Source organism: Streptomyces sp. NPDC007896, from assembly GCF_042959425.1.
GTDB lineage: Bacteria > Actinomycetota > Actinomycetes > Streptomycetales > Streptomycetaceae > Streptomyces.
Window position 1 is genome coordinate 282,920 of the sequence record NZ_JBIBKX010000011.1, and the last position, 115,343, is coordinate 398,262.

The window sequence follows — 115,343 nt, forward strand, 5'->3', positions numbered from 1 at the left end:
CCGCGATCTTCCTTCTCGCTCTGGCCGCCTGGATCGTCGTACGCACCAACCGGGCGCCCGCGGTCGTGGTGCTGCTCGCGGCACCCGTGATGGTCCTCGCCGTCGCGGTGAAGTACGCGTCCGCGCTGTACGTGCCCACTCTGATCGTGCTCGCCGCGCTGACGAGCTGGCACTACCGCGGCTGGCGCTGTCTGCTGCGGGCGGCCCTGCTGACCGTGGGCACCGGTGTGCTCGTCGGCGTCGGGCTGATGTACACGAACGTTCTGGCAGGCGTGAAGCAGACCACCACCAACCGTGCGCACGGCACCGATGCCGCCATGGATCTCTTGGAGAAGTCGGGGGAGTGGGGCGGGCTGATGTTCGCCACGGCCTGCGCGGGAGCGTTCTTCTACGCGCGCCGGGGCCGGATGAACGAGTCCCCGCGCTCGTACGGGTTGCACGGGCCGGGATGGCGCTGGCGCACGCTGCTCGGGCTGCTGCTGACCGGTACGGCGTTGCTGGCCCCGGCGTACCAGATCCATCTGCAGACCTCCGTCTCGCTCTACAAGCACCTGGACTTCGGTCTGCTCTTCGCCGCACCGATGGCGGGGATCGGCGTGATCCGCCTGGTGGGCAAACACTTCCGCTACCCCCAGCTCGGCATCCTGATCTGGGTCACCGCGTTGTGCCTCGGTGTCTCGCAGTCGGAGTGGCGCTTCGGCCTGTGGCCGGACTCGACGCCGCTCGTCAAGGCGATCGAGCCGTACATGAAGCCCCAGGGCAGGTATCTGGGCGCCACGTACGAGGTTCCCGTCTACTACCTGCGGGACAAGACGGACCACTCGCGGTGGACCTCGACGTACGGCATCGGATACGCGGACAAGAAGGGCGCCGTCCACCACGGCAACGAGGGCTACCGGCTCGCCCTGAAGGACGGCTACTTCGACCTCGTCGTCCTGGACGGTATCGCCACCCCGGAGCTCGACAAGTACCTCGAACGACAGGTGCGCGAGAGCGGGCACTACCGCCTGGTCGGCGCGATCCCGTTCAAGATCAGCTCGGGCGGCTCGGGCACGTACAAGATCTGGACGAAGACGTCCTGAATGCCGGTCACCTCTCACCATTTCGTTCCTGATCCCGTAGGAAAGGCCGTGCTCATGCGGCTCACAGTCATCGGCACCGGCTATCTCGGTGCCACCCACGCCGCCTGTATGGCGGAGCTCGGGCACGAGGTGCTCGGGGTCGATGTCGACCCCGACAAGGTGGCCGCGCTGGCCGCGGGGCGGGTGCCGTTCCATGAGCCCGGGCTCGGTGAACTCGTCCGCAGGCATCTCGGCTCGGGACGGCTGCGGTTCACCACCTCCTACGAGGAGGCGGCGGCTTTCGGGCAGGTGCACTTCGTGTGCGTCGGGACCCCGCAGCGGGCCGACTGCGACGGCGCCGACCTGCGGTACGTCGACGCGGCGTTCGCGGCGATCGCCGCGCACGCGGCCGAGGACGCGCTGCTCGTCGGGAAGTCGACCGTGCCGGTGGGAACGGCCCGGCGGCTCGCGGACACCCATGCCGTGGAGGTCGCCTGGAACCCCGAGTTCCTGCGCGAGGGCTTCGCCGTCGAGGACACCCTGCGGCCCGACCGGCTGGTGTTCGGCGTCGGCTCCGCACGTGCCGAGGCGATCCTCCGGGAGGTGTACGCCCCGGTCCTGGCCGCCGGGACGCCGCTGGTCACCGCGGACTTCCCGACCGCCGAGCTGGTCAAGACGGCGGCCAACGCCTTCCTCGCCACCAAGATCTCGTTCATCAACGCGATGGCGGAGGTGTGCGAGGCGGCGGGCGGCGACGTGTCCGTCCTGGCCGAGGCCATCGGCCACGACGACCGGATCGGCGCCAAGTTCCTGCGCGCGGGCGTCGGGTTCGGCGGCGGCTGTCTGCCCAAGGACATCCGCGCCTTCGCGCACCGCGCCGATGAGCTCGGCGTCCCGCTCGGGTTCCTGCGCGAGGTCGACGCCATCAACATGCGCCGCCGCGACAGGGCGGTCGCGCTCGCCCGGGAACTGTGCGGGGGAGGGGTCCTCGGGGCCCGGATCGCCGTCCTGGGTGCCGCGTTCAAGCCGGACTCGGACGACATCCGCGACTCGCCCGCGCTGAACGTGGCCGCCCGGCTGCGGCTCGACGGCGCCGATGTCACGGTCTACGACCCCGAGGCGATGGACAATGCCCGCAAGGCGTATCCGCTGCTCGGGTACGCCGTCTCGGTCGAGGAGGCACTCGGCGGGGCGGACCTCGTGCTGCATCTGACGGAGTGGCCGCAGTTCCGGGAGCTGGACCCGGGGCCGCTGGCGGCCCTGGTGTCCCGTCCGCGGATCGTGGACGGCAGAGGAGTGCTCGACGCGGACCGCTGGACCGCGGCGGGCTGGGAATTCCGGGCGCTGGGTCGTCCCGCGCCCGGTGGGGAGGGGAGAAGGGCTTGATGTACGACATGGGGGCGGACACGGCGGTGACCGTGGTCATGCCTACCTACAACGAGGCGGCCAATCTGCCGAGAATGGCCGAAGCCGTACTTCAACTGCCGCTCGACGGCCTTCACTTGAAGATCGTGGACGACTCCAGCCCGGACGGCACCGGCAGGATCGCCGACGAGCTGGCGGAGAAGTACAACAACAAGGGGCGGCGCCGGATGAGCGTGCTGCACCGCACCGAGAAGGACGGGCTCGGGCGTGCCTACGCGGCCGGGATGAGTCTCGCGCTCGACGAGGGCGCCGAGTACGTCGTCCAGATGGACGCCGACGGCAGCCACCCCGTCGAGGCCGTGCCCCGGATGCTCGGCACGGCCCTGGCCAACGGGGTGGGCCTGGTCATCGGCAGCCGGTACGTGGAGGGCGGCTCGCTGGACGAGGACTGGGGCGCGCACCGCGTCCTGCTCTCCCGCTTCGCCAACCGGTACGCCCGTACCGTGCTCGGCACCCGGATCCGGGACATCACGGCCGGGTTCAACCTCTGGTCGGCCCAGGCTCTGCGCGACATCGATCTTGCCACGCTGGACAGCGCCGGTTACAGCTTCCAGGTCGAGCTGAAGTACAAGGCCGTACGGGCGGGGCACAGCGCCGTCGAGATCCCGATCCGTTTCGAGGAGCGGACCGAGGGGGTCTCGAAGATGACGCTGAAGACGCAGCTGGAGTCGGCGGTGGTGCCGATCCGGCTGCGTATGAAGAACAAGTGACCCGGGTCCCGGGTGCGGGGGGCGGCCGGCCGGTTACTGGTTGGCCGCCGTCGACGCCTGGGCCTCGCCGCGGCGGTGGATCTGGCGGAAGGCGAACTCAGCCAGGTCGTCGCCGGTCGTGAAGACCTTGGCGTCCTTCGTCGTCACGTCCTTGCCGTTGATGAAGCCGGCCAGCGTGAAGTAGGCGTAACGGCCGTAGGAGTTGGTGGTCGAGCGACAGACCGCCGTACGGCAGAAGTTGGCGACGCCCTGGCCGGACAGCGAGGTGATGATGCTCTTGCTGTCCGCCTCGGACTTCGCCTTGGCCGCCTGGGCCGCGGTGTTGAAGACCGCGACGCCGACGGTCACCCCGACGCCGTCCTTGCTGTAGGTGACGCGCATCAACCGGGTGCAGTCGTTCTTGGTGAGCACCGCGGGCAGTGTGCCCTGCACGGCCGACGCGCACTTCTCCGTCGAGGCGGTGGGGCCCTTGCGGTAGACGCGGTCACCCATCGTCAGCTGCGAACCGGGGAAGAGGATGTCCGGGCTGAGCGGCGCGGTGTCCTTCTGCACGCTGGATATGAAGTCCATCGGATCCAGCGGCGGCGGCGCCGAGGTCGGCGCGAACGTCGGTATCGGCGCCGTGCTGTCGCTCGGGATGGTCGCGGTGGCGGGCAGCTTGCTGGGCGTGTTCCCGGCCTGGTTGTCCCCGTTCGAGGAGACGACGGCCACGGCGACGGCAGCGCCGACCGCGATCGTGGCGACCGCCGAGCCGACGATCACCAGCAGTCTGCGCCTCCGGTTGCGTGTCTCGGACGCCTCGGCGAGTGCCGCCCAGTCCGGAGTCTGGTTCCGACGTCCCCAATCGGGTTGCTGAGAACCAGGCTTCCAGGGATCCCACGGAGGCTCCCCCTGCCCACCCTGCCCATAACTCATGGGGCGCATCTTAGACGGGGTACGGGGGGTGGCGTTCCGCACCGGAGGGCACTTGAGCCCCTAGCGTGACCTGAGTGCGCAAGGGCAAAACTGACATCTCCGGGTGCTTGGTGCGACACGCTTCGACAGGCTTCCCGGCGCCGGCCGTCCGGTGACGCCGGGTAGTCGGACGGTTGCGGAGGCAAGGGCTGCCTTACTCTGTTTCCAGTGACTGTTCGCGTGGCCCTGGGTGCCGAGGCACCCGGGTCGCGAACCCGCGTTTTGACCCTTCCGGGCAAGCGCGGGTACTCTTGCAGTTCGTTATGTGTATTGGCTTGCTCATTCTCACGTGAGGGGCCCTTACACCGGTCCACCGGGGCCGATGACCAGCGACCAGCACTCGGTATGCGTCACCGAGGTGCGGTCAGGGCTGTCGTGATCGTCCGTGGTGGCCATGTCAGGACCCACTCACTGAAGAAGCGAAGGCTACGACCGTGCGTACGTACAGCCCCAAGCCCGGCGACATCACTCGCCAGTGGTACGTCATCGACGCCCAGGATGTCGTCCTGGGTCGTCTGGCGACCACTGCCGCGAACATCCTGCGGGGCAAGCACAAGCCGATCTTTGCGCCGCACGTCGATGCTGGTGACTTCGTCATCATCATCAACGCCGACAAGGTGCACCTCTCCGGCAACAAGAAGACCCAGAAGCTGGCGTACCGCCACTCCGGTTACCCGGGTGGTCTGCGCTCCGTCCGCTACGACGAGCTGCTGGCGAAGAACCCCGAGAAGGCCGTCGAGAAGGCCATCAAGGGCATGATCCCCAAGAACACCCTGGGCCGTCAGGTGCTCTCGAAGCTGAAGGTCTACGCGGGCGAGAACCACCCGCACGCTGCCCAGCAGCCGGTCCCGTTCGAGATCACCCAGGTCGCGCAGTAGTTCCGGCCACCACCCCCTAAGACAGAAAAGAATCTGAGGAGAATCGTGGCCGAGACCACCGTTGAGCAGCCGGTCGAAGAGACTGAGCTCGTCGACATCGAGAACTACACCACCGAGTCCGAGGTCCCCGTCGAGGGCGAGTACACCTCGGAGTCGCTCGCGGGCCGCTTCGGCGACCCGCAGCCGGCCGCCGGCCTGGGCCGTCGCAAGAACGCCATCGCCCGCGTCCGGATCGTCCCGGGCACCGGCAAGTGGAAGATCAACGGTCGCACCCTTGAGGACTACTTCCCCAACAAGGTGCACCAGCAGGAAGTCAACGAGCCCTTCAAGGTGCTCGAGCTCGACAACCGCTACGACGTCATCGCCCGTATCTCGGGTGGCGGCGTCTCCGGTCAGGCCGGTGCGCTCCGTCTCGGTGTCGCCCGCGCGCTGAACGAGGCGGACGTGGACAACAACCGCCCGGCCCTGAAGAAGGCCGGCTTCCTCAAGCGCGACGACCGTGCGGTCGAGCGCAAGAAGGCCGGTCTCAAGAAGGCCCGTAAGGCTCCGCAGTACAGCAAGCGTTAATCACTGGCTGCTGCGTATTCGTACGACCGTTCGCCCCGGCGGCACGCTGTGTGCCGCCGGGGCGTTCGTTTATCACAGCCCAGGGCGTATAACGGCACAAGGCGCTCAAAGGCTTGCATGATCGGATGACTTCCGAAAACTGAGCTTCATCAGGAGGACACCAGTGGGACGACTCTTCGGCACGGACGGCGTGCGCGGTGTCGCCAACGCGGATCTGACGGCCGAGCTGGCGCTCGGTCTCTCCGTGGCGGCGGCACATGTGCTGGCCGAGGCGGGTACGTTCGAGGGCCACCGGCCGGTGGCCGTGGTCGGGCGGGACCCACGTGCGTCCGGGGAGTTCCTGGAAGCGGCCGTGGTCGCGGGCCTGGCCAGCGCGGGTGTGGACGTCCTGCTCGTCGGTGTGCTGCCCACCCCCGCGGTGGCGTACCTCACCGGCGCGCTGGGCGCCGACCTCGGCGTGATGCTCTCGGCCAGCCACAACGCCATGCCCGACAACGGCATCAAGTTCTTCGCCCGCGGCGGCCACAAGCTCGCCGACGAGCTGGAGGACAGGATCGAGGGCGTCTACGAGGAGCACCGCACCGGCGCGCCCTGGGACCGGCCCACCGGCGCCGGGGTCGGGCGCGTGCGCGCGTACGACGAGGGGCTCGACCAGTACGTCGCCCACCTCCTCGGCGTGCTCCCGAACCGCCTCGACGGCCTGAAGGTCGTCCTCGACGAGGCGCACGGCGCCGCCGCCCGAGTGTCTCCCGAGGCCTTCACGCAGGCCGGTGCCGAGATCATCACGATCGGCGCCTCGCCCGACGGCCTGAACATCAACGACGGCTGCGGCTCCACCCACCTCGACCTCCTGAAGGCCGCCGTCGTCGAGCACGGGGCCGACCTCGGCGTCGCGCACGACGGCGACGCCGACCGCTGCCTCGCCGTGGACCACACGGGTGCCGAGGTGGACGGCGATCAGATCCTGGCCGTACTCGCGCTGGCGATGCGGGAGCGTTCCGCACTGCGCTCCGACACTGTCGTCGCGACGGTCATGTCCAACCTGGGCTTCAAGCTGGCCATGGAGCGCGAGGGAGTCTCCCTCATCCAGACCGCGGTCGGCGACCGTTATGTCCTGGAGGAGATGAAGGAGCACAACTACGCGCTCGGCGGCGAGCAGTCCGGGCACGTGATCATCCTCGACCACGCCACCACCGGCGACGGCACGCTGACCGGCCTGCTGCTGGCGGCCCGGATCGCCCAGACCGGCCGTACGCTCCAGGACCTCGCGTCCGTCATGGAGCGGCTGCCGCAGGTTCTCATCAACGTCCCCGACGTCGACCGCACCCGGGTGCAGAGCTCCGCCGAACTCGCGACCGCGGTCGCCGAGGCCGAGCGGGAACTCGGCTCCACCGGCCGGGTGCTGCTGCGCCCCTCCGGCACCGAGCCGCTCGTCCGGGTCATGGTCGAGGCCGCCGACATCGACCACGCACGGTCGGTGGCGGGTCGGCTCGCGGACGCGGTGAAGTCGGCGCTGGGCTAGAAGCGACCTGTCCTGGCGGTACGTTCACGCTGCTGGGCCCAGAGCCACTTCTGGACGACCGGCGTGAACGTACCGGCCGGCACGATGCCCAGCAGGTCGAGCAGCAACTGCCCGGTGGAGCCCCACGCGCTGGATGCGGCATTGCGGCGTGCGATGACAGCCGGCGGCGGGGCCCCTGCGACTACAGCTTGCGCAGGCTCAGGCGCTGCACCTTGTGGTCCGGGCCCTTGCGCACGACGAGGGTGGCCCGGCCCCGGGTGGGCGCCACGTTCTCCAGCAGGTTGGGCTTGTTGATGGTGCGCCAGGTCGTGCGGGCGTAGTCGAGCGCCTCCTCCTCGGATACCTGTGTGTACCTGCGGAAGTAGGAGTCGGGTTTCTGGAAGGCGGTCTGGCGGAGCTTCTTGAACCGGTTGAGGTACCAGCGCTCGATGTCCTCGGCGCGGGCGTCGACGTACACGCTGAAGTCGAAGTAGTCGGCGAGGCCGACGCGGGTGCGGCCGTCCTTGCCGGGGAGGGCGGGCTGCAGGACGTTCAGGCCCTCGACGATGAGGATGTCCGGGCGGCGGACGGTGAGCCGCTGGTCGGGGACGATGTCGTAGATCAGGTGGGAGTAGACGGGGGCCGTGACCTCGTCCTTCCCCGCCTTGATGTCGGCGACGAACCGGGTGAGGGCACGACGGTCGTACGACTCGGGGAAACCTTTCCTCGACATCAGGCCGCGCGCCTCCAGCTCCTTGGTGGGGAGCAGGAAGCCGTCCGTGGTCACCAGTTCGACGCGTGGGTGTTCGGGCCAACGGGAGAGCAGGGCCTGCAGCAGGCGCGCCACGGTGGACTTGCCGACGGCGACCGACCCGGCCACCCCTATGACGAACGGGGTGCCGGACTGGGAGCCCTTCTCGCCGAGGAAGGTGTTCAGCGCTCCTCTGAGCCCGTCCGTGGCGCCGACGTACAGATTGAGCAGTCTGGACAGCGGCAGATAGATGTCCCGCACCTCGTCGAGGTCGATGACATCGCCCAGACCGCGCAGCTTCTCGACCTCCTCGGCGGTCAGTGGCAGCGGCGTCTTTTCGCGCAGCACGCTCCACTCGGCTCGGGTGAGGTCGACGTAGGGAGTCGCCTCCGGCCTGTGCCGGTGGGCGCTCCGGGGCATCGGGGAGACCGGAGAGATCACAGTCCATTGTTACGGGAGTGTGGACTGGGTGGGGGGTGGGGTGGGTCACGTAGTCGGTTACTCGGGGTCACGCGGGAGCGTCCAAGGGCGTCCAGGGGGCCGGTGGACCCATCGAAAGGTGGCTGGAATTTCCGAATTCGGGCACGGAGTGCCGGGTTCGGGGGGCTGTTGGCGCTTAGGCTGCGGCGCATGTGCGGAATCGTGGGATACGTGGGGTCGCAGGCGGCGCTCGATGTGGTGATGGCCGGGCTGAAGCGGCTGGAGTACCGGGGGTACGACTCGGCGGGTGTCGCCGTGCTGGCGGACGGGGGGCTCGCCGCCGCGAAGAAGGCCGGGAAGCTGGTCAACCTGGAGAAGGAGCTGGTCGGCCGGCCGCTGCCGACCGGGTCGACGGGGATCGGGCACACGCGCTGGGCCACGCACGGGGGGCCCACGGACGCGAACGCCCATCCGCATCTCGACAACGCGGGGCGCGTCGCCGTCGTGCACAACGGGATCATCGAGAACTTCGCGCTGCTGCGTGCCGAGTTGGCCGAGCGCGGGCACGAGCTGGCCTCCGAGACCGACACCGAGGTGGTCGCACACCTGATCGCCGAGGAGTTCTCGGCGTGCGACGACCTCGCGGAGGCGATGCGGCTGGTGTGCCGCCGCCTGGAGGGCGCGTTCACGCTGGTCGCCGTGCACGCGGACGATCCGGACGTGGTGGTGGGGGCGCGGCGGAACTCGCCGCTCGTGGTGGGCGTTGGAGAGGGCGAGGCCTTTCTCGCCTCGGATGTCGCCGCGTTCATCGCCCACACGCGGTCGGCGATCGAGCTGGGTCAGGACCAGGTGGTGGCGCTGCGCCGGGACGGCGTGACGGTGACCGGTTTCGACGGCCGTCCGGCGGACGTGCGCTCGTATCACATCGACTGGGACGCGTCGGCCGCGGAAAAGGGGGGTTATGACTACTTCATGCTCAAGGAGATCGCCGAGCAGCCCAAGGCGGTCGCCGATACGCTCCTGGGCCGGATCGACGCGGCCGGTTCACTGACGCTCGACGAGGTGCGGATCCCGGTTCACGAGCTGCGCGAGGTCGACAAGGTCGTCATCGTGGCCTGCGGGACCGCCTTCCACGCCGGGCTGATCGCCAAGTACGCCATCGAGCACTGGACGCGGATCCCGTGCGAGGTGGAGCTCGCGAGCGAGTTCCGGTACCGGGATCCGATTCTCGGTACGCGGTCGCTGGTGATCGCCATCTCCCAGTCCGGCGAGACCATGGACACGCTGATGGCCCTGCGGCACGCCCGCGAGCAGGGCTCCAAGGTGCTGGCGATCTGCAACACGAACGGTTCGACGATCCCGCGCGAGTCGGATGCGGTGCTGTACACGCACGCGGGTCCGGAGGTTGCGGTCGCGTCCACGAAGGCGTTCTTGACGCAGCTGGTCGCCTGCTATCTGGTCGCGCTGTACCTGGGCCAGGTGCGCGGCACCAAGTGGGGCGACGAGATCCAGGCCGTCATCCGGGACCTGTCCCAGATCTCCGGCGAGGTGGAACGGGTCCTGGAGACCATGGAGCCGGTACGAGAGCTCGCACGATCGCTCGCCGACAAGAAGACCGTGCTGTTCCTGGGGCGGCACGTCGGTTATCCGGTCGCCCTGGAAGGCGCCCTCAAGCTCAAGGAGCTCGCCTACATGCACGCCGAGGGCTTCGCGGCGGGTGAGCTGAAGCACGGGCCGATCGCGTTGATCGAGGACGATCTGCCGGTCGTGGTCGTGGTGCCGTCCCCGCGCGGGCGCTCGGTTCTCTACGACAAGATCGTGTCCAACATCCAGGAGATCCGGGCGAGGGGTGCGCGGACGATCGTGATCGCGGAGGAGGGGGACGAGGCGGTGGTCCCTTACGCCGACCACCTGATCCGGATTCCGGCCACGCCGACGTTGCTTCAGCCGCTCGTCGCGACGGTGCCGTTGCAGGTGTTCGCGTGTGAACTGGCGACGGCGCGGGGCAACGAGGTGGATCAGCCTCGGAACCTGGCGAAGTCGGTGACGGTGGAGTGAGTTGTCTTTAGGGCTTCGATGAAGGGGGTGAAGGCTCCGGTCGGGAAGGTGAGGGTGGCCTTGGCCGGGGTCTTGGAGTCGCGGATGGTTATGCGGGTGGGTGTGCTTGCGATTTCCACGCACTCGTTGCCGTCGTCGGGGCCTGAGTAGGACGACTTCCGCCAGTTGTCCATGGGATGCCTCACAGCTCTTTTGCCAGCCGGTGGATGAAGTCACGCGACCGTTCGGGGTCGAGTGATGCGGCTTCCACCTTACGGAAGCGCGTTCGGAAGGCGCTGAGTTGTGCTTCGGAGTCGATGAAGGCCGAGCCATGAGGTACGTCACGCACCACCGTGTCCAGTTTGAGCACGGGGCCGCCCACGTAGGTCATGGTGCTGGCGGCCCTGGCGAAGCCGTCCAGATCGAAGGGGATGACGCGCACGGTGATGTGGTCCGCTTCGGAGATTTCCAGGACCCGGGCGAGTTGAGCCTGGGAGGCGGCGCGGTCGCTGACCCTGATGCGTAGGGCCGCCTCGTGGATCACCAACTCGTACGGGATGGTGATCTCCTGGCGTGCCATTCGGTGACGGACGCGCAATTCAAGCTCGTCATGCGTGAGTTCGGGCACTCTGGAGGAGAAGACGGCACGGGCGTATTCCTCCGTCTGCAGCAGGCCCGGTACGTACAGGACCGCCACATCGCGCCGGAAGGAGGCGTGGTGGTTCAGTTCGGAGAGGTCCAGGAACGACGTGGGCAGCAGGCCCCGGTACTCCTCCCACCAGCCGCGTGTCCGATCGGTGGCCAAGGCGACCAAGGAATCGATGAACTTGCTGTCTTCGCAGGCGTAGTGGGACGCAAGTCGGCGCAGACGTTCCTCGCTCACCCCCGAGAGACCGGACTCGATATGGCTGAGCTGGACGGGGCTCACTCCCAGCAGCGCTGCCGCCTGGCGGCCGCTGAGGCCTGCCGCCTCGCGGAGTCTGCGCAGTTCGACCGCCAGGCGCATCTGGCGTGCCGTCGGGTCGCGCCTCGTCGTCATCGACTGCTCCTCGGTGCAACGCGCCTGTAAGCGCAACTCGTTCGGGGTCAGATTACGCGGTCGGCTTGCCCAACCGAAACATTAACCCCTACCGTCGGTGACGCGACGCACACACTGTGACACCCCGGGGCACCGGAAGCGCACCGCTCCGTTCTGCCGTGACGGCTGCGTCAATGCCACCGCCCGAAACCGCCGCGTATCTCCAACTCCCCACCGGCCGAACGGAGTTCACCCATGCCCGAAACCGTCGCCGAGCCCTGGGAGTACATGATGTACATCCCCCACGACCTCCGCGCCGTCACCGTCAGTCGCCGTACCGTCCGCCTGATCCTCACCCTGCACGGACTGATCCGCCTCACCGACGTCGGCGAGCTGGTCGCGGCCGAGCTGGTCTCCAACGCCGTACGGCATACGAAGGGGCAGGCGGCGCTACGGGTGCAGTGGCGGGCCGGGGTCCTGCGCATCGGCGCCCGGGACGCGGACCCGCAGCCGCCGGAACCGTCCCTGCCGTGGGACCGGGTCGCGGACGCGGAGGAGGGGCGCGGCCTCGCCCTCGTGCGGGCCTGCGCCGATCTGTGGGGCTGGCAGCCGCTGGCCAGGAACGGGCAACGCGGCAAGTACGTGTGGTGCGAGCTGGCGGCGGCCTAACACTGCAACGGTGTTTGCCGTGGCGGGTGGGCAGTTGGCACGTGCCCGGTCTGCTGTTCGACTTCCTCCGCTTTCCCGTAACGGCGCGTCGACTCGCTTGTCACAGGGGCGTCTTGATGCAACTCCAGTCGCAACGCCCTCCCGGCGGCGGGTCTCCTCTGAAGCAGCAACGCCCGCTCAGCCGGAGCGAGCGCGACGACACCGCTTCCCAGGAGTACCGATGCGCGTCAAGAAGATGTCCGCCCTCGCTCTCATCGTTGCCGCTGCCGGCCTCTCGCTGACCGCGTGCGGCAGCAGCGACGGATCCAGCGCTTCCGCCGACACCAGCGCGTCCCACACCAGCGCGTCCACCGCCGCGAGCAGCTCCACCGCCGCGAGCAGCTCCACCGGCGGCCAGGACTCGACCTCGACCGCTGGTTCCTCCTCGTCCGGCTCCTCCACCGGCTCCACCAAGGGCAGCGGGCTGACCGCCCAGAACCAGTCCGCGACGTCGGGCTCCATGTGCAAGACCGACCATCTCGCCCTCAGCGCCTCCGCCACGGGGGTCAAGAACCAGATAGTCGTCAACCTGAAGAACACCGGTTCCGGCAAGTGCAGCATGCACGGCTTCCCGGGCGTCCAACTCGTGGGCCCCGACGGCCTGGGCGACACCGGGCCCGACGCCGCCCGCACCGACGTCTCGGGGTCCACCGTCAGCATCGGGCCCGGCGAGGAAACCCGCTTCCTGCTGCGCTACATCCCGAGCACCAGCGGCTCGGCCAAGACCTACACCCGGCTCTCCGTCACCCCGCCCAACGAGAAGGTCTCGGAGATCGTGAATCTCAACGACCTGGCCATCACCATCGCCGCCCCCAGCGGCGGCGCTCCCGACGTCTATGTCGACCCCATCGGCTACCACGTCGGCTCCGGCAAGTGAGCCCAGTGACATCCCGCGGGGGCCCTCCCTCCTGAGAGGATCACTCGCACCGTACGGATATGCGAATGCAGGGTGGGGAACATGGGCGTTCTGGTGCTGGCCGGTCTCCTGGTGCTTGTCGTCGGTGGGTGCGTGTGCGTGGTGTGGGCGTCGCGCGGCGGGCCCCGCTGGGTCCGGGGCGTGGCGGCGGTGACGCTCGTCGTGGGGCAGCTGGTGCGCGCCGCCGTGAAGAGCAACGGGCGACGGAGTGTGAATCAGTCCAGCAGCGACGGTGACTAGCGCGGGCGAGGAGGCTCGTCCCGACGCCGGCGTTAGGCCGTTTGTCCCGCTGTGGGGGTTCCCGCTGCGACCCGTGGGCCCGTGCCCTCTTATTCTCGGACACGACCTTTCGAATACAAGAGGAGCAGTGCCATGGGACAGAACGTCTTCTTCGAGGTGTCCGCGGACGGGGAGCCGCTCGGCCGGATCGAGTTCAAGCTGTACGACGACGTGGTCCCGGAGACGGCCCGCAACTTCCGTGAGCTGGCCACCGGTCAGAACGGGTTCGGCTACAAGGGCTCGCCGTTCCACCGTGTCATCCCGGACTTCATGCTGCAGGGCGGTGACTTCACCAACGAGAACGGCACCGGCGGCAAGAGCATCTACGGTACGAAGTTCCCGGACGAGAACTTCAAGCTCAAGCACACCAAGCCGGGCCTGCTGAGCATGGCCAACGCCGGCCCGAACACCAACGGCTCGCAGTTCTTCATCACCACGATCGTCACCGACTGGCTCGACGGCAAGCACGTCGTCTTCGGCGAGGTCGTCGAGGGCATGGACGTCGTCAGGGCCGTCGAGAAGCTCGGCAGCCGTTCCGGTGCCACGTCCAAGAAGATCGTCATCTCGGACTCCGGCACCGTCTGAGAGATCCGGGCCAGGACTCGTCCGGCCGTACAGCACAGAGATCGAGCGGGAACGGCTGCGGCCGTTCCCGCTCGATTCGTATCGGGCACCCCTCGCCTCTCCGCGGCGTGACGCGTACCACACCGCATGAATTTCGGCTCGCCCTGTAAGAAGTGGGCCGTCACGCGCATTGCTTGGTGAGAGAGCCGATATGAGGGGATGGCGTGTGACACATGCCCAACGCTTCAGGGACGTCTACGAGGAGTGCTATCCGCGCGTCCTCGCCTATGCCACGAGTCTGGTGGGTCGACAGGTAGGCGAGGACATCACGAGCGAGACGTTCACCGTCGCCTGGCGGCGCGTGCGGGACATTCCGCAACCCGCGCTGCCCTGGCTCCTGGGAGTGGCCCGCAACCTGGTGCGCGAACTGCGCCGCCGGGACAGCCACCAGTACGCCGTCGCCGCCCAGGAGGCCCAGCGCATCAGCAGCGGAGCCCGGAGCAACGTCGGGGACGTCGCGGCGGACGTGACCGACCGGGAAGCCGCGTTGCAGGCCCTGGCGAGTCTGTCCGACGCCGACCGGGAGCTGCTGACTCTGATCGCCTGGCACGGGCTGAGCCCCAAGCAGGCGGCACGGGTCCTGGGCTGCACCATCGCGACGCTGACCGTCCGGCTGCACCGGGCCCGTCGCCGTCTGGAGAAGGCCTTGGACGCGGTGCCCCCGGCGGAGACGGCGTCCGTGGCGACTGCACAAGCGCCGCCTGCACGGGTGCCGCCCGCACCAGCGCCGCCCGCACCAGCGCAGACCGCGCAAGTGCCACCCGCTCGGGCCCCGCACCGCAGCACTGATCGCAAAGGAGCACTCACATGAAGAACACCCGCGAACGGTCCGGGCGGCCCGACGTCATGACGGTGCTCGCGGGCGCCCGGCCCGACGAACTCGACCCGGCCCGGCTGGCCGACTCCCCGCGGCAGCACGACGACCTGGCACGCATCCTGGCCGGAGCGACGGACGGTCACGCGGCACGCTCCCAGGAACCGCGGCGCCTCCGGGTCGGGATCCGGCCGCTCGGGACCGTCGTGGCTGTCGCGGCCGTCGCTGCGTCCGTGATGGTCGTGAGCACGCTCGACCGGCAGGATCCTTCAGGCGTGCGCGCGAGCGCCCATCCGCAGTCCTCCGCCGCCACGCCGGGGTCGGCTTCGGCCGAGTCGGAGGGTCGCGCCGACGTCCAGGTCGACGGCCGTCTCGAACTGCTCAGCGTGGCGAAGAAGGCGGAGACACCGGCCGCCGAGGGAACGTACTGGCAGACCACCACGCGCTCGCAGGACGTGAACGTCGTCGGTGCGAAGGGACAGCTCTTCGCCGTGCGCACCACGTCGACCGGGGAGTGGTCGGTGGGTGTGCGTCCGGGAACCCGGAGCCTGATGGTCTCCGGTCTGGACGACGTGACCGCGCCCCGCACCGAGGCGGACAAGGCACGCTGGCGGGCCGCGGGCTCGCCCGCCACCGTGCGGGCCGAGGTCTCGACAGCGGCCGGATCGGGAACGCTGGGGTACAGGATCGGAACCGGGCGGCCGATGGTCATGCGGACCGACGCCGACGACAAGATCTACGCCCTCGGCCCGCGGAACGTCTCGTACCAGGATCTGCGCGAACTTCCCTCCAGCGGTGCGGAGTTGCGCCGTCGGCTGGAGAAGCTGTACGGAGAGGACAGCAGCGGTGCCGAGACCGGCGGCGGCCGCACGGCCTATGTGCTGCGTCAGGCGGCCGACCTCATCACCATGCCGGTGAAGCCCGCCGTACGGGCGGCCGCGTATCGGGTGATCGCGGACCTGCCCGGCGTCCGGGGGCTCGGGCGTGTCACCGATCCACTGGGGCGTGAGGGCGTCGGTGTCGCGTTCCCCGGCACGGCGCGGACCCCGCTGGGAAGCGTGCAGCAGCGGCTGGTCGTGGACCCGTCCACCGGCGCGATGCTCTGCGAGCAGAGCGTGCTGGTCGAACCGTCGGCCAGGGCCCGGGAAGCGGGTCTCGACGCGGGGACGACGGTGAACTACGAGGCGACGACGCGGATGAGCTGGGGCGAGCGCCAGATCACGGTGCCGAAGAACGCCAAGCACTGAGCTCGGGCAATCAACGCCGAGAGGTCGGCACGTCGGCGGCCGTCCGGCCCATAGGGTGCTGGACATGAGCATCATCGGGGTCGGTATCGACGTGGCCGAGATCGACCGGTTCCTGGCGGCGCTGGAGCGTACGCCGGGGCTGGCCCATCGGCTCTTCCTGGATCAGGAGTTGCACCTGCCGAACGGGGAGCGCCGCGGCATCGCGTCCCTGGCCGCGCGCTTCGCCGCGAAGGAGGCGGTCGCCAAGGCGCTGGGCGCTCCGGCGGGCATGCACTGGACGGACGCGGAGGTCTACGTCGAGGACAGCGGCCGGCCGCGACTGCGGGTCACGGGGACGGTGGCGGCGCGCGCGGCCGAACTGGGCGTCCGCTCGTGGCATGTGTCGCTGAGCCATGACGCGGGGGTGGCCTCGGCGGTGGTGGTGGCGGAGGGGTAGGGGTAGGTCCGGGGAGGCCGGTTGTCCGGCGGCCGGAGCGGCGCGGTGAGCCCGCGTACGGGAGACTCGACCCATGCGTACTGCGTACAGCGTGGAGACGGTCAGGGCGGCAGAGCGTGAGTTGATGGCGCGGCTTCCGGAGGGTGCGCTGATGCAGCGCGCCGCGGCCGGACTGGCCGCTGCCTGCGCGGACTTGCTGGGACGGGTGTACGGCAGCCGGGTCGTGCTGCTCGTGGGCAGCGGGGACAACGGGGGCGACGCCCTGTACGCCGGGGCCCGGCTGGCGCGGCGGGGGGCGGGGGTCACCGCCGTGCTGCTCGCGCCCGAACGGACGCATGGCGCGGGCCTGGCCGCGCTGCGGCGGGCCGGGGGCACGGTGGCCGGGTCCGGCGCCGCCGAAGAGTTGATCCTGCGGGCCGACCTCGTCGTGGACGGGATCGTCGGTATCGGGGGCAAGGGCGGGCTGCGGCCCGAGGCGGTGCCGCTGGCCGAGTACGCCGCGGACTCCCGGGCGGCCGTGGTCGCCGTGGACCTGCCGAGCGGGATCGAGGCCGACACGGGAGAGGTCCGGGGCACCGCCGTCCGCGCCGATCTGACGGTGACCTTCGGGACGCACAAGCCCGGACTGCTGATCGACCCGGGGCGTGAGTACGCCGGTTCCGTACGCCTCGTCGACATCGGGCTCGAACTGCCCGAGGAGGCCGAACTCGAGGCCCTTCAGCACGTGGACGTGGCGGCGCGGCTGCCGGTGCCCGGGGCCGAGAGTGACAAGTACCGGCGCGGGGTCCTCGGGATCGCGGCCGGGTCCGCGCGGTATCCCGGGGCCGCCGTGCTCGCCGTGTCCGGGGCCTTGCGGGGTGGGGCGGGGGCGGTGCGGTACGTCGGGCCCGCGGCGGATGCCGTGATCTCCCGCTTTCCCGAGACGCTCGTGTCGGACCAGGGGCCCGAGCGGGCCGGGCGGGTCCAGGCGTGGGTGGTGGGGCCCGGGGTCGGGGACGACGCGTCGGCGGTGGCGCAGGTGCTCGGGGCGGACGTGCCGGTGCTGGTGGACGCGGACGGGCTGCGGCTCGCGGACCGGTCCGCCGTACGGGCCCGCACCGCGCCCACGCTGATGACTCCGCATGCCGGGGAGGCGGCGGCGTTGCTCGGGGTTTCGCGGGAGTCGGTGGAGGGGGCTCGGCTGGCGTCGGCGCGGGAGTTGGCGCTTCGGTACGGGGCGACCGTGCTGCTGAAGGGGTCGACGACGCTGGTCGCCGACCCGGCGGGCGGTGCGGTGCGGGTGAATCCGACGGGGACGGCGTGGTTGGCCACGGCCGGGAGCGGAGACGTGCTGTCGGGGCTTGCGGGGTCGTTGCTCGCGGCGGGGCTGTCGGCGTTGGACGCGGGGAGTGTGGGCGCGTATCTGCATGGGCTGGCGGGGAGGCTCGCGGCGGACGGGGCGCCCTTGGGGGCGCATGATGTCGCGGCGGCGATTCCGGAGGCCTGGCGGGACGTCCGCGACGCGCTCCGCTGACTGCGCCGTTCTTTGGCTGCGGGTGGGTGGGGCTGGGCGCGCAGTTCCCCGCGCCCCTGGGGCGGGGCTTCGCCCCAGCCCCCGGGTGGGTTCTTTGGCTGCGGGGCGGTAGGGGCTGGGCGCGCAGTTCCTCGCGCCCCTTACGGGGGCGCTGCGTTGCCCATTACGGGGGACCCCGTCCGCGCGGCTCACCCCCGCTCGCCCCGGGGTTGCGTATCGCTGGTCGCATGATGATGAGCAGACGAATGAGATGCCGGAGCGTGGGAGTGCTCCTCGCGCTGCTGGTGGTGATGCCGGTGGACGGTGCGGCGGCGGAGGCCGGGCCCCCGGCGCCCGGCCCGGGGAGCGAGCTGGTGCCCGGCGTGCCGCCGGGGCCGCATCAGCCGTGGCTGGTGGACACGCCGGACCAGATGCTGCCGCCCAAGGTGTACAGACCGAGCGCGCAGGAGGACGCCGTCGAGCCGAGGGACGCCCCCGCGGAGACGGACGCGCTCATCGAGTACGTCCCCCTCGTCGAGGCCGTCGCGGGCAAGTCCGTGACGTGCTCCAAGCTGACCGGGCCGTACCAGCGGCAGGTCGAGCGGTGGCTGAAGCTGAAGGTCGACGGGAAGCAGTCGGCGAGGGACTGCGCCGCCATCCGGGCGTTCCAGACGAAGGAGGGGATCAAGCCGAACACCGGCTTCGCCGGCCCCGTCACCTGGGCCCGGATGCAGCTGATGTCCGCGAAGAAGAAACCGAACGCGTCCAAGAAGTGTCCCGTGCGGTCGTATCGGGTCGCGTGTGTGGATCTGACCCGGCAGCTCACCTGGGTGCAGAAGGGGAAGAAGGTGCTGTGGGGACCGGTGCCGATGCGCAGCGGGCGGGCCGGGTACCGGACCAGGACCGGCTGGTTCAAGGTCTACTGGAAGCACAAGAGCCACTGGTCGACGCTGTACAACACCCCGATGCCGTACAGCCAGTTCTTCAGCGGCGGAGAGGCCTTCCACGCCATCTACGGCAGCATCTACGACCCGAACGGCTCGTACGGCTGTGTGAATCTGCGCCTCGCCGACGCCCGCTCCCTGTGGAACGTCACCAAGACGGGCGACCACGTGTACGTGTGGGGCCGCAGGGCCGGCACCTGACCGTCCTCCGGGGGCTCTCGGGCCCCTCTGAGACACTGGGGGCGCGATGAACGACACAGCACCCCTGCGCGCCCGCGCAGAGATCGACCTGGCCGCCCTGCGTGCCAACGTGCGGACCCTGCGTGCCCACGCGCCGTCCGCGGCCTTGATGGCCGTGGTCAAGTCCGACGCGTACGGCCACGGGGCGGTCCCGTGCGCCCGCGCGGCGCTGGAGGCGGGCGCCACCTGGCTCGGCACCGCCACCCCCGAGGAGGCCCTCGCCCTGCGCGCGGCCGGCCTGACAGACAGCCGGATCATGTGCTGGCTGTGGACGCCGGGCGGGCCGTGGCGGGAGGCCATCGAGGCCGACCTCGACGTGTCGGTGAGCGGGATGTGGGCCCTGCGGGAGGTCACCGCCGCGGCCGAGGCGGCCGGGATCCCCGCCCGGGTCCAGCTCAAGGCCGACACCGGGCTCGGTCGCGCCGGCTGCCAGCCCGCCGACTGGCCCGAACTCGTGCGTGAGGCGCTGCGCGTCGAGGAACGCGGGCTGATCGACATCACCGGTCTGTGGTCGCACTTCGCCTGCGCCGACGAACCCGGGCATCCCTCCATCCAGGCCCAACTGAACCTTTTCCGCGAGATGGTGACGTACGCCGAGGAGCGGGGCGTGCGCCCCGAGGTGCGGCACATCGCCAACTCGCCGGCCACGCTGACCCTCCCCGAGAGCCACTTCGACCTCGTACGGACGGGGATCGCGGTCTACGGCATCTCGCCCAGCCCCGAGATCGGCACCCCGGCCGACTTCGGGCTGCGCCCGGTGATGACGCTCAGCGCGTCCCTCGCGCTGGTGAAGCACGTACCGGGGGGCCACGGGGTCAGTTACGGGCATCACTACGTCTCCGCGGGTGCCACCACCCTCGGCCTCGTCCCCGTCGGCTACGCGGACGGCGTGCCGCGCCACGCCTCCGGCACCGGACCGGTGCTGGTGGGCGGCAAGTGGCGGACGGTGGCGGGGCGGGTCGCGATGGACCAGTTCGTGGTCGACCTGGGCGGGGACGAGCCGGTGCCCGGTTCGGAGGCGATCCTGTTCGGTCCGGGTGACCGGGGCGAGCCGACCGCCGAGGACTGGGCGCGGGCGGCGGGGACGATCGCGTACGAAATCGTCACCCGGATCGGAACCCGAGTGCCGCGCGTATACGTGAATAAGGAACAAGGCGGGTAACCCGCAAGGAGTACAGGGGGTGCCCCGCGTAGGGCAACAGGGCAACAGGACATAGTTGCACCATCAGTGGTACCTCCGGCACCACCCTGAGCACGACCGGCACCACCCCCAGCACGACCTTCTGAAGTGAACGACACCCCGGCGAAGAGGAGCGGTACGTGAGCGAGAGCAGCGCGGAGGCCGTCACGGACGTCGCCGCGGCGGCCGTCGCCTCCGCCGCCGGGAACTGGCGCAAGGCCGGTATCGCCGGCGTCGCCATAGGCGTGGTCGCCGCGGGCGCCGCCGCCGGAGTCGCCATAGAGCGGCTCACGGTGGGCCGCGGCATGCGCAGCAAGGCCCGCCTCGCGCTCGACTCGACGGGCCCCTACGGCTCGCTGCGCGGCACGCCCGGCAAGGCGTACGCCGACGACGGCACCGAGCTGTACTACGAGGTGGACGACATCGAACAGGATGTGACGTTCACCCCGCGTCGGCGGCGGCTCTTCGGGCGCAAGGCTCCCGCCCCCGTCACCGTCGTCTTCAGTCACGGGTACTGCCTCAACCAGGACTCCTGGCACTTCCAGCGGGCCGCGCTGCGCGGTGTGGTGCGCACGGTGCACTGGGACCAGCGCAGTCACGGCCGCTCCGGGCGCGGGGTCGCGCAGACGCAGGACGGCACACCCGTCTCCATCGACCAGCTCGGCCAGGACCTGAAGGCCGTCATCGACGCGGCCGTGCCCGAGGGGCCGATCGTGCTGGTGGGGCACTCCATGGGCGGGATGACCGTCATGGCGCTGGCCGACGAGTACCCGGACCTCGTCCGCGAGCGGGTCGTCGCCGTCGCGCTCGTCGGTACGTCGTCGGGGCGGCTCGGTGAGGTCAACTTCGGGCTGCCCGTCGCGGGCGTCAACGCGGTGCGGCGAGTGCTGCCCGGTGTGCTGAAGGCGCTCGGTCAGCAGGCCGCCTTGGTGGAGCGGGGGCGGCGGGCCACGGCCGACCTGTTCGCGGGGATCATCAAGCGGTACTCGTTCGCGTCCCGGGACGTCGACCCGGCCATCGTGCGGTTCGCCGAACGGATGATCGAGGGCACTCCGATCGACGTCGTCGCGGAGTTCTACCCGGCGTTCACCGAGCACGACAAGACCGAGGCGCTCGCGTACTTCGCCGAACTGCCGGTACTGGTGCTGGCCGGGGTCGGCGACATGGTGACACCGAGTGAGCACAGCGAGGCGATCGCGGATCTGCTGCCGGACGCCGAACTGGTGCTCGTCCCGGACGCCGGGCACCTGGTCATGCTGGAGCACCCCGAGGTGGTCATAGACCGTCTCGCCGACCTCTTGATGCGTGCGGGCGCCGTCCCGGCAGGGGCTACCGTGGGTGGCTATGGAAGCACCAGCAGCAGCGCACAACCCGGCTGAGCCCGCCGCCGAGGGCGTGAACGTCCGGATCACCGTCAACTCGCCCGAGCAGATGCGGGAGTTGGGCCTTCACCTGGCCAAGCTGCTGCGCGCGGGCGATCTCGTGATGCTGAACGGGGAGCTCGGCGCGGGCAAGACGACGCTGACGCGCGGACTCGGCGAGGGGCTCGGCGTACGGGGCGCGGTCACCTCGCCGACGTTCGTCATCGCCCGTGTGCACCCCTCCCTGGGTGACGGTCCGCCGCTCGTGCACGTGGACGCGTACCGGCTGGGCGGTGGCCTCGACGAGATGGAGGACCTCGACCTCGACGTGGCGCTCTCCGACTCGGTGATCGTCGTGGAGTGGGGCGAGGGCAAGGTCGAGGAGCTGACCGACGACCGGCTCGACGTCGTCATCCACCGGGCCGTCGGCGACACCACGGACGAGGTGCGGCACGTCACGCTCACCGGACTCGGGGAGCGCTGGGCGACGACCGATCTGAGCGTGCTCGCGGCCTGATCACCCTGGGTGAGGGTTCCGGGGGCGTGAAGGTTCCGACAAGTCGTCGGCAAGATGTTGCGTTCGGTGTCTCGGCCGTGGTCACATGGACCTCAGTCCGTAGTTAGGTCTACCTAACCACGCGTGCCCCCGAATCCCCAGGAGGCGTCCATGTCGGCTTCGGAACGTGACGTGCCGGTGCGGCCGGTGCAGCAGCCGTGCGGTGGGGTGTCGATGCGGGATCTGTTGGCGTCGTGTGCGGCCGCCGACGCGGTGTCCAGGCCGCCTCGGGCGCCCCTGCCGGAGGCTCCGTGTGCGGCTGAGCGGTCCCGCAAGGCGGCGTGAGCGCTCCGCGGAGGCGTGGTTCTTCGGCTGCGGGTCCGGTGGGGGCTGGTCGCGCAGTTCCCCGCGCCCCTGACGGCGCGCTTGCGCGCAGGTCCGCCGACTAGCGGATGACGACTACCTTCACGCCGATCGTCGCGAAGTTCCACATCGCGGTGCCGTCCTTGCGGGACTCCCGGATGCCGCCGAGTTTCTTGGTGGAGTCGGGGGAACCCGTGGAGCCGTCTATGGCGGAGCTGAAGCCGATCGTCACGCCGTCGACGAGGGCGAAGCGGACGACGTGCTCGATCTGGGCGCCGTCCGATCCGGTGACAGCCTTGGAGCGGGAGGTGACGGCGTAGCTGCCGACCGCGGGGTCCACCGTGCCGGCGGTGACCTTGAAGGTGCGCTCGGTCCTGTTGTTCGCGGCGACCAGCCACACGCGGTCGTCGTCGACCGAGTAGACGACCCGCTCACCCCTGCCGGAGGCGGCCGGCAGCGCCACCGGGTTCTTCTTGTCCCGGGGTGCCTTCGTGGTGGGGACCTTGGGGGTCGCGCCCGCGAGGGGCTTGCTCAGGGTGTCGGGTACGTTCGCGGACGCCTGGTAGGCGAGGAAGCCGACCACCGCGACAGCCGCCGCGGTGAGCCCGGCCACGAATCCCGAGCTGCTCCTAGCCACCTTGTGTACCCGCCTCTCGTACCGCGTTCGTGTCCATTACGTCCTTTGTGGTGACGGTAGCAGTCGCCACCCCGCAGACCGGGGCGGCCGTGCGTCGCGCTCGGGCGCCGTAGGCTGTTTGCGTGCTCTTGCTCGCTCTGGATACCGCCACCCCCGCCGTGACCGTCGCCCTGCACGACGGCACGTCCGTCATCGCCTCGTCGAGCCAGGTGGACGCGCGCCGGCACGGAGAGCTGCTGCTGCCGGCCGTCGACCGGGTGCTCGCCGAGGCAGGCCTCAAGCTGGACGCCGTCACCGGCATCGTCGTGGGCGTAGGCCCCGGCCCGTACACGGGGCTGCGTGTCGGCCTCATGACCGCCGACACCTTCGGCCTCGTGCTCGGCGTGCCCGTGCACGGCCTGTGCACCCTCGACGGGCTCGCGTACGCCGCCGACGGCACCGGCGTCGAGGGGCCGTTCGTCGTCGCGACGGACGCCCGGCGCAAGGAGGTGTACTGGGCGCTGTACGACGACCCCCGTACGCGTGCCTCCGAGCCCGCCGTCGACCGGCCCGCCGACATCGCCGGGACGGTTGCCGGTCTGCCCGCCGTGGGCGCGGGTGCGCTGCTCTATCCCGACACCTTCCCGGACGCCCGTGCTCCCGAGCATGTCTCGGCGGGCGCGCTCGCGTCCCTGGCGGCGGAGAAACTCGCCGCGGGCGAGGAGCTCGTGGCGCCCCGGCCGCTCTACCTGCGCCGCCCGGACGCCCAGGTGCCCAAGAACTACAAGGTGGTCACCCCGAAGTGACCGCCGAGCTGCGCGAGATGCGCTGGTGGGACATCGATCCCGTACTGGAGCTGGAGAAGGACCTCTTCCCCGAGGACGCCTGGTCGCGGGGGATGTTCTGGTCCGAGCTGGCCCACGCCCGCGGGCCCGGGGCGACGCGCCGGTACGTGGTCGCGACCGAGAGCGGCCGGCTCGTCGGATACGCCGGGCTCGCCGCCTCCGGCGACCTGGGCGACGTACAGACCATCGCCGTACGACGTGATCAGTGGGGCACCGGCCTCGGCGCCCGGCTGCTGACCGAGCTGGTGCGGGCCGCGACCGCGTTCGAGTGCGCCGAGGTCATGCTCGAGTGCCGCGTGGACAACGTCCGCGCGCAGAAGCTGTACGAGCGCTTCGGTTTCGAGCCCATCGGCTTCCGCCGCGGCTACTACCAGCCGGGGAACGTCGACGCCCTGGTCATGCGGCTGCACACCGCGTCCGGCAGCGGCTCCGCCGCGGGTTCACCCTCAGTAAACGGCGTACAAGGAACAGAGAGCAATGGCTGACGAACCGCTGGTCCTGGGTATCGAGACCTCCTGCGACGAGACCGGCGTCGGCATCGTCCGCGGCACCACGCTGCTCGCGGACGCCATCGCGTCCAGCGTCGACGAGCACGCCCGTTTCGGCGGCGTCGTGCCCGAGGTCGCCTCCCGCGCCCACCTGGAGGCGATGGTGCCGACCATCGACCGGGCGCTCAAGGACGCGGGGGTGAGCGCGAAGGACCTGGACGGCATCGCGGTCACCGCCGGTCCCGGCCTCGCCGGCGCCCTCCTCGTCGGCGTCACCGCCGCCAAGGCGTACGCCTACGCGCTGGGCAAGCCCCTCTACGGCGTCAACCACCTCGCCTCCCACATCTGTGTGGACCAGCTGGAGCACGGCCCGCTGCCGGAGCCGACGATGGCCCTGCTGGTCTCCGGCGGTCACTCCTCGCTGCTGCTGTCGACCGACATCACCTCGGACGTCCGCCCGCTGGGCGCGACCATCGACGACGCGGCCGGCGAGGCCTTCGACAAGATCGCGCGCGTGCTGAACCTGGGCTTCCCCGGCGGTCCGGTCATCGACCGGTACGCCCGCGAGGGCGACCCCTCGGCGATCGCGTTCCCGCGCGGCCTGACCGGCCCGCGCGACCCGGCGTACGACTTCTCCTTCTCCGGGCTGAAGACGTCCGTTGCCCGCTGGATCGAGGCCAAGCGGGCGGCGGGTGAGGAGGTGCCGGTGCGTGACGTGTCGGCCTCCTTCCAGGAGGCGGTCGTCGACGTGCTGACCCGCAAGGCCGTACGGGCCTGCAAGGACGAGGGCGTCGACCACCTGATGATCGGCGGTGGCGTGGCCGCCAACTCACGGCTGCGGGCGCTGGCCCAGGAGCGCTGCGAGGCCGCGGGGATCCGGCTGCGGGTGCCGCGGCCGAAGCTGTGCACGGACAACGGGGCGATGGTGGCCGCGCTGGGCGCGGAGATGGTCTCCCGGAACCGGGCCGCCTCCGACTGGGACCTGTCGGCCGACTCGTCACTGCCGGTGACGGACCCGCATGTGCCCGGTCGTTCGCACGGGCACGGCCATGATCATGATCATGTGCACGAGGTCTCGAAGGAGAACCTGTACTCGTGACCGTCGCGTTGATGTGGGAGGCACGGGCCGTCCCCGGGCGGGGCGAGGAACTGCTCGCCTGGGTGCGGGGACAGGAGCCGGCGAGGCAGCCGCTGCGGCGGGAGATCCTGCGCGCGCCGCAGGACCGGGTGCTCGTCATCACCTGGTGGGATGCGGCCTACGACGCCGAGCTCCCCGAACTCCCGGAGCCGGACGGGGAGTTGGTGACCCGGGCGGTCCATCGGTGGCGGTTCGAGTCGGTCTCCTGACGTCTTCGTTTCCGTCGTCGTTTCCGGCTGGGCTTCACGCCGACCTCGCTTTTCCGGAAGACTCCTGCAAAGTTTCGTCCGTGGGTGTGGAACGGTAGAGGGGCGGTTCGACGTGTCGACGGAGGTGGGCGCAGTGGCCCGGGAGAGCATCAAGAACAAGGTGACGATCACCGAGATCGCCCGGCAGGCCGGCGTCTCGGTGCCCACCGTGTCGCGTGTCGTCAACGGCCGCTCCGACGTCTCGCCGGAGACCCGGGCCCGCATCGAGGACCTGCTGCGGCGCCACGGCTACCAGCGCAGGTCGTCCGCGCCCGGAGACCGGGCGGCCCTGATCGACCTGGTCTTCAACGATCTCGACAGCCCCTGGGCCGTGGAGATCATCCGGGGGGTCGAGGAGGTCGCGCACGCCTCCGGAGTGGGCACGGTGGTGTCCGCCATCCACGGTGCGTCGGGCTCGGCCCGGCAGTGGATGACCAATCTGCGCGCCCGCGCCTCGGACGGCGTGATCCTCGTGACCTCGGTCCTCGAACCCCGGCTGCACGAGGAGTTGCGGCGGCTCGGGGTGCCGCTCGTCGTGGTCGATCCGGCGGGGTCCCCGACTCTGGACATACCGACCGTCGGCGCCGCCAACTGGGCGGGCGGGATGGCGGCGACGGAGCATCTGCTCGGGCTCGGGCACCGGCGGATCGGCTTTGTCGCGGGGCCGGTGCGGTTGCTGTGCTCGCGGGCGCGGCTCGACGGGTACCGGGCGGCGCTGGACGGGGCGGGCGTCGCGGTCGACGACGCGCTGATCGTGCCGGGGGACTTCTACCACCAGGCCGGCTTCGACGGCTGCAACACGCTGCTCGACCTGGAGGAACCGCCGACCGCGGTGTTCGCGGCGAGTGACCAGATGGCGCTCGGGGCGATCGAGGCGTTGCGTCGGCGGGGGTTGCGGGTGCCCGAGGACATGAGTGTCGTCGGGTTCGACGATCTGCCGGAGGTCCGGTGGTCGGCGCCGCCGCTCACGACGGTGCGGCAGCCGCTGGCGGACATGGGGAAGCTGGCCACGCGGACGGTGCTGCGACTGGCCCTTGGCGAGGACCCGGTCTCTCCTCGGGTTGAGTTGGCGACCGAGTTGGTCGTGCGGGCGAGTACGGCGCGACGGGGTTGAGGGGCCCCTCAGGGGCGGGGCGTCTGAGGGCGATTCGGCGGCTGCGGGTGATTCGTGGCCGGTCGCGCAGTTCCCCGCGCCCCTGAAGGGGCGCTGATCCCGGCGTGCCCGAAGGGGCGCGGGGAACTGCGCGACCAGTCCCCACCGGCCCGCACTCGAAGAACTTCCGATATTTGTCAGGGGCGTTGACACGGCTGTCCCGCACCCGTAACTTCCGGCGCACTCGGCCGATAATTATCGGCTCTCTTCCGGAAGGTGTGCGATGCGAGCGTTGGGCAACACCTACACCTCTTTCTCCCGCCGGAGGTTCCTGGCGGCATCCGCTGCGACCGGACTGGGCGCGGCCGCCCTGAGCGCGTGCGGTTCCTCCGACAGCGGGAACAGTTCGGGCAAGACCACGATCGAGTGGTGGAACATCACCACCACCCAGCCCGCGAAGAAGCTGTGGGCCCAGCGCGCCAAGGACTTCGAGGCCGCGCACCCGGACGTGAAGGTCAAGGTCGTCACGCTGGAGAACGAGGCGTACAAGTCGAAGATGACCGCGCTGACCACCTCCGGGAAGCTTCCGGACGTCTTCCACACCTGGGGCGGCGGAGTCCTCAAGCAGCAGATCGACGCGGGTCTGGTCGAGGACCTGACCGACAAGACCGCCTCCTGGACGAAGGACTATGTGCCCGCCTCGCTGGCGGCCTACCAGTTCGACAAGAAGACGTACGCGGTCCCGTTCGACATCGGCATGGTCGGCTTCTGGTACAACAAGGCGCTCTTCAAGAAGGCCAAGATCGACACCCCGCCCACCACCTGGTCCGGCTATCTCGACACCATCAGGGCCCTCAAGAACGCCGGGATCACGCCCATCGCGCTGGCCGGCAAGGAGAAGTGGCCCGGCATGTACTACTGGGCGTATCTGTCGATGCGCGTCGCCGGGCTGGAGGCGATGCAGAAGGCCGCCACCGACGCCGACTTCACCGGCGAGGGGTTCGTCACGGCGGGTCAGCACCTCAAGGACCTCGTCGCGCTCGAACCCTTCCAGAAGGGTTTCCTCGGCGGGGCCTACTCCGACCCCAACGGTGAGGCGGCCCTGATGGGCAACGGCAAGGCGGCCATGGAACTGATGGGCCAGTGGGCGCCGACCGTCGAGAAGGACTCGGGCAAGGGCATCGGCGACGACCTGGGCTTCTTCTCCTTTCCCTCCGTGGAGGGCGGAAAGGGCGCGCTCACCGAGGTGTTCGGCGGGGGCGGCGGCCACGCGGTGCGCAAGGGGGCGCCGGACGCGGCGGTGGAGTTCCTGAAGTTCTTCGCGGAGAAGGAGTTCGCCGAGACGCTCGTCAAGGAGACCGGCCTGATACCGGTGTCCAAGGACGCGCGCCCCGCGCTGACCGACCCCAACCTCACCGCCGTGTCGGACGCCCTGAACAACGCCACCGGCTTCCAGCTCTACCTCGACCAGGCGTACGTCCCCGCCGTCGGCCAGGAGATCAACGACAGCGTCGCGGCGCTCATCGCCGGGTCCAAGTCCCCGGAGCAGGTCACGCGTTCGGTGACCCAGGTCGCCAAGAGCGAGAAGAGCTAGCGGCCGGCGATGACGCACTCGACCTCGACCTCGACCGCGTCGACGTATGTGCCCCATCGCGGCAAGTCGACCGGTGTGGCGGCCGTTTCACCGGGCCAAGGGCCCCGCCGTCCCGCCCTGCGGCGCGTACGCGACTGGTTCGCGGCCTTCGTCTTCACCATCCCGGCGCTCGCCCTGTTCGGGATGCTCGTCCTCCTGCCGATGGGCTACGCCTTCTACGTCAGCTTCTTCAACTGGGGCGGGTTCGGCTCGCCCACCGACTCCGTGGGGTTCGACAACTACACCCGGCTCTTCCAGGACCCGGTGTTCCTCGGGGACCTGTGGCGCGGCGTCCTGCTCGTCGCCTTCTCCCTCGTCCTCCAGCTGCCGTTCGCGCTCGCCATGGCCGTGCTGCTCAACCAGAAGCTGCGCGGCCGGGCCGTCTACCGGATGCTGTTCTTCGCGCCGTACATCCTGTCCGAGGTCATCACCGGCGTGCTGTTCGGCATGATCTTCGCGCCGGGCGGCGGACTCGCCGACAAGGTCCTCGGCGCGGTCGGTCTCGACGGCCTGGGCGGGCTCTGGTTCGCGGGTCAGAACACCGTCCTGCCCACCCTCTTCCTGGTCATGACCTGGAAGTACTTCGGCTTCCACATGATGCTCTACCTGGCAGGCCTCCAGGGCATCCCGGCGGAGCTGCACGAGGCGGCACGCATCGACGGCGCCGGCAGCTGGCAGCGCTTCCGCCACGTCACGCTCCCGCTGCTCGCGCCGACCCTGCGGATCAGCGTGTTCCTGTCCGTGATCGGCGCCATCCAGCTCTTCGACCTGGTCTGGGTGATCTCCGCGGGCGGTCCCGACCACCACTCCGAAACCATGGTCATCAGCATGTTCCAGTACGGCTTCAAGCGCTACCAGATGGGCTACGCCAGCGCGATCAGCGTGGCGATGTTCCTGATCAGCCTCGTCTTCGCCCTCGCCTACCAGCGTTTCGTGCTGCGCCGTGACACCGAAGGAGCCATCACCACCATGCGAGCAGGCCGATGAGTGCGGTCGTGAAGAGCACGGTCCCGGAAAACACGGTCCCTGAGAGCACGGTCCCGAAGAGTGTCGTACGCCGTCGCAGGCTGCGCTCGCTGCCCGTGTACGTGATCCTGTGGCTGGTCGGCGCCGTCATGGTGACGCCACTGCTGTACGCCCTCGTCTCCGGCTTCAAGTCCACCGACCAGCTCTCCAGCAACACCTTCGGCCTTCCCCACCCCTGGGTGACCTCGAACTACACCTCGCTGCTCGGCTCGGGATCGTTCTGGCGGTCCGTCGGCAGCAGCACCCTCATCGCGGTCGCCACCGCCCTGCTGACCGTGGGGGCGTCGGCGCTCGCCGCCTACGCGCTCGCGCGGTTCGCCTTCCGGGGCAGGGAAGTGCTCTTCACCGTCTTCACGATGGGGCTGATGTTCCCCTTCGCGGTGGCGATCCTGCCGCTGTTCATCCTGCTGCGCACCTTCGGGCTGCTGGACAACCCCTGGGGCGTGATCCTGCCCCAGGCCGCCTTCGGCCTGCCCATGACGATCGTCATCCTGCGCGGTTTCTTCCGGGAGATCCCCGGCGAACTGGAGGAGGCCGCCACCCTCGACGGCTGCTCCTCGTTCGGCTTCTTCTGGCGGATCCTGCTGCCGCTGGCCCGCCCGGCGCTCGGCACCATCTCCGTCCTCGCCATCGTGGGCAGTTGGAACAACTTCCTGCTCCCCCTGCTCGTCTTCAGCGAACCCACCTGGTGGACGGTCCCCGTCGGCATCCAGCAGTTCCAGGGCCAGTACGCCTCCGACGTGGCCCGCATCTTCGCCTATCTGGTCCTCGCCATGGCGCCCGCCCTGGCCTTCTACGCGGTCGCCGAACGACAGCTGATCGGCGGCATCACGCTCGGCGCGACCAAGGGCTGAACACCAGCCCCTCCAGATGCCCCTGTGGATGTGAGGAGTTACATGACCGACCCCTGGCAGGACCCCGCTCTGCCCGCAGGCGTCCGCGCCGCCGATCTGCTCGCCCGTATGACCACGGAAGAGAAAGTCGCCCAGCTCTACAGCGTCTGGCCCGGCTCGAACCAGACCCCGGGCGGGGACATGGCGCCGATGCAGCACGCCCTGTCCGAGGACATCGACCTGACGCGGCTGCTCCCGCACGGGCTCGGCCAGCTGACCCGCCCCTTCGGCACCGCACCGGTCGACCCGGCCGAGGGCGCCGCCCGTCTTGCCGCCCTCCAGGAGCGCATCCGATCCGCGAACCGCTTCCGGCTGCCGGCGCTCGCCCACGAGGAGTGCCTCACCGGGTTCACGGCCTGGCGGGCGACCGTCTTCCCGACCCCGCTCGCCTGGGGCGCGAGCTTCGACCCGGCCCTGGTGAAGGAGATGGCGGCGGCGATCGGCGCCTCGATGCGCTCGGTCGGCGTCCACCAGGGCCTCGCCCCGGTCCTCGACGTCGTACGCGATCCCCGCTGGGGCCGTACGGAGGAGTCGATCGGCGAGGACCCCTACCTCGTGGCGACCGTCGGCACCGCCTATGTCCAGGGCCTGGAGTCGGCGGGTGTCGTCGCCACCCTCAAGCACTTCGCCGGCTACTCGGCCTCCCGCGGCGCCCGCAACCACGCGCCCGCCTCGCTCGGCCCGCGCGAACTGGCGGACGTCATCCTGCCGCCGTTCGAGATGGCCGTACGGGAGGGCGGGGCGCGGTCGGTGATGGCCTCGTACAACGACCTCGACGGGCTGCCCGCCCACGCGCACCGCCGACTGCTCACCGAACTCCTGCGGGAGGAGTGGCAGTTCACCGGCACGGTCGTGGCCGACTACTTCGGGGTGTCCCTCCTGGAGTCCGCGCACGGGCTCACCGACTCGCCCGCGGGGGCGGCCGGGCTCGCGCTCGCGGCGGGCGTGGACGTCGAGCTGCCCGCCGTGCGCTGCTACGGCGCCGGGCCCCTCGACGAGGAGTTCGTGGACCGGGCCGCGCTGCGGGTGCTGACGCAGAAGTGCGAACTGGGGCTGCTGGACCCCGACTGGGCACCGCCCGCCGACTCCGCGTCCGTCGATCTCGATCCGCCGCACATGCGGGCGCTGGCCCGGCAGTTGGCGGAGGAGTCGGTCGTCCTGCTGGCCAACGGCGGTACGTTGCCGCTGGCGTCCGGGGTGCGGCGGATCGCCGTGCTCGGTCCGCTGGCCGACGATCCCGCGGCCATGCTCGGCTGCTACACCTTCCCCCGCCATGTCCTCCTCGACCACCCCGAGGTCGAGATGGGGGTGGGCGTGCCGACGCTGCTGGAGGCGCTGCGCGCCGAGCTGCCGGACGTGGAGTTCACCGACGATCCGGTGGCCGCCGACGTGTGTGTGGTGGCGGTCGGCGACCGCTCGGGGCTGTTCGGGCGGGGCACCTCGGGCGAGGGGTGCGACGCGGCCGATCTCGAACTTCCCGAGGGACAGGGAGATTTGGTCGACAAGACGCTGGCCTCCGGGACACCGGTCGTGCTGGTGCTGCTCTCGGGGCGGCCGTACGCGCTCGGGCGCTGGGCGGACCGGTGCGCGGCGGTGGTGCAGGCGTTCTTCGCGGGACAGGAGGGGGGTCCCGCGGTGGCCGGGGTGCTGTCCGGACGGGTGAACCCGTCGGGGCGGCTCCCGGTGAGCGTGCCGCGCGAGCGGGCCGGGCAGCCGTGGACGTATCTCGCGCCGCCGCTCGGACAGCGCAGTGGGGCCAGCAACCTCGACCCGACGCCGCTGTTCCCCTTCGGGCATGGGTTGTCCTACACGACGTACGACTGGCAGGCGCCGTCGGTCGACGAGACCGCGTTCCCGACGGACGGCGAGACGACCCTGCGGCTGACCGTCCGCAACACGGGGGAGCGGGCCGGTACCGAGGTCGTGCAGCTCTATCTCCACGACCCGGTCGGCAAGGTGGCGCGGCCGGTGGCCCGGCTGGTGGGCTACGCGCGGGTGCCGCTGGAGGCGGGCGCGTCGGCGGAGGTCCACTTCACGGTCCCGGCGGACCTGGCCGCGTACACCGGCCCGGACGGCGACCGGATCGTCGAACCGGGGGAGCTGGAGCTGCGGTTGGGGGTGTCCAGCGCCGAGGGCGAGGTGCGGTACGCGGTGCCGGTGACGCTGACCGGGCCCGAACGGGTGGTGGGCCGGGAGCGGCGGATGCGGTGCGAGGTGCGCGTGAAGTGAGCCGTCGGTTCGCGCCGTCGCCGAATGCTTCCTGCCTGTTCTCGAATGTTACGGACCTTCCTGAGGTCGGAGAGGGGTCGCCCGGCGTGCACCCGGGGATACGATCGCGCCCATGAATCCCGCGAAGCCCGTGGAGAAGCGGATGGCGGAACGGTCCTCGGGGACCGCGACCCTCGCCGAGATCGCCCGCGAGGCAGGCGTCTCCGCTCCGACTGTTTCGAAGGTGCTCAATGGCCGGGCCGATGTCGCCCCGGCCACCCGCACCCGTGTCGAGGAGCTGCTGCGCGCGTACGGCTACCGGCGCCGCCGGGCCGAGGCGACCCGCTCACCCCTCATCGACCTGGTCTTCCACGAGCTGGAGAGCGCCTGGGCGATGGAGGTCATCCGGGGTGTCGAGAACGTGGCGCGGGACGAGGGGCTGAGCGTCGTCCTCTCGGAGAGCGCGGGGCGGCTGACCCCCGGGCGGACCTGGGCCGACCAGGTCGCCGCCCGTCGCCCGCACGGCGTGATCCTCGTGCTGTCCCGGCTGGACGAGTCCCAGCGCGCGCTGCTGACCAGCAGGTCCATCCCCTTCGTGGTGATGGACCCGGCGGGCGACCCGGGTGACGACGTGCCGTCCATCGGCGCCACCAACTGGCACGGCGGGCTGGCCGCGACCCGCCATCTCGTCGACCTGGGGCACCGGCGGATCGGCGCGATCAGCGGGCCCTCGCGGATGATGTGCAGCCGCGCGCGCGTCGACGGATACCGGGCGGCGCTGGAGACGGCGGGACTGCCGGTGGACCCGGAGCTGATCAGAGTCGGGAACTTCCACCACGAGGACGGCTACCGGCTGGGCCTCGACCTGCTGCGCCGCCCCGACCGCCCGACGGCCGTCTTCACCGGCAACGACCTCCAGGCGCTCGGCCTGTACGAGGCCGCCCGCGAGCTGGGCCTGCGCATCCCGGAGGACCTGAGCGTCGTGGGGTTCGACGATCTGCCGGTGGCGCGCTGGGTCGGGCCGCCGCTGACGACCGTACGACAGCCCCTGACGGAGATGGCGGAGGCGGCGGCCAGGCTGGTGCTGGAGCTGGGGCGTGAGGAGCGGCCGGCGGCGGGGACCCGGATGGAGCTGGCGACGAGTCTGGTGGTGCGCAGCAGTACGGGGGTGCCTCCGGCGGTCGGCCTGGCGTGAAGTGGACGTATTGACGAGGGGGGCATCCCGTCCCACACTCCTCCGAAGCCAATCGGTTGCAAGGCCGAAACTTTCGGAGGCACCCGCATGAGATCTCTGAGAACAGGCTTATCCCTGGGGTCCGTCCTCACTGGCATCGCCGCCCTCGGCGCCCTGCTGGTCGCGGCCCCCGCCGCCCACGCGGCCGACACCCCGCTGCGCGACCTCGCCGCCGCCAAGGGCAAGGTCATCGGCACCGCCGTCACCGGGTCCAAGCTCACGGGGACGTACGGCGACATCACCGGGGCCCAGTTCAGCTCGCTCACCCCCGGCAACGCCATGAAGTGGGAGACCGTCGAGCCCACCCGGGGCACCTACAACTGGGCCGAGGCCGACCAGATCGTGGCCTTCGCGCAGGCCCACAACCAGCAGGTGCGCGGCCACACGCTGGTCTGGCACAGCCAGAACCCGAGCTGGCTGACGAACGGCACCTGGACGTCCGCCCAGCTCAGCTCGCTGCTCCAGGACCACATCACCACCGAGGTCACCCGCTACAAGGGCAAGCTGGCCGCCTGGGACGTGGTGAACGAGCCCTTCAACGAGGACGGCACCTACCGCTCGACCCTCTGGTACAACGGCCTCGGCTCCGACTACATCGCCCAGGCCCTGACCTGGGCGCACGCGGCCGACCCGGGCGCCAAGCTCTACATCAACGACTACAACGTCGAAGGCGTCAACGCCAAGAGCACCGCCCTCTACAACCTGGTCAAGTCGCTGAAGGAGCGCGGCGTCCCGATCGACGGGGTCGGCCTCCAGGCCCACCTCATCCTCGGTCAGGTGCCGTCCACGCTCCAGCAGAACATCCAGCGCTTCGCCGACCTCGGCGTCGACGTGGCGATCACGGAGCTGGACATCCGTATGCAGCTTCCCTCCGACAGCGCGAAGCTGACGCAGCAGGCCGCCGACTACAAGGCCGTCTTCGACGCGTGCGTCGCGGTGTCCCGGTGCTACGGCGTCACCGTCTGGGGCTTCACCGACTCCGACTCCTGGATCCCGGACGTCTTCTCCGGGTACGGCGCGGCGACCCCGTACGACGAGAACTACGTGCCGAAACCGGCGTACTACGCGATCGCGGGCTCGCTGGGCGGGACCTCGACGCCACCGCCCACGGGTGCCTGCACGGCGACGTACAGCGTCCAGAGCCAGTGGAACACGGGGTTCACGGGGCAGGTGAGGATCGCCTGTTCCGGGGCCGCGCTGTCGTCGTGGAAGGTGAACTGGACGTACGGCGCGGGCCAGCGGATCACCCAGGCCTGGAACGCCGACTGCACCCAGTCCGGTGCGGCGGTGACGTGCGCGAACGCCTCCTACAACGGAACGGTACCGAACGGCGGATCAGTGACGTTCGGGTTCAACGCGTCATGGAGCGGGAGCAATCCGGTGCCCACGGTGACGCTGGGCTGAGGGTGGCGTGAGAAGTCTGAGATTTTCCGAAGGAAACCCCAGAAGAGGTTCCTGCTCGTAATAATTCGGACTTACGTTCCTCCGCGTGACAGCAGAAGAGGAGCGCGGGGGCGGACGTGAGGCCGGGCGCGGGGACGGGAACGGGGCCGAGAGCGGAGACGGGAACGAGGGCGCCGCGAGACGTGCCGGACGGCGGAGAGGCCTGCTGAAGGCCGCCGGCATCACGCTCGCCGGCGTCCTCGTGCTCTCCGCGGCCGGGGCGGGCTGGGCCTACTGGCACCTGAACCACAACATCAAGAGCGTGGACATCAACAGCGCGCTGGGCGACGACCGTCCGGCGAAGGCGGTGTCGGCCCCGTCGGCGTCCGCCTCCGCCTCGGCCGCCCCGCTGCCGAGCGGCGCCCTGAACATCCTGGTCCTCGGCTCCGACTCGCGCAGCGGGAAGGCGAACGCCGCGCTCGGGGGCGGCGACAGCTCGGGCGCCCGCTCCGACACGGCGATGGTCGTCCACGTCGACGAGGGGCGCACCAAGGCGACGGTGGTGAGCATCCCCCGGGACACCCTGGTGACCCGCCCGTCGTGCCCGACCTCGTCCGGCGGGACGACCTCGGTGGCGTACAACGCGATGTTCAACAGCGCGTACTCGGTGGGCGGTCCGGTCTGCGCGGTGAAGACCGTCGAGTCCCTCACGGACGTCCGCATGGACCACTACATCGAGATCGACTTCTCCGGCTTCGCGAAGCTGGTGGACGCGCTCGGCGGCGTCACGGTCACGACGGACCAGAACATCGACGACGACAAGAGCCATCTGCACCTGAAGGCGGGCACGCACCATCTGGGCGGCACCCAGGCCCTGGCGCTGGCCCGCACCCGGCACGGCATAGGCGACGGCAGCGACCTCGGCCGCATAGGCCTCCAGCAGAAGCTGGTGAAGGCACTGCTGGAACAGATGGCGTCGACGTCCCTGCTGACCGACCCCGCCAAGCTCTACAAGGTCGCCGACGCCGTCACCGGCAGTCTGACGACGGACACGGGCCTCGACTCGCTGGGCGAACTGATGAAGCTCGGCCAGAGCCTGAAGTCCCTCTCCTCCGACAAGGTCAAGACGGTCACCATGCCGGTGGTGACGGCTCCGTCGAACCCGAACCGGGTGGTGGCCGACGAGCCGGAGGCGAGCGACCTGTGGACCTCGCTCAGGTGAGCCGGTCGACCCCGCCGACCCGGTAGGTCAACAGGTAACGCCAGTAGAGGAGTTGGCGGACGCGCGAGCCGGGCAGCAGCCGCTCCGCCTCGCTCCGGACGTCCGCCAGCGACATCCGCGGCTCGCGCACCGGCGCCCGCAGGGGCACGGCTTCGCTTCCGCGCAGCCGCTCACCCATCGCCACCCCCGCCCGTGCCACGGCATTGGCGGGCACGGCCGCGAGATCCCACCAGGTGATCCCCGCGTAGCAGCCCAGCACCAGCAGCACTCCGCCGGGCGCGAGCGCCTCCCGGAATCTGGTCACCGTGCCGAACGGCATGTGGTGCAGGCTCGCCAGACAGGTGATGACGTCGTAGTGCCCTTTCGGCAGCCCGGCGGAGGCGAAGTCCGTCCTCCGGAACCGGGGGCCGCCCCCGATCCGCCGCGCCGCGGCGATCACCTCGGCGGACGGATCGACGGCATCGACCTCATAGCCCCGCGCCGCCAGCCGCCGCGCGAATCGTCCGGTGCCACAGCCGACGTCAAGGGCGACGCGTCCCTGCTTCGGCAGCTTCCGCAGCAACAGCCGGTGATAGTGGTCGTTGTGGTCGAAGGGCATACGAGGACCTTGCCCACACGAACCCCGCGGCAGCGCCCGGCGAGAAAGTTCAAAGAATTTCGGGGACGGTGTCGAAACCGGTGTCTGCCGTTCGACGCACGGGTGAGAGGCAGGGAGAAGCCCCGCCTCCGAGGCACCACGGACACGAGGAGTCACCATGCCGCGTTACCTGTCGCTGGTCCAGATCGACGAGAGCACCGCGCCCGCCGAGGGCCCGAGCCCGGAGCTGATGCAGCGGATGGGCGAGCTGATCGAGGAGATCACCAAGGCGGGGGTCATGCTCGACACCGCCGGGCTGACGCCGTCCGCCCAGGGCAAGCGGGTGCACTGGTCGGGCGGGCAGCTGTCCGTCACCGACGGGCCCTTCACCGAGTCCAAGGAGGTCGTCGGCGGGTACGCGCTCATGCAGTGCAAGGACATGACCGAGGCCCTGGAGTGGACCAAGCGGTTCCTGAAGGTGCACGAGGAGCACTGGACGGTGACCTGCGAGGTGCGGGAGATCGCCGAGGGCTGAGCATTCCTTGGCCTGCGGCCTTCGCGGGTGTCTGATGGTGGGTTGTGGAAGAGCAGCAGCCCGCCGTCACGCCCGTCACGCCCGTCACGCCCGTCACGCCCGTCACACCGCCGGACCCGTCCGGGGCCACCAGAGGTGCCGTCGAAGCCGTCGAGACGATCTTCCGGATCGAGTCGCCCCGCATCATCGCCGGCGTCTCCCGCATCGTGCGTGACGTCGGCATCGCCGAGGAGCTCGCGCAGGACGCCCTGGTCGCGGCCCTGGAGCAGTGGCCGCGGGACGGGGTCCCGGACAACCCGGGCGCGTGGCTGACGACCACGGCCAAACGTCGTGCGATCGATCTCGTACGCCGCAGGGAGCAGTACGCGCGCAAGCTGGAGGAGGTGGGGCGGGACCTTTCGGTGACCGCCCCGCACCACCTCGACGAACCCTCCGACCCGGACGACATCGACGACGACCTGCTGCGGCTCGTCTTCACCGCCTGCCACCCCGTCCTCTCCGCCGAGGCCCGCATCGCCCTCACCCTGCGCCTGGTCGGCGGTCTGACCACCCCCGAGATCGCCCGCGCCTTCCTCGCCCCGGAGGCGACCGTCGCCCAGCGCATCGTGCGCGCCAAGCGGACCCTGGCGACGAAGGGCGTCCCCTTCGAGGTCCCCTACGGCCCGGACCGCGAGGCCCGCCTCGGGTCCGTACTGGAGGTCATCTACCTGGTCTTCAACGAGGGGTACGCGGCCACGGCGGGCGACGACCTGCTGCGCCCCGCCCTGTGCGAGGACGCGCTGCGACTGGCCCGCGTGCTCGCCGAGTTGATGCCCAAGGAGCCCGAAGTGCACGGGCTGGTGTCCCTGCTGGAGCTCCAGGAGTCCCGCGCCGCCGCCCGCACCGGCCCCTCGGGCGAACCCGTCCTCCTCAAGGACCAAAGCCGGCGCCGCTGGAACCGCCTGCTGATCCGCCGCGGCTTCGCCGCCCTCGGCCGGGCGAGCGCCGTCACCACCGGACCCCCCGGCCCGTACGCCCTCCAGGCCGCCATCGCCGCCTGCCACGCCCAGGCGTATGCGTACGAGGACACGGACTGGCGGCAGATCGCCACCCTGTACGGGCTGCTGGCGACCCGTTCCCCGTCTCCCGTGGTCGAGTTGAACCGCGCCGTCGCCGTCTCCATGGCCGAGGGCCCCGCCCCGGCGCTGGAGATCGTCGACCGTCTGGCCGGCGAACCGACCCTGCGCGACTACCACCTGCTGCCCAGCGTCCGCGGCGACCTGTTGGCCCGCCTCGGCCGTACGGCGGAGGCCCGCGCGGAGTTCGAACGAGCCGCCGGCCTGGCCCGCAACGAACGGGAACGCGAGCTGCTGGAGACCCGCGCGCGGGACTGCCGCTAGGGCCTGTCCGGCGGATGGGCGTGCCAAGCCCCGCGTCTGCGGCATGATCCGCCGGACAGGACCTAGGAGGCGTGCCGCTGGGCCGGGTGGCCGAGCAGCATCGTCGGTGCCCCCGCGACCCTGGTCAGGAAGACGGTGGCCGAGTGCGGGCCGTGCGACTTGGGCAGGGCCTTCTTGCGGAGTTCCTCCGGCTCGACCGCCGACCCCCGCTTCTTCACCGTCAGCACCCCGACCCCCCGCTCCCGCAGCAGCGCCTTCAACTTCTTCACGTTGAAGGGGAGTCGGTCGGTGATCTCGTAGGCGGAGGCGTACGGCGTCGGGCGCAGTTCGTCCGCCGTGATGTACGCGATCGTCTCGTCGACGAGCCCGCCGTCGACTTCCTCGGCGACCTCGGCGACCAGATGGGCGCGGATGACGGCGCCGTCGGGCTCGTACAGGTAGCGCCCGACCTCGCGCACCGCGGGGTCGGGGAGGCCGCGGCCGCGCAGCTCGCGCGGGCCGGGCAGCAGGGTGGCCCGCACCAGCCCCGGCTCGGTGCCGAACCACAGCACCGCCTCCTTCACGTCACCGGCGTCCGAGATCCACTCGGCCTCGGCCTCGGCGGGGATGGCCTCGTGGGGGATGCCCGGGGCGATCTTCAGGGCGGCGAGCGGGGCCTTCAGAGCCGTCGCGATCGCCCAGGAGAGCGGGGGCGAGTACGCCTCCGGGTCGAAGATCCGGCCGCGTCCGCCGCGCCGCGCCGGGTCCACGAAGACCGCGTCGTACGCCTGCGTGTCGACCTCCGTGACATCGGCCTCGCGCACCTCGATCAGGTCGGCGAGCCCGAGCGCCTCGGCGTTCGCGCGCGCCACCGCCACCGTCAGCGGGTCGCGGTCGACGGCGAGGACGCGGATCCCGGCACGGGCCAGCGCGATCGCGTCGCCGCCGATGCCGGAGCACAGGTCGGCGACCGAGCGCACGCCCAGGGACCGCAGCCGCAGCGCGCGATGGGTGGCGACCGTGGTGCGCGTCGACTGCTCGACCCCGTTCGGGGTGAAGAACATCCGCTCCGCGTCCTCGGCGCCGAACTTCGCCGCCGCCCGCTGCCGCAGCCGCGCCTGCCCGAGCGCGGCCGAGACCAGTTCGGCCGGGTGGTCGCGGCGCAGCCGGGTGGCGACGGCCAGCTCCTGGGCCGGTTCGGTGCCGCGCACCTCGTCGAGCAGGGCACGGCCCTCGGGGGTGAGGAGGGAGGCGAAGGAGACGTCGTTCACCGGCCCATTGTCGGTCAGTGCGGGCGGGTGTGGGCCAGTCGGTGGACGGTGCGCCCCCGGTCGCGGTGTCGGAGCCTTGGACGCGTGGTGGCCTGCAAGGATCCGACACCATGCGATCAGTACGACAAAAGTACAAAAACAACGCAAAGAGGGCACGTGTCTGGGGCGGGGTCGCCGTCCTCGCCGTCGCCGCCCTCGCGTCCGGTTGCGCCGACGACGACACCAACGGCGCCCGTTCGGCCCAGGGGCCCCAGCAGGCGCTGCACGCGCCCCCGGCCCGCGCTCTCGACTCCTACGCCGCCAGACTCCGCGCGCAGCAGGCCGCCCGGGCCGTCGCGGCCAAGCACTGGGGGCTCGCGAAGGTCCCGCTGGCCGCGCCCCCGCCCCCGGCGAGGAAGCCGGTCATCGGACCCCGCGACGGCTTCGAGGTCACCGATCAGGAAGAGCTCGGACTGCCGCCTGTCTTCACGACCGTCCCCACCAAGGACAAAGTCGTCTTCCTCACCATCGACGACGGCTCCGAGAAGGACCCCGCGTTCCTCAGGATGATGAGCGACCTGAAGATCCCGTACACCGCCTTCCTGAGCAACTACCTGGTCAAGGACGACTACGGGTACTTCCGCAAGATGCGCGACCAGGGCGTCACCCTCAACAACCACACCCTCACCCACCCCTACCTGCCCGGGCTGTCGTACGAGGAGCAGCGGCAGGAGATCTGCGGCATGCAGGACGTCATGGAGAAGCAGTTCGGCAAGCGCCCGAAGGTTTTCAGGCCGCCCTACGGCAACTACAACCAGGACACCCTGCGCGCCGCCAAGTCCTGCGGCATCAAGTACGCGCCCATCTGGGACGAGGAGGTCTTCGTCGACCACTGGGAGTACCGCGACTGGGACCGCGACCTGCACCCCGGCGACATCGTCCTCACCCACTTCCGCGGCAAAGAGGACTGGGACGGCACCATGCCCGACATGATCCGCCGCTTCCTGAAGCTGGTCACCGACAAGGGGTACGCGGTGGCACGGCTGGAGGACTACCTGTGAGAACGCGGGCGCTGGTCGCGGGGGCGCTCACCGCGGCGCTCCTGACCGGCTGCACCGGCTGTGCCCAGTCCGTCGACCCGATCGAACGGCTGGGCAAGAAGGCCGCGCAGGAGGTGCGCAGGTCCAGGCCGAACGGGCCGACCCCGGCGATGTACCGCCACTGGGGGCTGCCCACCCCGCTCGCCGCCCCGCCGCAGCGGCCCGCCCGGCCCGCCCTCCGCGGCGCGGAGCCGGGACTGGCTCCCGTCGTGGGTCGCGTACCCACCCACGACAAAGTGGTCTTCCTGACGTACGACGACGGTGCCGAGCGCGATCCGCGGTTCGTCGACATGGTCCGTGAACTGCGGCTGCCGGTCAGCATGTTCCTCACGGACAGTGTCGTCGGGCCGGGGTACGGGCACTTCGCCCAACTGCGGACGGTCGGCGCGAGCGTGCAGAACCACACCCTCCACCACGCCTCGCTGCGCGGACTGCCGTACGCGGGCCAGCGGGCCGAGATCTGCGGCCAGCAGGAGAAGCTCAAGGCCCGCTTCGGCATCCGCCCCCGGCTCTTCCGTCCCCCCTACGGCGCCTACGACACCACCACGCTGCACGCCGCCGCCGACTGCGGGGTCGTGGCCGTCGTCCTCGGCCGGGAGCCCGACGCCCACCGTTTGCGAGCGGGTGACATCCTCACCGGCTTCGAGGAGCCCAACCTCACGGAGGCGACGGTCAGACTCCTGCGACGCATCCAGGCGGAGGGCCTCACACCGGCACGCCTGGAGAACTACCTCTGACCATTCGTCTGGGGGACGCCGACACGCGCGCAGGGTGCCCCAAAACCCCACGCCACGCCGCACGCTTTGGCACTCCGCTTGACCGAGTGCTAATCGCGGTCATAGTCTCGGCCCTGGCACTCCCCCCTGGAGAGTGCCAATAGCGACGGGCAGGTCCGGCACCCGCGACGACGGATCCACCTGGTCGCCACCTCAGACAGTTAACCCCGTGAGATCTCCGAAGGGGGAGGTCGGATCGTGACGACCACCAGCTCCAAGGTTGCCATCAAGCCGCTCGAGGACCGTGTTGTGGTCCAGCCGCTGGACGCCGAGCAGACCACGGCTTCCGGCCTGGTCATCCCGGACACCGCGAAGGAGAAGCCCCAGGAGGGCGTCGTCCTCGCCGTGGGCCCGGGCCGCTTCGAGAACGGCGAGCGCCTGCCGCTCGACGTCAGCACCGGCGACATCGTGCTGTACAGCAAGTACGGCGGCACCGAGGTGAAGTACAACGGCGAGGAGTACCTCGTCCTCTCGGCTCGCGACGTGCTCGCGATCATCGAGAAGTAGTTCGCCGAGCTTCACCGTTTGACCCAGTTTTGCAGTGAACTGCGCCCCTGGCCCCCGCGACCATAACCAGCCGGGCGTCGGGGGCGCGGTTCGTTCACCCCAGTTTTCCGAGAGGGCTGAATCGCTCCCATGGCGAAGATCCTGAAGTTCGACGAGGACGCCCGTCGCGCCCTCGAGCGCGGCGTCAACAAGCTTGCCGACACGGTCAAGGTGACGATCGGCCCCAAGGGCCGCAACGTCGTCATCGACAAGAAGTTCGGCGCACCCACCATCACCAACGACGGTGTCACCATCGCCCGCGAGGTCGAGCTCGACGACCCGTACGAGAACCTCGGCGCCCAGCTGGTGAAGGAGGTGGCGACCAAGACCAACGACATCGCGGGTGACGGTACGACCACCGCCACCGTGCTGGCCCAGGCGCTCGTCCGCGAGGGCCTGAAGAACGTCGCCGCGGGTGCCTCCCCGGCGCTGCTGAAGAAGGGCATCGACGCGGCCGTCAAGGCGGTCTCGGACGAGCTCCTCGCCACCGCGCGCCCGATCGAGGAGAAGTCGGACATCGCCGCCGTCGCCGCGCTGTCCGCCCAGGACCCGCAGGTCGGCGAGCTCATCGCCGAGGCGATGGACAAGGTCGGCAAGGACGGTGTCATCACCGTCGAGGAGTCCAACACCTTCGGCCTGGAGCTGGACTTCACCGAGGGCATGGCCTTCGACAAGGGCTACCTGTCGCCGTACATGGTGTCCGACCAGGAGCGTATGGAGGCCGTCCTCGACGACCCGTACATCCTCATCCACCAGGGCAAGATCAGCTCCATCCAGGACCTGCTGCCGCTGCTGGAGAAGGTCATCCAGTCCAACGCCTCCCGGCCGCTGCTGATCATCGCCGAGGACGTCGAGGGCGAGGCCCTGTCGACCCTGGTCGTGAACAAGATCCGCGGCACGTTCAACGCCGTCGCCGTGAAGGCCCCCGGCTTCGGCGACCGCCGCAAGGCCATGCTCGGCGACATCGCCACCCTCACCGGTGGTCAGGTCATCGCCGAAGAGGTCGGCCTCAAGCTCGACCAGGTCGGTCTGGACGTGCTCGGCAGCGCCCGCCGTGTGACCGTCACCAAGGACGACACCACCATCGTCGACGGTGGCGGCAACTCCGAGGAGGTCCTCGGCCGGGTCAACCAGATCAAGGCCGAGATCGAGAACACCGACTCCGACTGGGACCGCGAGAAGCTCCAGGAGCGCCTCGCGAAGCTGGCCGGCGGCGTGTGCGTGATCAAGGTCGGCGCCGCCACCGAGGTCGAGCTCAAGGAGAAGAAGCACCGTCTGGAGGACGCCATCTCCGCGACCCGCGCCGCGGTCGAGGAGGGCATCGTCTCCGGTGGTGGCTCCGCGCTCGTCCACGCCGTGAAGATCCTCGAGGGCAACCTCGGCAAGACCGGCGACGAGGCCACGGGTGTCGCGGTCGTCCGCAAGGCCGCCGTCGAGCCGCTGCGCTGGATCGCCGAGAACGCCGGCCTTGAGGGTTACGTCATCACCTCCAAGGTCGCCGAGCTCGACAAGGGCCAGGGCTTCAACGCCGCCACCGGCGAGTACGGCGACCTGGTCAAGTCCGGTGTCATCGACCCGGTCAAGGTCACCCGCTCCGCCCTGGAGAACGCCGCCTCCATCGCCTCCCTGCTCCTCACGACCGAGACCCTGGTCGTCGAGAAGCCGGCCGAGGAGGAGGCCGACGCCGGTCACGGCCACGGCCACGGGCACTCCCACTGAGTCTCGTACTCCCGAAGAAGCCCCCGTTCCACACGGAACGGGGGCTTCTCGCGTACTCGGTACCACCTGCCAGGTCCCGCACCACCGGCACCGACCCGTTCTACTGCTCCAGCCGGTACTACTGCTCCAGCGCGTCCAGCGCCCCCAGCTGACCCAGCAGCCCCAGCTGGTCGTACTGCCACCAGCCCTCGGCGATCTTCCCGTCCTCCTGACAACGGAAGACGGTCGTACCGGTCATGGTGACCTGCTTCCCGGTCGCCGGGATCCCCATGAAGTCGCCCTTGTGGGTGCCGTTCCAGGCCCACCGGGTGCAGACCCGGTCGCCCTGGGTGAGCTGGTCCTCGACGGTGAACGTGAAGTCGAACCCGCCGCGCCACATCTCGATCTCGCGCCGCATCGCGTCGAGGCCGATGGTGTCCTGCGCGTTGGCCGGATCGTGGTCGTGGTAGCTCTCCGCCATCAGACCGTTGAGCGGCGGCAGTTCACCCGGCGTCGCGAGCGTCTCGAAGAACCTGCGGATATTGGCCGCGTACAACTGCTCGTCCCGCACCACGTCCAGGTCGGTGAACGTCGGCAGCTCGTCGCAGAGCGCCACCATCTCCTGGAAGATCCGTTCGGTCTCGGGGAGGTTCGAGTTCCGCATCGCCTCCTCGAACGAGGGGAACTCCATGATCTCTATGAAGTGGGTCGCGTCGGAGCGGTCCTTGCCGATCACACTGTGCGTCGCGGTCCGCTTGCCCCTGGTCTTCTCGACCCATGTGTCCATCAGCTGGTTCATCTCGTCGAACCGGCTGGTCCTGCAATCGATGAGCTGTACGAATGTCATGGCGTCGCCTCCGGCCCCCTGGGTCCGGTTGAACACCCTCAGTTTCCCACCGGAGGGACGACACCACCCACTGCGCGGTGGCCCTTACTGGGGGCCGTACTTCCGGCCCGTCTTCGACGTGATTCCGCCCAGCAGTCCTCGCGGCGCCACCTTCACCAGGCCCATCAGCGCCTTGTAGCGGGGGTCGGGGATGGACAGCGACTTGCCGCGGGCCAGGTCCGCGAGCGCCGCCGCGACCAGCTTGTCCGCATCCAGCCACATCCAGTTCGGGATGTTGTCCGTGCCCATTCCGGCCCGCTGGTGGAACTCGGTGCGGACGAAGCCGGGAGCCAGCGCCATCAGCCGTACGCCGCTGCCCGCCAGATCCCGCGCCGCGCCCTGCGTGAACTGCACGACCCACGCCTTGGACGCCCCGTACGTACCCCGCGGCACGAACGCGGCCACCGAGGCGACGTTGACGACTCCGCCCCGGCCGCGCTCCCGCATGGCCTCGGTCGCCGCCGACGTCAACCGCAGCACCGCCTCGCAGTGGACCTTGAGCATCGTCAGCTCGTCGGCCATCGACACCTCGAGATAGCGGCCCTTGTTGCCGAAGCCCGCGTTGTTGATCAGCAGGTCGACCGGGTTCTTGCGGTCGGAGAGGCGGGCGGCCACGGCCTCGATGCCCTCGTCCGTCGCCAGGTCGGCGGTCAGCACCTCCGCCTCGATGCCGTGCCGGTCGTGCAGTTCGGTCGCCTGCTCGCCCAGCCGCTTGGTGTCGCGCGCCACCAGCACGAGGTTGTGCCCGTCAGCCGCCAGCCGCCGCGCGAAGGCGGCGCCGATGCCCGCGGTCGATCCCGTAATCAGAGCCGTTGTCATGGCCCAAGGCTAATGACCTGACCAGGCCCGCCGCCGCCCCCACCACCCAACGCCTGACGTTGCTCCACGAGTTCCCCGCACACCCCGGACGCCCCCGCCCCACGCCCCCGCTTCGAGCATCTAGTCGCTGTGCCGCGCCACGTACTTCTCCGCCATCTCCAGCAACTCCGGGTGCAGCGCGTCGCCCGCGGCCAACACCCTTGTCAGCAGCGCCCGTTCGGTCGTCTCGGCGCGGAAGGCGAGGGCGACCGTCACCTCGTGGTCGGGCCGGTGCACGACCTCGATCGGGTCGCCCGCCCTGATCTCGCCCGGCTCGATCACCCGCAGATAGGCGCCGGGCGCGCCCTTCTGGGTGAACCGCTTCACCCAGCGCTGCTCACCGACGTGCCCCTGGAACGTACGGCAGGGGATGCGCCCGCAGGTGACTTCGAGGACCACCTCGGAGCCGACGCGCCAGCGCTCGCCGATCCGCGCGCCGGACACGTCGAGCCCCTGGGTCGTCAGGTTCTCGCCGAACGCGCCGCTCGCCAGCGGCCGGCCGAGCTCGCGCCCCCAGTCGTCGAGGTCCTCGCGGGCGACCGCGTACACCGCCTGGTCGTTCCCGCCGTGATGGCGCAGGTCGCACACCGCGTCCCCGGCGAGACCGCTCGCGCCGACCCCCTTGGGCCCGGGTGCCGCCACCCGCACCGGCCCGTCCACCGGCCGCTTGTCGATACCGGTCACGCCCTCGGGCTGGTCCGTGTACGGGACGGCCCGCGGGCGGCCGATGTTCAAGGACAGAAGCTTCATGACAGCACGCTAGGGGATGAGAGCCAAAGCGGCGACGCAATATTCGCCGCCGTATCCAAGGCTCGCTTATGCTCGAAAGGTGATCGAGGCCCGTCATCTCCGTGTCCTGCGCGCCGTCGCCGCCACCGGCTCCTTCTCGGCGGCGGGACGTGAACTGGGCTGCACCCAGCCCGCCGTCAGCCAGCAGATGAAGGCGCTCGAATCGTCCGTCGGCACGCCGCTGCTCATCCGCACAGGTCGCGAGATGCGCCTCACCCAGGCGGGCGAGGCCCTGGTCCGGCACGCGGCGGGCATCATCGCGGGCCTGACCGCAGCCGAGGAGGAGGTCGCCGCGATCGCGGGCCTGCGCGCGGGCCGGGTCCGGCTCGTCTCCTTCCCCAGCGGCAGTTCCACGCTCGTCCCCACGGCCCTCGCCGCGCTGCGCGCCGCGCATCCCGGCACCCGGGTCTCCCTGGAGGAGGCCGAGCCGCCGGAGTCCGTCGAGAAGCTCCGGGCCGGCGACTGCGACATCGCCCTCGCGTTCCGCTACGAGGGAGCCGCGGGTGCCGAGGAGTGGGACGATCTGGTCGTACGGCCCCTGCTGCGGGACCGGCTCGTCGGGCTGGTCCCCGAGAGGCACCGGCTCGCGCGGGCCGGGTCGGTCGCGATCGCCGAACTCGCCGGGGAGCCGTGGATCGCGGGCTGCCCGCGCTGCCGCGGACAACTGGTGGAGGTCTGCCGCGCCGCGGGCTTCGTGCCCCGCATCGACTTCGCCACCGACGACTACCCGGCCGTGGTCGGGCTGGTCGGCGCGGGTCTCGGGGTCGCGGTCCTGCCGGAGCTCGCGATCGAGTCCGTACGCCCCAAGGGCGCACGCACCGTGACGGTGGAGCCGCCGGTGCGGCGCGAGATCGTCGCGCTCACCCTCCCGGACCTGGCACAGGTGCCGGCGGTGGCGGCGACGCTCGACCAACTGGCGCGGGCCGCGAGCCGCTGACGCCGCCCAAAAGCGGCTGACGTCGCCAAAAAGCATGGGCACGCGTGCGCGTGCCCGACGGTGGACTGAAAAGCAGAAACGTTCCTTCAGTTGTTCGAAGCGGGATCGCCGCTCCCGGTGGTCGACGCCGCCACCAGCCGGTTGCGCGCCCGCCCCATGAGTTCCTCGCGCTCGTCCTCGGTCAGGCCGCCCCATACGCCGTACGGTTCGCGCACCGCCAAGGCGTGCGCCGCGCACTGGGCTCGTACCGGGCATCGCATGCAGACCTCTTTGGCCGAGTTCTCGCGAGCGCTCCGTGCCGCACCGCGCTCGCCCTCCGGGTGGAAGAAGAGCGAGCTGTCGACCCCGCGGCAGGCCGCGAGGAGCTGCCAGTCCCAGAGGTCCGCGTTCGGACCGGGAAGGCGGGAGAAATCTGCCATTGCTTTGTCCCCTTGTCGCCGTTCTGGGCTGCTCTGTGCCCACCGACCGTACATCTACGATCTAAGGAGATGAAAATATGACTCATTGCGAATCTAGCCGCAGACACCAGCAAATGGGAAGAAAACAGGCTGAATGGGGCATAGGTTGTGATGAAACGTTGAGGGTCCGTTGCGCATGTCTGCGTCGTGTCCACGCCCTCACGTAGAGTGCCGAAGACGACCGACTGCCCCGTAACTCTTTCGAGTGACCATCGTTGAGAGTGCGGAGGCGGTTGAAGGAACAAGCGCTCGGGCAGACGGCAGTTCCGTCGGCGAGTGTCGACCGCACAGATGACGATTCGTACCAGCCTGGAGGCTCAAGGTGACGCGCATCAGCTGCGGAGGGCGGCCATGACATCCGTCCTCGTCTGCGACGACTCCCCGCTTGCCCGAGAGGCGCTCCGCCGTGCGGTGGCGACCGTGCCCGGCGTCGAGCGCGTGACGACGGCAGCCAACGGCGAGGAAGTCCTCCGCCGCTGGGGTGCCGACCGCTCGGACCTGATTCTGATGGACGTACGCATGCCCGGACTGGGTGGCGTCGAGACCGTCCGGCGGCTGCTGTCCGCCGACCCCGGTGCGCGCATCATCATGCTCACCGTGGCCGAGGACCTGGACGGTGTGGCACTCGCCGTCGCCGCCGGGGCCCGCGGCTATCTGCACAAGGACGCCTCCCGCGCGGAGCTGCGCGCGACCGTGACCCAGGCGCTCGCCGACCCCACCTGGCGGCTCGCCCCGCGCAGACTGCGGTCGGCCGAGATGGGCGCGGCGCCGACGCTCACGGCGCGTGAGATCCAGGTGCTGGAAGGCATGAGTCACGGTCGCTCCAACGCCGAGATCGGCCGCGAGCTGTTCCTCTCCGAGGACACCGTGAAGACGCACGCCCGGCGGCTCTTCAAGAAGCTCGGCGCCTCGGACCGCGCGCACGCCGTGGCGCTCGGTTTCCGGTGGGGTCTGGTTCGTTAGGTGAGCCGTCGCGGGGGTACGACGCACCCCGCCTACCTCATGGTGGGCGGGGCCGACAACAGGGCCCGCCGAGTGCCCGCTGCTCGTTTCGCCGCGGATGCCGCATGCTTGAGGTGTGGAGTTCCTCGGGGACGAGTCGGTCGAGCGGAAGGGGAGGGCGACGGAGATGAGTTCCGGCGCACCTACTCATAACGCTTCGGTGCACAACTACGGACGCGGTGCCACGGACAAGACGACGCCAAGGCACCATGGACCGATGCGCGACGACGAGACGACGGTGATCGGTGCGCTCGTCCATCGCGCGGTCGACGGCGACGAGCAGGCCACGCACGACCTGCTCGCGCATGTACATCCCTTGGCGTTGCGCTACTGCCGCACCCGCCTCTCCCGGCTTCCGGGCGACGCGCGGCACTTCGTCGAGGACCTGGCCCAGGAGGTCTGCGTAGCGGTGCTCCTGGCACTGCCGCGCTACAAGGACACCGGGCGCCCCTTCGAGGCGTTCGTCTTCGCCATCGCCGCGCACAAGGTCGCCGACCTGCAGCGCGCCGCGATGCGCCACCCCGGTTCGACGGCGGTTCCCTCGGACGAGATGCCCGAGCGCCCCGACGACTCCCTCGGCCCGGAGGAGCGCGCTCTCCTCAGCAGCGACGCCGAGTGGGCCAAGAAACTCCTGGCCAACCTCCCCGAGAACCAGCGCGAGCTGCTCCTGCTGCGCATCGCGGTGGGCCTCACGGCCGAGGAGACGGGCCAGATGTTGGGAATGTCACCGGGCGCCGTACGGGTGGCTCAGCACCGCGCACTGAGCCGGTTGCGGGCGCTGGCGGAGCAGTAGGCGGGTCCCAGGGGTCTTCGGCCACCGGGACCTCTGGGGACGCGTCGGTCGGCGAGGCGGGTCAGCCCTCCCAAGGGGCGGACCGGTTTTTCCTCGGGCGTGGGGCTCGCGTCGTTCTCCCGCGGGGACCGGGCCCCGGCCCGCGACTGAACGGCATCGCCACCCCGCCCGTACGAACCTACGAAGCCCAAGGGCGGTCCGAACCGTGGAATGGGAGAGCCTTGCTTCCCGTTAGCATGGACATCCGCACCGATCAAGGCCATTTGGGGAAGGTGTCATGACTGCCAACGTCGACGGAGTGCCCGCCAAATTCGCGACACTCGGGCTGACCTACGACGACGTGCTGCTGCTGCCGGGCGCCTCTGAGGTGCTGCCCAATGCGGTCGACACCTCGTCCCGCATCTCCCGCAACGTACGTGTGAACATCCCGCTGCTCTCCGCGGCGATGGACAAGGTGACCGAGTCGCGCATGGCGATCGCCATGGCCCGGCAGGGAGGCGTCGGTGTACTGCACCGCAACCTCTCCATCGAGGACCAGGTCAACCAGGTCGACCTGGTGAAGCGCTCCGAGTCCGGCATGGTCACCGACCCGATCACGGTGCACCCGGACGCGACACTGGCCGAGGCCGACGCGCTGTGTGCCAAGTTCCGCATCAGCGGTGTCCCCGTCACCGACGGCAGCGGCAAGCTGCTCGGCATCGTCACCAACCGTGACATGGCCTTCGAGACCGACCGTTCGCGCCAGGTGCGCGAGGTCATGACGCCGATGCCCCTGGTCACCGGCAAGGTCGGCATCTCCGGCACCGACGCCATGGAACTGCTGCGCCGCCACAAGATCGAGAAGCTTCCGCTGGTCGACGACGCGGGCGTCCTCAAGGGCCTCATCACGGTCAAGGACTTCGTGAAGGCCGAGAAGTACCCGAACGCCGCGAAGGACGCCGAGGGCCGCCTGCTGGTGGGTGCCGCCGTCGGCGCCAGCCCCGAGGCGCTGGAGCGCGCTCAGGCGCTGGCCGAGGCCGGGGTGGACTTCCTGATCGTCGACACCTCGCACGGGCACAACAGCAACGCGCTCAACTGGATGGCGAAGATCAAGTCGAGCGTGAACGTCGACGTGATCGGCGGCAACGTCGCCACCCGTGACGGTGCCCAGGCCCTGATCGACGCCGGCGTCGACGGCGTCAAGGTGGGTGTGGGCCCCGGCTCGATCTGTACCACCCGTGTGGTCGCCGGCATCGGCGTCCCGCAGGTCACCGCCATCTACGAAGCGGCCCTCGCGGCCCGTGCCGCGGGTGTCCCGGTGATCGGTGACGGTGGTCTGCAGTACTCCGGCGACATCGGCAAGGCGCTGGCCGCCGGTGCCGACACGGTGATGCTCGGCAGCCTCCTGGCGGGCTGTGAGGAGTCGCCCGGCGAGCTGCTCTTCATCAACGGCAAGCAGTTCAAGTCGTACCGCGGCATGGGCTCCCTCGGCGCCATGCAGTCCCGTGGGCAGGGCAGGTCGTACTCGAAGGACCGCTACTTCCAGGCGGACGTCGCGTCCGACGACAAGCTCGTGCCCGAGGGCATCGAGGGGCAGGTGCCCTACCGCGGCCCGCTGGCCAACGTGCTGCACCAGCTCGTCGGCGGTCTGCGTCAGACCATGGGGTACGTGGGCGCCGCCACCATCGACGAGATGGAGTCCAAGGGCCGGTTCGTCCGGATCACCTCGGCGGGCCTCAAGGAGAGCCACCCGCACGACATCCAGATGACGGTCGAGGCGCCGAACTACAGCCGTAACGACTAGCCGTACATGCACTGACGACCAGCCGTACATGTTCGTGAGGGCGGTCCCGGAGGTTCCGGGGCCGCCCTTGTCGTAGGTGTCGGGGATACTGGGACGCGCAGAACCGAAGAGGGAAAGGCCACACACGTGACTGAGATCGAGATCGGGCGCGGCAAGCGCGGCCGCCGGGCGTACGCCTTCGACGACATCGCCGTCGTCCCGAGCCGCCGTACGCGAGACCCGAAGGAGGTCTCGATCGCTTGGCAGATCGACGCCTACCGCTTCGAGCTGCCGTTCCTGGCCGCCCCGATGGACTCGGTCGTCTCCCCGGCCACCGCGATCCGCATCGGCGAGCTGGGCGGCCTGGGCGTACTGAACCTCGAAGGCCTGTGGACGCGGTACGAGGACCCGCAGCCGCTGCTCGACGAGATCGCCGAGCTGGACGCGGACACCGCGACCCGCCGCCTCCAGGAGATCTACGCCGCTCCCATCAAGGAGGAGCTGATCGGGCAGCGCATCAAGGAGGTGCGCGACTCGGGCGTCGTCACCGCCGCCGCCCTGTCGCCGCAGCGCACGGCCCAGTTCTCCAAGGCCGTCGTCGACGCGGGCGTGGACATCTTCGTCATCCGCGGTACGACGGTCTCCGCGGAGCACGTCTCCGGTGCCGCCGAACCGCTGAACCTGAAGCAGTTCATCTACGAGCTCGACGTCCCCGTGATCGTCGGCGGCTGCGCCACGTACACGGCGGCGCTGCACCTGATGCGCACGGGCGCGGCCGGTGTCCTGGTCGGCTTCGGCGGCGGTGCCGCGCACACCACGCGCAACGTGCTGGGCATCCAGGTCCCGATGGCGACCGCCGTCGCCGACGTGGCCGCGGCCCGCCGCGACTACATGGACGAGTCCGGCGGCCGCTATGTGCACGTGATCGCGGACGGCGGTGTCGGCTGGTCCGGCGACCTCCCCAAGGCGATCGCCTGCGGCGCCGACTCGGTGATGATGGGCTCCCCGCTGGCCCGCGCCACGGACGCGCCCGGCAGGGGCCACCACTGGGGCATGGAAGCGGTCAACGAGGAGCTGCCGCGCGGCAAGAAGGTCGACCTCGGCACCGTCGGCACCATCGAGGAGATCCTCACCGGGCCCTCGCACATCCCCGACGGCTCCATGAACATCTTCGGCGCCCTCCGCCGCGCCATGGCCACCACCGGCTACAGCGAGCTCAAGGAGTTCCAGCGCGTCGAGGTGACGGTCGCGGACTCCCAGCACAAGCGGTAGCGGTACGGCGACTCGTACGACGCCGAAGGGCCCGTCCACCATGAGGTGGGCGGGCCCTCGCGCATGTCGGGCGGGGTTACTGACCGGCCTTCTTGGCGCCGGAGAAGGCCGCGTACGCGGCGATGGCGAAGAAGAGGAAGGTCAGCGGGTCGGCCTGGGCCTTCCAGGCTTCCTGGACCGCGCTGAAGTGCTGGAAGAAGACCTCGTTGAAGCCGACGCCGATCTCCTTGGCACCGATCATGGCCTCGCCGACCAGCTGGCCGAGGTAGACCGAGGCCACCGAAAGGATCACGCCGGCGATCGGCAGGATCGGGTTGCGCCCGCCGACGCGGCCCGCGGCGAGGCCGATCACGAAGCCGACGCCGACGGCCGCCCAGACGATCTCGTGCTTGGTGAGGCCGATGATGACTCCGTAGACGCCCGCCGCGACCAGGGCGGCACCGACGGCGGCCGCGAGGCCGAGCCCGAGCTTGTCGCGCACCGGAGCGGCCGGGGCGACGGGAGCCATCGGGAAGCCCGGCTGGGGTGCGCCCTGCGGGGCACCCTGCTGCGGGACCCCGGCCTGGGCGGCGTCCTTCGGCGGCGTGGGCGGCTGGCCCGGCTGGCCGGCGTACGGGTTCTGGTCCGCGTACGGGTTGTCGACCGGTGGACCGGACGGCGGTGGAGACGACTGACTCATGTGGTTCCCCCCAGGGATGTGAGCGCACACCTGGGAGCGCCCGGGACGCGGGCGTACTGGTGTGCGAGAGCTGACGCACAGTAGCAGTCGGCAGTGACATCCCGTCCAGGGGTTTCGTCGGGGTCAGAGTCGGTGCGCGGCTCCGGTCGGGGTCGCTCCCCTGGTGTCCAGCAGCAGTTGTGCTTTCACCGACAGTCCCTGCAGGTCGTACGTGCGGTGCTGTTGGAGCAGGATCGTGAGGTCGGCGTCGGCGGCGGCCTCGTAGAGGGAGTCGGCGCGCGGGACGGGGCGGCCGAGGACGTTCCAGGCCGGGACGTGCGGGTCGTGGTAGCTGACGGTCGCGCCGAGCTCCATCAGACGCAGGGCGATCTCGTGGGCGGGCGTGCCCTGTTGGTCGGCGAGGTCGGGCTTGTAGGTGACGCCGAGGAGGAGCACGCGCGCGGCGCGGGCCGATTTCCCGTGCTCGTTGAGGAGCGTGGCGGCGCGCTGGATGACGTACCGCGGCATGTGGCTGTTGACCTGCTGGGCCAGTTCGACCATGCGGAGGGTGCGGCCCGAGTGGCCCGCCAGGTCCTGGGCGATGCCGTGGCCGCCGACGCCCGGCCCCGGCCGGAACGCCTGGAATCCGAACGGCTTGGTCTCGGCGCAGCGGATGACGTCCCACACGTCGACGCCCAGGTCGTGGCAGAGCACGGCCATCTCGTTGACCAGGGCGATGTTGACGTGCCGGTAGTTGTTCTCCAGGAGCTGTACGGTCTCCGCCTCGCGGGGGCCACGCGCGCGTACGACCTTGTCGGTGAGGCGCCCGTAGAAGGCGGCGGCCGACTCGGTGCAGGCGGGGGTGAGGCCGCCGATGACCTTGGGGGTGTTGGCGGGGGTGAAGTCGCGGTTGCCCGGATCGACGCGGCTGGGCGAGTACGCGAGGTGGAAGTCGCGTCCCGCGCGCAGGCCCGAGCCCTCTTCGAGGAGCGGGCGCAGGAAGCCCTCGGTGGTGCCGGGGTGGACCGGCGACTCCAGGATCACGGTGGTGTGCGGGCGCAGCCGTTCGGCCAGGGTGCGGGCGGCCGAGGCCACTTGGCCCAGGTCGGGGGTGCCGTCCGGGCCGGGTGGGGTCGGGGCGCAGATGACGGCGGTGCGGACGCGGCCGAGTTCGGCGGGGTTGGTGGTGGGCCGGAAGCCCCCCGAGAGCATCCGGCGCAGTTCGGCCGGGGTGAGTGAGCCGCCTTCCGGCCCGGTCTTGTAGCCGAGCGTGGGGATGCCGGCGGCGACGGCGGCCTGGGCCAGGGGCAGGCCGAGATGTCCGAGTCCGATGACGGCGAGATCTGCGGGCATGGCGTGGGCCGTCCTTCCCAGTAACCGAAGCGGGACAGGTGCGCAAGCCCTGTGGACAGAACGGGCGAGCGCAATGTCAGACTAGGAGTAAATATGACCGATTTACGGTATTGGGTGGGCGAGTTTCCGGGAGTGTTGTCCACAGGCTGGGGGCGCGTGGTGGCCGATGACGGACATCACGGTCAGACTTTGGGGCAGGGGGACGTGAGCCGGGCGTAGCCGGACAGGTGCGGCCAGCGCTACAGACAGCGGGAGGCAGCGGTGAGGACAGCGAAACTGGGGCCGGCGGAGCGCGCCGAGTCCCTGGCGGGAATGGCCGAGCGTGAGCTGGATGTGCTGGTGGTGGGCGCGGGCGTGGTCGGTGCGGGGACGGCGCTCGACGCCGTGACGCGCGGCCTGTCCACGGGCCTGGTCGAGGCGCGCGACTGGGCGTCGGGCACCTCCAGCAGGTCCAGCAAGCTGATCCACGGCGGCCTGCGCTATCTCGAGATGCTCGACTTCGCCCTCGTGCGCGAGGCCCTGAAGGAGCGTGGACTCCTTCTGGAGCGGCTCGCACCGCATCTGGTGAAGCCGGTGCCCTTCCTCTACCCGCTCCAGCACAAGGGCTGGGAGCGGCTGTACGCGGGATCGGGCGTCGCGCTGTACGACGCCATGTCGATGACGAGCGGACACGGACGAGGACTGCCCGCCCATCGCCATCTGACGCGCAGCCACGCCCTGCGCATAGCACCCGCCTTGAAGAAGGACGCGCTGGTCGGCGCGTTGCAGTACTACGACGCGCAGGTGGACGACGCCCGCTATGTGGCCACGTTGGTGCGCACGGCGGCGGCGTACGGCGCGAAGGTCGCCAACCGTGCTCGCGTGACCGGATTCCTGCGCGAGGGCGAGCGCGTGGTCGGCGCCAGGGTGCAGGACGTCGAGGGCGGCGGGGAGTACGAGATCCGCGCCAAGCAGATCGTCAACGCCACGGGCGTGTGGACCGACGACACCCAGGCCATGGTGGGCGAGAGAGGCCAGTTCCACGTACGGGCCTCCAAGGGCATCCACCTGGTCGTGCCGAAGGACCGGATCAACGCCGCGACGGGCCTGATCCTGCGCACCGAGAAGTCCGTCCTCTTCGTGATCCCCTGGGGGCGGCACTGGATCATCGGCACCACGGACACCGACTGGAACCTCGACAAGGCCCACCCCGCGGCCTCGAGCGCCGACATCGACTATCTGCTGGAGCATGTGAACTCGGTGCTCTCGGTGCCCCTGACCCGCGATGACGTGGAGGGTGTGTACGCGGGACTGCGGCCGCTGCTCGCGGGCGAGTCGGACGCCACCAGCAAGCTCTCGCGCGAGCACACCGTGGCCCATCCGGTGCCGGGACTGGTGGTCGTGGCGGGCGGCAAGTACACGACCTACCGGGTGATGGCCAAGGACGCGGTCGACGAGGCGGTGCACGGTCTCGACCAGCGGGTCGCCGAATGCGTCACCGAGGACATTCCCCTGCTCGGGGCAGAGGGGTACCGGGCGCTGTGGAACGCGCGGGCGCGGATCGCGCAGCGCACCGGACTCCATGTGGTCCGCGTGGAGCATCTGCTGAACCGGTTCGGTGTGCTGGCCGAGGAGATATTCGAGCTCATCGCCGCCAACCCCGCGCTGGGCGAGCCCCTTCCGGCCGCCGAGGACTACCTCAAGGCCGAGATCGTCTACGCCGCCTCGCACGAGGGTGCGCGGCACCTGGACGACGTGCTCACCCGGCGCACCCGTATCTCCATCGAGACCTTCGACCGCGGTACGCGCAGCGCCCGCGAGGCCGCCGAGCTGATGGCGCCGGTCCTCGGCTGGGACAAGGACCAGATCGAGCGCGAGGTGGAGCACTACGAGAAGCGGGTCGAGGCCGAGCGGGAGTCCCAGCGCCAGCCGGACGACCAGACGGCGGACGCGGCGCGGCTGGGGGCGCCGGACATCGTGCCGCGCTGATCGGGCCCCGCTGCCTATGAGCGCCTGCCCGGGAGTTCCCGTGAATGTCACTCGAACGGGTGTCGTGAGCTGGGATCTTCGCTCGAAACCCGGCCGTTCTACTGGGTGCGGGGGCAGAACTCGGCGGCGAGCAGTTCGGGTTCCAGGTCAGGGTCCTCGATCCCGTCCGTGTTCACCCGGAAGGTGAGGACACGACGGCCGTCGACGGTAGCCGCGGTGCGCACGTAGCTGCCGGATATATGGCCGTCGTGCCCCCACACGGTGGTGCCGCACGACAGCTTCTGCGGATACAGACCCATGCCGTACAGGCCTTGTGCGGTGCGGGTGTCGAGCATCTCGCGCAGTTGGCGGGGCGGGAGCAGGTCGCCGGCGAGCAGGGCCGCGTAGAAGCGGTTCAGGTCGGCGAGCGTGGTGACCAGCTCACCCGCCGCGCCGGCCACGCGCGGGTCGAGGGCGGTCACGTCGGTGCCGTCGGCGGAGTAGGCGCGGCCGTGCGGGGAGGGCAGCGAGGTGCGGGTGCCGGGGAAGGAGGTGCCCGTCAGACGAAGGGGGTTGATGACGCGGCGCTCGGCTTCGATGGCGTACGAGTGGCCGGTGACCTGGCGGATGACCATGCCGAGCAGGACGTAGTTGGTGTTCGAGTAGGCGAAGCGGCCGCGGGCGGCCGGGGGGTGGGTGAGTGCGATGCGGACGGCCTGGAGCGGGGTGAGGGGGACGGCGCCCTTGGTGTCATCGGTGAAGTCGTACAGGCCGCTGGTGTGGGTGAGCAGGGAGCGCAGCGTCAGACGCCGGCCGTCGTTGCCCGCGCCGCGCACCAGACCCGGTAGGTGAGCGTCCAGGGTGTCGGACAGGGACAGCCGGTGCTCGGTGGCGAGTTGCAGCACCACGGTCGCGATGAACGTCTTGGTGATGCTGCCCGCGCGGAAGTGGTCGCCGCGGGCGATGCCGTCGCCGGCGCGGGCGAAGCGTGCGCCGGCGGCGTCACTGGCCAGCAGCGCGGCGGCGGGAGCCTTGCCGCGGGTGACGAGAAGGGGGAGCAGACGGCGGAAGGCGCGGGTGGCGCCCGTTGCCGGGGCGGCGGCGGGGGAGTGTGAGCCCGTCGGGGCCGCGGACCTGAGGGTGTGACGGGCGGCCGAGGGTGTGGTGGAGTGGGAAGGGCCGGCGGTCGGCATCAGGCGCGGCAGGCCGATCGGGGCCAGGACGAGGACGGCCAGAGACACGGGTATGACCAGGAGTGTCCGAGGTGTCCGGGGCGCAGGCATCGGCGTTCCTTCCTTGTTGCGGCACATCATGGGGGACGGACCTGTGCGCACGAGCGGGTGGTCCGCAGGTGAGGGGCGTGCCGGTCGCCGAGGGCTGGTCGGCCGAAGGGCCCCCTGGGCGCTGAGCGCTTGTCGGGTGAGGGACAATGAAGGCTCTGTCAGGGCGGTTTGCATGAGGGGACGCATGTCGGAGGCGGAGCGGGCGGGAGCATCCCGTCAGGACAAGAGCGAACGTCTCCTCGCCGGGCGCTACCGGCTGGGAGATGTTCTCGGCCGCGGCGGCATGGGCACGGTGTGGCGGGCCCAGGACGAAACGCTGGGCCGCACGGTCGCCGTCAAGGAGCTGCGGTTCCCGTCGAGCATCGATGACGACGAGAAACGGCGGCTGATCACGCGCACCCTGCGTGAGGCCAAGGCGATCGCGCGGATTCGCAACAACGGCGCGGTGACGGTCTTCGACGTGGTCGACGAGGACAACCGGCCGTGGATCGTGATGGAGCTCGTCGAGGGCAAGTCGCTCGCCGAGGTCATCCGCGAGGACGGCCTGCTCACGCCGAAGCGCGCCGCCGAGGTGGGGCTCGCGATACTCGACGTGCTGCGTTCCGCGCACCGCGAGGGCATCCTGCACCGCGATGTGAAGCCGTCGAACGTGCTGATCTCCGACGACGGCCGGGTCGTGCTGACCGACTTCGGTATCGCGCAGGTCGAGGGCGACCCGTCCATCACCTCGACCGGCATGCTCGTGGGCGCGCCCTCGTACATCTCGCCGGAGCGGGCGCGCGGGCACAAGCCTGGCCCAGCGGCCGACCTGTGGTCGCTGGGCGGGCTGTTGTACGCGTCGGTCGAGGGTGTGCCGCCCTACGACAAGGGTTCCGCGATCGCGACGCTCACCGCGGTGATGACCGAGCCGGTGGAGCAGCCGAAGAACGCGGGCCCGCTGGAGAACGTGATTTACGGGCTGCTCGTGAAGGACCCCGCGCAGCGGCTCGACAACGAGCGCGCCCGGGCGATGCTCAGCGAGGTGATCTACGCCCCCGAGCCCAAGGAGACCGTGCCGGAGCCGGCGGACGCGACGAAGGTCGTGGCGCTGCCGCCGGTGCCGGACGAGGGCCCGGGCAAGAAGAGTTCGGGCGGCTCGCGCGGCTCCGGTGCCAAGCGGGGCGAGGAGGCCGGGGAGCGGCTGCGCGGGGCGCTGCGTTCCGTGCGGAAGGCCGCCTCGGTCGCCGGTGCGGCCACGGCGGCGGCCACCGCCGCGGCGACGGCTCGTGCGAAGTCCGGCGCTGCGGGCGAGACGGGCAGCGCGAGCGGTGCGGGTGGTGCCGGCGGTACCGCGGCTTCCGGTTCGGTGGGCGTGGAGAGTGCGGCTCCGGCCGCTCCGAAGGCTCCCCCGGCTCCGCCGCGCGTGGATGTGTCGAAGCCCGCAGCGGCTGAGGGGAAGTCCGGGACGGTCACGCCCGCCCAGGGTGGCAAGGCGGCTGAGGGCTCCCCGAAGCCGGGCGTGCGTGACGGCGCGCCGGCGGGCTCGGCCTCCGGTTCCGTCGGCTCGAAGGGGGCTCTCGGCTCGGCGGGTTCGGGGGGTGCCGGCTCCACCGGTTCGGCCGGCGAGACCAGGGCGGCCTCCGGGTGGCCCGTGGCGCCCGAGCGGCCGCCGCGGCCCGTGCCGCGGGCGCCGCTCACCGATGTGGTGCCGCGGCGGACCCTGGTGATCATCGCGGTGGTCGTGGCGCTCGCCGTGATCGGGACCGTGCTGGCCCTGACTCTCGGTGGCGGTGACGACAGCGGGTCGAAGAACGGCAAGAGCGGTGACACCAAGGCGGCCGCGTCCAGCGGAGTGACCGCGGGCAGTGGCGGCAAGGGCGCGACCAGCGGCTCGCACACCGACACCGGCGACAAGACGGATGGTGCCACCGGGTCGGCCGGGGACGGGAGTTCGGGCAGCACGCCGAACACCGACGCGTCGGGCAGCGCCGCCGCCACGAACGGGACGAGCGGCGACGGCAAGGAGTCGGGCTCCTCGGGCTCCACCGCCGTGTTGACGTACACGGCCGGCCAGGGGTTCAAGATCGGGCTGCCCAAGGGGTGGAAGTACCAGTCGACGGATGACGCGGGAGCCCGCTTCACCGGTCCCGACGGGCAGAAGCTCCTCGTCGGCTGGACGACCACGCCCAAGAGTGACCCTGTGGCGGACTGGAAGAACCAAGAGGGGTACATGGTGCGCTCGCAGTACAAGCGGGTGCGCATAGAGCAGGTGGACTACCGCGGTTGGAACACGGCCGACTGGGAGTTCACCTATCAGGACGGTGGCACGAAGTACCGGTCGATCGACCGCGGATTCGTCGTGAATGATCATCTCGGGTACGGGCTGATGTACACGGCGAAGGCATCCGACTGGGACAGCCAGCTGCGCAAGGACACGTGGCAGACGCTGACGAAGACGTTCCAGCCGAAGTCGTGAGGCACGGGCCCGAACCCACGTCGTGAGGCGCGTGCCCATGCCGTGAGGTTCGGGCCGGTTCGCCCGGGGTGTCTGTTGTAGGGGTCGGTCACGGGCCGGTGACATCTCGCATCCCGACATTGCGGGTTGCCTCCGGCACGTATCGTGAGTGGTTGCGGACCGTACGAAGCCGTAACGGGGCGCAAGGCGAACGGAATTGACCACCGGGCGGCCGGGGGAGGCATCGTGGACGACTATGGGGGACGGGTACTCGCCGACCGTTACCGCCTGCCGCTGCCGCCCTCCGACGAGTACGAACTCGCCGAGAGCCGGGCCTTCGACACCTACAGCGGACAGGAAGTCCTGGTCCGGCAGGTGCCGTTGCCGGAGGTCGTCGAGGCGGAGATGCTCGACGCGGACGGGCTGCCCGAGGGGTTCGTGGCGCGGGACGGCGGGGTGCGGCGTGCCTCCGCACGGACCACGCGCCGACCCACCGAACCCGCCGTACGACGGGCGATCGAGGCGGCGCAGGCCGCCGCGCAGATTCCCGACCATCCCCGGCTCGACCAGGTCTTCGACGTGTTCGCCGAAGGCGGGTCGTTGTGGATAGTGAGTGAGCTGGTGCCCGCGCGGTCGCTGGCCGCGCTGCTCGCCGAGAAGCCGCTGAGCCCCTATCGGGCGGCCGAGGTCGCCGCCGACGTCGTCACCGCGCTGAGGGTGCTGCACGCGCACGGATGGGTCCACCGCAACATCACCGTGCGCACGGTGCTCGTCTGCGACGACGGCCGCGTGATGCTGACCGGCCTGGCCGCCGGCGCCGCGGAGGAGGCACTGTGCGGGTACGACCCGGTGCCGGTACAGGACTTCGAGGGTCCCGGGGGTGAGGGAGGCGCCGGTGCCGGTTCACCCCACTCGGGTGCCGGTGCGGATTCACGAGGGGGTACGGGCACGGGCGCCGGCGTCCCGCATGGCGCGGCCCGTACGCGCGGTGCCGCGCCCGGTGGAGTGACCGGAGGGCTGCCCGGTGGGGGAGCCGGTGGTGCGTCCGGCGGGGGTCCCGGAGCCTCGTTCGGCGCGGTGGTCGCCAGTGCGCAGGGGGCCGATGCCGAGGCCGCGCGGCGGGCCGCGATCGAGGCGCGGGCCGAGAACACCACACCCGTGGGGGAGCCGCCCGCCGAAGGCGGGGCGGCCCTGGCGCGCAGGGCGCTGGAGGCCGGAGGCGACGCCCGGGCGGCCCGGGCCGGGGCCATCGCCGCGTACCGGGCCGGAGCCCGGGCCGCGGCCCGCGTGCACGAGCAGCAGCGGGGCGGTCCGGCGGCACTGCCCGCGCCCCGTTCCGCCCCACCGGCCGACGGCTCCGTGCCGGGGGCCCAGGGCTCCGGGCAGGGTGGGGAGCAGCGGCCCGAGACCCCGCCCCCCGGTCAGATCGCCGACCCGTACGGCGTCGGCGTCGGGAGTGCGGGCGCGTGGCCCGGCGCGCAGCCACGCCCCGGCACCGGCCCTGGCGTCAACGGCCCTGGCTTCGGTGGTCCCGGCCCCGGCGGCAACGGCGGTCAGGGGCGCCCGGCGCTCCCCGGCCCCGCGGCCGGTCCTGGAAGTGGCCACAGCGGCACCCCGGTGCCCCCGGGACCCCAGGGCCTTCACGGCACCCAGGGCCCCCACGGCGCCCAGAACCACGGCGCCCCAGCCCTCGTGCCCGGACAGCAGTCCACCCCCGCCCCGACCCCCAACGGCCGTTGGGACGAGCTGGTCGCCGGTGCGCCCCCGCGGCGCGGTCCCGCCACCGCGCTCGCCGCGGAGCGGGCCCGGCAGGCGCGGATGGCCGTCGTCGGTCCGGTGACCGAGCGATGGGCGCCGGAGCAGGCCGGGCCGGTGCACGAGAACTGGCAGTTGGCGGCGCCGATCGGCCCCCAGACCGATCTGTGGGCGCTGGGCGCCCTGCTCTTCCGGGCCGTGCAGGGACACGCGCCCTACCCGGAGGACAACACCGCGGAGCTGGTGCAGCTGGTCTGCGCGGAGCCGCCCGCGTTCGCCGAGGAGTGCGGGCCACTGCGGCCCGTCGTGGAGTCGCTGCTGCGTCAGGACCCCACCGAGCGGCTGGACTTCGAGGAGCTGAGCGGCTGGCTGCGCTCGCTGGTGCGGTCCGCGCCGGAGCCCGAGGCGGGCGCGCACGTCGTCGCGGCGCCGCCCGTCGACCCCAGCCGGCTGCCGATCGTACGGCGCAGGGGTGAGCTCGTCCGCAGGCGCCGGGCCGGACTGCCCGCGACCAGCGCACACGCCCGCCACAAGCGCGCGAAGCCCGACCGGCAGGCGAGGCCGGCCAGGTCGACGGAGACGGCCAAGCCCCGCAAGCTGGGCCGGAACCTGCTCCTGCTGGTCCTGCTCCTGCTGGTCGCGGCGGTCGCGTACGCGATGGTCTTCATGCCGAAGAAGACCGACCCGAACAGCGACGCGAACGGCGAACGGACCGGCTCCGCGGGCCAGGTGAGCCCGGCACCAGGGAACACCGCGGGCACGGGCGCCGACGGCAGCGCCAGCAGCCGTCCGCGCCCCGACCAGACCTCTCCCGGCACGGACACGAACCCTTCGGGCGGCGCCAGTTCGACGACCTCGCAGTCCAACGACCCGGCGGTCGGCCAGGGCTTCACCCTGCGCAAGGACTCCGAGGGCTTCCAGGTCGCCGTGGCCAACGGCTGGAACCGCACGCCCAAGAACGGGCGCGGCCAGGTGGTCTACTCCCAGGGCGACTTCGAGCTCATCGTCGTACCCGGACGGGACAGCACCGGCAAGTACGGCAGCGATCCGCTGACGTACCAGCGGGAGACCGAGAGCGAGTTGCAGCCGTTCCGCGACTCGACGTGGGCCACGTCCAGCGGGATGCGGCGGATCGACGTGGGCGGACGGACCATGGCGGAGGGGCAGTTCACCTGGCAGAACTCCGCCGGGCAGTCACTGTACGTCCGCAATCTCGCGATCATCGTCGGCGGGCACTACCACGTGGTGCAGGTCCGCGGCCCGGAGGCCGAACGGGACGAGGTCACGAGACTGTACGAGCAGGCGTCGGCGACGTACCAAGTCACCGGCTGAGCAATTCCCGTAGTCATGAACCGCTGAACGCTGAATGGTTCCCTCCCGTACCCCGAAGGGAGAACCGTCACAGTGCGGTCTCCGTACGACCCCGCCGGTTCCCTGCGCGGGGACCGCTCTTTAGTCTGACCCTGTCAATACCATTGCGGGGAAACGTGAATCAGATGCAGGGCCTGCTCCTCGCGGGCCGCTACCGACTTGTCGAATCCATCGGCAGCGGTGGCATGGGCCGCGTGTGGCGCGCGCACGACGAAGTGCTGCACCGCGCCGTCGCGATCAAGGAGCTGACGGCCGCGCTGTATGTGACGGAGAGTGACCGGGCCGTGCTGTTGGCGCGCACCCACGCCGAAGCGCGGGCCGCCGCCCGGATCAACCACTCGGCCGTCGTCACCGTGCACGACGTCCTGGATCACGACAACCGGCCCTGGATCGTCATGGAGCTGGTCGAGGGCAACTCACTCGCCGACGAGGTCAAGGAGCAGGGGCGCGTCGAACCGACCGAGGCGGCGCGGATCGGGTTGTGGGTGCTGCGCGCCCTGCGCGCCGCGCACTCCGCCGGCGTACTGCACCGTGACGTGAAGCCCGGGAACGTACTGCTGTCCTCCGACCGACGGGTGCTGCTCACCGACTTCGGGATCGCGCAGGTCGAGGGCGACACGACCATCACGCGTACCGGCGAGATCGTCGGCTCGGTCGACTATCTGGCGCCCGAGCGGGTGCGCGGGCACGATCCCGGTCCGTCCGCCGACCTGTGGGCGCTCGGCGCGACGCTGTACACGGCGGTGGAGGGGCGGTCGCCGTTCCGGCGTACCTCGCCGCTGACCACCATGCAGGCCGTGGTCGACGAGGAGCCCACGCCGCCGCCGCACGCCGGTCCGCTCGGGCCCGTCATCACCGCGCTGCTGAACAAGGACCCGGCCGTGCGGCCCGGTGCGGAGGAGGCCGAGCAGATGCTCGCCGAGGCCGCGGAGGGGCGTCGGCCGAGTGCGGCGCAGGCGTATGTGCCGACGCAACAGCATGTGGACACGGGCACCATGGGGATGGGCGCGCAGCCGGTGGCGGCCTACGGGACGGTGCCCCAGGGGACGGGATCGCACGGCGCCGCGCCCCACGGACCGGGGGCGCACGAGACGGCGTCGCACGGGTCCGTGGCGCACGGACCGGGCGCGCACGGGGCGACGCCGACGCTTCATGCGCCGGTGCCCGGGCCCATGGGCAACGGCACCGGGGGCGCGTCCGGGAGACGGCGCCGCGGTCGTACGATCGCCCTCGTCGTCGTACTCGCCGCCCTGATCGGCGGTGGCGGCGCCGTGGCCATGAACTACCTGAACGGCGCACGGACCGACGACACCCACAACAGTGCCTCGTCCGGCACCGCGAACCCCGGCACCACCAAGCCCGGGAGCACCCCGACCGCGACTTCGGGCACCCAGGAGCCGTCCGGCGCCGTGCCCGACACCTGGGTGCAGCGGGACGACGTCGAGGGCTTCACCATCTCCCTGCCCGACAAGACCTGGCAGCGGCAGGCCAACGGCAACCAGGTCGACTACACGCCCGACGGCGGCGAGCACTTCGTCCGCATCGCCATCGACAACTCGCCGGACTTCCCCACCCCGTTCGCACACCAGCAGGACCTGGAGCAGCAGTTGACCAAGCTGGCCGACTACCACCAGGTGCTTCTGCAGTCCAACACGTTCCGCGACTGCCCGGGCTCCCTGTGGGACTTCACCTGGACCGCGCTGGCGAAGCAGACGCCGTTCCCCGGCAAGCGGCGGGCGATCGAGCAGACGTACCTCAGCCGTGAGGGTGTCGAGTACGCGATCTACATGTCCTCGCCCGCGGCGGACTGGGACACGGCGCGTCGGCAGTTCGACGTGATTCTCCGCAGCTGGCTCCCCAAGACCTGACGGGCCGGACGGACACGAACTGGCCGCAACCGGTCTGACGAGGCCGGATAACAGCCATCGCGCGGTCCGGTGCCCGGAGCGCGTCCGTCCGGTGCGGCATGATGGGGCGTATGGGGACCGAGGGGGAGAACGTCCGTGTGATCGGCGGCCGTTACCGGCTGGAGGCCAGGATCGGCCGGGGCGGCATGGGCGTCGTCTGGCGCGCCACCGACCAGCTGCTCGCCCGGCAGGTCGCGGTGAAGGAGCTCGCCCTCGACGACTCGCTCTCCGACGACGAGGCCCGGACGCAGCGCGACCGCACCCTGCGCGAGGCCCGCGCGGTCGCCCAGCTGCACCACCCGCACATCATCGTCGTGCACGACGTGGTCGAGGAGGACGAACGGCCCTACATCGTCATGGAGCTGATCGACGGCGGCTCGCTCGCCGAGCGGATCTCCGCCGACGGTCCTGTCGACGCGCGCGAGGCCGCCCGGATCGGTCTCGCCCTCCTCGGCGCGCTGCGCCGCGCGCACGACGCGGGTGTCCTGCACCGTGACCTCAAGCCCGCCAACGTCCTGATGGAGGCGGGCACCGACCGTGTCGTGCTCACCGACTTCGGCATCGCCCAGGTCGCGGGCGCCACGACCCTCACCGAGAGCGGGTCGTTCGTCGGCTCGCCCGAATACACCGCGCCCGAGCGGATGTCCGGGGTCAGGACCGGCCCCGAGTCCGATCTGTGGTCGCTCGGCGCGCTGCTCTGCACGGTCCTGAGCGGCGAATCGCCCTTCCGCCGTGACTCGTTGGGCGGCATCCTGCACGCCGTCGTCATGGACGAGATCCGCCCGCCCGCGCAGGCCGCACCCCTGCTGCCCGTCGTACGAGGGCTGCTGGAGCGCGATCCGGAGCGGCGGCTCGACGCGCTGGAGGCGGAGCGGCTGCTCAAGGCGTTCCTGGAGACGGGCCGTACGCCGCGGGCCGCGTCGGCCGGCTACACGCCCACGCAACGGGACCTGCCGAAGCGGAAATCGTCCGCCCAGCAGGCCGCGCACCCCTCCCCTTCGCCGGTTTCTCCTCCTGCCGCCGCGCCCGGCCGTGCCCCGAAGCGGTCGGCGCGGACCATGCTCGTCGTCGCGGCGCTGGTCGCCGCCGTGGCCGGGGCCGGTGTGACGGCGGCGCTGCTGGTGAACCACGGCGCTGGCGGGGGCGGTAGGTCGACTCCGTCCGCCAGTTCGGCGCCGGGCACGTCCGTGAGCGCGTCGCACTCCCCGAGCGCGCCCGCAGCGCCGGGGTCTTCGGCCTCACCGAGCCCCGCCCCCACGGTCACCGTCACCCGGCAGCAGAAGCCGACCGCCGCCTCCGGCACGGCGCCCTCGGGCTACCGGACGGTCCATGACCCGGACGGGTTCTCGCTCGCCGTGCCGGAGGGCTTCACACGGGATCCGGAGGGCGAGCGGATCTTCTACCTGTCTCCGGGCCAGACCTTCCGCCTCGGCATCAAGGCGACCGACCCGGAGGCGGGCGGCCCGCTCGCGGTGATGCGGCGTGCCGACGCCGACGGGTCCTCCACGAACCCGGGCTACCACGACGGCACCGTCACCTCGACCACGCACGACGGACAGCCCGCCGCGCTCTGGGAGTTCACCTGGAACGGCTTCACCACGGAGGAGGGCGCGCGGCACACGTACGACCTCTGCTGGGAGGAAGGCGGCCGGATGTACGACGTGTGGGTGTCGGCGCCGGTCGGCAAGGTGACGCAGGCGAAGGAGTACTTCGACGTGGCGTTGGACACCTTCGTGGCCCCGTAGGCGGGAGATGAACGGGAGATAAGGGGCGGTCCGCGTCACGGGTCTGTGACCGGTGCGCGACGGGTCTGGATGCCGGAGAGCGTGCCGCGATAGGGATGGACCCATGAGGAACAACGGGGGAGTCCCTTACGGGTCCGACGAGCCGACGAGTTTCGTTCTGCAACCGCCGACCCGGGTCGCCCCGGAGCCGACGGTCGAGTCCACGTCCGATCCCGTGCCCGCGCCCGATCTCGCGCCCGATCCCGCGACCGCGCCCGACCCTGACCCCGGCACCGGGCGGCTCATCGCGGGCCGCTACCGGCTGCTCGGCAAGCTCGGTCACGGTGGGATGGGGACGGTCTGGCGGGCCAAGGACGAGACGGTGGACCGTGAGGTCGCCGTCAAGGAGCCGCGCGTCCCGGACCACCTTCCCGAGCGTGAACGCGCCAATGTCTTCGAGCGGATGCGCCGCGAGGCGCGCGCCGCGGCCCGGCTCGATCACCCGGCGGTGGTGAACGTCCACGACGTCGCCGTCGTGGACGGACAGCCCTGGATCGTCATGGAGCTGGTGCGGGGCCGTTCGCTGGGCGCAGCCCTCCAGGAGGGCACGCTCGGGGTGCGTGAGGCGGCGCGTATCGGTCTGGAGGTGCTCGGCGCGCTGGAGGCGGCGCACGCGGCGGGCATCCTGCACCGGGACGTCAAGCCCGACAACGTGCTGCTCGGCCCGCACGGCCGGGTCGTCCTCACCGACTTCGGCATCGCGCAGATCGAGGGCGAGACGAATCTGACGGCCACGGGCGGCTTCGTCGGGTCGCCCGAGTACATCGCGCCGGAGCGGGTGCTGGGCCAGCGTCCGGGCCCGGCCTGCGACCTCTGGTCGCTCGGTGTCGTCCTGTACGCGGCCACGGAGGGCGTGTCGCCCTTCCGTCGCAGCAACACGCCCGCGACGCTCCAGTCGGTCCTCAACTCCACCCCGGCTCCGCCCGCTTCGACGCGGGGTCCGCTGGCGGAGGCCATCAACGGGCTGCTGGACAAGGAGCCGTCCCGCCGCCCCGGCGCGGACCGGGTCCGACGGATGCTGGAGGAGGCCGCCGCGCCACCCGCCCCGGAGCCGACGCAGGTGGTGCAGATCGCGGGTCCGGGCGGCAAGGGTCTGCGTGTGCGCCGCACACCCCTGTTCATCGGCCTCGGCGCGGTGGTGGTCGCGGCGGCGGTGGCGGCGTACCTGGTGTTCGCGAACCCGTTCGCGGGGCCGCTGCCCGACGGCTGGAAGAAGCACCACGAGACGGACGTCGCCGCGACACTGGCGGCGCCCGCGGGCTACCAGAGATCGACGCCGGACCGGACGTCGGACAAGGGGCACTGGGTCACGTACACCGACTGGAGCGGCAGCATCTGGATCGGCCTGACCCTGATCAAGGCGTCCGAGGACACGAGCCACCGGATCAAGGACTCCTCGGCCGCCGAGATGTACGCCGACAACGACGACTTCAAGGGCAGTGGCGCGTACGAGCTGAGCATGCCCGAGGCCCCGCGGACGGCCCCGGAGAACGCGAAGTACCACGGCAGGCAGGCCGCCGAGAACACTGTCGTCTACACGACCACCGACAGCCAGAACCCGCGCCCGCGCGAGGTGAAGATCTTCTACTACAAGTCGTCCAAGGGCGACATGTACAAGTTCACGATCAGCTATCCGGGCAAGGGCGACTTCACGGCACGCGGCCGTGAAGTCGCCAGGACGGCGATCGCGAACCTGGACATCGACCGGCTGTAAGGGCCTGGCGAGGGCTCAGGCGAGCTTGGCGGCCTGGGCCTTGATGAGGTCGGCCGGGATGCCGTACTCCTTGGGCTTCCCGTCGGCGAGGAACACGGCCAGGTTCAGCGAGTAGTACGTGGCCACCGTGCTGCCGTGACGCACCGCCTCGGCGTGTACGACGATCGTGTCACCGTCCGAGTCGCCGGTCACGGCGAAGGCGACCGACTCGTCGCCGCTGCCCGAGGCCTTCTCCGCCTCGACCTTGGTGAACTTCTGAGGGTCGTCCTTCGAGCCCTTCGACGTGGCCTTGAACCCGCCCGCGCAGCCCTTGACCGCGTCGGAGACGGAGGACATGGCCTTCTGGGCGCCGTCGCCCTCGTACGAGGAGAGCGAGACGATGGTGACTGTCCCGCCGAGGGTGTCGGTGATCGAGTTCAGCGCCTCGTCGAGCTCCTTCTCCGTCATGTCCTCCATGCTCTTGGTGGAGGACGCGCTGGGCTTGGCCTCCACCGGCGTGGCCATGGTGTTGACGTACGCGGTCGAGTCGCCCGGCGCGAAGCCGGTGAGGACATAGGCGAGCGGCGCGCACTTCTCGTCGACGACGGTGATCTCCTCCTTGGAGGAGGCGAACCGCTCGGACTGGTCGGCCGCCGCGAAGCGGTATCCGCCGAGGTCACCCTTGCCGACGATCAGCTTCTTCAACTCGGCGTCGCTCAGGGCCTTGACCGTGGCCGCCGCCCCCTTGCCGCCCGTCGCCTTGTCACCGGAGCCGGAGCCGGAGCCGGAATCCGAACCGGAGTCGGAACAGCCCGTGGCCAGGGCGAGCGCGAGCGCCGACGCGACCACTGCGACGCCGGGGCGCGACAGCGCGGATCTCTTCATTCTGAGGAAGTCCTTCGGTGTGCGGACACGACCGGCCGCGCCTGAGGCGCGGCCGGTACCTGCCGTGTACATGAGGTGAAAGGACTATGTGGTAAAGGTCAAGGAAACGTCAAGTTGGTAAAGCGCCGTCCGCGGCGATGGCGGTCACGCCTTCAGCTTGCCCGCGACTGCCTTGACCAGGTCGGTCTTCGCGACCAGCAGGGCGAAGCGCCCACCAGAGCCGGAAGCCGACTTCGCGTACCAGGGCAGACCCCGGCGGCGCCACTTGCTCGCTTCCAGGTCCTTCGGGACCTTCGGCAGGGCGAAGGACCAGCCGGAGAGTCGAAGTTCGCCGGTCCAGACGCCTGCGGCGAGGTCGCAGACCGGTACGCGGGCGGTGAAGGTGTCGGCGTGGGCGGTGCGTGCGACGGGGAAGGCGGCGGTGGCGCCGCTGTCGTTGCTGAGGGCCAGGGTCAGCGGGCCGTCCGGGTAGGCACCGAGGGTCCAGCGGCCGGTGATCAGCAGTTCGGTGGGGTTGCTGGCGTTCCAGCGCGGCTCCCCGAACTGGAGGTGCGGCAGGACCCGGTTCTTCTTCTCGCCCAGGTCGAGCGTGAAGTTGCCGTGCGGCTTGGTGGTGTAGAGGGTGACGGCGCGCACGCCGCGGGTGGTGTCCACGACACGGGTGTCCGCCGTGCCGGAGACGTCCAGGGCCCGCTTGCTGCCGATCCGCACCTCACGGGACAGCCCCTGGGCGCCGACGGCCAGGGAGATGTCCCACAGTCCGTCGCCGAGCGGTGCGCCGCCCGCGGCGGTGTCGATGTCGATGGTCGTCTCGAATCCGGCCTCTTCGTAGGTGTACGCCCCCGCGTCCTCGTGCGCGCCGAGCCCCGGAGTGGCGGTGTGCTTGACGGGGAGCCGGTACTCCGTCCCGCTGTCACGCTCGCGCAGGACGAGGTCGGTGGTGACGTCCTCGGTGGCGACGCGGTGGAGGTACCCGTACCCGGCCAGGCGGAGGGTGGTGCCGTGCAGCTCGGCGCGGGTGACCTGGTGGCGCAGGCCGAGCTGGTCGGTGACGTCGTAGCAGCCGTCCGGGACGGAGCGGGCGGGGTCGCGGAGGAAGGGGTAGCGGGCATAGGCCCGGCCGCCGTCGACCAGTACGGGGGTGGCGACCTTGCTCTTGGCCAGCTGCTTCTCGAACCTGGTCAGTTCGAGCACCTCGTCGAGCATCCGGTGCCGTACGAGGTGGAGCCGGAGCCGGGCCATCGCCGAGAGCTGGTCGTTCAGCCCCTCGTGCCACAGCGGTGCGATCGCGTCGGCCAGCCGGTCCAGCTGCTTCTGCTGCAGCTCGCGGGGTTCGCGCGCCACATGACCGAGGAGCTGCTGCACCTCGACGGTCAGATGCCGGTGCGCGAGGTGGTCGCGGCCCGGGCCGGCCGGCACGTTCTCCAGGATCACGTCGACGATGCGGGGCAGGAAGCGCAGCCGGGGCTCGGAGCCCCCGGTCTGCAGGGTGATGTTGCCGTCGTCGTCCCGCTGCACCCAGTACAGGCAGTCGTACGAGGCCAGCACAGAGATCCCCGAGGCGTGCAGATACGCCGGGCCGACGAACATCTGGTCCTCGCCGATCTTGAGATCGGTCGGGAAGCGGAGATGGTGCCGTTCCAGGAGCTCGCGGCGGAACAGCTTCATCGGGTTCAGGGTCCAGTAGACCCGTGAGGAGAAGACGTCGGTCTTCGGCTGGTCGCGCCGGAACATGGAGGTGGGCGCGCCGCGTCCGCCCACACCGACCATCTTGCCGAGGACGACATCCGTGCCGTTCTCCTCGGCCATCGCCACCATGCGCTCCAGGGCCTCCGGCCCCAGGTAGTCATCGGCGTCGAGGAAGAACACGAACTGTCCCCGCGCGTGGTCGAGTCCGCGGTTGCGCGGGGCGGAGGGGCCACCGGAGTTTTCCTGATGGATCACCCGCATCAGGGCCGGATACGTGTCGGACAACCGCTCGAGTTCGGCGGCCGTGCCGTCCGTGGAGCCGTCGTTGACGACGATGATCTCCAGTTTGTCCTGCCCGATGCTCTGATCGGCGACGGACGTAATACACCGTGTCAGGTAGGGCATCGCGTTATAAGCAGCGACAATCACCGAAACAGTGGGCACAGCCATCGTCACGTTCTCCTGGCAAGACGGGGCACGCCCCTCGTTTGCTGGCCACTTGGGAAACCGCGTAAGCAAGATCCATATATGTGGGAGAAGGTGCCGACAGAGATGTGAACATACCGTGAGTCGCCGGTGTGTTCAACATGAATGCACAGTGAAGTGAGGGCCCGGAGTGTGGTTCAGCTCACTTCTCGAATGACCGATTCCCTCATGCTTTCTCCCGAAAACAGTGCTCTGGATAATTGGTGCGGGAAAGGGTGGTGCGGTGGAAGAGGGTTTTCCTGGGAAATTTCCTTGCGGTAATCGCTGGGTATGGGCGGAATATAAGTGGGACATAAAGGGTGCCCCGGATGCCGCGCACGCCGTCGGGGCACCTCGCTGTTCACGAGCGCCCGCGCACGCCTCGACGTCGGCGAGACGGTGCTGAGCTCCCGAACAACGCCCTGATCAGGGCATTCGCTGCCAGTGCCCACTGGCACGGTGTGTGCAGTCGGTGAAAGCGAGTTACCAACGGGTACCCAAAGCCCCCGCTCCGTCATACGCTGCGCCTCATGACGGACTCGCAGGCCTCGGAAATCACCGGCACGGTCAAGTCGGAAAAGACCGGCACCAACCCCCTCGCCCCCGCTCCCGTGGGCGCCCGCACCGCCGCCGACGTGGTCACGCCCGAGCTGGTCGCGCAGCTCACCAAGGGTGTCGTCGGCTCCGGACGGACCGCCAATCACACCCCGTTCACCGGCGAGAAGCTGGCCGACCTGCCCGAGTCCACCCCCGAGGACGTACAGGTGGCCTTCGAGCGGGCCCGTAAGGCGCAGGTCGCCTGGGGTGCCACGCCCGTACGGCAGCGCGCCGCCGTCCTGCTCCGCTTCCACGACCTGGTGCTCGCCCGCCAGGCCGAGGTGCTCGACCTCATCCAGCTGGAGACCGGCAAGGCCCGGCTGCACGCGCACGAAGAGGTGCAGGCCGTCGTCGTGGCCGCCCGCCACTACGGCAGGAAGGCTCCCGCCTACCTCCGCCCCAAGCGGCACGCCGGGGCCATGCCCACTCTCACCAAGGTCACCGAACTGCGTCACCCGCGCGGTGTCGTGGGCCAGATCGCGCCCTGGAACTACCCCCTCGAACTCTCCGTCGGCGACGCGCTCCCGGCCTTCGTCGCGGGCAACGCGGTGGTGATGAAGCCGGACACCGAGACCTGCCTCACCGCCCTGTGGGCGCGTGACCTGCTCATCGAGGCCGGGCTGCCCGCCGAGGTCTTCCAGGTCGTCATCGGGGACGGGCCGGTCGTCGGGCCGGAAGTCGTCAAGCACGCCGACTACGTCTCCTTCACCGGGTCCACCCGGACCGGCCGCGAGGTCGCCCAGGGCGCCGCCGCCCGGCTCGTCGGCGTCTCCCTCGAACTCGGCGGCAAGAACGCGATGGTGGTCCTGGCGGACGCCGACATCGACAAGGCCGCCGCGGGCGCCGTCCGCGCCTGCTTCTCCTCCGCCGGTCAGCTCTGCATCTCCATCGAGCGGTTGTACGTCCACGAGTCCATCGCCGACGCGTTCGCGGAGCGCTTCGCCGCCCGGACCAGGGCCATGCGGCTCGGCACCTCTCTCGCCTACGGCGCCGACATGGGCTCGCTGGTGGGGGAGCGGCAGCTGAAGACCGTGACCCGGCATGTGGAGGAGGCGGTCGCGAAGGGCGCGAAGGTCGTCGCCGGTGGCGTCGCCCGCCCCGACATCGGCCCCTACTTCTACGAGCCCACCATCCTCGACGGCGTGGAGGCCCCCATGGCCGTCTGCAACGAGGAGACCTTCGGGCCCGTCGTCTCCCTCTACCGCTTCAAGACGGACGACGAGGTCGTCGAACTCGCCAACTCCACGTCGTACGGCCTCAACTCCTCCGTCTGGACGAAGGACGGGCGGCGCGGACGCGCGGTCGCGGCGCGGCTGCGCACCGGCACGGTGAACGTCAACGAGGGATACGCGCCCGCGTACGGCAGTGTCCAGTCGCCGATGGGCGGCATGAAGGACTCCGGCCTCGGCCGCCGACACGGCTCCGAGGGCATCCTCAAGTACACCGAGGCGCAGACCGTCGCCCAGCAGCGACTGCTGCCGATGGCACCCTCGCTCGGCATGGACGACGAGAAGTACGCCCAGTTCATGAGCCGCAGCCTGAGGGTGATGAAGGCGCTCCGGCTGCGATAGGGGCTCCGGCAAGGGCTCCGCCAAGGGTCCCGGCAAGGGCTCCGTCAGGCCGCACCACGTTCTCAATGAGGAGAGCAGCACGTGTCACAGGAGAACTCCGTCCACAACCCGGACGACACCGCGTACGACTACGACGTCATCGTCGTCGGCTCCGGCTTCGGTGGCTCGGTCACGGCCCTCAGGCTCACCGAAAAGGGCTACCGCGTAGGCGTGTTGGAAGCAGGCCGTCGCTTCACCCGCGACGCGCTGCCCAAGAACTCCTGGGACATCAAGAACTACCTGTGGGCGCCGGCGCTCGGCATGTACGGCATCCAGCGCATCCACCTGCTGGGCAACGTCATGGTGCTGGCGGGCGCCGGAGTCGGCGGCGGCTCCCTGAACTACGCCAACACCCTCTACGTACCGCCGAAGGCGTTCTTCGACGACCCGCAGTGGAAGGACATCACCGACTGGCAGGCGGAGCTGAAGCCGTACTACGACCAGGCCCGCCGCATGCTCGGCGTACGGCTCAACCCGACGATGACCCCCTCCGACGTCCATCTCAAGGCGGCCGCGCAGCGGATGGGCGTCGGCGACAGCTTCCACATGGCGCCGGTCGGCGTCTTCTTCGGCGACGGGCAGGACGCGGACGGCACGGCGAAGGCCACGCCCGGCGGTGAGGTGGAGGACCCCTACTTCGGGGGCGCCGGACCCGCCCGCAAGGCGTGCACCGAGTGCGGTGAGTGCATGACCGGCTGCCGGCACGGCGCGAAGAACACCCTCAACGAGAACTACCTGTACCTGGCGGAGAAGGCGGGCGCGGTCGTGCACCCGATGACCACCGTCGTGTCCGTCACCGACGACTCGCAGGGCGGATACGCCGTCGCCACCCTGCCCACGGACGAGAAGCGCAAGGGCGAAGGGCGGATGTTCAAGGCGCGCAGGGTCGTCATCGCCGCGGGTACGTACGGCACGCAGACACTGCTGCACCGGATGAAGGCGGGCGGCCAACTGCCGTACCTCTCCCCGAGGCTGGGCGAGCTGACCCGTACCAACTCGGAGGCGCTGGTGGGCGCCCAGACCGACAACCGCCGCTACCGCAAGGCGCACGGCACGCCCAAGGCCGACTTCACCCAGGGTGTCGCCATCACGTCGTCGATCCACCCGGACGAGAACACCCACATCGAGCCCGTCCGCTACGGCAAGGGCTCGAACGCCATGGGCGGCCTGTCCATCCTCCAGGTCCCGTACGCGGAGGGCTCGTCGAGGGTGGCGGGATGGCTGGCGAACGCGGCGAAGCACCCCCTTCTCGTGCTCCGCTCCCTCTCCAACCGCCGCTGGTCCGAGCGGACCATCATCGGGTTGGTGATGCAGTCGCTGGACAACTCCCTGACGACCTACCTGAAGCCGAAGGGTGCGGGGAAGGGCCTGCTGACGGCCCGGCAGGGCCACGGCGCGCCCAACCCCAAGCAGATCAGGGCCGCGTCCGAGGCGGCGTCCGCCGTCGCCGCGGAGATCAACGGCTTCGCGGGCAGCAACGTGGGCGAGCTGATGGGAACGCCGCTGACGGCGCACTTCCTGGGCGGCTGCCCGATCGGCGACTCTCGGGAGACCGGCGTGATCGACCCGTACCACCGGCTGTACGGCCACCCGGGCATCTCCGTCGTCGACGGCGCCGCGGTCTCCGCGAACCTCGGGGTGAATCCGTCGCTCACCATCACCGCCCAGGCCGAACGCGCGATGTCGTACTGGCCCAACAAGGGCGAGGCGGACCCGCGTCCGGCGCCGGGAACGGCGTACGAGCGTCTGAAGCCGGTCGAGCCCCGTGACCCGGCGGTGCCCGCGGACGCCTTCGGCGCGCTGCGGCTGCCGTTCTTGGGGATGCCGGCGGTGCCCCCGAAGTCGTAAGCAGTACACAAGGGTAGACGGCTCCTGTGAACGCGAAGAAGGACCTGTGCCCCCCTCCGAGCCCAGGTCCTTCTTCTCTTACGAGGCGTGCTGCCTACGTGGGTGTGCCGCTCACCGCTTACGCGGTCGCGTCACCCGACTTGCGACGCCGCACCACGAACACCGCACCCGCACCGGCGACGACGGCGATGCCACCGGCAAGCGCGATCATCGGCAGGGCGGAGCTGGAGCCGGTCTCGGCGAGGCTGCCGTTGACCTCAGGGGTGTTGCCCTTGTCGGCCGGCTTGTCCGAGACCGGAACCTTGCCGCCTTCCTGCGGCTTGGTGCCATCGGTGTCGGTACCCGAGGAGACGATCTGGAACTTGTACGCGACCTCGCCGAAGCCCGTGCACTGGCCGTCCGTGTCGCCGTAGATGCTGGCGCCGAGCGAGAAGCCGGCGCCGACCGGGGCGCTGGACTTCACGTTGATACGGAGCGGGATGTCGACCTCGTAGTCGGGCTTGAGCTCGTCGGTGTAGCCGACGTAACCGACCGCGTAACCCTCGGAGTCGACATCCTCCCAGGCCTTGGTGTCCTCGTTGTAGGCCTGGAGCTGGACCTTCTTGCTCTGGAAGAGGTCGTCGCCCGCCTTGTCCGAGGACGCGCCGGCGAAGAAGCCGAGCTCGTTCAGCGTGGACTTGGAGTTGTTGAGCACGTTCAGGGAGAACTTGTGCCAACCGCTGCCCGCCGCGATCTTGCCGGGCAGGCCGGAGATGGAGACGTCGACCTTGGAGTCCTGGCACTCGGACGGCTCGGGCTCCGGCGTGTCGGACGGCTCCGGCGACGTGGTGCTCGGCGCGGGGGTCGCGGAGGTCGAGCTGGTGGCGGTGGCGGTGGCGCTCGACGTCGGAGCGATCTCGGTCGCCGACGCGGACGGGGTCTCGGAGGGCGCGGGAGTGGTCTCGGTCGGGGTCGCCGACGCGGGCTCGCTCGCGGTCTCGGACACCGTCGCGGTGGGGGAGGGGCTCTCGTCCGCGAACGCGGCCGGCGCCGAAAGCAGCGCCAGAGGGGCTATTGCTGCCGTTGCGGCCGCCAGGGCCATGGCACGGCGAAGCTTCATGAAGACCTCGGAAAGTCCGGTACCGCGTCGTCACGGTACTCGTATGGGATGAGGCCTCCGCGTGTGGGGCGCGGGTGTGGCCGTTGGTTCAGCAGGTGTGACCCGCGAAGCCTGTGAACGGTTGTGCCTTCACTCACAGAATTCTTATGTGGGCTGTGTCACACACGGATCTGTATGGATCTGCCTTGTGTACAGGCTTTCGATCCACTTAGAACTGATCCTCGTGTCTGACAAGCAGCCCGAAGGGGCGGGAGAGTCCGGGGAGTTCGAGCAACCCTCCGTCCCCGACGACGTGTGGGAGCGGTTCGCCCGCGACACCGAACGTGACATCCGCAGTTCGGCGCCGAAGGAGCCGTCCGCCCGGGCGCGCATGGTGACCGAGCGGCTCCGGCAGAAGGACGCCAAGGGCGCCCAGCCGGAGGGGTGGCGAACGGGTCCGGCCTGGCAGGAGATGAACGGGCGCGCGGCCCGTCGGCGCCGGCTGTGGGCGATCCTCGGCGTGCCCGTCGCGATCGCCGTGGCGCTGGTGGCGGTCAAGCCGTCGCTGCTGCCCGGCGACCCCTTCGGTACGTCGTCCAATGCGTCGTCCGGTACGCCGTCCGGGGGCGCGTCCGCCGCCGCGCTGCCCGCCGAAACCGGGCCTCCGACCGCCGCTCCCTCCAGTGCCGCGCCCGACACGCCCACCCTCGACAGGCCGTTCGCCGGCTCGCCCGCCGAGCGCTGGGCCGACGGCGCCGCCGCCATCGTCGTACCGAAGGCGACGCCGGTCGCTGCGTTCACGAGCGCGCAGGTGGCCGCCGCCCTGAAGCAGGCGAAGACCCTGCTCGTCGGCGCGAACCTGGCCCCGGGGACCCTGCGGGGAGAGCGCCCCGAGAGCGCGCTCGCCGTCCTCGACCCGAAGCAGCCCCGCATGCTCGACGACGTGAACAGCTGGCTGCGCGCGCCGGGCAAGAAGCACGATCCGTTGATGCTCTTCAGCCGGTTCGACCCGGCCGAGGTGCGGCCGGCCGGGGATGTGGTCAAAGTCCGTGGCCGGATGACGTTCAAGGCGGGCGCGCACGGGTCCGTCGCCATCCACATGGACTACACCTTCGTCTACCCCCTGATCCAGGCCGACCAGGCATCGAAGACGCAGGGGGCGACGGAGACGTCGGGGGCGCCGACCGAGGGTTCCGGCGGGGGCTCGACCGAGGTGGCCCGCACCATCGTGCGCCGGGTCCTCGACCTCGAACTCCTCGACCCGCGGAAGTACCAGGCCACTCCCGGCAAGCTGTCGGTCATCCGGTACGACCAGGACCTCGGCAACACCGCGTGCGATGTCTACGACGGTTTCCTGCACCCCCAGTTCGACTCGGCCGCCCCCACCGGCGCGCCTGCGACGGGGCCCACGACCGACCCGTACGACCGCAGCCGGGACATCCAGCACCCCGGCACGGAGACGTGCGGCACGTTGTCGCGCACCTGACGGGATCTGACGGGCGTGCGAAGGGCCCCGCGGGACGGAGACCGCGGGGCCCTTCTTCGCCAGCACCGACGTCAGGGCAGCGCCGGTGCCTGGGGAGCGGCGCCGGGGGTTGCGCCGCGGGTCTTGGTACGGACACGGGGTACGGATACGGGGGGACACGGGGGGACGGACACGGGGTACGGGACTTGGGACCGTGGAGCGGAGTGGAGCGGAAGCCAAAGCCTGGGGGGTGTGCTCGGCCCCTTGAACAGATTCCGTTGAACAGATTCCGTCGGACGGCTCCGGGCGTCCCCGGAGCCGACCGTTCTCTTGAGTGACCGGGCCGCTGTCCCCTGCCGTCCGGTCACACCCCTGGGACGAGGTCCCACGACGTACGGCACGATCCGTACGTCTCATCGCCCCAGTGGAGCCACGCGTGGTTCTTTCGGGCCCGCCCCTGGCTGGCACGGACACCCGGACCAACGAAATCCGCGGCGCCCCGGTCACGCGCCGTACGGGTGAGAGGGCATGCGTACGTGCGTACGTTGTGTACGTTGCGTACGGGGTCAGACGCGGCCGCGACACAGCTCCAGCAGCGTCATGGCGAGCGAGGTGCCGGGCTTGCCGAGCGCGTCCCTGAAGCGGGCGAGGATCTCCATCTCGCGCGAGAGGTTCACCCGGCGGCCACCGGAGTCGATCCGGGCCTCCTGGATCACCTTCGACACGGCCATCCGTTCCTGGACGAGGCCGATGATCCGGTCGTCGAGGGCGTCGATGCGTGCACGGGCGCCGGTGATCACGTCTGCGGCCTCGTCGGTACGGGCGCCGGTCTTGTCGAGTACGTCGGCCATGGTGGGCTCCTCTTGGATGAGGTGCCCCGGATCGGCAGGACCCGGAAACGACAGACGCCCCGGGCCTTGTCGGCCCGGGGCGCCTGGGAAGTCGCTTGTCAGTTGCTCAAGCAGCACGACCATGGCAGCCGGTGGGCCGGTTGCCATAGGTAAACAGGAAGGTCGCCTGCGAAAGCATGGCAGCAGTATGCCCGCAGGGCCGTGCCACGTCCAAGCGGGTTCGGATACTGAGACCCGGACTCGCCCGCGAGCGGGTGGGGCTTCGCCCCACGTCCCCCGCCCGCCCGGTTCGTTCGGCTGCGGGTCCGGTGGGGGTTGGTCGCGCAGTTCCCCGCGCGCATCTTCAGCCCGTCCGGCGTTTGAGGACGAGGCCGTTCAGGCCGATGCGGGGGTCCGGGGGCGGAGCCCCTGGGGATGGGTTGGGTAGGGGCGGCGGGGGCGGAGAAACCCGGTGCAGGCACACCCCCGTGGACCCCCGGTAGACTCGATACCCCACACCCCCTGCTCACCGCCGGAAGGCAAACCGTGCCAGAAGCGTCCCCCGCCGCCCCCGACACCGTCCTGGTCGTCGACTTCGGTGCGCAGTACGCCCAGCTCATCGCCCGCCGCGTCCGCGAGGCCCGGGTCTACAGCGAGATCGTGCCGAGCACCATGCCGGTCCAGGAGATGCTCGCCAAGAACCCGGCGGCGATCATCCTCTCCGGAGGCCCCTCGTCGGTGTACGCCGAGGCCGCCCCCCGTCTCGACCGAGCGATCTTCGAGTCCGGCGTCCCCGTCTTCGGCATGTGCTACGGCTTCCAGCTGATGGCGACGACCCTCGGCGGCACGGTCGACAACACCGGCGCCCGCGAGTACGGCCGTACGCCCCTGCACGTCTCCAAGTCCGGATCGACCCTCTTCGAGGGCACCCCGGACGAGCAGTCGGTGTGGATGTCGCACGGCGACGCGTGCAGCGCCGCCCCCGAGGGCTTCACGGTCACGGCGTCCACGGACGTCGTCCCGGTCGCGGCCTTCGAGAACGACGAGAAGAAGCTGTACGGCGTCCAGTACCACCCGGAGGTCATGCACTCCACGCACGGCCAGCAGGTGCTCGAGCACTTCCTGTACCGCGGCGCGGGCCTCACGCCGAACTGGACGACCGGCAACGTCATCGACGAGCAGGTCGCCCTCATCCGCGAGCAGGTCGGCGACAAGCGCGCCATCTGCGGCCTCTCCGGCGGTGTGGACTCCGCCGTCGCCGCCGCTCTCGTACAGAAGGCCATCGGCTCCCAGCTGACCTGCGTGTACGTCGACCACGGCCTGATGCGCAAGGGTGAGACCGAGCAGGTCGAGAAGGACTTCGTGGCCGCGACCGGCGTACAGCTGAAGGTCGTGGACGCGCAGGAGCGGTTCCTCACCGCGCTCAAGGGCGTCTCGGACCCCGAGGAGAAGCGGAAGATCATCGGCCGGGAGTTCATCCGGGTCTTCGAGCAGGCCCAGGCGGAGATCATCGCCGAGGCCGCGGAGGGCGAGGACGTCGCCTTCCTGGTCCAGGGCACGCTCTACCCGGACGTGGTCGAGTCCGGTGGCGGCACCGGCACGGCCAACATCAAGTCCCACCACAACGTGGGCGGTCTCCCCGAGGACCTCGAGTTCGAGCTCGTCGAGCCGCTGCGCAAGCTGTTCAAGGACGAGGTCCGGATGGTCGGGCAGGAGCTCGGTCTCCCCGACGAGATCGTCCAGCGCCAGCCCTTCCCGGGCCCGGGCCTCGGCATCCGGATCGTCGGCGAGGTGACGAAGGAGCGGCTCGACCTGCTCCGCGAGGCCGACGCCATCGCCCGCGAGGAACTCACGGCGGCCGGTCTGGACCGTGACATCTGGCAGTGCCCGGTGGTCCTGCTCGCGGACGTCCGCAGCGTGGGCGTCCAGGGCGACGGCCGTACGTACGGCCACCCGATCGTGCTGCGCCCCGTCTCCTCCGAGGACGCGATGACCGCCGACTGGTCGCGCCTCCCGTACGAGGTCCTCGCCAAGATCTCGACCCGCATCACCAACGAGGTCGCGGACGTCAACCGAGTCGTCCTCGACGTCACGAGCAAGCCCCCGGGCACGATCGAGTGGGAGTAGTCCCACCCATCAGGTCCGCCTGAGAGTCCGCACCGGCTCTCCGGGCTTCCAGATCTCGACGACCAGATACGTGTCGTCCTCGACGTAGGTCCGCACGACCTCCGTCAGCTCGGTGCGGAAGAGGTGGAACGGCTCCGGCGGTTCCACCTCTTTCACGTACGCGGCCTTGGCCGCCCCGTCGTCGACCTCGACGGCCCGCCCGCTGATCCGGACGTCCCCGCCCCCCATCGCCGTGCCCGGCCCCGGGTTCGCCTGGAGTGCGAAGCGCGGGTCGCGGCGCAGGTCGAGCGCCTTGAGCGAGTCCGGCATCATGCCGAGCCACAGCTCGCCGCGCAGGAAACGCACCTCCAGGCCGGTGGTCCGGGGCGAACCGTCCTTGCGGAGAGTTGCGAGGACGTGGTGCGTGAAGGCCCCGAAACGCTCTTCGACCGACCGGGCGAGTGAGGGTGCGGCGGCGGCGAAGGTGCCCCAGCGCGCAGGGTCCGCATGTTCGGCAGGGCTCTCGGTAAGGCCGTTGGCAGCGCTCATACGGTGAGTGTGGCGCCAATACCAGACACGTTGTGTCGTGTATTGGCGGGCGCTCGGCAAGCGCCCTCGGGCCCCGGCCCCGGCCCTCTCGTAACGGTTGCGCACTCTCTTCACCGAACGGCTCTGTTCTCCTGCACCGACCAGAGGTAACTTCCGCTCCGTATCGGACACGCCAGTGCTGGAGGACCTATGCAAGGGCCCACGCCGCCCGTGCCCCTGCCCACCGACCAGCTGCAGTTCGCCATGCCGCCGATGTACGACTCGTTGGACGACGAGCGACGCCATCGCAAGGAGCGGTTGGCCGGGGCGCTGCGGATCTTCGGGCGGCTCGGCTTCGAGGACGGGGTCTCCGGTCACATCACCGCGCGCGACCCGGAGTACAGCAACTGCTTCTGGGTGAACCCCTTCGGGATGCCCTTCAAGCACGTCACCGTGAGCGACCTGGTCATGGCCAACCAGGACGGGCAGGTGATCGAGGGCCGCTACCACGTGAACCAGGCGGCGTTCACCGTGCACGCCCAGGTCCACGCCGCCCGCCCCGACGTCGTCGCCGTTGCGCACTGCCACTCCGTGCACGGCCGCGCCCTGTCCGCCCTCGGTGACCTGCTCGACCCGATCAGCCAGGAGAGCTGCGCCTTCTACGAGGACCACGCGCTGTACGACTCGTACACCGGTGTCGCCGTGGACACCGAGGAGGGCCGCCGGATCGCCTCCGCGCTCGGCACCCGCAAGGCGCTCGTGCTGCGCAACCACGGGCTGCTGACCGTGGGCGACTCGGTGGACGCGGCGGCCTGGTGGTTCCTGTCGATGGAGCGCTCCAGCCAGGTCCAGCTGACCGCACGGGCCGCGGGCCGCCCCATCCTCATCGACCACAAGCAGGCGGTCGCGACCCGGGAGCAGCTCGGCGGCGATCTGGTGGCGTGGATCAACTACCAGCCGCTGTGGCAGGACATCAGCCGCAGCGAACCGGACCTCCTCAGCTGAGTACCGGATCTCCTCAGCTCAATACCCGACCTCCTCAGCCGAGTTCCGGAGCGCGACGGCTAGAAACCCCGCAGTACGGCCGCCTTGGTCGCCGCGAACTCCTCGTCCGTGAGGACACCGTCGCGGTGCAGCTCGCCCAGCTCCCGCAGTCGGCGCAGCAGTACGTCGTGATGGTCGGCCTGGGCCGGTACCGACGCTGTTACCGGTGCCGATTCTGGTCCCGCCGCCGCGGCGGTGAGCTGCGGCGGCCGGTCGATGTGCTCGCCCGCCCGGAGGGACGGGTGCGGCAGCCGGGCGGTCACCGCGGCGGCGACGAGCGCCGTGAGCAGGTCGCGGCGGGCGCTGCCCCACAGGTCGAGGGCGAACGGGTCCTTCTCCGGCGGCAGTTTGGAGAACACGGTCTCGCGCGTCACGAACCGCAGAAACCCGTCCTCGTACCCGGAGTTGGGCAGCCACTCCACCTGCACCAGGTCCCCGACGGCGATGATCCGCGGCCCCGTCGCCCGCTTGACCCGGTCCGAGGTGTCCGCCCAGTCGATCCGCACCTGCGCGCCGTCGAAGGAGACCGTGCCGTCGCTGGACCGGACGGACACGGGCACGGGCGGCCCCGCGAGGAGGAAGGCCTTCGCCGGCTCCTTGGGGATCTGGTCCAGGAGCAGAGCGTGCCGGATCTCCTCGGCGACGTACTCGGCGACCCCGGTACGGTCGATGTCGACCGTCAGCCGGTAGGGGTCCGCCGCGTCGGGGAGGCGCCCGCCGGTCGCCTGGAGCAGCGGATCGGCGCCCTCACGGAGCCTGAGGCGCAGTCTGCCGCGCTTGCGCTCTGGTTCGTAGACGATGCCTGAAACCGCCTCCAGGGGAACGGCGATCTCTCCGTACGTCTGCCGGAACAACGGTACGGAGCGGTGGAGTCCCGGCGTGATCCTGACCGTGCTGCCGTCGAAGGCCCAGGTCCCGTCGCGCTGGATGATCTCGGCCATGGGGAAATTCTCGCAGCCGGGTCAACACGGGGTCCCCCGCTTCACCCGCGCTGACCGGACCTGCCCGACGCGAGCACTGTTTCGTGCGGCACAATGCCCTGTCATCGCAAGGCAGTTGCAAGACTTGCGAGGCAGCTCTCGGCGCGGGGAAGGCGGCAGCGGGCGTGGCGGTGCAGGAGGCGAGACACGGCGCGGAGCGCGGTGGCGGGCTCGGCGCGGGACAGGGGGCGGCGCACACGGGCGGCTGCACCTGCGGGGACTGTCCGCACGGGGCGCGCGAGGGGCACCGGCGCGCCGTCGCCGCGTTCCTCGCCAAGCGCGACGAGCTGGCGTCCGGACAGGGACTGCCCGCCGCCGTCGCGCACTCGGCGTCCGCGTCCCGGCAGTGGGTCTCCGACGAACTCACCCAGTCCGCCGACCTGGTCGCCGAGCGCGGACGCGTCGACGGCGAGGCATGGCTGGGACGCCTGTGGCGGCGCACGGCGTACGCGGTGTGGGGAACCGTCCTGACCCTGCTCATCGTCCAGGCCCTCACGGCGATCGGCGCGGGCTGGACGGCGGCGCGCACGGCGGGCCTGCTGGCCGCTCTGGTGGTGGCCGCGGGGCTGACGGGCGCGGGCTATCTGCACCGGGCGCGGGGCGGGGCCCTCGCCCCGGTCGTCGGCGAGGACAACCGCCTCTCCACCTCGCGGGCGATGGCCGCCGGCTGGGTCCTGTTCGTCGTCTACGCCGTCCTCGTCCTCGTGGGTCAACTGGCGGCGGCCTCCGCCCACGGCAAGCGCGACGACCTGATCGCCGGCCTCGAACTCGCCCGCGGTGCGGGTGTGGTGACCGTCGTCGCCATCGTCTGCGCGATCGCGGTGCTGGTACGCCGGGTCGTGGGCCTGCGGGTCCTCGGGCAACGCCTGCAGAAGGTACGCGCGGACCGGCCGCGCGCCGCCGACCTCCTCACGGACGACTCCGGCCGGGGCAGCTTCGCCGACATCCAGTACGTCGTCATCGGCGCCGTCGCCCTGGTCTTCGCGGCGGTACGGCTCGCCAGGCGCCCGGAACAACTCCCCGACCTCCCCTGGGGCCTGGCGCTCCTGGTCCTCGTCTCGGCGGCCACCTACCTCGCCGGGAAGTACGCCGAAGGCGGCCGCCCCGTCATCCTCTCCGTCGTCCGCTCCCGTGAGGCCGGCGACCTCGACGCGCCGATCCGCACCGGCGACGACATCGAGATCCGGGGCGCCGGTTTCGTCCCGCCCGGCGCCCAGAGCGCGGACCGTCTGTCCCGCATGGTCGTCCGCATCGGCGCGGTGCATGTCCATGTCCCCCTGGTGCCGGTCCCCGGCGGCTTCAGCAACCCCACGGACGCGGTCCTGACCGTGCCGGTCCCGGTCGACGTGGAACCGGGGCGGGTGGAGGTCCAGGTCGTCACGGCAGCCGGAGTGGAGACGAACCGCTGCCAGATCGAGGTGACGGACTGAACCCCGAGGCTGCGGGCGGGGGCCTCACCGGAGTAAGTTCGAATGCGGGCGGGTGGGCTCACCGGAGTCGTTCGACTGCGGGCCGGTGGGGGCCGTTCGCGCAGTTCTCCGCGCCCTTTGGGGGCGGCCCGCGCCATCGAAAAAAACTGGCCCCGAGCGTTGAGCGGGAACCCGCTCTCGTACGTATGGTCTGTTGAGGGGTCAACGGCACGTGGCGAGAGGCGGCGGAGAGCGATGACTCACGGTATGCGGTCGGACACCCAAACCCCCTATCTCGACGGCGGCGGACGAGACTGGCGGGACACCGCCACCCGCTATGCCCTGTTGCCCCTGCGCGTCTTCCTCGGCGTCACCTTCATCTACGCCGGCATCGACAAACTCACCAACAGCGCCTTCCTCTCCGACTCCGGCTCCGGCTCGATCGGTGACCTGATGCGCAATGTGCGCGATTCCTCCGCGATCCCGGCCCTCGTCGACCTCGCCCTGAAGAGCCCCGTCGGCTTCGGCTACGCCATCGCCTTCGGCGAACTGGCCGTCGGCATCGGCACTCTGATCGGCCTGCTGGCCCGCCTCGCGGCCCTCGGCGGCGCGCTCATCTCTTTCAGTCTGTGGATGACGGTGAGCTGGGCCTCCGACCCGTACTACTACGGCAATGACCTCGCCTACCTGATGGCCTGGCTGCCCCTGGTCCTCGCGGGCGCCTCGTACTTCTCCGTCGACGCGGCCTTGCGCGCGAGGCGCAGCCAACGGTCCGGAAATCTCCGCTACTAGCCGTCGCGGGTCAGGGCAGTTCAGCGCGCGGGCATCGCAGGGTGCCAGGTGCAGGGCGTGGATCGCCCTGCACCTGGCGGCGTTCCGTTCACGCCCCCGCTACCCGGACACCCCCGCCCCCCGCCGCCGCAACCGTCGCCGACGTATGCCATGGGTCAGGAACGCCACCGCGCCCGCCAGGCAGAGCCCACCCGTGACGACGGGGATGATCGCGAACCACGGTGTTTCCCACCAACCGCCCGCGTCGCCCGCGTAGGTGACGCCCGCGGCGGTGAGGAAGAGGCCGGCGACCAGCTTTCCCGGCTGGAACTCATGACGTGGCACGGATCACCTCCGCCTGTCCCACGCCGACCTGGAGGTTCAGGTCGAGCGTGCCGCCGTCCTTGGCGCCGGTCGGGGCCGGCAGGGTCACCTGCTTGTGCTTGCTGGGTTCCACGTCCACGTCCTTCTTGCCGTCGCCCGGCAACTGGATGTCCCCGACGCCCACGTCGATGTTCAGCTTCACGGTCGCGTCCTTGGGGACGATCACCTTCAGCCGGCCCGCGCCCACCTCCGCGGTCGTCGTCACCGTCTGGCCCTTGGTGAGGCCGAGATGGGTGAGATCGAGAGTGCCCACACCCGTGCCGAGGTCGAAACTCTCCGGCACGGCGGCAGCGGACCTGGGCGTCCACTCGACCCGCATCCAGTGGGTGCTGATGTCCTTCGGCATGGCCACGGAGCCCGCCAGCAGCGCCGCCGTGATCACTGCGAGGAAGATCGACCCGGCGCCCGTACGCCCCACGAACGCGCTGAGCGCGATGCCCAGGCCGAACACGACGAGCGCGCAGGACAGACCGGTCTGCAGGCTGGTGGCGAGCGGATGGTCGTTCCACGTCAGGCCCGTGCCGAGGCCGCCCGCGACCAGCGCGAGCAGAAAGACCCAGCCGCCGATCCAGCGCGGGCCGCGCGGCTGCGGCTCACGGGCCGCGCGGAGGTCCCGTATGTCCGGGCGGGGCGTGCCGCGGGCGATGTTGAGCGCCGCCGCGACATCCCGGTCCCGGGCGTCCGGCGGCCCCCACAGATAGCCGGTGCCGCCCACGTGCGAGCCGTCCTTGACGATCGGGTCGCGCCACCAGGAGGGGTAGGAGACGGGGACGGGCGGGGCCTGCGCCTCCGGCGGGGCGTCCGCCACCGCCTGGGCGGCAATGGGGCCTCCCCTGCTCGAGCGGAGCCGAGAGCTTGGGGAAGGGTCGGGGTCGGGGGCGCCGCGCTGCTGCGACCAGTACCCCGCGCCCGCGAGAAGCAGGGAGAGGACGACGGCGAACGTTAGCACGCTGCCGTTGTTCAGCATCGACAGGAACACCCCGCAGCCGACCAGCGCGAAGAGCACGGCCGCCAGCGCATGGCCGTCGACGCGGCCGGTGAGGAGCTTGCGGACCTCGTTCTCCTCCTCGTCGTCGTAGGGAACGAACAGCCAGACGAAGCCGTAGAAGATGAGACCGATGCCGCCCGTGGCGGAGAGCACGGCGAGCACGATCCGGAAGATCACCGGGTCCATGTCGCACTGCCGCCCCAGCCCGGCGCACACGCCGCCCAGCATCTTCTGCCGACGGTCGCGCCGGAACCTGCGCGGGCCCTCGGGCGCGGGCGGCTCCCCGTGCGCGCGCGGTTCCTCACCTGTCGCGGCTGGCGCTCCCGCACCCTCCGCGGCTCCCTCGGCGCCCGTGGCGGTGCCCGCGGAGGGCGGCACGGCGTCCCGCGGCCCGGCGCCCGAGGGCGGGGCGCCCGGGCCGGGGCCGGGATCCGGCTCCGCCGCCGCGTGCTGCTGATCTGTCATGTGTCCATGGTGACGGGCGGGAAGGCCCGGCGGCAGTCGGGACGACCCTGGCCGAACCCTGATATCGGCCCTGACGGGGACGGAGGGAACCGTTCGAGCACCGGTCTCTCGAAGATCAGGGGAGTCTCGGGGGTCGACCCTGATGCTCCTGCCCTCCGGCCGTGTGAACATCGATGGCATGCCGGAAGCCGCAGCAGTGCCCCTCGACGACCCGCGGCCCCCGCGCAAGCTCTACCGCAGCAGCGACGGACGCTGGCTCGGGGGTGTGGCGCGAGGGCTCGCCGGGCACCTCGGGCTGCCCGTGATCTGGGTGCGGCTGGTGTTCGTCGGCCTGTTCATGGCGGACGGTCTCGGGGCACTGCTCTACGCCGCGTTCTGGTTCTTCGTGCCACTCGGCGTCGGCGGCGTCGACTCCGGGCGCACCCCGGCCTTCACCACCGAGACCGCCCCCGACGGCCGCCGCAGACTCGTGGCCCGCAAGCCGGACCGGGGCCAGATGGTCGCCCTGCTCCTCATGGTCGTCGTGGCCATGGTCTTCGTCGGCAATGTGAATCTCGGCGGTGGGGCAAGGGCCTATCTGTGGCCGACCGTTCTCGTCGGCGCGGGCGTCGCCCTGGTCTGGCGCCAGGCGGACAACGCGCGGCGGGCCCGCTGGGTCGAGGTCGGCCGTCGCCGTCGTACGCTCACGCTGCTGCGCTCCGCGGCCGGTGTCCTGCTCGTCACCGCGGGCGTCTCCGGAATATTCGTGCTCCAGGGCTCGGCGGCCCACCTCGGTTCGGTCCTCCAGGCGGCACTCGCGGTTCTGGTCGGCACAGCGCTCCTCGCCGGCCCCTATCTCGTGCGCATGACCCAGGACCTCTCCGAGGAGCGCCTGATGCGCATCCGCGCCCAGGAGCGGGCCGAGGTCGCCGCCCACGTCCACGACTCGGTGCTGCACACGCTGACGTTGATCCAGCGCAACGCGGAGAACGCGAACGAGGTGCGACGGCTCGCCCGCGCCCAGGAGCGCGACCTGCGCGCCTGGCTCTACAAACCGGAGGGCACCGGCAAGGACGAGGCGGACGAGCCCGCGACCCTGGCCGAGGCGGTCCGCCGCAACGCGGCCGAGGTCGAGGACAAGCACGGCGTCCCCATCGAGGTCGTCGTCGTGGGCGACTGCCCGCTCGACGAGGGCCTGACCGCACAGATGCAGGCCGCGCGGGAAGCGATGGTGAACGCCGCCAAGTACGGTGGCGAGGGCGGCGCCGTACAGGTCTACGCCGAAGTCGAGGGCAGGACGGTCTTCGTGTCCGTCCGCGACCGCGGTCCCGGCTTCGACCTCGACGGGATACCCGCCGACCGCATGGGCGTCAGAGAATCGATCATCGGCCGCATGGAGCGCAACGGCGGCACGGCGCGACTGCGCGCGGTGCCGGACGGCGGCACGGAGGTCGAGCTGGAGATGGAAAGGGCGGAGAAGACGTCATGAGCGACGTGAACGGACCGACCGGGCAGGCCCCGGCATCGAACGGGCCGGAGGATGCCGCCGTGGGTACGGCCGGGACCGGGGCTGAGGCCGCGACCGAGTCGACCACCGGGCCGGGCGCCGAGTCCGTCGCCGGTGTGGGCGCGCCCACGGGTTCGACCGCCGTCGGCGCCAACGCGACCGCTGCCGCGGGCGGGCGTCGTGTGCGGGTCGTGCTCGTCGACGACCACCGCATGTTCCGTACGGGAGTGCAGGCCGAGATCGGAGAGACCGAGCGGACCGGCGTCGAGGTGGTCGGCGAGGCCGCGGACGTCGACCAGGCGGTCACGGTCATCACGGCCACCCGGCCCGAGGTCGTCCTGCTGGACGTCCATCTGCCGGGCGGCGGCGGTGTCGAAGTGCTGCGCCGCTGCGCCCCGTTGATGGCCGACGCCCGGCAGCCGGTCCGATTCCTCGCGCTCTCCGTGTCGGACGCCGCGGAGGACGTCATCGGCGTGATCCGCGGCGGCGCCCGTGGGTACGTCACCAAGACCATCACCGGCACGGACCTGGTGGACTCCATCTTCCGTGTCCAGGACGGCGACGCGGTCTTCTCGCCCCGCCTGGCCGGATTCGTCCTGGACGCGTTCGCCTCCACCGACGCCCCGCCCGTCGACGAGGACCTCGACCGTCTCACCCAGCGCGAGCGCGAGGTGCTGCGTCTCATCGCCCGCGGTTACGCCTACAAGGAGATCGCCAAGCAGCTGTTCATCTCGGTGAAGACGGTCGAGTCGCACGTCTCGGCGGTCCTCAGGAAGCTCCAGCTGTCGAACCGCCACGAGCTGACCCGATGGGCCACGGCGCGTCGGCTGGTCTAGCCGATCGCGTCGAGAGGGCCCAGGGCCACGTCCGCTGAGCCCGCCGGAGGTGTCCGGTGCCTACCGGTGTTTCGCGTCGGGCGCCGGGCCCAGTATCCGTAGCGCCCAGCGGTAGTGGCGTACGGCCTTCACGATGCCGATGAGGCCGGTCAGCCACAGGATCAGGCCGATGCCCATGCCCTGGACGACATCGCTGTACAGGGGGTGGCCGGGCTCGGCCCGCGCGGCCGCCGTGAAGGACGTCCAGGCACCGATCGCGCAGACGCCGAGCGAGGAGAGCAGCCAGAAGAGGCTGAGGCCGGGGGAGCGGAGCCGGGAGTCGGTCGCGGGGTGCCGGTCCAGCTCGGACCAGGCGTCGAGCAGTCGGTGTATGTGGTGGTCCCGGCGGACGGAGAGGGCGACGGCGACGACGGTCGGGGCGAGCGCGGCCAGGCCCAGCAGGGCGAAGAGCGGGCCCAGGACGAAACCGGTGGGGTCGCGCTGCTCGAGTTGTCGCAGCGGCAGCACCAGCAGCGCCCAGCCGACGATCGCCGCGAGCGCCAGCAGCCAGAGCAGCAGTACCCGGTGCACCCCCAGGCTCCGTCGGCGCAGCTCCTCCAGCGCCCGCCCCCGGTCGGCCAGCAGCGCGGCCCGGTCCGGCCAGGTCCTGATGTGCTCGGGCGGCGGCGGAGGCGGCAGCAGAGAGCCGGGCATCAGAACCTCTCGGACGACGGAGCGTCGACGGAACGACGGTGGGACGACGGAGCGATGACGCGGAAACAGAGTCCGCGCCGACGCTATCGTGATCCACTTCTCCGTCCGCACCACACCGCGGTCGCCCCCGCGTCTTTCACGCCACTCGGGTGGCTCCCGCGAACGGCATCTCGTCGACAGGCGCCAGCCGCACGGGCGCCGACGGGTTCGGGGCGTGGATCATCTGGCCGTTGCCCACGTAGATGCCCACATGGCTGATTCCCGAGTAGAAGAACACCAGGTCACCGGGGAGGAGTTCGGACCGCGAGACCCGGCGTCCGGCGTTGATCTGCGCATACGTCGTGCGCGGCAGCGAGATACCGGCGGCGCGGTACGCGGCCTGGGCCAGGCCCGAGCAGTCGAAGGCGTCGGGCCCGGTGGCGCCCCAGACATAGGGGCTGCCGAGCTTCCCGTAGGCGTACGCGACGGCCTCCGCCGCACGGGAGTTGGGCGCCGCGACGGAGCCGGGCGACGACACCGGGCCGAGGTCCCGGGCGGCGGAGCGCGAGGCGCGCTGCCCGGCGCTTCCCGTGCCCCCGGCCGCTCCCAGGTCCCCGAGCTGCGCGCGCTGCTCGTCGGTGAGCCGCGACAGCAGCTGCCGCGCCGTGTCCAGCTTCCCGGTGATCGTCTTCTTGGCCCGCTTCAGCTCCGCCTGACGCGACTTGAGTGAGGCCAGCTCGACATGAGCGGCCCCGCGCAGCTGCTCGATCTCCCGCAGCTGTTTGCGCACCCGGGCCACGGCCTCCGCCTGCCGGCTGCCGGCCCGCTCGGCGAACGCGGCCCCTTCCAGGTACTGGTCGGGGTTGTCGGAGAGCGCGAGTTGCAGCGCGGGGTCCAAGCCTCCGCTGCGGTACTGCGCGGCGGCGATCGAACCCAGCGCGTCCCGGGCGTCGTTGAGCCGGTCCTCCTTGCGCGCCGCCTCGTCGCGCAGCGCGTTCAGCCGCTGCTCGGCCTTGGCGGCCTTGTCCTTCGCGCCGTCGTACTTCTGGGTGGCGACCTCCGCCTCCTCGTACAACGTGTCCACCTTGGCCTTCACCTGTGCCGGCGACAGCTGCGGGTCCGCGTGCCCCGTCCCGTCGAAGCCCGTCGCCGTGGCCGCGCCCGCGAGGGCGATGGTCGCGGCTGTGCGGGCCGTGTTTCCACCGAGCGAGCGCTGTCTGGCCTTTCGGTGCGCTGCCACGAGGGCCCACATCCTTCCCGGGGACTTGCGTACGACCGCCGGGGACGAGCGCGGTCAGCGGGGACACGTCCGGCGGCGGCCCCACACAGGGGGAGCGGGCCGCCGCCGGACCTTTCTCGGCGGTGGTGTCCGGCTGCCGCCCCTGGCCCGGGCGGCGGTGGGGAGCCGGTCACCTGGTGGAGGACGCTAAACCTGAGAGTGATGCCCCGGTAACGTCATGTACGGAAGTGGCGCCACTGGATCGCGGGGTGACCGCATGTGACCGTGATCCCGGCCCGGCTCCGTCGACTTCACGCGGTGTGATGACCGATGGGGCGGTTCCGGGACAATCGGTGGTTCCCAGGTGGTAGTGGTCTACAGGGGGTGGGCCGGTGACAAGGGGGGTGAGGGCCGCCGATTAGGCTCCGGCTCCATGGACGTACTCATCCATCTCTTCGTCGGCCTGCACATCATCGGCATCGCCTCGCTCCTCGGCGGTTTCCTCACCCAGATGAAGGCGATGGGCCAGGGCACCGCCCGGTTCGTCCCCGCCATGCTGCACGGCGCGCTGACCATGCTGGTCACGGGCGTCGCCCTCGTCGGCCTCAACCAGGCCGACGACCACTCGGTCAACACCATCAAGATCGGCGTGAAGCTCGCCCTGCTGATCGTGATCCTCGGGCTCGTCTATGTGAAGCGGGACGACGAGAAGGTGGACAAGGGCCTGTTCGGGCTCGTAGGGCTGCTCACGACCGCGAACATCTTCATCGCGGTGCTCTGGACCTGACGGCCCCCCGAAGGCCCCCACGGACGGCCACGGCGCTTTCGGACACCCGACGGCTACGGTCCTGCGGACGCCCGACGGCGCTACGGTCCTGCGGACGCCCGACGGCGCTACGGTCCTGCGGACGCCCGACGGCGCTACGGTCCTGCGGACGCCCGACGGCTACGGCTCCTGAGGACGCCTGACCGCCACGACCACCACCGCCAGCCACGCCGCGACCGAGACCCACAGCAGCACCTGCCCGAGCCCCCTGAGCCAGCCGACGCCGATGGCGGCCGCGACCGACAGCGCCGCCACCGCCGTCATCCCCAGCGGGAACACGGTCGCCCAGCGCAGCACGTCGTAGCGCGGGCGGGGCCACAGGGCCTCCGCCACGGCCAGCACGCAGTACGAGCCGAGGACGAGCACGAGCAGCGCCTCGGTCACCCAGCGCAGCACGCCGTTGTCGTCGTTGTTCCACAGGTAGATGTTCGCCTGGTACGCGAGGATCAGCTTCGACCCCGCCAGCGCCGAGATGGCGAGCGCGCCGCCCGCGACCCACTGGTCCCCGGCGCCCGTGGCGACCTCGCGGTAGTCGAAGTAGAACAGCGCCAGCGCGTAGAGCAGGAGCCCCAGCCAGAACAGCACCAGCGCCGCGTGCGCGAGCCAGTCCGTGTGCGTCGCGGGGGCGAGCGTCGCGCCCAGCACCGCGAGCCCCTGCGTGGCCACACAGCCGAGGAACACCGCTCCGGGCATACGGGGCCGCCATTGCCGTACGACCAGGAAGAGCAGCCCGGGCCAGAGCACCGCCGACAGGGCGAGCAGGGCCTCGGCCGGCACCTCCCACCCCGGCGTGACCAGCCGCGTGCCGAGCACGGTGGTCGCCGCGACCGCGGTGAGCGCGCCCGGCGTAGCGGCCTCCGCCAGCCACCGCTCCCGCTCTCGCAGCAGCCGTACGACGAAGGCCGCGGCGAGCCCGAGCCAGCCGACGGCCGCCAGGGCCAGCACGATCCGGGACAGGATCTCGTAGCCGGTCTGCTCCAGCCCGATCGAGATGATGCCGGTGGCCAGGATCGCGGCTCCGGCGCCCGGCGGACTCTGCGCCCACCAGGTGCGCAGGCCGGTCCACCGGGTGCCGGGCGGGGAGATGGCTGACATGGGCCCGATGCTAAGGACCTTCGAGAGGGTTGGCGGCGGGCCACGCGCGCGTGGAGTCCGAGGAGCCCCACGCGCGTGTGCCGGGCGCCGGGGCGTTAGGCCGGACGCACCACGCTGTGGATGATCGACTCGCCGCCGTAGAAGATCGACTCCTCGCGGACGTACGCGCCCGGCTTGGGGGCGTGGATCATCATGCCGTTGCCGATGTAGAGGCCGACGTGGCTGATGTCGTCGTAGAAGAAGACGAGGTCACCGGGCTTGATGTCGGAGAGCGGGACCGTCGTGCCCACGTTGACCTGGTCCCAGGTGGTACGCGGGAGATCGACGCCGGCGGCCTTCCAGGCGGCCTGGGTGAGGCCGGAGCAGTCGTAGGAGCCGGGCCCGGTCGCGCCCCAGACGTACGGCTTGCCGATCTGGGTGCGGGCGAAGGCGAGGGCCTTGTCGGCCTTGGCGGTGTACGAGGAGTCGGTGGCCGAACTCCCGGTGGTCCCGGTGGTGGCGGTGGTCCCGGTGGTCCCGGTGGTCGCCTGCTGCTGGGCGGCCGCCTCCTGGGCCTTCTTCTCCGCGGCGGCCTGCTGCTGCGCCAGCTCAGCCGCCTTGCGGTCGGCCGCTTCCTGCTTCTTCTTCTCGATCGCCGCGAGCCGCGCCTTCTCCTCGGCGGTCAGCTTCGAGAGCAGGTCGCGCGCCTCGGCGAGCTTGCGCTGCACGTCGGCCTTGGACGTCCTCAGCGCGCTCTGCGTCGTGGTGAGCGTCTGCAGGCTCTGGGAGGCCTCCGCGCGCTTCTTGGTGGTGGCGGCCTGCTCGGTGATGTAGTCGTCGACGGCCACCTTCTGGCGGCTGGTCAGCCGGTCCATCAGCTGGGTCTGGTCGAAGTAGTCCTGCGGATTGTCGGCCAGCAGGAGGGTCGCGGTGTCGGGGGCGGCGGCACCGGTGCGGTACTGCGCCGCGGCGAACGAACCCAGCTCCTCGCGCGCGGTGTTCAGCTTCTCGGTGCGCTGGGCCACGTCGTCGAGGAGGGAGTCGACGCGCTTGCGCTGCTGCGCGGTCTTCTCCCTGGTCGCGTTGTACTTCTCGGTCGCCGCCTCGGCCTGGTGGTAGAGGTCGTCGACCTTCTTCTCGACCTCTTCGACACTCGGCTTGGGATCGGCCGAGGGCGCGGCGTTCGCCGTCTGGGAGAGCAGGGCCACGGAGGTGAGGGCCGCCGTGGCGAGGGCGGGGGTCCGTATACCCGCTATGCGCGTACCCGTAGGACTCCACTTGCGATGCGACGCCAAGAGAGGCGACTCCTTCCGTCTTCCGCCTACCGAGTTAGCTGTCGGGTTCGGGCGGGTGATTCCGGAAGGTTTGCCCTACGGTCCTTGTCCCAGCGGACAGTTGGACCGATTCACCCCAAGGTCGGTTGGGTCCCCGGCTCCGGCTGCCGTACGGCGCACCGGACTCGGCGGAGGCCGCACGGCCCGGCGGTGTTCGCCGGTTGGGTCGAGCGGCCTGCCCGGCACGCTAGCCAACTCATAAGTGTTCTGTGAAGTTTGATGTGCGATATGCCCGATACATTTTCGTGACCTTGACCTTGGAGGTCATTGATCGGGACCGACTGTGGCTGACCGTAATGAAACGATCCTGAACGGTAACGGCGTCCGCGGCGGAAAGGGTGGCGGAAAGGGATCATGCGCGGTCGTTGGAAAATCCGGTCGGGTTTCCAGGGTGGCCGCGGGTTGTCAGTGGGGCCGCCTAGACTCGGAGAGCGATGAGCAGCCTCTTTGATGACAGCTTTCTGGCGGACCTCCAGCCTTCCGGGGCCCACGAGGAAGAGCCCCCGCCGCCGCCCGAGGACGGGGCGCCGGAGCCGCTTCCGGACGACCTGTTCGGCGGTCGCTTCGACGTGTCCGCGAGCCGGGACGCCTACTACCGCGACGGCGCGCCCCGCCCCGCCGTGGACCCGGCGGCCCTGTTGGACGGGCTGAACGAGAACCAGCGCGCGGCCGTGGTGCACTCCGGCTCCCCGCTGCTCATCGTGGCCGGCGCGGGCTCCGGCAAGACCCGGGTGCTCACCCACCGCATCGCCCATCTGCTGGGCGAGCGCCATGTCCACCCCGGCCAGATCCTCGCGATCACCTTCACGAACAAGGCCGCGGGCGAGATGAAGGAGCGCGTCGAGCAGCTCGTCGGCCCGCGCGCGAACGCGATGTGGGTGATGACCTTCCACAGCGCGTGTGTGCGGATCCTGCGCCGCGAGAGCAAGAAGCTCGGCTTCACCTCCTCGTTCTCGATCTACGACGCCGCCGACAGCAAGCGGCTGATGGCGCTCGTCTGCCGTGACCTGGATCTCGATCCCAAGCGCTTCCCGCCCAAGTCCTTCAGCGCCAAGATCTCGAACCTGAAGAACGAGCTGATCGACGAGGAGGACTTCGCCGCCCAGGCCGCCGACGGCTTCGAGAAGACCCTCGCCCAGGCCTACGCGATGTACCAGTCGCGGCTGCGCGAGGCCAACGCGCTCGACTTCGACGACCTGATCATGACCACGGTCAACCTGCTGCGCGCCTTCCCGGACGTCGCCGAGCACTACCGGCGCCGCTTCCGCCACGTCCTGGTCGACGAGTACCAGGACACGAACCACGCGCAGTACGCCCTGGTCAGGGAGCTCGTCGGCCCGGCCGCCGGTGACCGGCCCGAGGACGCGCCGCCCGCCGAGGGCGAGCTCGGGCCCGCCGAGCTGTGCGTCGTGGGCGACGCCGACCAGTCGATCTACGCCTTCCGCGGCGCGACCATCCGCAACATCCTCCAGTTCGAGGAGGACTACCCGGACGCGACGACGATCCTGCTGGAGCAGAACTACCGCTCCACCCAGACGATCCTGTCCGCCGCCAACGCGGTCATCGAGCGCAACGAGTCCCGCCGCCCCAAGAACCTGTGGACCAACGCGGGCGCCGGTTCGAACATCACCGGCTATGTCGCCGACACCGAGCACGACGAGGCCCAGTTCGTCGCCGACGAGATAGACCGTCTCACCGACGCGGGCGAGGCCAGGGCGGGTGACGTCGCCGTCTTCTACCGGACGAACGCCCAGTCCCGTGTCTTCGAAGAGATCTTCATCCGCGTCGGCCTGCCCTACAAGGTCGTCGGCGGCGTCCGCTTCTACGAGCGCAAGGAGGTCCGGGACGTCCTCGCGTACCTGAGGGTCCTGGCCAACCCCGAGGACTCGGTCCCGATGCGCCGCATTCTGAACGTTCCCAAGCGCGGCATCGGCGAGCGCGCCGAGGCCATGATCGACGCGCTCTCGCAGCGCGAGAAGATCAGCTTCTCGCAGGCGCTGCGCCGCGTCGACGAGGCGTACGGGATGGCGGCGCGGTCGACGAACGCCGTGAAGCGGTTCAACACGCTCATGGAGGACCTCCGCACGATCGTCGAGTCCGGCGCGGGCCCGGCGACCGTCCTGGAGGCGGTCCTCGAGCGCACCGGCTACCTCGCCGAGCTGCAGGCCTCGACCGACCCGCAGGACGAGACCCGGATCGAGAACCTTCAGGAGCTCGCCGCCGTGGCCCTGGAGTTCGAGCAGGAGACCGGCGAGGGCGAAGGCGAAGGCACGGGGGCGGCTGCGGGTACGGCGGATGCCGGTGCCGGTGCGGCTGCGGGTGCGGGTGCTGGTACGGCGTCCGGTGGGCTCTCCGCGTTCCTGGAGCGGGTCGCGCTCGTCGCAGACTCCGACCAGATCCCGGACGAGGAGGACGGCAACGGCGTCATCACCCTGATGACCCTCCACACCGCCAAGGGCCTGGAGTTCCCGGTCGTCTTCCTCACCGGCATGGAGGACGGCGTCTTCCCGCACATGCGCGCGCTGGGACAGGTCAAGGAGCTGGAGGAGGAGCGGCGCCTCGCGTACGTCGGCATCACGCGCGCGCGGGAGCGGCTGTACCTCACCCGTTCGTCCATGCGCAGCGCCTGGGGCCAGCCCTCGTACAACCCGCCGTCCCGCTTCCTGGAGGAGATCCCGGAGACGCACCTGGAGTGGAAGCGCACCGGTGCGACCGCTCCCGTGTCCTCGGGGCCCGTCTCCGGTGTGGCCGCCTCGCTGTCGTCCTCGCGTTCGCGGTCCGCGGCGTCCGGCGCCTCCGGCTTCGCGACGCGCCGCGGGATCTCCGAGAAGCCGGTGGTCTCGCTCGCGGTCGGCGACCGGGTCACCCATGACCAGTTCGGCCTGGGCACCGTGGTCGGCGTGAAGGGAACGGGCGCGAACGCGGAGGCGACGGTCGACTTCGGCGAGGCGAAGCCGAAGCGGTTGCTGCTGCGGTACGCGCCGGTGGAGAAGCTGTAGTTCTACGGGTTCTACGGGACGGCAGCTCGGAGCCCGGCGACGGCGTGCGGTCACGTCGTCGGGTGAGTCGGGTGAGGAGCCGGTGGGTTACGTCGGGTCCAGGCCGTGGCTGCGCAGCCACGGCAGCGGGTCGATCGCCGAACCGCCCGCGGGGCGGACCTCGAAGTGCAGGTGCGGACCGGTCGAGTTGCCGGAGTTCCCGGAGAACGCGATCTGGTCACCGGCCTTCACGACCGTCCCCGACGGCACCTTGTAGCTGGAGAGGTGGCAGTACCAGGTCTCCGTGCCGTCCATCGCGGTGACGATCGCCATGTTCCCGTACGCGCTGTTCCACTGCGTCCGTACGGTGCCGTCGGTCGCGGCCATCACCGGTGTGCCGTACGACACCGGGAAGTCGATGCCCGTGTGCACGGACATCCAGTTGATGCCGGCCTGGCCGAAGTAGGCGCTGAGGCCCCTCTGCGTGACCGGGAGCACGAATTTCGGCCGCAGCCGCTCCTTGCGGGCCGCCTCCGCCGCCGCCTTCTGCTTCTCGGCGGCCTGCTGAGCCTTGAGGTCGATACGTTCCTGCGTCCGGCTGGCCCGGTCGGCGAAGTCGTCCGCGCCCGCGGAGAGACTCTGGAGCTGGGTGTCCAGTTTGTTGTTGGCGGCCGACGGCTTCACCGCGGTCCCGTCGGACGCGCTGAGGGTCGTGTTGTCCTTGCTGTCGTTCCCGCCGATGGTGCCCACGGAGGCGGCGGCGATCCCCGCGACCCCCATCACACAGGCCGAGGGAACCGCGACGGTCAGCAAGGCGGAACGCTTCGCCGGCGTGCGCCGACGGGAACGGGACGCGGACCGGTTCGCGGCACGGGGGGCCGGAGTGACCTCTTCCATGTCCTCGAGCAGCGGCGCGTCCTGCGCGTCACCGGCGTCCTCGAACTCGTCCTCCGCGGCGCCGGGTTCCTCGTACGACACCTGCTCGAAGGTCGAGGTCGCCTGCTGGTCGAAGGGCCGGTCGTCGACGTCGGACTCGGGCACCGGCTGATGCTCGTAGGCCTCGGCGGCGAGCTGCTGCTCGTACGACTCGGCCTGCTGGTGCTGCTCGTACCCCTCGTACGGGTCGTGTTCGCCCGCGGTGTTCCACTGCGTGGCGTCGTACGCACCCGTCTCCTGGGTGTGCGCCGTCCACTGCTGGGTCTGGCCGGTCTGTTCGGCCTGGAGCCAGGCGGCCGCGTCCCACTGGCCGGTGCCCTCGGGGCCCGGGTGCTGCGCGGGGATGTCGGCGAGCTGCTGGTATCCGCTCGCCCAGGCGGTCGTGTCGTAGGCACCGGTGTCGTACGCGGCCTGGTGCTGTGCGGCGTACGGGTCGTAGTGCGGCGTCTGGTGGCTGCCGGTGCTCCACTGCGTGGCGTCGTACGAACCCGTGCCGTCGCCGCCCGACATGTCGCCGAAGAGGGGGTCCGCCGCGAAGGTCGAGGTCTCGAAACCCGTGGTCTCGAAGCTTCCCGTCGCGTAGGTACCGGTGGTGGCATAGCCGTCGTACGAGGTGAAGTCGCCGTACTGGGCTTCCTGGCCACCGTACGACGCATAGGGCGCCGCGGCGGCATCGGAGGCCGGAGCCGGGGGCGTTACGGTCCCCGACGGGTGACGGTCGTTCACCAACTTCTCTTTCGCCTCGACAACAGGGGCTGGCAGAGCAGTGCGGCGACTGTACCCGGCGGTACGCGGGCGCGACAATCTTCGGCAGGTTTCCTCCACTCGGGAAACGGGCATTCGGCCGTGTTTCGGGGGAGGGCGGGCACGGCTTTGGCCTGGCGTTCGATTGCCGTTCGATGTTGGGGGTGTTCCGCGGAGGCGTTACGCCACTGTCAGACCCCCTGTCAGACCCCCCGCTTCGGCGGCGGGCGCGGCGGTGGGGCGGGCCTGCGTCTCCTCGAAGTCGAGTGCCTGCCGTATCCCGGCGGCGACCGCGGGGTGGACCGGCAGGGCGAGATGTCCGATTCCGCTCACTTGGACGCTCTGCGCGAGCAGGTCCGGATGGTCGATGGAGGCGCTCTCCAGCGGGTCCATCAGATGGTCGAGGTCGCTCCAGAAGCTCACGAACTGCGTACGGCAGTCGGGCGCGGGCTTGCGCAGCTCCTCGATCACCTCCGAACCCGGACGCATCTGACGGACGATCGGGTGCGCGTTCATCAGCGGAATGACCTTCGTGCCCGCGTGCGGCGTGCCGAGCGTGACCAGGGTGCGGACGCGCAGGTCTCCGCCGAGGCGCTGGACGTAGTAGCGGGCTATCAGTCCGCCGAGGCTGTGGCCCACTATGTCCACCTGATCGCGCCCGGTTCGCTCGCAGATGTCCTCTATGTGCCGTCCGAGCAGCTCCGCGGCGGCGCGGATGTCGTTCGTCAGCGGCGAGTAGTTGAGCGACTCGATGTGCTGCCTGCCGTGCTGGGCGAGGTTGCGGCGCAGCAGCACGAAGACCGAACGGTTGTCGATGAAGCCGTGCAGCAGCACGACCGGCGGCTTGGTCCCGGTGGGCAGCCGGGGCGCATCGGGCGGGGGGAGCGCGGGGGTGCCGCGGCGCTCCTGGGTGATGCCGGACGGATAGAGGAGGAGGTGCCCGGCGAGGATGGCGATCTCCAGGGCCGTCGCCTTTAACAAGGCCACCGAGAGCCCGGTCAGTCTGCTGGGCAGCAGACGCCGGTGGAGAGGGAGAAAGGGCAACTCGGCCCCGGTGACCTTCATGGCCGACCTCCAGTCGGCACGCGACGGGACCGCTCTGTCCCCCGTGTGCCCTCGTGGAAAGCCGCGGTGGTGGTGCCGGTGGCGATGGCGTGGGCGGTGGCCGACGGTGCGTCCGTGGCGTGTGGTGCGCCGGTGACGCGACGGGATTCCCTGCCGTCGTGCTCCCGCCGGTGCGCCGCACCACCGTCGCGCCTCCCTGATGCGACGGTGGTGCTGCCACCTGTTGGCGGCTCTCCTTGCGCAGGCTCCGGCCACGGCCCGCGCGGCGCAGATCCCTGCGGCGCGTGTGCCGCAGAAACGCGGAGCGGTGCGCGGCGAATGTGTCCCACCGTGTGATTTCCCCCTCGGTCTTCAGCGGGAAACTGCGGTTTGCACGGATCTGACGATAACGTTCGTTCACTTCCCCCGCCGGTGCGGCGCGGGGCGGTCGATGAAGTCCGTTCATGGAGGCAGTGATGGGTGTGGCAGCCGGTCCGATCCGCGTGGTGGTGGCCAAGCCGGGGCTCGACGGCCACGATCGCGGGGCCAAGGTGATCGCGCGGGCGCTGCGCGACGCCGGTATGGAGGTCATCTACACCGGGCTCCACCAGACCCCGGAGCAGATCGTCGACACCGCGATCCAGGAGGACGCCGACGCGATCGGCCTCTCGATCCTCTCCGGTGCCCACAACACACTGTTCGCCGCCGTCATCGATCTCCTCAAGGAGCGCGACGCGGAGGACATCAAGGTCTTCGGCGGCGGGATCATTCCCGAGGCGGACATCGCGCCGCTCAAGGAGAAGGGCGTCGCCGAGATCTTCACGCCGGGCGCGACGACCGCGTCGATCGTGGAGTGGGTCCGGGCGAACGTGCGCCAGCCGGCGGGCGCGTAGCGCCTCTCCTGCGGGGGAGCGGTCCCCATGGCTCGTAGGGCGGCTGCGGGTGGGTGGGGGCTGGTCGCACAGTTCCCCGCGCCCATCGAGGGGCGCTCCTGTCAGCGCGGGCCCGCACCATCCAGCTCCGAGGACATCACCGCGCGCAGACGCAGTGTGGTGACGAGGCGTTGGAAGGCCTCCGCCCAGTAACCACCGGCGCCGGGCGCCGCGTTCTCCGGCTCGTCGGCGACTGCCGTGAGCCCCTCCAGTCGCCCCGCCTCCGCCGGATCCAGGCACCGCTCGGCCAGCCCCATCACCCCACTGAAGCTCCATGGATAACTCCCCGCGTCCCGCGCGATATTGAGCGCGTCGACCACAGCCCGTCCCAGGGGCCCCGCCCACGGCACCGCGCAGACCCCGAGCAGCTGGAACGCCTCGGACAACCCGTGCGTGGCGATGAACCCGGCCACCCACTCGGCCCGCTCGGCGGAGCCCAACGTGGCGAGCAGTTTCGACCGCTCCGCCAGTGACACCGCCCCCGGCCCGCCGGCCTCCGGAGCCGACGGCGCGCCGAGGAGCGCCCGGGCCCAGCCCGGGTCCCGCTGCCGTACCGCCGCCCGGCACCACGCGGCATGCAGCTCGCTCTGCCAGTCGTCCGTCACCGGAAGCACCACGATCTCCTCCGGCGTACGTCCGCCGAGCCGTCGCGACCATGTCCCGAGCGGCGCTGCTTCGACCAACTGGCCCAGCCACCACGACCGTTCCCCTCGTCCCGCCGGAGCTTTCGGTACAACACCGTCGCGCTCCATGCTCGCGTCGCACTCGTGCGGCGCCTCGACGACGATCGAGGGTGTGCCCCGCGTCCGGTCGACGGCCACGCACGAGCCGGCCCGCGCCCCCATCCGCGCGGCGAGCGCCGAACCGGGCAGTGCGGACAGCAGTTCCGCCGCCGTGGCCCGGACGTTGCGGCTCCGGTCGGCGAGCGCCCGCTCCAGGAACGGCTCGTCCGCCGCGCACAGTCCGGAGCGCAAGGAGTCGAGGAACATCAGCCGGTCCTCGGCCCGCTCGGTCGCCCAGGTGGTGGCGAGCAGCTCGCGCGCGGCCCTGGGGTCCTGGGCCCGTATCGATGTGAGCAGTGCGACCCGCTCGGCGAAGAGTCCCTCCTGCCAGAGCTGTTGCGCGCGCCCGGGGTCCTCTGGGCCGGGCAGCGCGGTGCCGCCGCCGGGCAGCGAACGCAGGGCGAAGCGCCACTCCGGGTTCAGCCGGGCGAGCCACAGGGCGCGCGGCCCCGCGAAGGCCAGGGCCGCCGGCCGCAGGTCCGTACGGCCCCGGGCCGCGTCGAGGAGCGCGGGCAGTGTCTCCGGGGGCGGCGCGAAACCCCGCGCGTTCGCCAGCGCGAGCCACTGCGGCAGCAGCTCCATGAGGTCGGGTGCCGTGCCCCTGCGGCCACCGCCTCCCGTGCCGGGCCGGTCCGCCAGCAGCGTCGCGAGTCGGCGGGCCGCGGCGGACGGGAGGGCCGGTCGTGGGTCGGGCGCGGCGGGCTCGGGACGGGCGGCCGCCCGCGCGGCCCGCACCCCGGCCCGCCGGCGCAGGGTTTCCACAGCGGCCGCGTCCAGCAGGGCCACCGGCGCCTCGCGCCCGGCGGCCCAGGCCGGAGGCGGGCGCCGCTCGGTCCCGAGCAGGGCCATCGTGACGAGCTCTTCCCAGGAACCCCCGACGGGCGCGCCCGCGGAAGCGGAGGTCGTGTTCATGAGCGTCCTTTCCGTGGGGAGGCGCTGGTGAGAACGGAAGTGGTGATGCGGGCGACGGAGGTCGGGCGGGTGGTGTGGGTGGTCTCGGTGGTCTGGGTGGTGCCGGTGATGCTGATGGTGTGAGCGGTGCCGATGGTGCGGGTCGTGCGGGCGGTGTCGGCGGTGCGGGTCGTGCCGGTGGTCAGCACAGTGACACCGGCTTTCCGTCGCCCTCCGGCCAGGCCGTCAGGGGGGTGAAGCCTTGGTGGCCGCACTCTCCGAAGACCGTGACGGGGGCGCCGCCGGAGAGGGCGGCGAGGCGCCACAGGCCGGGTCGGGAGAGTAGGGAAGGGGCGATCGGGAGTCCGAAGTAGCCCTCGGCGTCCGCCAGTTGCCAGGTGTCGTCGACGGGGGTGGGTATCACCCGGGCCAGTGTGACCGGCTGGGAGTCGAGCCAGGGGTCGGCCCGCAGGGCCTCGCCGAAGCGGGCCGCCGCCTGCGGGGTGGTCAGCCCCGGTGGACGTGTCCGCGCGGGGGCGGGCGGCGTGAACCGCTCGCCCAGGGCCGCTCGGAGCTGTCCGGCGCCCGGATACGCGGACACCTCCGCCTCGAAGGCCAGCCCCACCGGCAGCGTCAGCTCGGGCGCGCGGCCGGCGGCCCCATAGGAGAGGAGCAGCACGGTGCGGTCGGTCTCCGCGCCGTGGAGCCAGATCCTGCGGGTCGTGAGCCGGGTGTCCGCCGTGTCGTACTGGGCGAGGACCAGCCAGCGGTCCCGCACCGGCGGCCCGTCCGCCGAACCGGGCAGCCCCACCCGCGAGCGAACCGTCGCGGCCAGGTCGTCCGGCAGCCGCTCACGGCGCAGCCAGCCCTGGTCGAGGAGATGGAGCAGCGCGCATTCCTCCAGCAGCCGCACCGGCCAGCCGGGTCCGGAGGAGGGAATCGCCCCCAACTCCCTGACCCGCGCGGCCAGTCCGGGCGCCTGCGCGTCGACCATGCGGGCCGCCGTCTCCTCCCACATCCCGTACCCCGCCTGCTCGGCCGACGCGAGGCCGCCCCGCAGCAGGTCCGCCAACCGCTGCTCCAGCTCCGCCGCCCCCGCGGTGATCCGCTCGGCCCGCCGCTGCGCCCTGCGCCGCGCCGCCTCCGGATCGCCCGGTGACGCCGTCCCAGATGCCCCGCCCGTCGTCCCCGTCTCCCCCGCTCGCTCTCGTCTCCCCTCTATCCACTGCTCCGCCCAGTCCGGCGCCGGCCCCCGCGACACCGAACCGTCCTCGCCCGCCCAGAGCAGCAGCAGTCCCAGCGCGTGCTTGCACGGGAACTTCCGGCTCGGGCAACTGCACTTGTACGCGGGCCCGGTGGAGTCCGCGATGTCGATGACCGTCTGATAAGGCCTGCTGCCGCTTCCCCTGCACAGTCCCCATACCGTCCCCTCGTCAGAACTGCCTGCCTCCGACCACGGCCCGGCCGCGCCGAGCTTGCTGCCGGCCGTACGTGACGCGGCATCAGGCGCCAGTGCCAGCACCTGATCCGCCGTCCAGCGCACCCCCTGCTGAGTCATGTCATCGAAGGTAGGTCCCGCCACTGACAATCGACCTTCGCGAGAGTATTTACGCAGGTCAGAGCGCATTGTCAGTGGCGTGGTGCACGGTGGAACCAGATCCGAACCGGCCGAGCCGGAGGGGGAGCGAGTCATGTCCGTGCCCGTTGAGTCCGTTGAACCGACGACCGTCCGTCCGCCCGTGAGCGAGGGCCTGGGCGAAGGTGTGAGCGCAAGCGTGCGCGAGAGCGCGGGCGAGGTGCTGCGACCACATGCCGAGCACGCCTTCGCCGCCGAACTCGCCGCGCTGGCCGCGCAGGACGACCGGCCGCGGCCCGTCCGCTGGCGGCTGTCGCCCTGGGCGGTGGCGACCTATCTGCTGGGCGGCACGCTGCCGGACGGCACGGTGATCACACCGAAGTACGTGGGACCGCGCCGCATCGTCGAGGTCGCCGTCACCACGCTCGCCACCGACCGCGCCCTGCTCCTGCTCGGCGTGCCCGGCACCGCGAAGACCTGGGTGTCCGAGCACCTGGCCGCGGCGGTCAGCGGCGACTCGACCCTGCTGGTGCAGGGCACGGCCGGCACACCGGAGGAGGCGATCCGGTACGGCTGGAACTACGCGCAGCTGCTGGCCCACGGCCCCAGCCGGGACGCGCTCGTGCCGAGCCCGGTCATGCGCGCCATGGCCGAGGGCATGACGGCCCGGGTGGAGGAGCTGACCCGTATCCCGGCGGACGTACAGGACACGTTGATCACGATCCTGTCGGAAAAGGTCCTGCCGATACCGGAGTTGGGCCAGGAGGTGCAGGCCGTCCGCGGCTTCAACCTGATCGCCACCGCCAACGACCGCGACCGCGGGGTGAACGAGCTGTCCAGCGCCCTGCGCCGCCGCTTCAACACGGTGGTGCTGCCCCTGCCGGAGAGCGCGGACGCCGAGGTCGACATCGTCTCGCGGCGTGTGGACCAGATCGGCCGCTCCCTCGACCTGCCCGCCGTGCCCGAGGGCATCGACGAGATCCGCCGTGTCGTCACCGTCTTCCGCGAGCTGCGCGACGGGGTCACGGCCGACGGGCGGACAAAGCTGAAGTCGCCCAGCGGCACGCTGTCCACCGCCGAGGCGATCTCGGTCGTCACGGGCGGCCTGGCCCTCGCCGCCCACTTCGGCGACGGCATCCTGCGCGCGTCCGACGTGGCGGCCGGCATCCTCGGCGCCGTCGTCCGCGATCCGGCCGCCGACCGGGTCATCTGGCAGGAGTACCTGGAGGCGGTCGTCCGCGAGCGGGACGGCTGGAAGGACTTCTATCGGGCCTGCCGGGAGGTGAGCGCATGACGACCTTCACAGCGGGGCCGTTGCTGCTGGGGGTGCGGCATCACGGCCCGGGGTCGGCCCGCGCCGTGCGGGCCGCGCTGGAGGCGGCGACGCCCGAGGTTGTACTGATCGAGGGACCCCCGGAGGCGGACGCGCTCATCCCGCTCGCCGCCGAGAAGGACATGCGTCCTCCCGTCGCACTCCTCGCCCATGTCGTGGACGAGCCCGGCCACTCCGCCTTCTGGCCGCTCGCCGAGTTCTCCCCCGAGTGGGTGGCGATCCGGTGGGCCCTGGAGCACGGGGTCCAGGCCCGCTTCATCGACCTCCCGGCGACCCACACGCTGGCGTGGGGGAGGGAAGAGGAGAAGGAGGCGGCGGAGGAGGAGAAGGAGAAGGGGCAAGGAGAGAAAGGGGAGAAGGGAGAGAAGGGGGAGAAGGAGGCCGGTGTATCCGACCGTTCCGTCGTCGCGGACGTGCGGATCGACCCCCTCGCAGTCCTCGCGGAGACGGCCGGTTACGACGATCCCGAGCGCTGGTGGGAGGACGTGGTCGAGCACCGGGACGGGGCGGGGAGCGGGGCCGACCCGTTCGCGCCGTTCACCGCGCTGGAGGAGGCGATGGGGGCACTGCGGGAGGCCTACGGAGTCGGGGGACACGACCGGGACCTGGTGCGCGAGGCGTACATGCGGCTCCAGATGCGGGCGGCGCAGCGTGAGTTCGGGGACGAGGTGGCCGTGGTGTGCGGGGCCTGGCACGTGCCCGCGCTGCGGCAGAAGACGACCGTGGCCGCCGACCGGGCGCTGCTCAAGGGGCTCCCCAGGGCCAAGGCCGACATGACGTGGGTGCCGTGGACGCACCGGAGGCTGTCGCGGGTCAGCGGGTACGGCGCGGGCATCGACTCACCGGGTTGGTACGGGCATCTGTTCGCCGCCCCGGACCGTCCCGTCGAGCGCTGGATGACGAAGGTGGCGAGGCTGCTGCGCGACGAGGACCGGATGGTGTCGTCCGCGCACGTCATCGAGGCGGTACGGCTGGCCGACACGCTCGCCGCCATGCGTGGTCGCCCACTGCCCGGGCTGACCGAGACCACCGATGCCGTACGGGCGGTGATGTGCGAGGGCTCGGACGTGCCACTGGGGCTCGTGCACGACCGGCTCGTGGTCGGCGATGTGCTGGGCGAGGTGCCTCAGTCCGCTCCCGCGGTGCCGTTGCAGCGCGATCTCGCGCGTGCGCAGAAGCGGTTGCGGCTCAAACCCGAGCCGATGGAGCGGGAGTTGGAGCTGGATCTGCGGGGAGAGACCGACGCCGGGCGGAGCAGACTCCTGCACCGGCTGCGGCTGCTCGGCATCGCGTGGGGGGAGCCCACCGCCTCGCGCGGCAGCACCGGCACCTTCCGGGAGACCTGGCGGCTGCGCTGGGAGCCGGAGCTGTCCGTGCGGGTCGCCGAGGCCGGGGTCTGGGGCACGACGGTGCTGTCGGCGGCGACCGGCAAGGCCGAAGCGGACGCCGTCGCCGCGCACGCCCTGGCCGACGTCACGGCACTGGCCGAGCGCTGTCTGCTCGCCGAACTCCCGGACGCGCTGCCCGTGGTGATGAGGGTCCTCGCCGACCGGGCCGCGCTGGACGCGGATGTCGGCCACCTCGCCCAGGCTCTGCCCGCGCTGGTCCGCTCCCTGCGGTACGGCGATGTGCGCGACACGGACACACGCGCCCTCACGGACGTCGCCGTGGGTCTCGCCGAGCGGATCTTCGTCGGGTTCCCACCGGCCTGCGTGGCCCTCGACGCCGAGGCCGCCGAGCACATGCGAGGCCATGTGGACGCGGTGCACGGCGCGGTGGGGTTGCTGGGGGAGCCGGGCACGCCGGCCTCCGGCGGGATGCGTGAGCGCTGGCACTCCGTACTCCGGGTGCTGGCCGGCCGGGACACCGTGCCGGGGGTGATCCGTGGGCGAGCGGTACGACTGCTGCTGGACGACGGGGAGTTGGGGCAGGACGAGGCCGCGCGGCTCATGGGTCTCGTCCTGTCGCCGGGTACGGAGCCGGGGGACGCGGCCGCGTGGATCGAGGGGTTCGTCGGCGGTGGCTCCGGGGGCGGGATGCTGCTCGTGCACGACGAGCGGCTGCTCGGGCTGGTGGACGCGTGGCTGACCGGGGTGCCGGCGGAGGCGTTCACCGATGTGCTGCCGCTGCTGCGGCGCACGTTCTCGGCGTACGAGGCAGGGGTGCGCAGAACGCTGGGTGAGCTGGTCCGGCGCGGCCCGGGGGCGCGGGGGAGCGCCGAGGCCGCCGTCTCCGGCATACCCGGATTCGCCCCCGACCTCGACCTCGAGCGCGCCGACGCGGTCCTGCCGGTGCTGAGCCTGCTGCTGGGGCTGGACGAGTCCTACGACGACGACTTTGCGGGGGTGGCCCGATGACAGCGGCACCTGTGGAAGCGGCCGGGTCGGCCGGACCTGCCGAAGTCGCCGAAGTCGCCGGACCCGCCGAAGTCGCCGGACCCGCGGAAGTCGCGGAAGCCGCCGAAGTCGCCGGCGAGCGGCTGCGGCGGTGGCGGCTTGTGCTCGGGGGTGAGGAGGCGGACGGCACCGGATGCGTGCTCGCGGGGCAGGACGCGGCGATGGACGGGGCGCTCACCGCGTTGTACGGGAAGGGCGGCAAGGGGCGGTCCGGGCGGGACCGTTCGGCGGGGCTCGGGGCGTCGGCGCCGTCGGTCGCGCGCTGGCTCGGGGACATCCGGACGTACTTCCCCTCGTCCGTCGTGCAGGTCATGCAACGGGACGCCATCGACCGGCTCGGGCTGTCCACCCTCCTGCTGGAGCCCGAGATGCTGGAAGCGGTCGAGGCCGACGTGCACCTGGTCGGCACGCTGCTCTCCCTCAACAAGGCCATGCCGGAGACGACGAAGGAAACGGCGCGGGCCGTCGTGCGCAAGGTCGTCGAGGATCTCGAGAAGCGGCTCGCGAGCCGCACGCGGGCGACTCTCACCGGCGCCCTCGACCGCAGTACGCGCATCAGCAGACCCCGTCACCAGGACATCGACTGGAACCGCACGATCGCGGCGAACCTGAAGCACTACCTGCCCGAGTACCGCACGATCGTGCCCGAACGGCTGATCGGCTACGGGCGTGCCTCGCAGTCCGTGAAGAAGGAGGTCATCCTCTGTATCGACCAGTCGGGATCCATGGCGGCGTCCGTCGTCTACGCCTCCGTGTTCGGCGCCGTCCTCGCGTCGATGCGGTCCATCGCCACCCGGCTCGTCGTCTTCGACACGGTCGTCGTCGATCTGACCGACCAGCTCGACGACCCGGTCGACGTCCTCTTCGGCACCCAGCTGGGCGGCGGTACGGACATCAACAGGGCGCTCGCGTACTGCCAGTCGCAGATCACCCGGCCCGCCGACACGGTGGTCGTGCTCATCAGCGACCTCTACGAAGGAGGCATACGCAACGAGATGCTCAAGCGGGTCGCGGCGATGAAGGCGTCGGGGGTGCAGTTCGTGACGCTACTGGCGTTGTCCGACGAAGGGGCGCCCGCGTACGACCGTGAGCACGCGGCGGCGCTCGCGGCGCTGGGCGCACCGGCGTTCGCCTGTACGCCCGACCTGTTTCCCGAGGTGATGGCGGCGGCGATCGAGAAGCGCCCGCTCCCGATACCGGACACCGCGTGAGGAGACGTGAGGAGACGTGAGGAGACGTGAGGAGTGTGGGAAAGCCGACATGACTACCCATCGGTAGCAGTGGCGACAGGGGGCTTGCGCGGCCTCAGGAGACCCGTGCGAGGATCGACGCCTCTTCCCGCCGCATGAAGGATCACCCCGTCTTGACCCCGCCCGCCGCCGAACTGCCCTTCGCCGGTGCCGCTCTGCGCCTGACGCGCACGGCGGCCGGGCGGCGTGCGCTGCAACTGGCACTGCTGGTGACCGGGTTGTTCGCACTCGGGCTCCTCTGCGGGGAGCGGGCGCATGCGGCGGACGGGGCGGGCGGATTGGTGCCGACGGTTCCGGCGAGTTCGTCGGTACGGGTGGCGAAGCCGGCTTCTCCGCTTCCGGTGGCGCACTTGGCGGCCCAGGCTGTCACTCGCGCCACGGACACCGTCACTCACGCTCACGTCACGGACACCGCCGCTCGGGTCGGCGGCACCGTCACCCGTGTGACCGACACCGTCCGGCACGTCGTACGGCCGGCTGCCGACAGCGTCGTACGGCCGGTCGGTGATCTCGTGGAGACGGTGACCGGCGAGTTGGGCCAGGCTCCGCCGAAAACCCTGCCGTCCCTTCCCTCGTTGCCCTCCAGGTCCTCCCTGCCTTCCCTGCCTTCCCTGCCTTCCTTGCCGGAGCTGCCCGGTCAGCCTGGTCCGCCCGCGCTTTTGGGCGTGGGGTATCAGGTTCCGTCCGCCGGGGCGGGGCCCCGCCAATCGGGTGCGGGGGCCGTGTCCTCGGCGTCGCACGCGGTGGTGCGGCATGCGTACGCCGGGCCCGTCGGCCCGACGTACTACGGCCCCACCCGCCTCGGTACGGACACCGACGGTGTCGCCGTGCGTGGCGAGCGCCGGGGCGTGGCGCCGGGGCCGGGGCCCGACCGTCAGGCACCCCCCGGCGACCCCACGGGCGCACTGGGCGGTCAGTCTGCCGTCGACAACGGCACGCCGCGCCACGGCGATCCTCATGCCGTCACTCCGAGCCACCGGGCGCCGCTGCGGCTCGTGCCCGGCGTTCCCGCGGCGGTGACCGCGGCCGGAACCCGGGACAGGCACCGGGACATTCCGGTCTTCCCCGGCTAGGGCAGTCCTTCCCCCGCTGTCGACCTGCCGCGCGGGGGCGGAACAGGTCTGCCCGCCGTCCGGACCCTCTCCGGTCCCTGTCGGGACCCTCCTCGGTCCCCGGACGGAAGCCCAGGACTCTCGGAAACCCGAAGGATCTGACGTACACATGAACAAGAACACCCGCCGTTCCCTCGTCATAGCCGCTGGTGTCACCGGCGCGTGGGCGCTCGGCTCCGCCGTCGCCAGCGCCGATGAGCTGCCCTCTTCGTCGCTGTCGCTGCCCGAGGCGACCGTGGGCGACACGGACACCGCCACCACGGACACCGCCGGCACGGTGACCGGCAAGGTCGGCGACACCGCCGCCAAGACGGTGCCCACGGTCGAGGACACCGCCCGGACCGCCGTCACCCACCAGACCGAGAAGACCGCCCCCACGGTCACCCACACCTCGGCCCCGCAGGACGAGGTCGACTACCTCTTCGGCCCGCTCTCGGCCTTCGCGCCGCAGCTGGACCGGAGCTCCGTCGACGAGACCACGTCGGCCGCCCTGCCGCCGGTCGCGGCCGGCGCCGTACAGGGCGTCACCCCGGTCGTGCACCACGCCGTCGCGCAGGTCGCCGACGACACCGCCGCCTCCGTTCTGCCTCCCGTCGCCGCCACCGCCGTGCACGGAGTGGTCCCGGTCGCCGGGCAGGCGGCAGGGGACGCGGGCGCTCTGGCGTCCGGAGCGGTGGGCGGTGTGCGGCCGCTCGCAGGCGGGGTCGTGGCCGACGCGGGCACCCTCGCGCACGGCGTCACCGGCCAGGTGGACCCCTTCGCGCAGGGTGTCGTCGGCGCCGTACAGCCGGTCGTCGACCGCGTGCGGCCGGTCGTGGCGGGCGTCGAGGGCAGCGCCACCGGTCTGGCCTACGGCGTCCAAGGGAATGTCCGCGGCTTCGCGGGGGGCGTCGTGGACGACGCGCGGCCGTTCGCCGGCGGCGTGGTCGGCCAGGCCGGCCCGCTCGCGGGACACGCGGTCACCGGCGTCCAGGGCGTGGCCGAGTCCGTCACACCGAGCTATCTGCACCACGCCCAGTACGGCGGCACGTACAGCGTCTGACCGTCCCTCCTGCCGTACAGCGCTACCGCTGGCTGTACCGCTGTAGGGCACCGACCGACTCCGCGGGGCCACGGTCCCGGACGGCCGAAATCCGTCGGCTGTGTCCGACCGAAACCCCGCGGATGGGGAGGGGGGTCCCCATTGGGGTGAGGACCCCCTCCCCGGGCCCCTCACGGGCTGTTCGAGGGGCCTCACCAGGCAAACCCCAGCCTGGTGAGGCCCTGTCCCGGCCAGATCTGTGACAGGTATCACCGCTCAGGTGTGACCTGCGATTTAGGGACCCACGTCCTGCGGCGATAACCTGCGAGACGGACATGCCGCGCGCTCGGACATCGTGTGCGCCACCCTTGTGACAGCGGACGTCACGTTGCCCTTCGCGGCACGCCCACGCATCCAACGAACCGCGAGATCACTGATAGGGACGGACGCGCGTGGACCTGTTCGAGTACCAGGCGAGGGACCTCTTCGCCAAGCACGGTGTACCGGTGCTGGCCGGTGAAGTCATTGACACGCCTGAGGCAGCCCGCGAGGCGACCGAGCGTCTTGGCGGCAAGTCCGTCGTCAAGGCCCAGGTGAAGGTCGGTGGCCGCGGCAAGGCCGGCGGCGTCAAGCTCGCCGCCACCCCGGACGAGGCCGTCGCCCGCGCGACGGACATCCTCGGCATGGACATCAAGGGCCACACGGTCCACAAGGTGATGATCGCCGAGACCGCGCCCGAGATCGCCGAGGAGTACTACGTCTCGTACCTCCTCGACCGCACCAACCGCACCTTCCTCGCCATGGCGTCCGTTCAGGGCGGCGTGGAGATCGAGGTCGTCGCGGAGGAGAACCCCGACGCCCTCGCGAAGGTCCCGGTCGACGCCAACGAGGGCGTCTCGATCGAGAAGGCCCGCGAGATCGTCGCCCAGGCGAAGTTCCCGGCCGACGTCGCCGAGCAGGTCGCCGAGATCCTGGTGACGCTGTGGGACACCTTCATCAAGGAGGACGCCCTCCTCGTCGAGGTCAACCCGCTCGCCAAGGTCGCCGACGGCCGCGTCATCGCGCTCGACGGCAAGGTGTCCCTGGACGAGAACGCCGAGTTCCGTCAGCCGGAGCACGAGGCGCTGGTCGACCACGCCGCCGCCAACCCGCTCGAGGCGGCGGCCAAGGCCAAGAACCTCAACTACGTCAAGCTCGACGGCGAGGTCGGCATCATCGGCAACGGCGCGGGTCTCGTCATGAGCACCCTCGACGTCGTCGCCTACGCCGGTGAGAACCACGGCGGCGTCAAGCCCGCCAACTTCCTCGACATCGGCGGCGGCGCCTCCGCCGCGGTCATGGCGAACGGCCTGGAGATCATCCTCGGCGACCCGGACGTCAAGTCCGTCTTCGTCAACGTCTTCGGTGGCATCACCGCCTGTGACGAGGTCGCCAACGGCATCGTCCAGGCGCTCCAGCTGCTCAAGGACAAGGGCGAGGAAGTCACCAAGCCGCTGGTCGTGCGTCTGGACGGCAACAACGCCGAGCTGGGCCGCAAGATCCTGTCGGACGCCAACCACCCGCTGGTCCAGCGCGTGGACACCATGGACGGCGCGGCCGACAAGGCCGCCGAGCTCGCGGCTGCGAAGTAAGGGACGAGGGAAACAACCGCCATGGCTATCTTCCTCAACAAGGACAGCAAGGTCATCGTCCAGGGCATGACCGGTGCCACGGGCATGAAGCACACCAAGCTCATGCTGGCCGACGGCACGAACATCGTCGGTGGCGTGAACCCGCGCAAGGCGGGCACGTCCGTCGACATCGACGGCACCGAGATCCCGGTCTTCGGCACGGTCGCCGAGGCCATGGAGAAGACGGGCGCCAACGTCTCCGTCCTCTTCGTGCCCCCGGCCTTCGCCAAGGCCGCCGTCGTCGAGGCGATCGACGCGGAGATCCCCCTCGCGGTCGTCATCACCGAGGGCATCGCCGTCCACGACTCCGCGGCCTTCTGGGCGTACGCGAAGTCGAAGGGCAACAAGACCCGCATCATCGGCCCGAACTGCCCCGGTCTCATCACCCCGGGCCAGTCGAACGCCGGCATCATCCCGGGCGACATCACGAAGCCGGGCCGCATCGGCCTGGTCTCGAAGTCCGGCACGCTGACGTACCAGATGATGTACGAGCTCCGTGACATCGGCTTCTCGTCCGCCGTCGGCATCGGTGGCGACCCGATCATCGGTACGACGCACATCGACGCGCTCGCCGCGTTCGAGGCCGACCCCGACACCGACCTGATCGTCATGATCGGTGAGATCGGCGGCGACGCCGAGGAGCGTGCGGCGGACTTCATCGCCAAGAACGTGACGAAGCCGGTCGTCGGCTACGTCGCCGGCTTCACCGCGCCCGAGGGCAAGACCATGGGCCACGCCGGCGCCATCGTCTCCGGCTCCTCCGGTACGGCCGCCGCGAAGAAGGAGGCCCTCGAGGCCGCCGGCGTCAAGGTCGGCAAGACGCCGACCGAGACGGCGAAGCTGGCCCGCGAGATCCTC

98 protein-coding genes and 1 riboswitch (2 of these 99 running past the window's edge) are annotated in these 115,343 nt (G+C 70.9%); of the genes, 67 read left to right on the top strand and 31 right to left on the bottom strand.

Annotated elements, in window-relative coordinates:
• The 3 genes in view from ACFZDJ_RS32820 to ACFZDJ_RS32830 are tightly spaced (at most 54 nt apart) and all read left to right on the top strand, a layout consistent with a single transcriptional unit that may run on beyond the window.
• Positions 1-1,082 carry the 3' portion of a glycosyltransferase family 39 protein gene (locus ACFZDJ_RS32820; RefSeq protein ID WP_391064194.1) on the top strand. Its footprint begins 688 nt before the window's first position, so only the last 1,082 of its 1,770 coding nucleotides appear in the window; its start codon lies off the left edge, out of view; it ends in the stop codon at positions 1,080-1,082.
• Positions 1,083-1,136: 54 nt separating this feature from the next.
• Complete coding sequence (locus tag ACFZDJ_RS32825; protein ID WP_384909220.1) at positions 1,137-2,447, top strand: UDP-glucose dehydrogenase family protein; 1,311 nt, start codon at positions 1,137-1,139, stop codon at positions 2,445-2,447.
• On the top strand, positions 2,447-3,196 hold the full coding sequence (locus ACFZDJ_RS32830) for a glycosyltransferase (RefSeq protein ID WP_390939988.1): 750 nt from the start codon (positions 2,447-2,449) through the stop codon (positions 3,194-3,196). The genes ACFZDJ_RS32825 and ACFZDJ_RS32830 overlap by 1 nt, the downstream gene beginning before the upstream one ends.
• Before the next feature lie 33 nt (positions 3,197-3,229).
• Here ACFZDJ_RS32830 and ACFZDJ_RS32835 read toward each other — a convergent pair whose 3' ends face one another.
• Positions 3,230-4,111: a hypothetical protein gene (locus ACFZDJ_RS32835; RefSeq protein ID WP_391064198.1), complete on the bottom strand. Its 882-nt coding sequence runs from the start codon at positions 4,109-4,111 to the stop codon at positions 3,230-3,232.
• Between the two features lie 473 nt (positions 4,112-4,584).
• Between ACFZDJ_RS32835 and rplM the strand changes: the two genes are divergently transcribed.
• The 3 genes from rplM to glmM all read left to right on the top strand — a co-directional run bounded on the left by rplM (position 4,585) and on the right by glmM (position 7,117).
• Positions 4,585-5,028 (top strand): 50S ribosomal protein L13, encoded by a 444-nt coding sequence (gene rplM / locus ACFZDJ_RS32840; protein WP_101400131.1) that lies wholly within the window; start codon positions 4,585-4,587, stop codon positions 5,026-5,028.
• Positions 5,029-5,073: 45 nt separating this feature from the next.
• On the top strand, positions 5,074-5,595 hold the full coding sequence (gene rpsI / locus ACFZDJ_RS32845; RefSeq protein WP_060895271.1) for a 30S ribosomal protein S9: 522 nt from the start codon (positions 5,074-5,076) through the stop codon (positions 5,593-5,595).
• Positions 5,596-5,758: 163 nt separating this feature from the next.
• On the top strand, positions 5,759-7,117 hold the full coding sequence (gene glmM / locus ACFZDJ_RS32850; RefSeq protein ID WP_390939990.1) for a phosphoglucosamine mutase: 1,359 nt from the start codon (positions 5,759-5,761) through the stop codon (positions 7,115-7,117).
• A gap of 181 nt (positions 7,118-7,298) precedes the next feature.
• Here the strand turns inward: glmM and coaA are convergent, their stop codons facing one another.
• Positions 7,299-8,267, bottom strand: coding sequence for a type I pantothenate kinase (gene coaA / locus ACFZDJ_RS32855; protein WP_168494664.1), 969 nt, complete (start codon positions 8,265-8,267; stop codon positions 7,299-7,301).
• Positions 8,268-8,477: 210 nt separating this feature from the next.
• Between coaA and glmS the strand changes: the two genes are divergently transcribed.
• Entirely contained in the window at positions 8,478-10,325 is a 1,848-nt protein-coding gene (glmS, locus tag ACFZDJ_RS32860) for a glutamine--fructose-6-phosphate transaminase (isomerizing) (protein WP_391064201.1), read from the top strand.
• Here the strand turns inward: glmS and ACFZDJ_RS32865 are convergent.
• The gene (locus ACFZDJ_RS32865; RefSeq protein ID WP_391064204.1) at positions 10,286-10,498 is read right to left on the bottom strand and encodes a DUF397 domain-containing protein; all 213 of its coding nucleotides are present in this window, start codon (positions 10,496-10,498) and stop codon (positions 10,286-10,288) included. The two genes, glmS and ACFZDJ_RS32865, sit on opposite strands and share 40 nt — an antisense overlap.
• 8 nt (positions 10,499-10,506) lie before the next feature.
• Complete coding sequence (locus ACFZDJ_RS32870) at positions 10,507-11,343, bottom strand: Scr1 family TA system antitoxin-like transcriptional regulator (RefSeq protein ID WP_390939993.1); 837 nt, start codon at positions 11,341-11,343, stop codon at positions 10,507-10,509.
• Between the two features lie 234 nt (positions 11,344-11,577).
• Between ACFZDJ_RS32870 and ACFZDJ_RS32875 the strand changes: the two genes are divergently transcribed.
• From ACFZDJ_RS32875 to tsaE, 12 genes are all read left to right on the top strand, one after another.
• A complete protein-coding gene (locus ACFZDJ_RS32875; RefSeq protein WP_391064206.1) occupies positions 11,578-11,991 on the top strand; it encodes an ATP-binding protein in 414 nt (137 codons plus the stop codon).
• Positions 11,992-12,211: 220 nt separating this feature from the next.
• Positions 12,212-12,907, top strand: coding sequence for a DUF4232 domain-containing protein (locus tag ACFZDJ_RS32880; RefSeq protein ID WP_391064208.1), 696 nt, complete (start codon positions 12,212-12,214; stop codon positions 12,905-12,907).
• Positions 12,908-12,988: 81 nt separating this feature from the next.
• The gene (locus tag ACFZDJ_RS32885) at positions 12,989-13,186 is read left to right on the top strand and encodes a hypothetical protein (RefSeq protein ID WP_168510353.1); all 198 of its coding nucleotides are present in this window, start codon (positions 12,989-12,991) and stop codon (positions 13,184-13,186) included.
• Between the two features lie 132 nt (positions 13,187-13,318).
• On the top strand, positions 13,319-13,810 hold the full coding sequence (locus tag ACFZDJ_RS32890; RefSeq protein WP_390939997.1) for a peptidylprolyl isomerase: 492 nt from the start codon (positions 13,319-13,321) through the stop codon (positions 13,808-13,810).
• A 205-nt stretch (positions 13,811-14,015) separates the two neighbouring features.
• Positions 14,016-14,660: a sigma-70 family RNA polymerase sigma factor gene (locus ACFZDJ_RS32895; protein WP_391064211.1), complete on the top strand. Its 645-nt coding sequence runs from the start codon at positions 14,016-14,018 to the stop codon at positions 14,658-14,660.
• Complete coding sequence (locus ACFZDJ_RS32900) at positions 14,657-15,910, top strand: CU044_5270 family protein (RefSeq protein WP_391064213.1); 1,254 nt, start codon at positions 14,657-14,659, stop codon at positions 15,908-15,910. Before ACFZDJ_RS32895 ends, ACFZDJ_RS32900 begins: the two co-directional genes overlap by 4 nt.
• Before the next feature lie 64 nt (positions 15,911-15,974).
• On the top strand, positions 15,975-16,346 hold the full coding sequence (locus tag ACFZDJ_RS32905; protein WP_060895278.1) for a holo-ACP synthase: 372 nt from the start codon (positions 15,975-15,977) through the stop codon (positions 16,344-16,346).
• Between the two features lie 73 nt (positions 16,347-16,419).
• On the top strand, positions 16,420-17,859 hold the full coding sequence (locus tag ACFZDJ_RS32910; protein ID WP_390940003.1) for an NAD(P)H-hydrate dehydratase: 1,440 nt from the start codon (positions 16,420-16,422) through the stop codon (positions 17,857-17,859).
• 245 nt (positions 17,860-18,104) lie between these two features.
• Positions 18,105-18,983 (top strand): L,D-transpeptidase family protein, encoded by an 879-nt coding sequence (locus ACFZDJ_RS32915; protein ID WP_390940005.1) that lies wholly within the window; start codon positions 18,105-18,107, stop codon positions 18,981-18,983.
• A gap of 46 nt (positions 18,984-19,029) precedes the next feature.
• Positions 19,030-20,184 carry an alanine racemase gene (gene alr / locus ACFZDJ_RS32920; protein ID WP_384909245.1) on the top strand — a complete coding sequence of 385 codons (1,155 nt, stop codon included), beginning with the start codon at positions 19,030-19,032 and terminating at the stop codon, positions 20,182-20,184.
• 158 nt (positions 20,185-20,342) lie between these two features.
• Positions 20,343-21,581: an alpha/beta fold hydrolase gene (locus ACFZDJ_RS32925; protein ID WP_391064216.1), complete on the top strand. Its 1,239-nt coding sequence runs from the start codon at positions 20,343-20,345 to the stop codon at positions 21,579-21,581.
• Positions 21,547-22,080: a tRNA (adenosine(37)-N6)-threonylcarbamoyltransferase complex ATPase subunit type 1 TsaE gene (gene tsaE, locus ACFZDJ_RS32930; protein WP_384909249.1), complete on the top strand. Its 534-nt coding sequence runs from the start codon at positions 21,547-21,549 to the stop codon at positions 22,078-22,080. Before ACFZDJ_RS32925 ends, tsaE begins: the two co-directional genes overlap by 35 nt.
• Before the next feature lie 424 nt (positions 22,081-22,504).
• Here the strand turns inward: tsaE and ACFZDJ_RS32935 are convergent, their stop codons facing one another.
• Positions 22,505-23,059, bottom strand: coding sequence for a hypothetical protein (locus ACFZDJ_RS32935; protein ID WP_390940011.1), 555 nt, complete (start codon positions 23,057-23,059; stop codon positions 22,505-22,507).
• Between the two features lie 122 nt (positions 23,060-23,181).
• Between ACFZDJ_RS32935 and tsaB the strand changes: the two genes are divergently transcribed.
• The 12 genes from tsaB to ACFZDJ_RS32995 all read left to right on the top strand — a co-directional run bounded on the left by tsaB (position 23,182) and on the right by ACFZDJ_RS32995 (position 36,449).
• Positions 23,182-23,844, top strand: coding sequence for a tRNA (adenosine(37)-N6)-threonylcarbamoyltransferase complex dimerization subunit type 1 TsaB (gene tsaB / locus ACFZDJ_RS32940; RefSeq protein WP_384909253.1), 663 nt, complete (start codon positions 23,182-23,184; stop codon positions 23,842-23,844).
• A 17-nt stretch (positions 23,845-23,861) separates the two neighbouring features.
• Positions 23,862-24,368, top strand: coding sequence for a ribosomal protein S18-alanine N-acetyltransferase (rimI, locus tag ACFZDJ_RS32945; protein ID WP_391064354.1), 507 nt, complete (start codon positions 23,862-23,864; stop codon positions 24,366-24,368).
• Positions 24,361-25,470, top strand: coding sequence for a tRNA (adenosine(37)-N6)-threonylcarbamoyltransferase complex transferase subunit TsaD (tsaD, locus tag ACFZDJ_RS32950; RefSeq protein WP_168510373.1), 1,110 nt, complete (start codon positions 24,361-24,363; stop codon positions 25,468-25,470). Before rimI ends, tsaD begins: the two co-directional genes overlap by 8 nt.
• Positions 25,467-25,718 carry a hypothetical protein gene (locus tag ACFZDJ_RS32955; protein WP_168510375.1) on the top strand — a complete coding sequence of 84 codons (252 nt, stop codon included), beginning with the start codon at positions 25,467-25,469 and terminating at the stop codon, positions 25,716-25,718. Before tsaD ends, ACFZDJ_RS32955 begins: the two co-directional genes overlap by 4 nt.
• Before the next feature lie 112 nt (positions 25,719-25,830).
• Entirely contained in the window at positions 25,831-26,871 is a 1,041-nt protein-coding gene (locus ACFZDJ_RS32960) for a LacI family DNA-binding transcriptional regulator (RefSeq protein WP_384909257.1), read from the top strand.
• Between the two features lie 262 nt (positions 26,872-27,133).
• On the top strand, positions 27,134-28,444 hold the full coding sequence (locus ACFZDJ_RS32965; protein WP_391064221.1) for an extracellular solute-binding protein: 1,311 nt from the start codon (positions 27,134-27,136) through the stop codon (positions 28,442-28,444).
• A gap of 9 nt (positions 28,445-28,453) precedes the next feature.
• Entirely contained in the window at positions 28,454-29,470 is a 1,017-nt protein-coding gene (locus ACFZDJ_RS32970) for an ABC transporter permease subunit (protein ID WP_391064223.1), read from the top strand.
• Positions 29,471-29,598: 128 nt separating this feature from the next.
• The gene (locus tag ACFZDJ_RS32975) at positions 29,599-30,363 is read left to right on the top strand and encodes an ABC transporter permease subunit (protein ID WP_391064358.1); all 765 of its coding nucleotides are present in this window, start codon (positions 29,599-29,601) and stop codon (positions 30,361-30,363) included.
• A 42-nt stretch (positions 30,364-30,405) separates the two neighbouring features.
• Positions 30,406-32,631 carry a glycoside hydrolase family 3 N-terminal domain-containing protein gene (locus ACFZDJ_RS32980; RefSeq protein ID WP_391064225.1) on the top strand — a complete coding sequence of 742 codons (2,226 nt, stop codon included), beginning with the start codon at positions 30,406-30,408 and terminating at the stop codon, positions 32,629-32,631.
• Between the two features lie 112 nt (positions 32,632-32,743).
• Positions 32,744-33,805, top strand: coding sequence for a substrate-binding domain-containing protein (locus ACFZDJ_RS32985; RefSeq protein ID WP_390940023.1), 1,062 nt, complete (start codon positions 32,744-32,746; stop codon positions 33,803-33,805).
• A gap of 87 nt (positions 33,806-33,892) precedes the next feature.
• Positions 33,893-35,248, top strand: coding sequence for an endo-1,4-beta-xylanase (locus ACFZDJ_RS32990; RefSeq protein WP_391064228.1), 1,356 nt, complete (start codon positions 33,893-33,895; stop codon positions 35,246-35,248).
• A 202-nt stretch (positions 35,249-35,450) separates the two neighbouring features.
• On the top strand, positions 35,451-36,449 hold the full coding sequence (locus ACFZDJ_RS32995; protein WP_390940087.1) for an LCP family protein: 999 nt from the start codon (positions 35,451-35,453) through the stop codon (positions 36,447-36,449).
• Here ACFZDJ_RS32995 and ACFZDJ_RS33000 read toward each other — a convergent pair.
• Entirely contained in the window at positions 36,442-37,047 is a 606-nt protein-coding gene (locus ACFZDJ_RS33000; RefSeq protein WP_390940027.1) for a methyltransferase, read from the bottom strand. The two genes, ACFZDJ_RS32995 and ACFZDJ_RS33000, sit on opposite strands and share 8 nt — an antisense overlap.
• Positions 37,048-37,204: 157 nt before the next feature.
• Between ACFZDJ_RS33000 and ACFZDJ_RS33005 the strand changes: the two genes are divergently transcribed.
• Both ACFZDJ_RS33005 and ACFZDJ_RS33010 read left to right on the top strand, forming a co-directional pair.
• Positions 37,205-37,561: a YciI family protein gene (locus ACFZDJ_RS33005; protein WP_382235767.1), complete on the top strand. Its 357-nt coding sequence runs from the start codon at positions 37,205-37,207 to the stop codon at positions 37,559-37,561.
• A 44-nt stretch (positions 37,562-37,605) separates the two neighbouring features.
• Positions 37,606-38,940, top strand: a complete 1,335-nt coding sequence (locus tag ACFZDJ_RS33010; protein WP_391064232.1) for a sigma-70 family RNA polymerase sigma factor — start codon at positions 37,606-37,608, stop codon at positions 38,938-38,940.
• Between the two features lie 62 nt (positions 38,941-39,002).
• On the opposite strand, the gene ACFZDJ_RS33015 is transcribed toward ACFZDJ_RS33010, so the two are convergent.
• Entirely contained in the window at positions 39,003-40,190 is a 1,188-nt protein-coding gene (locus ACFZDJ_RS33015) for a methyltransferase domain-containing protein (RefSeq protein WP_391064235.1), read from the bottom strand.
• A gap of 110 nt (positions 40,191-40,300) precedes the next feature.
• On the opposite strand from ACFZDJ_RS33015, the gene ACFZDJ_RS33020 reads away from it, so the two are divergent.
• From ACFZDJ_RS33020 to groL, 4 genes are all read left to right on the top strand, one after another.
• The gene (locus tag ACFZDJ_RS33020) at positions 40,301-41,230 is read left to right on the top strand and encodes a polysaccharide deacetylase family protein (RefSeq protein ID WP_391064238.1); all 930 of its coding nucleotides are present in this window, start codon (positions 40,301-40,303) and stop codon (positions 41,228-41,230) included.
• Positions 41,227-42,006: a polysaccharide deacetylase family protein gene (locus tag ACFZDJ_RS33025; RefSeq protein WP_390940038.1), complete on the top strand. Its 780-nt coding sequence runs from the start codon at positions 41,227-41,229 to the stop codon at positions 42,004-42,006. The genes ACFZDJ_RS33020 and ACFZDJ_RS33025 overlap by 4 nt, the downstream gene beginning before the upstream one ends.
• Positions 42,007-42,243: 237 nt before the next feature.
• Positions 42,244-42,552, top strand: a complete 309-nt coding sequence (groES, locus tag ACFZDJ_RS33030) for a co-chaperone GroES (protein WP_060901476.1) — start codon at positions 42,244-42,246, stop codon at positions 42,550-42,552.
• Positions 42,553-42,681: 129 nt separating this feature from the next.
• A complete protein-coding gene (gene groL, locus ACFZDJ_RS33035) occupies positions 42,682-44,310 on the top strand; it encodes a chaperonin GroEL (protein WP_060901475.1) in 1,629 nt (542 codons plus the stop codon).
• Positions 44,311-44,428: 118 nt separating this feature from the next.
• Here groL and ACFZDJ_RS33040 read toward each other — a convergent pair whose 3' ends face one another.
• The 3 genes from ACFZDJ_RS33040 to ACFZDJ_RS33050 form a co-directional block, all read right to left on the bottom strand.
• A complete protein-coding gene (locus tag ACFZDJ_RS33040) occupies positions 44,429-45,136 on the bottom strand; it encodes an ester cyclase (protein WP_391064241.1) in 708 nt (235 codons plus the stop codon).
• 84 nt (positions 45,137-45,220) lie between these two features.
• Positions 45,221-45,994, bottom strand: coding sequence for an SDR family NAD(P)-dependent oxidoreductase (locus tag ACFZDJ_RS33045; protein WP_385377431.1), 774 nt, complete (start codon positions 45,992-45,994; stop codon positions 45,221-45,223).
• 120 nt (positions 45,995-46,114) lie between these two features.
• On the bottom strand, positions 46,115-46,783 hold the full coding sequence (locus ACFZDJ_RS33050; protein ID WP_384909285.1) for an MOSC domain-containing protein: 669 nt from the start codon (positions 46,781-46,783) through the stop codon (positions 46,115-46,117).
• A 79-nt stretch (positions 46,784-46,862) separates the two neighbouring features.
• On the opposite strand from ACFZDJ_RS33050, the gene ACFZDJ_RS33055 reads away from it, so the two are divergent.
• The gene (locus tag ACFZDJ_RS33055; protein ID WP_168510402.1) at positions 46,863-47,759 is read left to right on the top strand and encodes a LysR family transcriptional regulator; all 897 of its coding nucleotides are present in this window, start codon (positions 46,863-46,865) and stop codon (positions 47,757-47,759) included.
• 86 nt (positions 47,760-47,845) lie between these two features.
• Here the strand turns inward: ACFZDJ_RS33055 and ACFZDJ_RS33060 are convergent, their stop codons facing one another.
• On the bottom strand, positions 47,846-48,178 hold the full coding sequence (locus ACFZDJ_RS33060) for a WhiB family transcriptional regulator (protein ID WP_060901471.1): 333 nt from the start codon (positions 48,176-48,178) through the stop codon (positions 47,846-47,848).
• Positions 48,179-48,568: 390 nt separating this feature from the next.
• Here ACFZDJ_RS33060 and ACFZDJ_RS33065 point away from each other — a divergent pair, with 390 nt between their 5' ends.
• The 4 genes from ACFZDJ_RS33065 (at position 48,569) to ACFZDJ_RS33080 (ending at position 53,046) form a co-directional block, all read left to right on the top strand.
• Positions 48,569-49,180 carry a response regulator transcription factor gene (locus ACFZDJ_RS33065; RefSeq protein WP_003948568.1) on the top strand — a complete coding sequence of 204 codons (612 nt, stop codon included), beginning with the start codon at positions 48,569-48,571 and terminating at the stop codon, positions 49,178-49,180.
• 256 nt (positions 49,181-49,436) lie between these two features.
• A complete protein-coding gene (locus ACFZDJ_RS33070) occupies positions 49,437-50,012 on the top strand; it encodes a sigma-70 family RNA polymerase sigma factor (RefSeq protein WP_060901477.1) in 576 nt (191 codons plus the stop codon).
• A 277-nt stretch (positions 50,013-50,289) separates the two neighbouring features.
• The gene (gene guaB, locus ACFZDJ_RS33075; protein ID WP_101400163.1) at positions 50,290-51,795 is read left to right on the top strand and encodes an IMP dehydrogenase; all 1,506 of its coding nucleotides are present in this window, start codon (positions 50,290-50,292) and stop codon (positions 51,793-51,795) included.
• A 126-nt stretch (positions 51,796-51,921) separates the two neighbouring features.
• Entirely contained in the window at positions 51,922-53,046 is a 1,125-nt protein-coding gene (locus ACFZDJ_RS33080) for a GuaB3 family IMP dehydrogenase-related protein (RefSeq protein ID WP_067366955.1), read from the top strand.
• A gap of 76 nt (positions 53,047-53,122) precedes the next feature.
• Here the strand turns inward: ACFZDJ_RS33080 and ACFZDJ_RS33085 are convergent, their stop codons facing one another.
• Positions 53,123-53,725, bottom strand: a complete 603-nt coding sequence (locus ACFZDJ_RS33085; protein ID WP_390940048.1) for a hypothetical protein — start codon at positions 53,723-53,725, stop codon at positions 53,123-53,125.
• A 123-nt stretch (positions 53,726-53,848) separates the two neighbouring features.
• On the bottom strand, positions 53,849-55,057 hold the full coding sequence (locus tag ACFZDJ_RS33090; RefSeq protein WP_168510406.1) for a nucleotide sugar dehydrogenase: 1,209 nt from the start codon (positions 55,055-55,057) through the stop codon (positions 53,849-53,851).
• A gap of 261 nt (positions 55,058-55,318) precedes the next feature.
• Here ACFZDJ_RS33090 and ACFZDJ_RS33095 point away from each other — a divergent pair, with 261 nt between their 5' ends.
• Complete coding sequence (locus tag ACFZDJ_RS33095) at positions 55,319-57,025, top strand: FAD-dependent oxidoreductase (protein WP_390940051.1); 1,707 nt, start codon at positions 55,319-55,321, stop codon at positions 57,023-57,025.
• Positions 57,026-57,123: 98 nt separating this feature from the next.
• On the opposite strand, the gene ACFZDJ_RS33100 is transcribed toward ACFZDJ_RS33095, so the two are convergent.
• Positions 57,124-58,287 (bottom strand): serine hydrolase, encoded by a 1,164-nt coding sequence (locus ACFZDJ_RS33100; protein ID WP_390940053.1) that lies wholly within the window; start codon positions 58,285-58,287, stop codon positions 57,124-57,126.
• A 184-nt stretch (positions 58,288-58,471) separates the two neighbouring features.
• On the opposite strand from ACFZDJ_RS33100, the gene ACFZDJ_RS33105 reads away from it, so the two are divergent.
• From ACFZDJ_RS33105 to ACFZDJ_RS33125, 5 genes are all read left to right on the top strand, one after another.
• Complete coding sequence (locus ACFZDJ_RS33105) at positions 58,472-60,742, top strand: protein kinase (protein WP_391064245.1); 2,271 nt, start codon at positions 58,472-58,474, stop codon at positions 60,740-60,742.
• Between the two features lie 225 nt (positions 60,743-60,967).
• On the top strand, positions 60,968-63,808 hold the full coding sequence (locus tag ACFZDJ_RS33110; protein ID WP_391064248.1) for a protein kinase: 2,841 nt from the start codon (positions 60,968-60,970) through the stop codon (positions 63,806-63,808).
• A 164-nt stretch (positions 63,809-63,972) separates the two neighbouring features.
• On the top strand, positions 63,973-65,715 hold the full coding sequence (locus ACFZDJ_RS33115) for a protein kinase (protein ID WP_391064361.1): 1,743 nt from the start codon (positions 63,973-63,975) through the stop codon (positions 65,713-65,715).
• Between the two features lie 110 nt (positions 65,716-65,825).
• Positions 65,826-67,499 carry a protein kinase gene (locus tag ACFZDJ_RS33120; RefSeq protein WP_391064251.1) on the top strand — a complete coding sequence of 558 codons (1,674 nt, stop codon included), beginning with the start codon at positions 65,826-65,828 and terminating at the stop codon, positions 67,497-67,499.
• A 103-nt stretch (positions 67,500-67,602) separates the two neighbouring features.
• Complete coding sequence (locus tag ACFZDJ_RS33125) at positions 67,603-69,252, top strand: protein kinase (protein ID WP_391064254.1); 1,650 nt, start codon at positions 67,603-67,605, stop codon at positions 69,250-69,252.
• 15 nt (positions 69,253-69,267) lie between these two features.
• Here the strand turns inward: ACFZDJ_RS33125 and ACFZDJ_RS33130 are convergent, their stop codons facing one another.
• Both ACFZDJ_RS33130 and ACFZDJ_RS33135 read right to left on the bottom strand, forming a co-directional pair.
• A complete protein-coding gene (locus tag ACFZDJ_RS33130) occupies positions 69,268-70,116 on the bottom strand; it encodes a hypothetical protein (protein ID WP_391064256.1) in 849 nt (282 codons plus the stop codon).
• A 144-nt stretch (positions 70,117-70,260) separates the two neighbouring features.
• The gene (locus ACFZDJ_RS33135; RefSeq protein WP_391064258.1) at positions 70,261-72,255 is read right to left on the bottom strand and encodes a glycosyltransferase; all 1,995 of its coding nucleotides are present in this window, start codon (positions 72,253-72,255) and stop codon (positions 70,261-70,263) included.
• Between the two features lie 545 nt (positions 72,256-72,800).
• On the opposite strand from ACFZDJ_RS33135, the gene ACFZDJ_RS33140 reads away from it, so the two are divergent.
• On the top strand, positions 72,801-74,438 hold the full coding sequence (locus ACFZDJ_RS33140) for a succinic semialdehyde dehydrogenase (RefSeq protein WP_391064261.1): 1,638 nt from the start codon (positions 72,801-72,803) through the stop codon (positions 74,436-74,438).
• An 81-nt stretch (positions 74,439-74,519) separates the two neighbouring features.
• Positions 74,520-76,325 carry a GMC family oxidoreductase N-terminal domain-containing protein gene (locus ACFZDJ_RS33145; RefSeq protein ID WP_391064264.1) on the top strand — a complete coding sequence of 602 codons (1,806 nt, stop codon included), beginning with the start codon at positions 74,520-74,522 and terminating at the stop codon, positions 76,323-76,325.
• A 118-nt stretch (positions 76,326-76,443) separates the two neighbouring features.
• On the opposite strand, the gene ACFZDJ_RS33150 is transcribed toward ACFZDJ_RS33145, so the two are convergent.
• Complete coding sequence (locus ACFZDJ_RS33150) at positions 76,444-77,424, bottom strand: LAETG motif-containing sortase-dependent surface protein (protein WP_390940069.1); 981 nt, start codon at positions 77,422-77,424, stop codon at positions 76,444-76,446.
• 223 nt (positions 77,425-77,647) lie between these two features.
• On the opposite strand from ACFZDJ_RS33150, the gene ACFZDJ_RS33155 reads away from it, so the two are divergent.
• Entirely contained in the window at positions 77,648-78,889 is a 1,242-nt protein-coding gene (locus ACFZDJ_RS33155) for a hypothetical protein (protein ID WP_391064266.1), read from the top strand.
• 545 nt (positions 78,890-79,434) lie between these two features.
• Here the strand turns inward: ACFZDJ_RS33155 and ACFZDJ_RS33160 are convergent.
• Positions 79,435-79,719, bottom strand: a complete 285-nt coding sequence (locus tag ACFZDJ_RS33160; protein ID WP_384909313.1) for a chorismate mutase — start codon at positions 79,717-79,719, stop codon at positions 79,435-79,437.
• A 525-nt stretch (positions 79,720-80,244) separates the two neighbouring features.
• Between ACFZDJ_RS33160 and guaA the strand changes: the two genes are divergently transcribed.
• Positions 80,245-81,825, top strand: coding sequence for a glutamine-hydrolyzing GMP synthase (guaA, locus tag ACFZDJ_RS33165; protein ID WP_067366905.1), 1,581 nt, complete (start codon positions 80,245-80,247; stop codon positions 81,823-81,825).
• 9 nt (positions 81,826-81,834) lie between these two features.
• Here the strand turns inward: guaA and ACFZDJ_RS33170 are convergent, their stop codons facing one another.
• Positions 81,835-82,353 (bottom strand): pyridoxamine 5'-phosphate oxidase family protein, encoded by a 519-nt coding sequence (locus ACFZDJ_RS33170; RefSeq protein ID WP_391064269.1) that lies wholly within the window; start codon positions 82,351-82,353, stop codon positions 81,835-81,837.
• Between the two features lie 189 nt (positions 82,354-82,542).
• On the opposite strand from ACFZDJ_RS33170, the gene ACFZDJ_RS33175 reads away from it, so the two are divergent.
• Positions 82,543-83,337, top strand: coding sequence for a class II aldolase/adducin family protein (locus ACFZDJ_RS33175; RefSeq protein WP_168494735.1), 795 nt, complete (start codon positions 82,543-82,545; stop codon positions 83,335-83,337).
• Between the two features lie 59 nt (positions 83,338-83,396).
• On the opposite strand, the gene ACFZDJ_RS33180 is transcribed toward ACFZDJ_RS33175, so the two are convergent.
• Complete coding sequence (locus ACFZDJ_RS33180) at positions 83,397-84,317, bottom strand: DUF4429 domain-containing protein (protein ID WP_391064272.1); 921 nt, start codon at positions 84,315-84,317, stop codon at positions 83,397-83,399.
• Between the two features lie 164 nt (positions 84,318-84,481).
• Between ACFZDJ_RS33180 and ACFZDJ_RS33185 the strand changes: the two genes are divergently transcribed.
• Entirely contained in the window at positions 84,482-85,786 is a 1,305-nt protein-coding gene (locus ACFZDJ_RS33185) for a hypothetical protein (RefSeq protein WP_391064274.1), read from the top strand.
• A gap of 234 nt (positions 85,787-86,020) precedes the next feature.
• Entirely contained in the window at positions 86,021-86,557 is a 537-nt protein-coding gene (locus ACFZDJ_RS33190) for a DoxX family protein (protein ID WP_384909321.1), read from the top strand.
• Positions 86,558-86,656: 99 nt separating this feature from the next.
• On the opposite strand, the gene ACFZDJ_RS33195 is transcribed toward ACFZDJ_RS33190, so the two are convergent.
• Both ACFZDJ_RS33195 and ACFZDJ_RS33200 read right to left on the bottom strand, forming a co-directional pair.
• A complete protein-coding gene (locus ACFZDJ_RS33195) occupies positions 86,657-86,881 on the bottom strand; it encodes a hypothetical protein (protein ID WP_391064277.1) in 225 nt (74 codons plus the stop codon).
• Positions 86,868-88,373, bottom strand: coding sequence for a PspC domain-containing protein (locus tag ACFZDJ_RS33200; RefSeq protein ID WP_390940080.1), 1,506 nt, complete (start codon positions 88,371-88,373; stop codon positions 86,868-86,870). The genes ACFZDJ_RS33195 and ACFZDJ_RS33200 overlap by 14 nt, the downstream gene beginning before the upstream one ends.
• Positions 88,374-88,551: 178 nt before the next feature.
• Here ACFZDJ_RS33200 and ACFZDJ_RS33205 point away from each other — a divergent pair, with 178 nt between their 5' ends.
• Both ACFZDJ_RS33205 and ACFZDJ_RS33210 read left to right on the top strand, forming a co-directional pair.
• Complete coding sequence (locus ACFZDJ_RS33205; RefSeq protein ID WP_373306448.1) at positions 88,552-89,841, top strand: PspC domain-containing protein; 1,290 nt, start codon at positions 88,552-88,554, stop codon at positions 89,839-89,841.
• 134 nt (positions 89,842-89,975) lie between these two features.
• The gene (locus ACFZDJ_RS33210; protein WP_385374441.1) at positions 89,976-90,695 is read left to right on the top strand and encodes a LuxR C-terminal-related transcriptional regulator; all 720 of its coding nucleotides are present in this window, start codon (positions 89,976-89,978) and stop codon (positions 90,693-90,695) included.
• A 60-nt stretch (positions 90,696-90,755) separates the two neighbouring features.
• Here the strand turns inward: ACFZDJ_RS33210 and ACFZDJ_RS33215 are convergent, their stop codons facing one another.
• Entirely contained in the window at positions 90,756-91,388 is a 633-nt protein-coding gene (locus tag ACFZDJ_RS33215; protein ID WP_391064281.1) for a hypothetical protein, read from the bottom strand.
• Between the two features lie 136 nt (positions 91,389-91,524).
• Positions 91,525-92,607, bottom strand: coding sequence for an NlpC/P60 family protein (locus ACFZDJ_RS33220; protein WP_391064284.1), 1,083 nt, complete (start codon positions 92,605-92,607; stop codon positions 91,525-91,527).
• A 412-nt stretch (positions 92,608-93,019) separates the two neighbouring features.
• Here ACFZDJ_RS33220 and ACFZDJ_RS33225 point away from each other — a divergent pair, with 412 nt between their 5' ends.
• Positions 93,020-93,373, top strand: a complete 354-nt coding sequence (locus ACFZDJ_RS33225; protein ID WP_060901458.1) for a hypothetical protein — start codon at positions 93,020-93,022, stop codon at positions 93,371-93,373.
• Positions 93,374-93,532: 159 nt separating this feature from the next.
• Here ACFZDJ_RS33225 and ACFZDJ_RS33230 read toward each other — a convergent pair whose 3' ends face one another.
• Both ACFZDJ_RS33230 and ACFZDJ_RS33235 read right to left on the bottom strand, forming a co-directional pair.
• A complete protein-coding gene (locus tag ACFZDJ_RS33230; protein WP_391064286.1) occupies positions 93,533-94,507 on the bottom strand; it encodes a tellurite resistance/C4-dicarboxylate transporter family protein in 975 nt (324 codons plus the stop codon).
• 95 nt (positions 94,508-94,602) lie between these two features.
• Positions 94,603-95,781: an NlpC/P60 family protein gene (locus ACFZDJ_RS33235; RefSeq protein ID WP_391064288.1), complete on the bottom strand. Its 1,179-nt coding sequence runs from the start codon at positions 95,779-95,781 to the stop codon at positions 94,603-94,605.
• A gap of 7 nt (positions 95,782-95,788) precedes the next feature.
• A riboswitch (cyclic di-AMP (ydaO/yuaA leader) is annotated at positions 95,789-95,961 on the bottom strand.
• Between the two features lie 293 nt (positions 95,962-96,254).
• On the opposite strand from ACFZDJ_RS33235, the gene ACFZDJ_RS33240 reads away from it, so the two are divergent.
• Positions 96,255-98,819, top strand: a complete 2,565-nt coding sequence (locus ACFZDJ_RS33240) for a UvrD-helicase domain-containing protein (RefSeq protein ID WP_391064291.1) — start codon at positions 96,255-96,257, stop codon at positions 98,817-98,819.
• 87 nt (positions 98,820-98,906) lie between these two features.
• Here ACFZDJ_RS33240 and ACFZDJ_RS33245 read toward each other — a convergent pair whose 3' ends face one another.
• Both ACFZDJ_RS33245 and ACFZDJ_RS33250 read right to left on the bottom strand, forming a co-directional pair.
• Positions 98,907-100,574 (bottom strand): peptidoglycan DD-metalloendopeptidase family protein, encoded by a 1,668-nt coding sequence (locus ACFZDJ_RS33245; RefSeq protein WP_391064294.1) that lies wholly within the window; start codon positions 100,572-100,574, stop codon positions 98,907-98,909.
• An 84-nt stretch (positions 100,575-100,658) separates the two neighbouring features.
• Positions 100,659-101,543: an alpha/beta fold hydrolase gene (locus ACFZDJ_RS33250; RefSeq protein WP_391064297.1), complete on the bottom strand. Its 885-nt coding sequence runs from the start codon at positions 101,541-101,543 to the stop codon at positions 100,659-100,661.
• Positions 101,544-101,998: 455 nt separating this feature from the next.
• On the opposite strand from ACFZDJ_RS33250, the gene ACFZDJ_RS33255 reads away from it, so the two are divergent.
• Positions 101,999-102,415, top strand: coding sequence for a cobalamin B12-binding domain-containing protein (locus tag ACFZDJ_RS33255; RefSeq protein WP_067366859.1), 417 nt, complete (start codon positions 101,999-102,001; stop codon positions 102,413-102,415).
• 101 nt (positions 102,416-102,516) lie between these two features.
• Here the strand turns inward: ACFZDJ_RS33255 and ACFZDJ_RS33260 are convergent, their stop codons facing one another.
• The 3 genes from ACFZDJ_RS33260 to ACFZDJ_RS33270 are packed head-to-tail and all read right to left on the bottom strand — an operon-like array spanning position 102,517 to position 105,685.
• A complete protein-coding gene (locus tag ACFZDJ_RS33260; RefSeq protein WP_391064300.1) occupies positions 102,517-104,148 on the bottom strand; it encodes a DUF5691 domain-containing protein in 1,632 nt (543 codons plus the stop codon).
• Positions 104,145-104,336: a hypothetical protein gene (locus ACFZDJ_RS33265; protein ID WP_391064303.1), complete on the bottom strand. Its 192-nt coding sequence runs from the start codon at positions 104,334-104,336 to the stop codon at positions 104,145-104,147. The genes ACFZDJ_RS33260 and ACFZDJ_RS33265 overlap by 4 nt, the downstream gene beginning before the upstream one ends.
• Positions 104,330-105,685: an SWIM zinc finger family protein gene (locus ACFZDJ_RS33270; RefSeq protein ID WP_391064306.1), complete on the bottom strand. Its 1,356-nt coding sequence runs from the start codon at positions 105,683-105,685 to the stop codon at positions 104,330-104,332. The genes ACFZDJ_RS33265 and ACFZDJ_RS33270 overlap by 7 nt, the downstream gene beginning before the upstream one ends.
• Before the next feature lie 133 nt (positions 105,686-105,818).
• Here ACFZDJ_RS33270 and ACFZDJ_RS33275 point away from each other — a divergent pair, with 133 nt between their 5' ends.
• The 7 genes from ACFZDJ_RS33275 to sucD all read left to right on the top strand — a co-directional run.
• Positions 105,819-106,997: an AAA family ATPase gene (locus ACFZDJ_RS33275; RefSeq protein WP_390934791.1), complete on the top strand. Its 1,179-nt coding sequence runs from the start codon at positions 105,819-105,821 to the stop codon at positions 106,995-106,997.
• Positions 106,994-109,393, top strand: coding sequence for a DUF5682 family protein (locus ACFZDJ_RS33280; protein WP_391064309.1), 2,400 nt, complete (start codon positions 106,994-106,996; stop codon positions 109,391-109,393). The genes ACFZDJ_RS33275 and ACFZDJ_RS33280 overlap by 4 nt, the downstream gene beginning before the upstream one ends.
• The gene (locus tag ACFZDJ_RS33285) at positions 109,390-110,643 is read left to right on the top strand and encodes a VWA domain-containing protein (protein WP_391064312.1); all 1,254 of its coding nucleotides are present in this window, start codon (positions 109,390-109,392) and stop codon (positions 110,641-110,643) included. Before ACFZDJ_RS33280 ends, ACFZDJ_RS33285 begins: the two co-directional genes overlap by 4 nt.
• 152 nt (positions 110,644-110,795) lie before the next feature.
• Complete coding sequence (locus ACFZDJ_RS33290; protein WP_391064315.1) at positions 110,796-111,755, top strand: hypothetical protein; 960 nt, start codon at positions 110,796-110,798, stop codon at positions 111,753-111,755.
• A 148-nt stretch (positions 111,756-111,903) separates the two neighbouring features.
• Complete coding sequence (locus ACFZDJ_RS33295; protein WP_391064318.1) at positions 111,904-112,836, top strand: hypothetical protein; 933 nt, start codon at positions 111,904-111,906, stop codon at positions 112,834-112,836.
• Positions 112,837-113,267: 431 nt separating this feature from the next.
• Complete coding sequence (gene sucC, locus ACFZDJ_RS33300; RefSeq protein ID WP_101400196.1) at positions 113,268-114,446, top strand: ADP-forming succinate--CoA ligase subunit beta; 1,179 nt, start codon at positions 113,268-113,270, stop codon at positions 114,444-114,446.
• A gap of 21 nt (positions 114,447-114,467) precedes the next feature.
• Positions 114,468-115,343, top strand: the 5' portion of a protein-coding gene (gene sucD, locus ACFZDJ_RS33305) for a succinate--CoA ligase subunit alpha (RefSeq protein WP_075028438.1). Its footprint extends 9 nt past the window's final position; only the first 876 of its 885 coding nucleotides appear in the window; it begins with the start codon at positions 114,468-114,470; its stop codon lies beyond the right edge, outside the window.

Coding starts and splice junctions, on each gene's coding strand:
- ACFZDJ_RS32910 (WP_390940003.1), top strand. CDS start 16,420: ATGCGTACTGCGTACAGCGTGGAGACGGTCAGGGCGGCAGAGCGTGAG.
- ACFZDJ_RS33275 (WP_390934791.1), top strand. CDS start 105,819: ATGTCCGTGCCCGTTGAGTCCGTTGAACCGACGACCGTCCGTCCGCCC.
- ACFZDJ_RS32980 (WP_391064225.1), top strand. CDS start 30,406: ATGACCGACCCCTGGCAGGACCCCGCTCTGCCCGCAGGCGTCCGCGCC.
- alr (WP_384909245.1), top strand. CDS start 19,030: ATGAACGACACAGCACCCCTGCGCGCCCGCGCAGAGATCGACCTGGCC.
- ACFZDJ_RS33170 (WP_391064269.1), bottom strand. CDS start 82,353: ATGAGCGCTGCCAACGGCCTTACCGAGAGCCCTGCCGAACATGCGGAC.
- ACFZDJ_RS32835 (WP_391064198.1), bottom strand. CDS start 4,111: ATGAGTTATGGGCAGGGTGGGCAGGGGGAGCCTCCGTGGGATCCCTGG.
- ACFZDJ_RS33070 (WP_060901477.1), top strand. CDS start 49,437: ATGCGCGACGACGAGACGACGGTGATCGGTGCGCTCGTCCATCGCGCG.
- tsaE (WP_384909249.1), top strand. CDS start 21,547: ATGGAAGCACCAGCAGCAGCGCACAACCCGGCTGAGCCCGCCGCCGAG.
- groL (WP_060901475.1), top strand. CDS start 42,682: ATGGCGAAGATCCTGAAGTTCGACGAGGACGCCCGTCGCGCCCTCGAG.
- ACFZDJ_RS32985 (WP_390940023.1), top strand. CDS start 32,744: ATGAATCCCGCGAAGCCCGTGGAGAAGCGGATGGCGGAACGGTCCTCG.
- ACFZDJ_RS33205 (WP_373306448.1), top strand. CDS start 88,552: ATGCCGGAAGCCGCAGCAGTGCCCCTCGACGACCCGCGGCCCCCGCGC.
- guaB (WP_101400163.1), top strand. CDS start 50,290: ATGACTGCCAACGTCGACGGAGTGCCCGCCAAATTCGCGACACTCGGG.
- ACFZDJ_RS33270 (WP_391064306.1), bottom strand. CDS start 105,685: ATGACTCAGCAGGGGGTGCGCTGGACGGCGGATCAGGTGCTGGCACTG.
- ACFZDJ_RS33215 (WP_391064281.1), bottom strand. CDS start 91,388: ATGCCCGGCTCTCTGCTGCCGCCTCCGCCGCCGCCCGAGCACATCAGG.
- ACFZDJ_RS32875 (WP_391064206.1), top strand. CDS start 11,578: ATGCCCGAAACCGTCGCCGAGCCCTGGGAGTACATGATGTACATCCCC.
- ACFZDJ_RS32975 (WP_391064358.1), top strand. CDS start 29,599: ATGGTGACGCCACTGCTGTACGCCCTCGTCTCCGGCTTCAAGTCCACC.
- ACFZDJ_RS33060 (WP_060901471.1), bottom strand. CDS start 48,178: ATGGCAGATTTCTCCCGCCTTCCCGGTCCGAACGCGGACCTCTGGGAC.
- ACFZDJ_RS33240 (WP_391064291.1), top strand. CDS start 96,255: ATGAGCAGCCTCTTTGATGACAGCTTTCTGGCGGACCTCCAGCCTTCC.
- ACFZDJ_RS32990 (WP_391064228.1), top strand. CDS start 33,893: ATGAGATCTCTGAGAACAGGCTTATCCCTGGGGTCCGTCCTCACTGGC.
- ACFZDJ_RS33040 (WP_391064241.1), bottom strand. CDS start 45,136: ATGACATTCGTACAGCTCATCGATTGCAGGACCAGCCGGTTCGACGAG.
- ACFZDJ_RS33100 (WP_390940053.1), bottom strand. CDS start 58,287: ATGCCTGCGCCCCGGACACCTCGGACACTCCTGGTCATACCCGTGTCT.
- ACFZDJ_RS32905 (WP_060895278.1), top strand. CDS start 15,975: ATGAGCATCATCGGGGTCGGTATCGACGTGGCCGAGATCGACCGGTTC.
- ACFZDJ_RS33160 (WP_384909313.1), bottom strand. CDS start 79,719: ATGGCCGACGTACTCGACAAGACCGGCGCCCGTACCGACGAGGCCGCA.
- glmS (WP_391064201.1), top strand. CDS start 8,478: ATGTGCGGAATCGTGGGATACGTGGGGTCGCAGGCGGCGCTCGATGTG.
- ACFZDJ_RS33020 (WP_391064238.1), top strand. CDS start 40,301: ATGCGATCAGTACGACAAAAGTACAAAAACAACGCAAAGAGGGCACGT.
- rimI (WP_391064354.1), top strand. CDS start 23,862: ATGCGCTGGTGGGACATCGATCCCGTACTGGAGCTGGAGAAGGACCTC.
- ACFZDJ_RS33280 (WP_391064309.1), top strand. CDS start 106,994: ATGACGACCTTCACAGCGGGGCCGTTGCTGCTGGGGGTGCGGCATCAC.
- ACFZDJ_RS33285 (WP_391064312.1), top strand. CDS start 109,390: ATGACAGCGGCACCTGTGGAAGCGGCCGGGTCGGCCGGACCTGCCGAA.
- ACFZDJ_RS32885 (WP_168510353.1), top strand. CDS start 12,989: ATGGGCGTTCTGGTGCTGGCCGGTCTCCTGGTGCTTGTCGTCGGTGGG.
- ACFZDJ_RS32865 (WP_391064204.1), bottom strand. CDS start 10,498: ATGGACAACTGGCGGAAGTCGTCCTACTCAGGCCCCGACGACGGCAAC.
- ACFZDJ_RS33045 (WP_385377431.1), bottom strand. CDS start 45,994: ATGACAACGGCTCTGATTACGGGATCGACCGCGGGCATCGGCGCCGCC.
- tsaD (WP_168510373.1), top strand. CDS start 24,361: ATGGCTGACGAACCGCTGGTCCTGGGTATCGAGACCTCCTGCGACGAG.
- ACFZDJ_RS32870 (WP_390939993.1), bottom strand. CDS start 11,343: ATGACGACGAGGCGCGACCCGACGGCACGCCAGATGCGCCTGGCGGTC.
- ACFZDJ_RS33225 (WP_060901458.1), top strand. CDS start 93,020: ATGGACGTACTCATCCATCTCTTCGTCGGCCTGCACATCATCGGCATC.
- ACFZDJ_RS33000 (WP_390940027.1), bottom strand. CDS start 37,047: ATGCCCTTCGACCACAACGACCACTATCACCGGCTGTTGCTGCGGAAG.
- ACFZDJ_RS33150 (WP_390940069.1), bottom strand. CDS start 77,424: ATGAAGCTTCGCCGTGCCATGGCCCTGGCGGCCGCAACGGCAGCAATA.
- ACFZDJ_RS33295 (WP_391064318.1), top strand. CDS start 111,904: ATGAACAAGAACACCCGCCGTTCCCTCGTCATAGCCGCTGGTGTCACC.
- ACFZDJ_RS33065 (WP_003948568.1), top strand. CDS start 48,569: ATGACATCCGTCCTCGTCTGCGACGACTCCCCGCTTGCCCGAGAGGCG.
- ACFZDJ_RS33120 (WP_391064251.1), top strand. CDS start 65,826: ATGGGGACCGAGGGGGAGAACGTCCGTGTGATCGGCGGCCGTTACCGG.
- ACFZDJ_RS32830 (WP_390939988.1), top strand. CDS start 2,447: ATGTACGACATGGGGGCGGACACGGCGGTGACCGTGGTCATGCCTACC.
- ACFZDJ_RS32825 (WP_384909220.1), top strand. CDS start 1,137: ATGCGGCTCACAGTCATCGGCACCGGCTATCTCGGTGCCACCCACGCC.
- ACFZDJ_RS32880 (WP_391064208.1), top strand. CDS start 12,212: ATGCGCGTCAAGAAGATGTCCGCCCTCGCTCTCATCGTTGCCGCTGCC.
- ACFZDJ_RS33140 (WP_391064261.1), top strand. CDS start 72,801: ATGACGGACTCGCAGGCCTCGGAAATCACCGGCACGGTCAAGTCGGAA.
- ACFZDJ_RS33135 (WP_391064258.1), bottom strand. CDS start 72,255: ATGGCTGTGCCCACTGTTTCGGTGATTGTCGCTGCTTATAACGCGATG.
- ACFZDJ_RS32900 (WP_391064213.1), top strand. CDS start 14,657: ATGAAGAACACCCGCGAACGGTCCGGGCGGCCCGACGTCATGACGGTG.
- ACFZDJ_RS33175 (WP_168494735.1), top strand. CDS start 82,543: ATGCAAGGGCCCACGCCGCCCGTGCCCCTGCCCACCGACCAGCTGCAG.
- ACFZDJ_RS33005 (WP_382235767.1), top strand. CDS start 37,205: ATGCCGCGTTACCTGTCGCTGGTCCAGATCGACGAGAGCACCGCGCCC.
- ACFZDJ_RS32965 (WP_391064221.1), top strand. CDS start 27,134: ATGCGAGCGTTGGGCAACACCTACACCTCTTTCTCCCGCCGGAGGTTC.
- ACFZDJ_RS33260 (WP_391064300.1), bottom strand. CDS start 104,148: ATGAACACGACCTCCGCTTCCGCGGGCGCGCCCGTCGGGGGTTCCTGG.
- ACFZDJ_RS33245 (WP_391064294.1), bottom strand. CDS start 100,574: ATGCCCGTTTCCCGAGTGGAGGAAACCTGCCGAAGATTGTCGCGCCCG.
- ACFZDJ_RS33115 (WP_391064361.1), top strand. CDS start 63,973: ATGCAGGGCCTGCTCCTCGCGGGCCGCTACCGACTTGTCGAATCCATC.
- ACFZDJ_RS32890 (WP_390939997.1), top strand. CDS start 13,319: ATGGGACAGAACGTCTTCTTCGAGGTGTCCGCGGACGGGGAGCCGCTC.
- ACFZDJ_RS33230 (WP_391064286.1), bottom strand. CDS start 94,507: ATGTCAGCCATCTCCCCGCCCGGCACCCGGTGGACCGGCCTGCGCACC.
- ACFZDJ_RS33105 (WP_391064245.1), top strand. CDS start 58,472: ATGTCGGAGGCGGAGCGGGCGGGAGCATCCCGTCAGGACAAGAGCGAA.
- ACFZDJ_RS33190 (WP_384909321.1), top strand. CDS start 86,021: ATGACTCACGGTATGCGGTCGGACACCCAAACCCCCTATCTCGACGGC.
- ACFZDJ_RS33180 (WP_391064272.1), bottom strand. CDS start 84,317: ATGGCCGAGATCATCCAGCGCGACGGGACCTGGGCCTTCGACGGCAGC.
- coaA (WP_168494664.1), bottom strand. CDS start 8,267: ATGCCCCGGAGCGCCCACCGGCACAGGCCGGAGGCGACTCCCTACGTC.
- ACFZDJ_RS33125 (WP_391064254.1), top strand. CDS start 67,603: ATGAGGAACAACGGGGGAGTCCCTTACGGGTCCGACGAGCCGACGAGT.
- ACFZDJ_RS33130 (WP_391064256.1), bottom strand. CDS start 70,116: ATGAAGAGATCCGCGCTGTCGCGCCCCGGCGTCGCAGTGGTCGCGTCG.
- ACFZDJ_RS32970 (WP_391064223.1), top strand. CDS start 28,454: ATGACGCACTCGACCTCGACCTCGACCGCGTCGACGTATGTGCCCCAT.
- ACFZDJ_RS33085 (WP_390940048.1), bottom strand. CDS start 53,725: ATGAGTCAGTCGTCTCCACCGCCGTCCGGTCCACCGGTCGACAACCCG.
- ACFZDJ_RS33050 (WP_384909285.1), bottom strand. CDS start 46,783: ATGAAGCTTCTGTCCTTGAACATCGGCCGCCCGCGGGCCGTCCCGTAC.
- ACFZDJ_RS33090 (WP_168510406.1), bottom strand. CDS start 55,057: ATGCCCGCAGATCTCGCCGTCATCGGACTCGGACATCTCGGCCTGCCC.
- ACFZDJ_RS33200 (WP_390940080.1), bottom strand. CDS start 88,373: ATGACAGATCAGCAGCACGCGGCGGCGGAGCCGGATCCCGGCCCCGGC.
- ACFZDJ_RS32915 (WP_390940005.1), top strand. CDS start 18,105: ATGAGATGCCGGAGCGTGGGAGTGCTCCTCGCGCTGCTGGTGGTGATG.
- ACFZDJ_RS33250 (WP_391064297.1), bottom strand. CDS start 101,543: ATGAAGGTCACCGGGGCCGAGTTGCCCTTTCTCCCTCTCCACCGGCGT.
- ACFZDJ_RS33255 (WP_067366859.1), top strand. CDS start 101,999: ATGGGTGTGGCAGCCGGTCCGATCCGCGTGGTGGTGGCCAAGCCGGGG.